Origin of the sequence: Marinobacterium jannaschii DSM 6295, from assembly GCF_000620085.1 — a bacterium.
GTDB lineage: Bacteria > Pseudomonadota > Gammaproteobacteria > Pseudomonadales > Balneatricaceae > Pontibacterium > Pontibacterium jannaschii.
In genome coordinates this window covers 1-83,810 of record NZ_KK211068.1, presented here as the reverse complement: position 1 = coordinate 83,810, position 83,810 = coordinate 1, and the positions used below count along the sequence as shown (strand labels likewise).

The following is an 83,810-nucleotide window of genomic DNA, read 5'->3' as shown; positions in this document are numbered from 1 at the left end:
CACTGTATTTTTCTAAGCTGCCTGTGCGGCAGTGAACTGAAACAGCCAGCTAAAAGCGGTTGGACAGTATTTCTGAGCTGCCTGTGCGGCAGTGAACTAAAGGATGAAAAACGTAATTCAGGGTCGTAATTTCTGAGCTGCCTGTGCGGCAGTGAACACGATGAGTGTCAGAAAAAATACGGGCCTGATTTTCTGAGCTGCCTGTGCGGCAGTGAACACAGGCACAAAAGCATGTATGACTGCCCTTCATTTCTGAGCTGCCTGTGCGGCAGTGAAGTACCTATTGCTGGGTGTTCGCGCTGGCGAGCTTTTCTTAGCTGCCTGTGCGGCAGTGAAGATATGCGGCACGCCCCGGCGGGGAATCTCCTTTTTCTTAGCTGCCTGTGCGGCAGTGAAGGTGGCTACAGTCATTAGGCAAGCGCTGCCGGTTTTCTTAGCTGCCTGTGCGGCAGTGAAGTTCTGTAGGCAATGGGCTGGGCGATTATGCAATTTCTTAGCTGCCTGTGCGGCAGTGAAGGCCTCCAATTGAATGGAATGGAAATAATCGATTTTCTTAGCTGCCTGTGCGGCAGTGAAGTATGCCGCGAAAAGCCGTTTATGACTTCGATTTTTCTTAGCTGCCTGTGCGGCAGTGAAGGCGGTCGATGTTGCGGTGACAGCGGCATTATTTTTCTTAGCTGCCTGTGCGGCAGTGAAGCACAACCGGCGTAAGCAACACGCTGGGGTTCTTTTCTTAGCTGCCTGTGCGGCAGTGAAGTTGACCGACTTTCATCGTTAACCCTCGATAGTTTTCTTAGCTGCCTGTGCGGCAGTGAAGCGAGTATCCAGCGCTGCCACACGGGTTTCATTTTTCTTAGCTGCCTGTGCGGCAGTGAAGCCCTCTTCCACTATGTGGGTAATTGGTACAATTTTCTTAGCTGCCTGTGCGGCAGTGAAGTAAAGCGGCATATCTATGCCATTGATCTTTATTTTCTTAGCTGCCTGTGCGGCAGTGAAGGATATAGCCCGCTGGGTGCGCTGGCGGGTGAATTTCTTAGCTGCCTGTGCGGCAGTGAAGACGTTGCGTTAGCAGGCAAGAGGTTCGGTAGCTTTCTTAGCTGCCTGTGCGGCAGTGAAGGTTGCGGCCCTTTTCATCTGTCTCGATATCCATTTCTTAGCTGCCTGTGCGGCAGTGAAGTGCTACGGCCGTTGTATTGGTGTTCTGGCGGTTTTCTTAGCTGCCTGTGCGGCAGTGAAGCTGATCCGCCGAAAACCGGCCCGGGTATCTGATTTCTTAGCTGCCTGTGCGGCAGTGAAGTCTGATTTTTGCCATCAATCCTGCTTCCTGCATTTCTTAGCTGCCTGTGCGGCAGTGAAGGAGAGCAATCTGGTCTTAGACTCCGGTGTCACTTTCTTAGCTGCCTGTGCGGCAGTGAAGGGGATCAGGGGGCGCATTACGAATATTTCGCATTTCTTAGCTGCCTGTGCGGCAGTGAAGAGCAGATTATCTGACGGTGCTCGCTTCCACCGTTTCTTAGCTGCCTGTGCGGCAGTGAAGACTGTGTCTGCGGGGCTGCCTGCCTGGGCGTGTTTCTTAGCTGCCTGTGCGGCAGTGAAGTATAAGCGCTTTGATAGCTGGAAGCTGGCACTTTTCTTAGCTGCCTGTGCGGCAGTGAAGACTGTGTCTGCGGGGCTGCCTGCCTGGGCGTGTTTCTTAGCTGCCTGTGCGGCAGTGAAGTATAAGCGCTTTGATAGCTGGAAGCTGGCACTTTTCTTAGCTGCCTGTGCGGCAGTGAAGACTGCATTGATTGCGGGATCCAGCATCGCTATTTTCTTAGCTGCCTGTGCGGCAGTGAAGTGCAGATCCACAAACACCCGTTTAGCGCTGTCTTTCTTAGCTGCCTGTGCGGCAGTGAAGTTAGTCAGCTCCTTACATCGACTGCTGAGATGTTTCTTAGCTGCCTGTGCGGCAGTGAAGTAGAAGTGTAGCCGGTTTATTCCTTATTTTTAAAGAGCTTGGCAGTAAATGCCGCGTTTACCCCTTTTTTCGGGGTAAACGCTATGTTGTTGATTTAAAAGGGCTGAAAAATCAGCCCCAAAAAAGGGTTAAAACCAGGGTACGGTGGCTTGCTGGCTTAAACCGTAGCGGTTAAAGGTCCCGTCTTTCGGTTCTGCCGTAGCTTCGCTCTGCTCGATAAATAGCTGGAACTGCTGGCCGCTGCTGGTGCTGCGCAGAGTGGCAAAGGGCAGCTGTGACTTGCGTTCCACACTATCAGGAATCAGTGCTGCGGCTTGCTCATAGCTTTCGCCATGGCGCTTCATACGGCGGCGGCGTAACCGCTCGGCACTGGATTTAAACTGACGGCGGCGCACTGTGCAGTAGCTAGCTGTCTGCGGGATCGGTTCAATCCCGGTGCTGTTGATATGGTCTGCCATACCGCGTAGCCAGCTGTTACCTAACTGATCCAGTGCATCGGCGCTGCCGTGGAGGCGAAGTCGGTCTCCCAGTGAACGCGGATCACGACTGTATCCCGGAAAGCTGAGAGCGACTTCCACCTCTGGCTGGCTAACCAGTGCCCGGTGCAGTTTGCATAGCAGGGCGTTCATCAGCATCGGGGTGCTGAACTCCGGGTCTGGCAGGATGCTGATCTCCAGATAGTGGCTCAGCATCAGTTGGCCTCCCCAAACACTCCGCCGCGAATCAGGATAGCCATCACATAGTGTTGGTTCTCTACGCTTGGTACTTTCTCTTTCAGCAGCCAGTTATCCAGCAGGGAGTAGAAGTCTTCCTTCTGTTTTGGCTGGCGGCAGGCCATACCGCGGGTGGTGACGGAGCCATAGGGTTCGGCAGCGATGGGGCCAAGCCCTTCAGTCGCTTCGGTTTGCGGGTACCAGTCGTCGATAGTGCGGATCGCATTGCCCAGCTTCTGAGAGTGGATACCGGCGATCTCATTGACCTGATATAGGGTGCGGCTTTTATCGCCCCGGCCCCGATCCAGAATCAGCTCCTGTGAAGGAAACACTTCCTGGCCAGCACCCAGCCGCACAAAGGCAGTAATTTCCAGCAGGGTATAGCGCTCGCCATTAAGGCCATTTTCTATCGCTTCAGCCAGGGTGGTCAGATTGTCTTTTGCCGTGTCGTTGGCATCGAAATGACGCAGTGACAGGGTTTGCGCATCGAAGCTCCAGCTTTGTGCGGACGCGCCTTTTTCGAGCTGATTAATCTGTACTTCTACTGCCTCTGCACCGACCCGGTTGCGCCACAGGAAACGGCCATTGGCCAGGTTACAAGCATAACGCCAGGCCAGGGTGGCAAAGCCTTGCTCTTCAGCGTACCCCTTTACCACCTCCTGCAGTCGGGCCTGGTAGGGAGCGCTGTTGCAGGCTGAGGGCGTGCCGGTGCCGCCCAGGATACGCAGGGTAAAGCGTACTTTCAGGGTGTCCGCCTCGGCGGGCAGGGCAGCGGTATCGACGGTTTGCAGGTTGGGGTTGGAGATTTCAGCATCCAGCTTGGCCGGGTCAGCCTTGCTGCCTTTCAGGCGGTTGGAGATAGTGCCGCGCACCGACTTTTCCTGCACTGCAATGGCGGGCCAGACGCTGCTGTCTTTGCGGTCATCCCAGCGACCGGCATACATCAAGGCATCGGATGGATCCAGTTTACGTTCGAATGCCAGTACAGAAGCGGTTTTCAATGGAGTTGTGCTCATGATTTAAGTCCTTTTATGCGTCATTGCCCGCCAGAGGGGCATAATCGTTGTTCAGTCGGTAGCGCTGCTGGTAGAGATTGTTATCCACATACCAGAGCAGTTGACGGGCGGATTGCAGTCGGTGAGGGCTTAGCCACTGTCCCATCGAGTAGAGGCTTTCTACAAAACACACGGGGGTGGTGCTGTCGCGGGTACCGCTTACAGTGCCCGCCGGGTGAAGCTCAGACAGGCCGCCATACCCCACAGGAATCGGGACCAGCCAGCCGGGGGATCGTTGGGAGTACCAACCGATCTGTTCGCTGGCCTTTCCGTTGGCATCGGTCACCTGGTGCGGGCCATATTGATGGTGCAGGCGGTTCATATCCAGCCAGGCATCCAGCAGGTCTGTATCGGGTTGTTCGGCCTGTAGGCTTTGATGATGACTGTGTAGAAGGTCATCGCGCAGTACCAGGGCAAATCCAGGCAGGCAGCGACGGCGCAGGCGGCGAAACGCTTTATCGCCCTCCGGGCCTGCGATATTGATCAGCTCCGGTTGATAGCGTTGCTCGCCGGGCAGCACTGAACCGCCAGCGATCCTCATACCTGCAGCTATCTCAGCCACTTCAGCAACGGTGCGGGCGCGGCTATATTTATCAGGCTCCTGGCAGGCGTCACCCCTGACAGCCAGAATCAGTGTAACTTCAAGGTGGATTCGTCCCTCTTCGACGATGGCGGCCGTCTTGCCATCTTTGCCCACCGGGTTACGGGTTTGGTGGAACTGATGGACAAAGCCCCGGCTGGTTTGTGCCTGGTGTTGGTGACAGACCACCCCAATACCTTCAAACATCAGCCCCAGATGCATGACCTTGCGCTCCAGCGCCTGCATAAAGCCAGTAAAGGCGCTCATTGCCGGAAAACCCCAGGTCAAAGGGCTGGAGATCGCATTGGCGTTTTGGATACGTAGCCGGGGCAGTACCAGCAGATGTTGCGGATCAGTCATGCTGTAGCTCCTCTTCCAGCTCATGCAGGCGTTTTTTCATCCTGCGTGCCCATTCGTTATGTTCCTGGTCGGCGGTGAGGAGGTCTGCATTTTTCAATTGCTGGTTCAGCCATAGGGCGAAGCTGCGACAGACTTCGGTGGTCCATTGCGTGGGCGGCTCCTCATCAAACTCAGCACCGCTATCGAGCCAGCAGCGTTGCCAGTCGAGCAGACGGCAATCCGGGTGATTGCTCCAGCCTGGTGTCAGGCTACGTAGCTCCGCGCTAAACAGAATCAGCTCATCTAGCAGTGTGTCGATCTGTTCATCAATCAGCAGGTGGACTCGCATATTGTCTGCGGCTGTTTTTAGCAAACGCAGCAACTGCTTCAACGCTTGGCGTACATTCTGACGACGGTGATAGCTGCCGATCGCCGAATCGGTGTTGTAAATGGGACGCACGGCCTGGGTGCGCCAGACTGGAGGCAGGGAAGCCAGTTGATAATTGACTCCGCCCCGTTCGCTATTAAGTTGGGATATATTCTGCGGCTTAGTCCCACCTAGCTTACGTACCGCCAGGTTGGGATAGTCGTAGTAAGGCTGGCCTTCCTTTTTATCGCGCCGGGCCTGACGGGCTGCTTTGAACGCATCGCCAAAGCGACACTCATTCAGTTCAGTGAATATTCGATGCGTGAGCGAGGTGGCATGCAGCGGCGCCAGTAGATGGTAATCATCGTTATCGGTCGGGTCTTCACCGACGAGCCAGTACAGCTGCTTGGCGCGACTGTGGCTGGAGGGGGCTGTACCGCCTTCGGTGATACCGGCAAAGGCACTGCACCATGCATCGGCTTGTTCTGGGTTGTCGCTGAGTGCCGCTTTAAAAGCGGCATCACCAGCCTTTGCCAGGCTTAGCAGGCTAGCACCGTCTTGTTCCAGCTTCAGAAATTTATAGACATCTAATGCGGCAGCATTGCCGACAACATCAGGCGCAAAGTTATCATCCAGCAGATGACTGCCGATTAGCGGGTGTTGGTTTAGGTTGTCGGGCTCGACGAAGAGATTAGTGCCACGGGCATCGGGATGCACCGCCTTCAGCGAGTGGGTGACCACCTGCAGCTGGCTGACTCGCCGGGCGGCGTCCTCCAGCCAGTTGGCGTATTGATATTGCTGTTGCAGCTTTTCATAGCGAGGGTCATCCGGTGCCAGCTTTTCCACCTTGCTTTGCAGGCGTTCGGCAATAAAGCCCTGCATCAGCTGGCGAAGTGCTCCGGTTCCCTGTGGAGTATTAGTCATAAGCGCCTCGTAAACGCATTGGTTTCGGTAACATTGCGAATCGCTGTCGGAGCATGCTATCGTGCTCTTGTATCTCGATCAATCCATAGTATTGATATTTTAAAAATTGCACTATGGGGATTGATGGGATGTGTATGCTTCTGCCGTTAAGGCAGCTTAGAAAATAGTGTTGATGTTTTCTTACCTCTTTACTCTGCCGAATAGGCAGTGGGCCGCAGGGAGCTGGCCCTTTCAATCCATTTATGACATTCAATCAGTGTGCAGATAGCTTTAGAGGCCTGTGCTACTATCTTCGTAACTATGCGATTTATAAGGTTGAGGCTATGTCCCAGAGTAAGAGACGTTATGGTGTTGATCTGGTTAAGCGTCCGAAAATCAAGGCGACGCGGTCCCTATCTCTAGAAGGTGAGACTGGGAAACAGATTGTAAAATCTGAAACCAAGCTGGTACTGCGTACTCATAAAAAGACGTTTGCTCGCTTGGCTGATATGTAATGCAGCTAATCCACTTCCCCCCTGAGCGAGTGTTAGAGATTAATTCGAAAATTCTCGAATCTGAGCCAGGGCATTGCGGTCAGCCTGATTACGGTGGTCTTTGCGGGGCGCTAGCTCGTGTGGACAATGCAATATGTTATAGCGGATTAGATGATGTTTTCGAAATTGCAGCCAGCTATGCGCAAGTAATCGCAGTAGGGCATAACCTGTCGGACGCCAACAAACGCACTGGTCTTGCCGTCTGCCTGGAGTATCTATCTCTGAATGATTACGAACTGACCCATGATAATGATCAGTTAGCCGATGCGATGGTTGATCTGGTAAAGGGAGAACTAACAGCCGTCGATTTCGCAGATGTTCTATATTCCCTCTGGGCGGATCAACAAGGTTGATAGGACATAGTTTTCCTTATTTACTGGAGACAGTTGCTACTGCTCGGTAGGAGCGGAAAGTCGCCACTTAGTGACTATTGCCCCTTTGCAAAACCCAGCGCCGGGTGAAAACGCCAGCCTCTGCCATCTACTCCCGGTTTGGGTAAGCTGAGGCGACCATAGATTTTTGCGCAGCGATCAAGCCCCATCTCCATACTCTCGGCCAGCTCGGTCAATGCTTCCATATAGTCTTCGCAGCCCCAGATCGCGATGCCTTTATTGGGTGCCAGCTCGATGCGCTGCAACTTGTTTTCTGCATTCAGATAACAGTTGTCGCCGCGCCTGCCATCTGGCTGATGCACTTCATGCAGCAGGGCATCTTCTTCATCCTCATCCGGCAGTAGCACCAGTTCTACTTCGTCTCCGGTTTGTTTGCGAAATGGTTGTATTGTGGGCAAGTCGCCGCTCAGTTGTGCCAGTGGTTGCAGATACCAGCTGCTGGCACAGAGTGGTATTTCCGGTGGCGTGAGCTTGTCCCGTTGACGCGGTGTTAGTTTTGCCAGTGCTTCCGGACTTAGAGCGTTTTGCTGCGGCGCTGGTTGATACATCAGCTTCCTTAGGCGGTGATGCTCCAGATCTACCAGGCTGCTGTTCGGGTTCAGGCTGTCACCTTCAATAATTCGTGGGCGGGCATCGATGGTTTGCCATTGTTGGTCGGTCAGCAAGCTATCCAGCTGATGACTGATCAGGCGGTTATCTTTATTTTCAAAGCCGGGTTTGCAGTAGGCAGGCTGACCGGAAAACTCCAGTGCTTTCATATTGGTATTCAGCAGCTGGATATTGGTCAGCTCGCAAGGGCCAGGGCGGTGGCGACGGATACGCCCGGCTAACTGGATAATGGATCGCATGGAGGAGGGTTCAACGATCGCCCAGTCATAGTCGTGGTCGCGGCCAACTTCGGTTACAGGGGAGCCCAGTACAATAAAGATCTGATCTTTGGCGCTATAGCTATCCAGCCGCTGGCGAACTTCCGGGTGATCAAACACTGCTTTTTCATCATGGCGTTGTAGTAAGCCATCCAGCATCTTTTCAATGCGCGAGCGCAGCAGTAAAGGGTACTGTGAGTGGTAGGCGCAGAGGTGGATCTGTATGTCGTCAGGGACAGGCAGCTTGAACAGCTCCAAGGCGACATCGAACAGCGGTTCTATATTGGCCATGCGGATCAGCCCGAATGAGACCTGTTTCCCGGAATGTGGATCTTGCTCAGCATGGCCTTGATGCAGGGCTATTGCCTGTTGCTGCAGAAGCTGCGCCAGCTGCTGGCGGATAAGTTTACTTTTGATCTTACCGGGCTCAAACGGAATCAGTTCTCCCCGGCGGCGCACTATGGCAGTAGCCAGTTTTTTCGTTCGCTGTTTTACAAACTGTTGATGGGCGGTGGCGAATGTTTCTGTGGTTGCACAATCATGGTGGGCACTGGCGTTTTCATCGAACCAGGCGCAGCAGATATTGACCTCTGCGCCGGGCTTGTCGCCCCTATTGCGCTGGTATATTTTGCGACCATCCCGGTAGGCGTTGTAGAGTCCTTCGACCAGAGTCGGGGGCAGGGTGGCGGAGGAGAGCAGTACCCGTGAACCCAGCATCGCGGCGAAATGCACCAGCCGGGTCAGGGCCGGGAGGTCTCCGATATCGAAATCGTCTATCTCATCCAGTATCAAATCGGCTGTAAGCAGGCGCAGCATCGGGGCGATCTGCCGCCCGCCTCGGATGCCTTCAGTGGCTGGTACCAGATGGTCGACGGTACAGCTGAGAAGGGGAGCAGCCAGCAGTTTTTTAATCTCCGGATTATGGCTGAGCCGAGATAGCAGCGGGTGCTGCTGAAAGTCACCTTCGTAACAAATATGGCAGCTTTCATCTTCAAGCTCGGCGGCGGATTCCGAGCCTTCTCTCTCCTTTTCCTCCTGCTGGTGCTCAAACAGCTTTCGGCTGGCACTACCGCCAACGCGAATGGCTAGTTCGTCATCGTTGAGATGTAACCGCTTACGCAGGGCTTCGCCGGTTTGTAGGGTGAGCGTGCGTAATCCCAAAGCGATACTGAAACGGGCGCCTTTTTCCGGCGCGGCCAAACCACACATGATGCGGGCGTTAGCCAGTGTCTTACCGCAGCCGGTGGAGGCCATGTTGATGGCAAAGAACCCTTGTTGTTCGCTGGCGTGGCGAAGTGATTCAGCGAGATCAAAGGCTTTGTTCTGCCACTGAAAGGGGGCTTTGCTGCGTTTTCTCAGCCCTTTGTGGTTGGCCAGGCGGGGCAGGTGATCATCCAGTTTGGGCAGGCTATGGGCGACCAGCCCGGCCAGGCGCGCGACACCCAACAGATGGGCATCCAGGGTTTGTTTGAAGCCGCGCTGTCCCGGTTTGGTGTTTGCGCCCAAAGTGCAGGCGCTGTCACCGACAACCCAGTCGCGGTGGCTTTTATCGCTAAGGCTGGAGTAGTTATGGTCTGCCAGCATCAGGCTAAGTCGCGACAGATGGAGCAGGTAACCGTTATCCGGCGTAAGGTGTGGGCTGTTGTGCTGCTTCAGCAGGGCATTAGCGGTGCGACTTACCTGTTTTTGCCAGAGTTTACTGGCTACCGGCAACGGGCCATCAAACTGCCAGTAGGGTTTGGCATCCTGCGGTGGATCATTGGTGTAGTGGGGTTGATTCCAAGCTGCGGTAATCTCGCTGAGTAACCGATTCAGATTACCACTGCTGACACGGGCGTCGGGGTCATTGTTGGGAAACTTCGGTAGTCGGTGGTGGCTGACGATCAGCCAGCCGACTATCTGGGCCAGCGGCGGTAGGTTTTTCAGTGGCGCGGAGCTGGTCTGACCAGGTTGTTCCTGTTCCAGGCGGCCCAGCCATTGCTGCTCATCACCGGGCGTGTCGGCCAATCGCTGCAGCCAGCTCTGATCGTCGCTGTCATTGCCGACAAAGCTTTGTAGCAATCTGAGTGATATCCACTCATGGCGGTAGAGGTTGGGTGGGCTGTGGTGAAAATCTTTCAGCTTGTTCTGGAAGGCAATACAGGCCTTCCCCAGGTCGTGCAGCAAGGCGGCCAGGATGGCGAGGCGTTTGATCAGCTCACCGCTGTGCCAGTCGTTCTCATCTTGCTGGCGCAGCACATTGCGGCGGGTGCTATTGGTGGGGACGGCACCCTGGCTGTTAAAGCGTGATGCATCGCCGATAATCCATATCAGTTCGCTGTGATTTCGTCCCCGTATCCAGTGGCAGGCGACCGCGGTGTTTTTACGTGCGGTTTTTCGTAGCAATGCGTGCAGGGTATTCAGGCCTGCCTGGGTAATTGGTGTTTGCCAGCTCCGGTCGCCACGGCGTTCGGCGAACTGATCCAGAATGCGGCGGGTTTCTTTCAGCGCATTCTTTTGGCACTGGGCGATCAACAGGATATTCATAACGCGTCGCTGCCTTCGGCGAGGGCAACTTGTTGAAGGGTGTCGATCATAAAGTCGAGGGCTTCGCTCTGGGTCAGCTGTTCGATGCAGGCTTGGCGAAAGGTTTGCTCATCATCACCACGCATGGCGGAGATAAAGGCTTGCGGCAGTATAGTGGCGTCTTTCACCAGGTCGGCAGTATCAAAAACCAGACCGCCACGGCGTGTTTTGCCGTGCAGTACTGCCAATCCATGAGGCAGACCCAGTACCCAGCAGGCGGTGGCTCCCAGGCCGTAAGCCAGATAGTTACCATGATCGAGAAAGCGGTTGGCTGGATCTGTACCCTTACCACGTTTGGCGCGGGTAAAGTCCTCGTAACCGACGGTGCGGGCGGCCAGTGCGAACAGCGATTTGGTTAAGCGGGCTTCGCCGGTGAGCAGCTCGGTGCTATTGCCAGATTGTTCAATACTATGACGGTGTTTTGTTAGCAAGGCTTGCAACTGATCGGCTGCTGGCATGAAGCCCGCATCCTTCAGGCTGCGATTATCCAGCCAGCGGTGGGCGATACGATCCAGCCGAGCCTGCTGCATCCGTTTGGCGGTATTGAGGCGCCGCTCATCATCAAACCAGAAACGCACCCAATGTTGCAGGTACTCGGTGGGGCGATATTCACTTTGCGGCGCAAACCAGGCCGCTTCCACATCCATTTCATTGGCGCTGAACAAGGGGGTGCCGCCACCGCCACAGAATCCGACCAATACCCCGGCCTTCGCCAGCTCCCGCATCGCAGCCTGTGTCACCGAAGTACCCGTGCCCAGCAGGATACAAGTGGTGTTGGCGATGGGGATATTCCAGTAGCGCGAGCGGCTTGCCTCGTCGGTGACGTATTCCACTCGACCACCGTTCACCAGTACCCGGCAATGCTGCAGGTAGTAGAGATTCGCCCTTTTGGAGTGGAGAATGGTTTTCAGGTCAGACGGGGAGAAGTCATCCATAGTACAAGTCCTTTGTTTGGATGGCATTAAACAGAGCTTCCTTAGCCGCCAGTATGCCGGGCTTGAGATAAAAACGCAGCCTGATTCTTTGGATTTATTGTTTGAATGACGACTGTATGTGGACGTAGTGAAATCCAGGAAAGGGGCCAGCCTATGGCTGGCTCCTGTCCTTATATCTCAATACCACTCTGCCTGTACGGCAGTGAACCTGGGGTGTTACCGATGCTGATGCGGCTGGTTTTTCTTAGTTGCCTGTACGGCAGTGAACCCCCTGATCGTCGGCACCGCTGCCTTGCTCATTTCTTAGCTGCCTGTACGGCAGTGAACAATCTCGACGAATTCTGCCCAACTGCTGAGCATTTCTTAGCTGCCTGTACGGCAGTGAACCCTCCGGAAGTTTGAAACCAGCATTGATTATTTTTCTTAGCTGCCTGTACGGCAGTGAACCCCGACAAACCCGCCACAAGGCACCGGATAAATTTCTTAGCTGCCTGTACGGCAGTGAACCCTCAAACCGTGGTCTGGCAGTCAGGCCAGCATTTCTTAGCTGCCTGTACGGCAGTGAACTCGACTATCGCGAGCTGCGGGCCTGCGACTATTTTCTTAGCTGCCTGTACGGCAGTGAACCATCAAGATAATCGCGCCTTTGGGTGCCCAATTTTCTTAGCTGCCTGTACGGCAGTGAACTAGAGAACTTAAAGCGTTTTCTCTGGTTTTTAAAGAGCTTACGGCGGAATCGGTCATTTTCCCCTTTTTTTGGGGTGGGCGCTAACTGATTGATTTATATAGGTTGAATCCTTCCCTGAAAAAAGGGTTGGAAGCTTTGCTAAGAAACACGGATATGGGCAATCTCTTCGTGGGGTTACTGCCTGGCTCTGGCAGGCGTGCCGGACGTTTTAATTGCTTTTAAGACTTTGCTGATTGGTTTTGACTTATTCGTGGCATCTGATGTTCGTGGCATCTGAGGGGCTTTCGCACATGACACGGATCGGTTAGGTATGCCGTCGTGCAGCCGGATGCGGTGGCGATAGTGGTGGGATATTGTGAGATTCGGGTTCGGGCCAGGGTTGGGTTGAGCCGCGTCTTCGATGCCTTGATTTGGCAATCATTGTGAGCGGCGCATCCCAACCTGTGTTGTGACTGGAAATTATTTTCCTTCTACAAAAAGCAGCGGGTTGACCCGGGTGTTATTCAGACTCACCGTCCAGTGCAGGTGCGGACCGGTGACACGTCCTGTCTTACCAATAGCACCGATTGAATCGCCGGTTTTTAGCTGATCACCCATCTTTACGTCTATACGGCTCATATGACAGTAGAGGGTGGTGAGGCCATTGCCATGATCGAGGATCACCGTGTTGCCGTTAAAGAAGTAATTGCCAACCGCGACCACCTTGCCCGCAGCAGGAGCGGTAATGGGGGCGCCCTGGGGGGCGGCGATATCCAGGCCGCTGTGTGGGTTACGTGGCTGCTTATTAAAGAAACGTTTCAGGCCAAACGGGCTGCTGAAAGGGCCTTTGGCCGGTAGTTCAAAACGGGTGACTGGCTCTTCTGGGTTGCTCCAGTGCTTGAAGGCGGCAACCATCTCGGCCTTTTCCTTGCGCCAGCGGGCGATATCCTTGGGATCAGGATTGACATGGCGCTTGTTTTTTACCGTCAGGTACTGGGCCTTGTATTCTTTCCCGTCAATATCGAAGTAGTAGGAGGTGGCGTTGGCGCGCAGGTGTTGTTTTTTCTTCGGATTGGCTTTCAGGGGGATGCCTGCCACGGCGATCCAGTGGGCCTGATCTTGCAGTGAGGTGCCCTGGCTGCTGATCACCATCACCCGGTTGCTTTTGTACCAGGCACTGGGTTTTTTGTCGGCAGCCAGGCCTGCGAGTGGAATCAGGGCGATACCGCCGGGGACCCGTGATTCTTCAGGCAGTCGCTGCGCCTGCAGCGGCAGGCTGAGCGCGGCGAGCATCAGGGCAATAGCAGCGATCAGCGGGCGTATAGCGCTCATATAAATTCCTCGGTGATACTGTCGACGGTGCATTGCAGGCGACCACGATGTAGCCGGGCTTCGATTTTCTGTCCCGGAGTAGCCTTTGCTGCATCCTGCAGAACCCGGCCTTTGTCATCCTGAACAATGGCGTAGCCGCGTTCCAGGGTAGCCAGCGGGCTGACCGTATGGAGCTGGCCTGCCAGGTGCTGAAACCTTAACCGGGTATTGTGTAGTTTCTGCTGCATCAGCTGGTCCAGCTGGTGTTGCAGTTGCTGAAGTTGTTGCTGATACTGCCGGAGTCGGCGTTCCGGCCGCTGCTGATCCAGTCGGGCGCTGAGGTATTCCAGCCGGGTATGATCGCGCTGGATGCGCTGCTGCAGGGCCTTGTGCAGCCGCAACTCCAGTTCGTCCAGGCGCTGGCTCTGTTGGCGCAGGCGTTCTCCGGGATGGCGCAGACGATTGCGCAGGGCGCTCACCCGCTCCTGATCACGGCGCAGGCGCTGACTCAGCTGCTGCTGCAGCCTTAACTTAAGCTGATTCAGGCGCAGCTTCAGGTTGTGCTGATCGGGGCTGAGTAACTCTGCCGCCGCCGATGGCGTCGCCGCGCGGTGATCGGCAACAAAGTCACTGATCACTACATCGACCTCGTGCCCGACCGCACTGACGATTGGAATCTCTGAGGCAAATATAGCCCGTGCCACAACCTCTTCGTTAAATGGCCAGAGGTCTTCCAGCGAGCCGCCGCCCCGGCCGACGATCAGTACGTCACAGGCCCTATGCTTGTTAGCGATCTCAATGGCGCGGCGGATCTGGCCGGCGGCCTCATTGCCCTGCACTGCCACCGGGTAGAGGGTGACCGGCATACCGGGGAAACGTCGTTTTAATACGGTCAGAATATCGTGTATCGCGGCACCGGTGGGAGAGGTGATAACACCGATATGGTGCGGGTGTTCCGGCAGTGGCTGCTTGAAATCGGCGGAGAACAGGCCTTCATGCTGCAGCCGGGTTTTCAGCTGCTCGAACGCCTGTTGCAGGGTGCCGGTACCACTCTCTTCGAGAAATTCACCGATCAGCTGGTAGTCACCACGGCCCTCATAGAGACTGACTTTGGCCCGCAGTATCACCCGGTCGCCGTTTTTGGGCTGGTATTTCAGGTACTGGTTGCGGTTGCGGAACATGGCACAGCGTACCTGAGCCTGTTCATCCTTGAGGGTGAAGTACCAGTGGCCGGAGCTGGGGCGGACAAAGTTGGAGATCTCGCCCTCGACATTGATCAGCAGGAAGGAGCTTTCCAGCAAACCCCGCACCTGGCGATTCAGTTCACTGACACTGATGGCGCGGACTGAGCGCGCTGGTTCTGAGGTTTGATAGTGCATGGGCAGCATCATACCTCAGCTGGAAGACGGTCTGAACCGCTGTCGTCGGGATCCGTTCAGCTGTACGGTTCCGGTCTGCTCGATGAAAGGTCCGGTATCTGCGGAGGCCGCTGAAGTTCCGGGACTGAGATAAGTGGCGGCGGGTTGTCTATATGAATAATTTAGCGCTTAATCGATTTGAGCGGAAAGTCTAATAGCTGTATAATTTCGCGTTTATCTTTTCACCACTATAGATATACAGGCTGGTCAAGAATGTTGCGAATTGCTGAGGATGCACTCACCTTTGACGATGTGTTGCTGGTACCGGGTTACTCCGAGGTATTGCCGAAGGATGTTTCCCTGAAAACACGCCTGACCAAAGGCATCGAACTGAACATTCCACTGGTATCTGCTGCAATGGATACGGTGACCGAGTCCCGTCTGGCTATCGCGATGGCACAGGAAGGTGGTATTGGTATTATCCACAAAAACCTGACCATCGAAGAGCAGGCGGCAGAAGTTCGTCGCGTGAAGAAGTACGAAGCAGGTGTGGTTAACGACCCTGTTACCTGTACTTCTGATATGACTGTTGGTGAATTGCGTCAGCTGGCTGACCGCATGGGCTTCTCCGGTTTCCCAGTGGTGGATAACGGTGAACTGGTTGGTATCGTTACCAGCCGTGATATGCGTTTTGAAAATTACCTGGATGCAACTGTGGCATCCATCATGACTCCAAAAGCCAATCTGGTAACGGTTCAGGAAGGTGTGGATAAAGATAAAGTCCGCAACCTGCTGCGTAAGCACCGTATCGAGAAGATTCTGGTTGTCGATGAAAAAGAAAACCTGCGCGGCATGATGACTGTTAAAGACATGTACAAGGCGCAGGCTTTCCCGCTGGCAGCAAAGGATGATCAGGGTCGCCTGATCGTCGGTGCTGCAGTCGGTACAGGTCCTGAAACCCCTGACCGCGTAACCGCGCTGGTTGATGCCGGTGTTGACGTTATCATCGTTGATACAGCGCATGGCCACTCCAAAGGTGTAATCGACCGCGTGGCCTGGGTGAAGCAGACTTATCCTCAGGTACAGGTGATCGGTGGCAACATCGCTACGGCTGAAGCCGCAATCGCGCTGGCCGATGCCGGTGCTGATGGTGTGAAGGTTGGTATTGGCCCGGGTTCTATCTGTACGACCCGTATCGTTGCCGGTATCGGTGTACCTCAGATCAGTGCAGTGGCGAACGTTTCTGCGGCGCTGAAAGAGCGCGGCGTACCTTGCATCGCCGACGGTGGTATCCGCTTCTCCGGCGATGTGGCGAAAGCGGTCGCTGCAGGTGCATCTGCGGTGATGGTTGGCTCTATGCTGGCCGGTACTGATGAAGCGCCAGGTGAAGTGGAGTTGTTCCAGGGCCGTGCGTTTAAGTCCTACCGTGGTATGGGTTCTCTAGGCGCCATGGCGCAGAGCACCGGTTCTTCCGACCGTTACTTCCAGGATGCCTCTAAGGGCGTTGAGAAGCTGGTACCGGAAGGCATCGAGGGTCGCGTGCCTTGTAAGGGCCCGATGGCCGGCGTCGTTCACCAGCTGGTGGGTGGTCTGCGTGCTTCTATGGGTTACACCGGTAGTGGCGATATTGAAACCATGCGCACAGTGCCTCAGTTCGTACGGATCACCAATGCGGGTATGGCTGAAAGTCATGTTCACGATGTGAGCATCACTAAAGAAGCGCCAAACTATCGCGTTGGTTAATTAACTAATCCCCGAAGAGTGGGGCGGTGTCTGACCGCCCCCTTTTTTTTTTGCATCCGCGTATGGGATCCACCCATACAGTGCAAGCGGTGGAGATACTGAGAAGATGACACAAGATATTCATGCTCACAAAATCCTGATTCTGGATTTCGGTTCCCAGTACACTCAGCTGATCGCGCGTCGTATTCGCGAGATCGGTGTGTTCTGTGAGATCTACCCATGGGATATGGCGGATGAAGATATCCGTGAATTTGCCCCTAAGGGTGTGATCCTGGCCGGTGGTCCTGAGTCGGTAACTGAAGGCGACTCTCCGCGAGCGCCTGAGCTGGTTTTTGAGCTGGGTGTACCTGTACTGGGTATCTGCTACGGCATGCAGACCATGGCCGCCCAGATGGGTGGCAAGGTTGAGACATCCGATAAGCGTGAGTTTGGCTACGCCAAGGTCCGTCTGGGCGATCATCCGAGCCGTCTGCTGGAAGGTATCGAGGATCACGTTTCCAACAACGGTTCTCTGTTGCTGGACGTATGGATGAGCCACGGTGACAAGGTCACTGCTCTGCCGGAAGGCTTCGGTGTGATCGCGTCCACCGACTCGGCTCCGATCGCGGCGATGTGTGATCCTAAGAAAGGCTTCTACGGCGTACAGTTCCACCCTGAGGTGACGCACACCAAGCAGGGCGGCCGTATGCTGGAGCGCTTTGTCAGTGAAATCTGTGGTGCCGAGAAACTCTGGACTTCAGCAAATATCATCGCGGATCAGATCGAGAAAGTACGCGCACAGGTCGGTAACCAGAAGGTACTGCTGGGTCTGTCCGGCGGCGTAGACTCCTCCGTTGTCGCTGCCCTGCTGCACAAGGCGATCGGCGATCAGCTGACCTGCGTATTTGTAGACAACGGTCTGCTGCGTAAACATGAAGGCGATCAGGTAATGGACATGTTCGCTAAGAACATGGGCGTTAAAGTGATCCGCTCTGAGTCTGAAGACCTGTTCCTGGGGCGTCTGGCCGGTGAGGCTGATCCTGAAGCCAAGCGTAAGATCATCGGTAACACTTTTATTGAAGTGTTTGATGAAGAAGCTGCCAAGCTGACCGATGTTCACTTCCTGGCACAGGGCACTATCTACCCTGACGTAATCGAGTCCGCTGCAGCTAAGACCGGTAAGGCACACGTCATCAAGTCCCACCACAATGTGGGTGGACTGCCGGAAGACATGAAGATGGAGCTGGTTGAACCGCTGCGTGAGCTGTTCAAGGACGAAGTGCGCAAGCTGGGGCTGGAGCTGGGGCTGCCTTACGACATGGTATATCGTCACCCGTTCCCGGGGCCGGGTCTGGGTGTGCGTATTCTGGGCGAAGTTAAGAAAGAATATGCCGATATCCTGCGTGAAGCGGATGCAATCTTCATCGAAGAGCTGCATAAGGCTGATTGGTACCATAAGACCAGCCAGGCATTCGTAGTCTTCCTGCCAGTAAAATCCGTCGGTGTTGTTGGTGACGGTCGTCGCTACGAGTACGTGGTGTCACTGCGTGCGGTTGAGACTATCGACTTTATGACAGCCCGCTGGGCGCATCTGCCGTATGAACTGCTGGAAACTGTTTCCGGCCGTATCATCAACGAGATCCCGCATATCTCTCGCGTGGCTTATGATGTCAGCTCCAAGCCGCCTGCTACTATCGAGTGGGAATAAGGCCGGATACTGCTGTGTGGCCGCTGGTTTAGGGCCATAAGCTACCAGTACTGAGAAAACCCGCATGGCGAAGGCTGTGCGGGTTTTTTGTTGTCCGCAGCCCGAGTCCGTACCGGGCTTTTTCAAACCGGGCATCTTGGTGGATAATAGGCATTTACTCTGCCGATTCCGATGGACAGTTATGGCCGAACAGATACCCGACACCGAAGAGCAACCTGATGACACCGAGCTGCGCTGGATGAAGCATGCCTTGCAGCTGGCAGAGCGAGCGGCAGATCTGGGAGAGGTGCCGGTGGGGGCTGTGATCGTCCTCAACGATAAGGTGATCGGTGAAGGCTGGAACCATCCGATCAGCGGTCATGACCCAACAGCGCACGCTGAGATTATGGCGCTGAGGGCGGCTGCGCAGGCGGTTGAGAACTACCGCCTGGTGGATGCCGAGCTCTATGTCACTATTGAGCCCTGTACCATGTGTGCCGGCGCCATCGTTCATGCCCGTATAAGGCGGGTCGTGTTCGGGGCGACGGAGCCTAAGGCGGGGGCGGTTATCAGTAATGGCAAAGTGTTCGGCCAGCCCTGGATGAATCATCTGGTGGACTACCGGGGAGGGGTGATGGCCGAGCAGTGCAGTGAACGAATCAGTGCCTTTTTCCGTCAGCGCCGGGCGCAGAAAAAGGCGCAAAAGCGGGCCGAGCAGGCTGCAGGCGAAGTGCCGGAAACAGGGCGCTGTTGTTCTGGTAAGGAAGAGGCGGGTTGATCGAAGGCTAGGGCTAAGGGCTTCGGGCTCAGGTGTTCAGGGCGGGCATCCTGTATGTTCAGAGTACGGGCGGAAAGTCTTCCGTCTGCTCATCAGGAGTGTCTGGCTGAAGTGCCTCCGCTTCGATCAGCTGTTCCAGTTCCCGCTGCTTTTTGATCTGATTGACCTGCAGTTCCCAGCGCAGCAGGGCAATATACTTGCGAATGTTGCGTACATAGGCCACCGGCTCGTAGCCCCGGGCATAACCGCGTTTAACGGTCTTGTAGTATTTCGGTTTGGTTAGCAGTGGCAGGAATTTCTTTACGGTTTCCCAGCGGTCCGGATTCTCGCCGGCCCGGGAGGCCAGGATGCGGGCATCTTCCAGATGGCCAAAGCCGACGTTGTAACCAGCCAGCGCCATCCAGAAGCGGTCTTTACCGGTAATCCGCTTTGGGATCTTGCTCATGACCTTGATCAGGTAGTGGGCGCCGCCCATGATGCTCTGGCGCGGATCGGTCCGGTCTTTAACCCCCATCTCTTTTGCGGTCGCCCGGGTCAGCATCATCACGCCGCGAACGCCGGTGGGTGATACGGCTTTCGGATTCCAGTGACTTTCCTGATAGGCGATCGCGGCAAGCAGTTTCCAGTCTATATCGGTTTCCTGCTCTGCCATATGAAAGTACTGCTCCAGTTTCGGCAGTCGCTTTTTCATATCCTTTTTGAAAGTGACAGTGTCAAAGTAGTCCAGCTGGTTCCGGCGGGCGAAGTACTTCTCTTTCAGATTCTTAATCAGCGTCTGGGTTTCCGTGCGCAGGAAAAAGCGGACCAGGGCGCGTTTCAGTGACTCATCCGGATGCGGAGGGAGCATCCATGCCAGGGGTTGCGATTCATCCAGCGTGAAGCCGCTGTTAAGGCCCGGGAAGAAGCTTTTCTGGGCATTGAAGGAGACTTCATCCAATACCGTCAGGTCAAGCTTGCGTTGGTGCACGGCTTCCATCAGTTCAACCGTGGCTTCTTCTTCGCTGCTCTGCCAGCTCAGCTCAGGATATTGATCCTGAAGTCGTCGCAGAGATTCCTCGTAGCTGCTGTTGGCGACGATGCGCACCTCCCGGCCAATCATGTCCTGCACCGAGCGCGGAGGCTCCTTACCTCGGGTAATCCGGTATACCACGGTGGAAGCGCTATACATATAGGGCGGGGCAAAGTCGAATCTGCGCAGGCGATCGGCCGTGACGGTCAGCATCGCGGCGGCAAGGTGCGCGTCACGACGTTGTATGGTTTCCATAACGTCGCCGACATTGCTGGCGATCTCAAATTTGGCCTCGACGCCAAGGTGGTCGGCGAATGCCTGTACCAGCTCGTACTCAAAGCCGGCCGGTTTGTCGCGCTCGATAAAATAAGTGCTGTGGGTGTTGGTGGTGACGACGCGAAGCGTACCGCTCTCGCGGATAACCTGAAGCTGGGTTTTACTGTTATAGCTGAGAATAGCGGGGATACAGAGCAGTGCCACCATGGCCAGCAGGTGGAAAAGATCCTTTTTCTTACGCAGGTCAAACAGCTTCATGCTATGCCGGCAAATACTTAGCCGAACAGGCGTGCTGGTGAGAAGGTGGTCTGTATCATTCGCTTCAATATCCTCTGTCTGCATCAGCAGTCTGTCACTGCCTGATTTCGGTGTCTGCGTCCGGTGGCTGAGTTGGTTTAACAGTGCTGTGCGTTAACGGCAAGACATTCTTTCATTTTTGTCATCGAGATGCACCTGTCTCTGCCTGCGGGCATCTTTCGGGTCGCTTTGTTACAGAATTGAGATGGCTCTTTTCTGGCCTAAAACCGCCTGTTTCGGGTAGAATTCAGCCTTTGTTATCTCATGTAACCACTGTCCCCTGAGGCAGTCATCCAAGAGGCTTGTGAAAAACATGCTTGCACTGCGTGGAGCCCCCGCTCTCTCTGCTTTCCGTCACGATAAGCTGTTGTCCGTTCTTCAGTCTAAAGTTCCTGCCGTTACCGGCCTGTACGGTGAATTTATGCACTTTGCTGAGCAGGAACAGGCATTGTCTGCAGATGAGCTGGCCGTGCTGGACCGTATTCTGCGATATGGCCCCAAAGCGGATAAAGTTGAAGCGCCTGAAGGCCAGCTGTTTCTGGTTGTGCCTCGTCTGGGAACGATCTCGCCATGGTCTTCCAAAGCGACAGATATCGCCCATAACTGTGGCCTGAATGCTGTGAAGCGCCTGGAGCGCGGTATCGCTTACTACGTGACCGGCGATCTGAATCAGGCTGAACAGGCGCAGGTAGAAGCAATCCTGCATGACCGTATGGTAGAAGCTGTGCTATCGGAGATGGATCAGGCTCAGGGACTGTTCCGTAATGAAGAGCCGAAGCCGCTGACAACTGTCGATGTGCTGGCAGGGGGCCGTCCGGCACTGGAGGCTGCCAACGTAGAGCTGGGACTGGCGCTGGCAGAGGACGAGATCGATTATCTGGTTAATGCCTTCCAGGAGCTGGGACGTAACCCGACTGATGTTGAGCTGATGATGTTCGCACAGGCGAACTCAGAGCATTGCCGTCATAAGATCTTTAATGCTTCATGGGATATCGATGGCGAAGCGCAGGATAAGTCCCTGTTCGCCATGATCCGCAATACCAACGAGATGGGCGGCGAGAACATCCTTTCTGCTTACTCTGACAACGCTGCTGTGATGAATGGTTCCACAGCCGGGCGTTTCTTCCCGAAACCGGATGGCAAAGAGTACAGCTACAATCAGGAAGAGATCGCTATCCTGATGAAGGTGGAAACCCATAACCACCCGACGGCTATTGCGCCTCACTCCGGTGCGGCGACCGGTTCCGGTGGTGAGATCCGCGACGAAGGCGCGACCGGTAAAGGCTCCAAGCCAAAGGCAGGCCTGACCGGTTTTACCGTTTCTGACCTGAATATCCCGGGCTTCGAACAGCCATGGGAAAGTCAGTATGGCAAGCCTGAGCGTATCGTCTCCGCACTGGATATCATGATCGAAGGCCCGATCGGTGGCGCTGCGTTCAACAATGAATTTGGTCGTCCGGCCCTGAACGGTTACTTCCGTACCTTCGAACAGAAGGTGAACGGCGCAGCCGGTGAAGAGGTGCGTGGTTACCACAAGCCGATCATGATCGCTGGTGGCTTCGGTAATATCCGTACCGAGCATGTTGATAAGGGCGAGATCCCTGTGGGTGCCAAGCTGATCTGTCTGGGTGGCCCTGCGATGCAGATCGGCCTGGGTGGCGGTGCGGCTTCCTCCATGTCTTCCGGTACTTCTTCTGCCGATCTGGATTTTGCTTCCGTACAGCGTGATAACCCGGAACTGGAGCGTCGCTGTCAGGAAGTGATCGACCAGTGCTGGCAGCAGGGTGATGAGAACCCGATAGCCTTTATCCATGATGTGGGCGCCGGTGGTCTGTCCAACGCTTTCCCTGAGCTGGTCAAAGACGGCGGCCGCGGCGGTAACTTCGAGCTGCGTAATGTCAACAACGATGAGCCGGGTATGAGCCCGCTGGCGATCTGGTGTAACGAAGCGCAGGAGCGCTACGTGATGGCAGTTGAGCCAAAAGACCTGGCCCGCTTTGAAGCGATCTGTGCCCGCGAACGCTGCCCATACGCTATCGTCGGTGAAGCGACCGATGAACATCACCTGACCCTGGGCGATACCCACTTCGAGAACAAGCCGGTTGATCTGCCAATGAGCGTGCTGTTCGGCAAGCCGCCGAAGATGCATCGCCGTGTTGAGCGTAAGACCTACGAAGTGCCTGCCTTTGATGCCAGCAACATCGATCTGGAAGAAGCCGCTGAGCGCGTAATGAAGCTGCCTGCAGTAGCGTCCAAGTCTTTCCTGATTACCATCGGTGACCGCTCCATTACCGGCATGGTTGCCCGCGATCAGATGGTTGGCCCGTGGCAGGTACCGGTGGCGGATTGTGCCGTGACCACCGCCGCTTACGACACCAACGCAGGTGAGGCGATGGCGATGGGTGAGCGCACCCCGCTGGCGCTGGTTGATTCCCCAGCCTCGGGCCGGATGGCGATCGGTGAAACCGTGACCAACCTGGCCGGTGCCCGTATCGAAGATATCGTGAATATCAAGCTGTCCGCTAACTGGATGTGTGCCGCTGGCCACCCGGGCGAAGATGAAAAACTGTACGACACCGTGAAAGCGGTGGGTATGGAGCTGTGTCCGCAGCTGGGCATTACTATCCCGGTTGGTAAGGACTCTATGTCCATGCGTACCGTGTGGAACGATGAGGGTGAAGACAAGTCGGTGACGGCGCCGATGTCGCTGGTGATCACCGGTTTTGCACCGGTGCTGGATGCGCGTAAGACACTGACTCCGCAGCTGCGTACCGATCAGGGCGAGACCGACCTGATCCTGCTGGATCTGGGTAACGGTAACAACCGTCTGGGTCTGTCTGCACTGGCCCAGGTATTCAGCCAGGTCGGTCAGGAAGTACCTGATGTCGATCAGCCTGAACTGCTGGTTGCCTTCTTCCAGGCGATGCAGGAACTGAACGAACAGGGGCTGCTGCTGGCCTATCATGACCGCTCTGACGGTGGTCTGTTCGCCACGGTAGCCGAAATGGCGTTTGCCGGTCGTACCGGTGTGGATATCAACCTGGATATGCTGGCTGTCGATAGCAGCGAGCTGGCTGCAGCGCTCTTCGCTGAGGAACTGGGTGGTGTCATTCAGGTGAAGCGTGGTGACCTCGAAACCGTTCTGACCGAGCTGAACGCTGCCGGTCTGGGCGAGATCGCCAAGGTGATCGGTACCCTGAATGACGACGATACGCTGAATGTTCACTTCGACGAAGAAGAGATCTACAACGAGAGCCGTGTTCAGCTGCAGCGCTGGTGGGCAGAAACTTCCTATCAGATGCAGTCGCTGCGTGACAACTCTGACTGTGCTCAGCAGGAGTTTGATAGCCTGCTGGATAAGGAAGATCCGGGCCTGAGCGCTGACCTGAGCTTCGATGTCAATGAAGATGTCGCAGCACCGTTTATCAGCACCGGTGTTCGCCCGCAGATGGCGGTTATCCGTGAACAGGGTGTCAATGGCCATATCGAAATGGCGGCCGCTTTTGATCGCGCCGGTTTCGCTGCAGTTGACGTGCACATGAGCGATATCCTGGAAGGCCGGGTATCACTGGATCAGTTTAAGGGTCTGGTCGCCTGCGGTGGCTTCTCCTACGGTGATGTACTGGGAGCCGGTGAGGGCTGGGCCAAGTCGATCCTGTTTAACAGCCGTGCCCGCGACCAGTTCCAGGCGTTCTTCAATCGTGAAGACAGCTTCGCACTGGGCGTATGTAATGGCTGTCAGATGCTGTCCAACCTGCATGAGCTGATTCCGGGTGCAGAGCTGTGGCCTCATTTTGTACGCAACGCTTCTGAGCAGTTTGAAGCACGTGTGGCGATGGTTGAGGTTCAGGAAACGGATTCTATCCTGCTGCAGGGTATGCAGGGTTCCCGTATGCCGATCGCCATTGCCCATGGCGAGGGACGTGCGGAATTCCGGGATGATGCACACCTGGCAGGCCTGCAGGGTGCCGGTAGCGTAGCGCTGCGCTATGTCGATAACCGCGGTCAGGTGACTGAGGCTTATCCGGCGAACCCGAATGGCTCGCCTGTGGGTATCTCTGGTGTGACCGCTGCCGACGGCCGTGTCACTATCATGATGCCGCACCCTGAACGTGTATTCCGCGCTGTCACTAACAGCTGGGCGCCGGAAGCCTGGGCTGAAGATGGTGCCTGGATGCGCATGTTCCGTAACGCCCGCGTCTTTACCGGCTAAGCGGTTGAAGCAGAGCAGTTAAATAAAAACGGCAGCCATATGGCTGCCGTTTTTTTATCTGCTGCAGGCTCTGCAGTACCCTTTCCAGCATATCAAGGCTGTTTACCGGCTTCTCTCCGTCGGGAGTCCCAGTCGCCACCACCTGAGCATCCCTCCCTTCAGTTCGTAGGCCTCAATGCCTGCTTCACGCAGCTTGCGCACTGCCGGTGTGCTGCGGTGAGCGCTAAGGCAGATGCAAAGGACAGGCTTCCTGGTCCGGGGCTGGAACAATGCTGCATTGATGCTGAAACGGTGTAGGGGCAGGTTATGACTGCCGGCGATATGGCTCTGGCGCCACTCTGTACCGGTGCGAACATCGACAATCAGGTATTGCTGTAACTGTGCTGGTGACAGTGATGCAGGGTCTAGCTGGGGGACTTTGCCGAATGGCAGCCACTGAAGCCAGTGTTTTATATTCATGGCCGTACGTAGATATAGCCACGTTGCTGCAGGTCAACAATGGCTGGCAGCCCGGCTTCTACGACATCTGAGGCCTCTACGTCGTACAGATCTGTGTATTCGATCCGGTATCCTTTCAGGGTGTTGCCACATACCAATAGCTCAGCGCCCTGAAGCCGGAGGTTGTCCAGTCGGGACTGCTTTGCCTCGTCGGTGCGGGCCTGTGTCAGATACTCGATCGCTTTGCCGTGCACCACAACTTTGATATCAACGCCATCCTCGCCTAATGCGGCCAGGTGGTTATCGATATTGCTGAAGGTTTCGGCAATGCGCGAAGGGTCGGCATAGTTGATGTGGTAAACGACTTTCTGGAAGGCGTATTCGGCAGCCTGCGCAGTCATAAGTGGCTGGGTGCTTAGCAGCAGGAGCAACAGAAGGCGGCTGTATGCCAGGAGTGATTTCATAGCTATAAAATAAAGGGCTGCAGATGCAGCCCTTGTCTTTGTCAGTATATTACTGCTGAACGCGCTTAACGCCGTTGATCACAACCTCTACGCGACGGTTGGAAGCCAGGCATTTTTTCAGCTGTTCACCACTGCCGCTGCAGGTGGTTGCAGGTGCATTTTCACCACGGAAGCCGGTGCTGATTTTGCCTGGTGCAACACCGGCATCTTCCAGCAGTTCGGTTACGGAGCGCATGCGACGCTCGGACAGCTTGATGTTGTACTCGCTGGCACCCAGGCGGTCAGCGTGGCCAACCAGGCGAATCTGCTCGAGATTGTCCAGGCTGCTCAGGTAGTTCACGATCTCATCAATCTGGTTAACTTCTGCGCTGTCGAAGCCGAAGTAGACAATGTGGCTCTGCTGTACCGGCATATCGACGAATTTAGGCGCTGGCGCTGGTGCAGGTACCGGAGCAGGTGCTGGCTGTACCTTAACAACAGGCTTAGGAGCGGGTGCCGGGGCTGGCTTTGGCTGAGGCTTCTGGTAGCCGTCGCAGCCTTCTACTGCGTTCTGGACAGAGCTCTCAGTCCAGGTGCCTACACGCCAGCACTCACCGAAGCCGGTGCGGACAATATTCTCGTTGGAGTCAGTAGCATAGCCAGCATGGTTTGGGTGAGCCTGAACGCCTGCAGCCAGGCCGATAGCCAGGGCAAGGCCGGTTGCTTTTGCCAATAGTTTCATGGTCGAGTTCCTTTTCATGTGAATAAGGGAGTTAAAGGCTGCCTTTGGAGTCATCCGAAAAGATCACCGATCTCTTAGTGGGTGACGGGCATTTTCTTAAGGGCCTTTAGATCATCTTTGCTTCCCTGTACGACTATGATCAGGGCAGGACTTTCTTATACGGCTTTACTGTTACTTCTTTATAGACGCCGGCAGCTACATAGGGATCTGCATCTGCCCATGCAGTTGCTGTGTCCAGGGAATCAAACTCTGCAACGACAAGGCTGCCACTGAATCCGGCTTCACCAGGATCTTCCGAATCGATTGCCGGATGAGGGCCGGCGATCAGAAGGCGTCCCTCTTCGGCCAGCTGTTTAAGGCGGGCCAGATGATCCGGACGCGCCTTGAGGCGTGCTTCCAGGCTGTTCTCAAAGTCCTGAGCGATAATAGCGTAGTACACGGCAATCTCCTGTTACTTAGTCGTTGCTTTCTTCTGTGCTCTGAATATGGCGGGACAGATAAACTCCCTGGCCTATGATAAAGACCAGCGTGAGTCCGAGCATGCCGAACAGCTTAAAGTTAACCCAGGTTTCTTCGCTGAAGTTGAAGGCAACAAACAGGTTGATCACGCCCAGCGCTACGAAAAAAATTACCCAGGCGACGTTCAGCTTGCGCCAGGCGATCTGGGGCAGGGTAATGCTGCTGTCCATCAGGCGTTGCACGATCGTCTTTTCACCGATGAATTGACTGCCGAGAAAGGCTGCGGCAAACAGCCAGTTTACAATAGTTGGCTTCCACTGGATAAAGGTTTTGTCATTAAACAGCACGGTAGCGCCACCCAGTAGAATCACCAGCACCAGTGTTACCAGTTGCATCTTTTCTATACGGTGGGAGCGAAACCAGGTGTAACCGATCTGCAGCAGGGTAGCCGGGATCAGCACCGCCGTTGCCAGGATGATGTCACCGCTGGTTTTGTAGACTGCAAAGAAAATGATGACAGGCAGAAAATCGAGTAAGAGTTTCATGTTTGCTCGTTTAGCAGGAGAATGGGGCAAGTATAAAGTTCAGTAGCCAAGTTATAAATAGTGAAGGCGTATGGTTTTTCCAAGATATGATTTACATTGCCACTCAACGGCTTCGGATGGTGCCCTGGCGCCGGAAGCATTATTGAGTCGCGCCCTGGATTGCGGCATCGAAGTGCTGGCGTTAACCGACCACGATTCGGTATCCGGAACCCGCGAGTTGCTGGCGCAGCAGGTGGATGACGATACGATTCGGATCATCACCGGGACTGAATTAAGCTGCCTGTGGAATGGGCGCATGGTGCATATCGTTGGCCTGGGCGTGGATATCACGGATTCCGCGTTACAGAGTTATCTTGCAGAGATTGATGATTTACGTCAGCAGCGTGCCCGGCGCATCAGTGAGCGCCTGGTGAAACAGGGGTTACCGGATATCTGGCAGGAGGCACAGAAACTGGCTGCGGGCGGATCAATCGGCCGGCCTCATTTTGCCAGGGCGCTAGTGGCCGCCGGGGCGGTAAAAAATGAGAATCAGGTTTTTAAGCGCTATCTTGGTACCGGCAAGCCTGCTGATGTAAAAATGCAGTGGCCGGAAATGTCCGCTGCAATAAATGTTATCAGGGATAGCGGTGGTATAGCGGTACTCGCCCATCCGACAAAATATGATATGACATTTACCAAACTGAGACTTTTAATGTCCGCGTTTGCTGAGCAGGGAGGCCAGGCAATCGAGGTTTCATATCCGGGTGTATCACCGGATCACCGCCGTGAGCTGGAAAAATACGCCAGTGAAAACGGGCTGATGGTTTCTGCGGGCAGTGACTTTCATTCACCTTCTTATAACTGGACCGAGCTGGGGCGCTATCCGGCCGTACGCTCTGAATCGAATCACGTGTTGATACCTTTATTGGGGCTGGCGGCGAGCGAATAAAGCGCTAAGTCGCTGCCTTTCTCTCGCTGCTTTCGATAGCCGTCAGATTTTGCCGGAGCAATTAAGTTCCCGGCGGGTGCCTGATTTTTCAGATCTCCCTCCTTTTTGTCAGTCAATCTTCTGATGCCGCCTACTTATTACCCTGGTTTTTCGTCGCCGGGGCGGGCTTCAAAAGCCTGCTGAGTTTGATCTGGCTGCATTCTGCAGAAGGCCTGGACTGGAAAATAATACTGATAGCCGCTAGGTCTTTTGAGTTAAAACTGTAAATATGTGTTGCGAATTTGATACAGTTTTAGGGAAATGACCCGTGCCTAGGGCTGCATGACTCCGATACCGGCATCTGTGGTGCCGCTTATAATGACACCCTGACTGCTTCCGCAAGAGGCCTGTAACAGGCGGGAGTCTTTGCTGAAGCAGGTATTCGATAATAGCTGCAGAGGTATCATGCTGCTTCTGGTCACGATAATCAGCAGAATCAATATTGCTTTGATGCGGATAAAGAGGAAAACAGGTGAGTCAGTTTTTTCAGATACATCCGGATAATCCGCAGGCGCGCCTGATCAGCCAGGCTGTGGAGATCCTTAATGCCGGTGGCGTGATTGTCTATCCGACCGACTGTGCCTATGCCATAGGTTGCCACTTAGGTGATAAAAGGGCACTGGACAGGATTAAACGCCTGCGTAAGCTCACAGATAAGCATAACTTTACTCTGGTATGCCGTGACCTCAGTGAAATAAGCACCTACGCCAAGGTTGATAACCAGCGTTACCGTTTTCTGAAAGCGCATACGCCGGGAGCCTATACATTTATCCTGCAGGCGACCAGTGAAGTTCCCCGCCGCCTGTTGCACCCAAAACGCAGAACGATCGGAATCAGGATACCGGACAATAAAATTGTCCAGGCGCTGACAGATGTTCTGGGTGAGCCGATTATGAGTACTTCTCTTATTCTCCCGGGAGATGACGAGCCTTTAACTGATCCATATGATATTCGTCAGACGCTGCAGCATGAAGTCGATCTGGTGATTGATGGCGGCTACTGTGGTCATGAGGCAACCTCTGTAATTAATCTGATAGACGAGGCGCCTCAGGTTATTAGGGAAGGGGCCGGTAATGTTTCTGATTTGATTTGAATTTAATTAATTTAAAAGTGTGATACTATCCACCGGAATTGATCTTAAACAGATCTGGTGTAAAGGGAATTTACGGTTTTTATTTGGCATTTGAGGCTGCTTATCCTATAAAGATAAATAGTCCCTCAACTGATTATTTGGTGAACATCAAGATGTCTGATTTTGTAAAGACGCTTACCCGCAAGAACTCACTGCGTAAACAGTGTCAGACGCTTTCTTTGGCTGAGCTGGAAAAAGTAATCGGCGACCTTACTGAGATCGTTGATGAAAAGCGTGCTGAAGAAGAAGCGCGTGAAGCTGCTGAGCAGGAGAAAGTTTCCAAAATCGAGGAAATCCGTCTATCCATGCTTGAGGCTGGTATTAATATGGATGACCTCGTGGGTTCTGCAGAGCTGACTCCGCGTAAAAAGGTACAACCAAAATACCGTATCGTTGACGATGAAGGTGAAACGCACGAGTGGTCCGGCCGCGGTCGTACCCCCGTTGCTTTCCAGCAGTTCTTCGCTAAAGGTAATTCTAAAGAGGATTGCCTGATTAAGTAATCGGCATCGCTTTAGGGTATGATAGAAAAGCTCTCCGGGTTAAGCACCCGGGGAGCTTTTTGTTTTCTGTCCCGGTGGCAGTATATTAGCTTTCAATGATTAATGAGGCGTCGGAAATGGCTGGTGAAAAGCTGCATAAAGTTTTGGCGCGCTCCGGATTTGGCTCACGTCGTGAGATGGAGCGTTGGATAGAAGCGGGACGGATCTCGCTGAATGGTAGTGTGGCTACGTTGGGGGATCGGGTGACTGCAGCAGATGCAGTGCAGGTCGATGGTTCCGAAGCGAAGCTGGTGTTTGAAAAAGAAGCCCCGCGTCGGGTGCTGATCTATAACAAGCCTGTGGGTGAGATCTGTACCCGTCATGATCCGGAAGGCCGGCCGACGGTATTTGACCATCTGCCCCCGCTGAAGGATGGACGCTGGATTACGGTTGGCCGCCTGGATATCAATACCTCCGGCTTGCTGATCTTCACGACTGACGGTGAGCTGGCGAATGCGATGATGCATCCTTCGGCACAGATTGACCGTGAGTATGCGGTGCGCGTATTGGGTAATGTAGACGATACTATGCTGAAGCGCCTGACCGAAGGTGTGCTGCTGGAAGACGGCATGGCGCGCTTTACCGACGTTCAGTTCTTTGACGGTGAAGGCGCCAATAAGTGGTTCCATTGCGTGGTGATGGAAGGCCGTAATCGCGAAGTACGTCGTCTGTGGGAGTCTCAGGAGGTTCAGGTGAGCCGCTTGAAGCGTGTTCGTTTCGGGCCGCTGTTCCTGCCAAGCGAGGTGCGCGCGGGAACCTGGAAAGAGTTGCCGGTTAAGGAAGTTGAAGGACTGGCGAAGACCCTGGATCTGAAGCCGAAACGCGCTCCTAAGATCTCTGTCGAGGAGAAGAGCAGTATGCAGCGTCGCTTCAAGCGGCAGCGTGCACGTCGCGAGGAAGAGGTAAATGCCAAGCCTCGTCGTCGCGGTAAGGTTCGTATCGTCGACTGATTGCCTATGGCTTTACAGGCGCATAAAAAACCATCCTTCGGGATGGTTTTTTATGGACGGGGAGCTGTTTACTGAGCGTTCAGTGACTGCCCATTACAGTCCTTGCTGTCGGCACCCATCAGATACAGATAAACCGGCATGATATCCTGTGGGGTTGGCAGTGTGGCCGGATCTTCTCCAGGGTAGGCGGTTGCACGCATCTGGGTGCGGGTTGCGCCCGGGTTGATGCAGTTAACCCGGATGTTGCTGGTGTTATCCAGCTCGTCTGCCAGGGTCTCCATCATGCCTTCGGTGGCGAACTTGGAGACTGCATAGGCTCCCCAGTATGCCCGCCCTTTGCGCCCGACACCTGAGGAGGTGAAAATGACAGAAGCGTCTTCAGCATTGTTCAGCAGAGGCAATAGCGCCTGTGTCAGCATAAAAGGCGCGGTTACATTGACCTGCATGACCTGATTCCAGATAACCGGATCGTAGCTTTCCAGGGGCGTACGCACACCGAGCAGACTGGCGTTGTGGAGAATGCCATCGAGTTGGTCAAACTCCTGGCTCAGGGTGTTCGCCAGTTCGATATAGTCGTGCTCCGTTGCGCTTTCCAGATTCAGCGGGACGATTGCCGGCTGTGGATAACCTTTGGCTTCAATCTCGTCGTAGACATGATCCAGTTTTTCCGGTGTGCGGCCGAGAAGGATCACAGTGGCACCCTGAGCGGCATAGTTGATCGCCGCAACCCGACCAATTCCGTCACCTGCGCCGGTGACAAGAATGACTCGATTCTTGAGGTGTTGTTCCGGGGCTTGGTAGTCGAACATAATTTCAGCATTCCTTCGGTATTCTGAGGGCATTAGCTCAGAGTATACAGCGATTGTAGTAATGGCTGTATATCGCCAGACTGATGCACGATATGGTCGGCACCCCAGTCTTCAGCACAATCCGAGCGGTCGATATAGCCATAGCCGGCGGCGATTGTTGTCATACCCGCACGCTTCCCGCATTCGATATCACGCAGGTGGTCGCCCACGTAGACACAGTTTTCCGGATTAAGTTTCAATGCCTCAGTGGCAATCAGCAGAGACTCCGGATCGGGTTTTCTGTTGCGAACGTGATCAGGGCAGATGGTGGCGGCACTGCGTTTGTCCAGCTGCAGCTGTTGCAGCAGCGGGAGGGTAAAGCGGGCGGGCTTATTGGTCGCAATACCCCAGGGGCGTTGCTTGCTCTCCAGCCAGCCAAGCAGTCCTTCAATGCCCGGATAGAGCCGGGTATCGACCGCCAGCTGGTCACTGTAGATATCCAGCATACGCAGCCGCAGGGGCTCATAACGCGGATCGTCCATGGCGATGCCGTATGCGGCGCAGACCATGGCGCCGGCGCCATTGGAAACCTGCTCACGCATCAGTTCCATTGTGACCGGAGCCAGCTGATCCTGTTGCCGCATCAGGTTGACCACCCGATGAAAGTCGGGCGCCGTATCCAGCAAGGTGCCGTCGAGATCGAAGAACACTGCCTCTAACTGACGAATCATCAGGCTTAGTCCGGTTTGCGGGTGGCGATCATATAATTGACGTCGACATCGCGCGGGTTGAGGCTGTAGGTCTTGGTCAACGGGTTGTAGACCATGCCGGTGATATCGCTGCTTTGCAGGCCGGCTTCACGGATCCAGCCGCCGAGTTCAGACGGGCGTATAAACTTATTGAAGTCGTGGGTGCCCTGAGGGACCAGCTTGAGGAGCTTTTCTGCACCGACAATCGCAAACAGATAGCTTTTCGGATTGCGGTTCAGGGTGGAGAAAAACAGGTGGCCGCCGGGTTTGGCCAGCCGGGCGCAGGCATTGATAATAGAGGCCGGGTCAGGCACGTGTTCCAGCATCTCCATGCAGGTGACGACATCGAATGATTCCGGCTGCTCATCGGCCAGCTCTTCGACGGTGACCTGGCGATAATTAACCGATACACCGCTTTCAAGGCCATGCAGTTTGGCCACTTTCAGAGGGGCTTCGCCCATGTCGATGCCGCTGACAGTCGCACCGCGCTGAGCCATGGACTCAGACAGGATACCGCCACCACAGCCCACATCCAGAACGGTTTTCCCCGCCAGGTGAGCGATGCGGTCTATATAGCCCACTCGTAGCGGATTAATGTCATGCAGCGGCTTGAATTCGCTGTTGCGATCCCACCATTTATTGGCGAGTTCTTCAAACTTGGCTATTTCCTGGGGATCGATGTTCAGGGTTCGGGCGTGGTCTGTCATATCATTATCAACTTGTTCGCTTTGAATCGGCAGTTTACCACCCGTACCCGGCTTAAAACAGCGCTGGTCCTGCGGAGGGCTCTGAGGCTGCTCAGGAATGCAGGCAGCTGTTTTCGATGCCCTTGTAAGGGGGCTTGCCGAGCTCTCTGCAGAAGGCGGCTGAGCGCCCTAAGACCTTCATTTAGCAGGCTTACCCGAAGCTGTAATGTGATATACTCGCCCGGTTATGATTGTGCGGCGTCTTCCCGCCGTAGAAAAGCTGACCGAAGGAAAGCGAATGGGTGATCTAGCTAAAGAGATTTTGCCAGTTAACATCGAGGATGAGCTGAAGCAATCCTACCTTGATTACGCGATGAGCGTCATCGTAGGCAGGGCATTGCCGGATGTTCGTGATGGACTGAAACCGGTGCATCGTCGCGTTTTGTTCGCGATGAATGAACTGGGTAATGACTGGAACAAACCATATAAAAAATCTGCCCGTGTCGTAGGGGATGTAATCGGTAAATACCACCCACACGGTGACAGTGCTGTTTATGACACTATTGTCCGGATGGCGCAGGATTTTTCCATGCGCTACACCCTGGTAGATGGACAGGGTAACTTCGGTTCGGTAGATGGCGACTCCGCTGCAGCCATGCGATACACCGAAATTCGCATGGAGAAAATCTCCCATGAGATGTTGGCAGACCTGGAGAAAGAGACCGTTGATTTCGTAGATAACTACGATGGTACGGAAAAGATTCCAGAAGTCCTGCCGACCCGGGTGCCTAACCTGCTGGTGAATGGATCCTCTGGTATCGCGGTAGGTATGGCAACCAATATCCCGCCTCATAACCTGAGCGAAGTGGTGAAGGGTTGTATCGCGCTGATCGATAATCAGGAGCTGACGGTTGATGAACTGATGCAGTTTATCCCGGGGCCTGACTTTCCGACCGGCGGTATTATCAACGGCCGCGCAGGTATCCTGCAGGCCTATCGCACGGGGCGCGGCCGTATCTATGTGCGTGCCCGTCACCATGTCGAAGAGAACGAAAAGAACGGTAAAGCCTCTCTGGTTATTACCGAGATACCTTATCAGCTCAACAAAGCTCGCCTGATTGAGAAAATCGCCGAGCTGGTTAAAGAGAAGAAGATCGAAGGTATCACTGAGCTGCGTGACGAGTCTGATAAAGACGGTATGCGTATTGTGATCGAACTGCGTCGCGGCGAAGTTCCGGACGTGGTGATCAACAATCTGTTTGCCCACACGCAGATGGAAAGTGTGTTTGGTATCAACGTCGTGGCGCTGGTCGATGGTCAGCCGCGGATCCTGGATCTCAAGTCGATGCTTGAGAACTTTATCCGTCACCGCCGTGAAGTTGTTACCCGCCGAACTGTCTACGAGCTGCGTAAGGCGCGTGAACGTGGCCATATCCTGGAAGGTCTGGCAATCGCTCTGGCGAATATCGATCCGGTGATCGAGGCCATCAAGTCTTCACCAACACCTGCTGAGGCTAAAGAGCGCCTGATCAATACGCCTTGGGCTGCGGGTGATGTACTGGATATGCTGGAGCGGGCGGGTGAAACCGCTTGCCGTCCGGAAGAGCTGGAACCTGAATACGGCCTGCACGATGGTTTCTACCATCTGTCTCCGGTTCAGGCTCAGGCTATCCTGGATCTGCGTCTGCACCGCCTTACCGGTCTGGAACATGAGAAGCTGATTGCCGAGTATAAAGAGCTGCTGGAGCGTATTGCCGAGCTGCTGGAGATTCTGGGCTCTCACCAGCGTCTGATGGAAGTGATTCGTGAGGAACTGGACGCGATTCTGGAAGAGTATGGCGATGAGCGTCGCACCGAAATTATCGCTTCACGCCAGGACCTGACCGTTGCCGACCTGATCACTGAAGAGGATATGGTGGTTACCATCTCTCATCAGGGGTACGCCAAGACCCAGCCTGTCGATGACTATCAGGCGCAGCGTCGTGGCGGTAAAGGCCGTTCTGCGACGGCGATGAAAGAGGAAGATTTCATCGAGCATCTGCTGGTCGCAAATACCCACGATACGATTCTCTGCTTTACCAGCCGCGGTAAGGTTTACTGGCTGAAGGTATTTGAGATTCCGCCGGCCAGCCGTGCCGCGCGCGGTCGTCCTATCGTTAATATTCTGCCACTGGAAGAGGATGAGCGTATTACCACCATCCTGCCGGTGAATGAGTATGCGGAAGACAAGTATGTCTTCATGGCCACGGCATCCGGTACGGTGAAGAAAACAGCGCTGACCAATTTCTCCCGCCCACGCTCTAATGGCCTGATTGCGGTTGAACTGGTTGAAGGCGATCAGCTGATTGGCGCTGCTATTACCGATGGCTCCGACGATATCATGCTGATTACCAGCGCCGGTAAAGCGATGCGCTTTAACGAAGATGATGTCCGTCCAATGGGCCGCACCGCACGCGGTGTACGCGGTATCCGGATGCCAGATGATATCCGGGTTATCTCGCTGATCATTCCACAGGAGGGGGGCAGTATCCTGACCGCCTCGGAGAATGGTTACGGTAAGAAAACAGCGATTGACGACTTCCCTGTGAAGGGCCGTGGTGGTCAGGGTGTTATCGGCCAGCAGTGCACCGAGCGTAACGGCGAACTTGCCGGCGCGGTTCAGGTATTCTGCACCGATGACGTGATGCTGATCAGTAACCGCGGCACACTGGTGCGAACCCGGACCAGCGAGATCTCTGAACTCGGACGTAATACCCAGGGCGTGACCCTGATCCGTGTAGCCGAAGGCGAACAGCTGGTTGGCCTGGCCCGCATCGAAGAACCCGAAGAGGTTGAAGGCGAGCCGGAAGCTCAGCAGGAGGGTGGCGAACAGGCACCGTCTGAAGAGCATGCTGCACAACAGAAAGATGAACCGGAAACGGACGGCGAGTAACGTTGTAAGTGCGGCCTGGTGCCGCACTTTTCGTCTCTGAACCCTGCCGTCCGCAGCCTTTGCCGCAGCCGGACGGTTGATAGCCTTGCATTGCAGAATTAGAAAACTGAATTATGACACGTCTATACAATTTCAGCGCCGGGCCTGCCGGCCTGCCGGATGCTGTGCTGGAACAGGCACAGGCCGAAATCCTCGACTGGCACGGAAAAGGCCTCTCCATTATGGAGATGAGCCATCGCAGTAAGGAGTTTGTCTCCGTCGCCGAACAGGCCGAACAGGATCTGCGTGACCTGATGCAGATCCCTGACAACTACAAAGTGCTGTTCCTTCAGGGCGGTGCCACCTCTCAGTTCTCTATGGTTCCGATGAACCTGCTGGGAGATAAAACCTCGATCGACCTGATCAATACCGGTATCTGGTCGAAGAAAGCCCTTAAAGAAGCGCAGCGCTATTGCAGCGTCAATGTTGCAGCTTCGGCAGAAGCCAACGGCTTCACCGCAGCGCCGACTCAGGAAGAGCTGCAGCTCAATCCCGGGGCGGCCTATGTGCATTACACGCCGAATGAGACTATCGGCGGTGTAGAGTTTCCGTATATCCCGGTAACCGGAGAGGTGCCACTGGTGGCAGATTACTCCTCTTCCATCCTGTCCGCTCCGCTGGATGTCAGCCGCTTTGGCCTGATCTATGCCGGGGCACAGAAGAATATCGGCCCTGCCGGACTGACGCTGGTGATCGTGCGTGAGGACCTGCTGGGTAAGGCGATGGCATCTACCCCATCGATGTTTGACTACAAGGTACATGCGGACGCCGACTCGATGACCAATACGCCACCGACGTTTGGCTGGTATCTGGCCGGTCTGGTGTTTAAGTGGCTGAAAGCGCAGGGTGGCGTTGAAGCGATTGACCGTATCAATCAGCGTAAGGCCGACAAGCTGTATGGCTTTATCGATGGAAGCGGCTTCTATGCCAACCCGGTAGCTCCGGCCTGTCGCTCGCGCATGAATGTACCTTTTACCCTGGCGGATGCGTCGCTGGATAGCCTGTTCCTCGAGCAGGCAGAAGCCGCTGGCCTGCTGAACCTGAAAGGTCATCGCTCGGTGGGCGGTATGCGAGCCAGCATTTACAACGCAGTGACCGAACAGGCAGTTGATGCACTGATCGCCTTTATGCGTGAATTTGAACAGAAAAACGGCTAAGAAGTAGAACGGTATGAGTGAGCAGGAAAAGGAGCTCAGAGTCCTTCGTGATCAGATCGATACGATCGACAAAAAGATTCATGAGCTGCTCAACGAACGTGCACGCTGTGCGCAAAACGTTGCAGAAGTTAAGCTGAAATATCAGGGAACCCAGGATGCGGTGTTCTACCGTCCGGAGCGCGAGGCACAGGTGCTGCGCCGGGTGATGGACCGTAATACCGGACCACTGGAGGGCCATGAAGTTGCCCGCCTGTTTCGTGAGATTATGTCAGTCTGCCTGGCGTTGGAAGAACCCATGCGGGTGGCCTTTCTCGGCCCGGAGGGAACATTCACGCAACAGGCTGCGCAGAAACACTTTGGTAACTCGGTTTGCAGTGTGCCGCTTCAGTCGCTGGACGAAGTATTCCGTGAGGTACAGTCCGGCGCTGCTCACTATGGCGTTGTTCCGATTGAAAACTCCGCCGAGGGGATGATCAACCATACACTGGATCTGTTCCGGCGCTTTGATCTGAGGATTGTCGGAGAGGTCGAGCTACGGGCGCACCAGCATCTGCTGACACTGGATGAAGACTCTGTGGTCAGCCGAATCTATGCGCCACAGCAGTCCTTTGCCCAGTGCAGGGCCTGGCTGGAATTACATTACCCGCAGGCGGAAAAAATTGCTGTGGGATCCAACCTTGAAGCCGCGCGACGGGTTGCCGAAGGTGGTCATGACTGTGCCGCTATTGCCAGCGATGTGAACGCCGACCGCTTCCAGCTCTATATTTCCGCTACCAATATAGAAGATGAGCCGGAAAGCAGTACCCGTTTCCTGGTGATCGGTGATCAGGAAGTGGGACCTAGTGGCTCTGATAAGACGTCTATTCTGATCTCTGCCCATAACAGTCCGGGTGCGCTGTATAAATTGCTGGAGCCGTTTAACCGCCAGCAGATCAGCCTGACCCGGATCGAGACCCGGCCAGCAGGGCAGGGACACCTGTTCTATCTCGACTTTGAGGGACATTACAGTGATCCGGTCATTGCTGCCGTATTGCGTGAGCTGGAAAGTGGCAGTGTGGAACTGAAACTGCTGGGGTCTTACCCCGGCGCGGTCCTATAACAGGTGTCCTGCGATGAGTTGTGATTTTACCCGTCTCGCCGTGCCCGGTGTGCGCGCCCTGCAACCCTATCAGCCGGGTAAGCCGGTGGAGGAGCTGGAGCGTGAGCTGGGCCTGAGCAATATCGTTAAGCTTGCCAGCAATGAAAATCCGCTGGGGCTGGGGCCGCGAGTGAAGGCGGCTATCGCTGAGTCGCTGGGTGATGGCAGCCGCTACCCTGATGCCAGCGGTTTTCAACTGAAGCATGCATTGCAGCGCCGCTTTGGCATATGGCCTGAGCAGATCACCCTGGGCAACGGCTCGAATGATGTGCTGGAGCTGATTGCCCGCACCTTTCTGCAGCCCGGCGATGAAGTGGTTTATTCCCGTTACGCCTTTGTGGTTTATCCACTGCTGACCCAGGCCTGTGGTGCCCGTGCGGTGGTGACCGAGGCGAAGGATTGGGGGCATGACCTGGAGGCAATGCGCCAGGCCATTACCGATGCGACCCGACTGGTATTTATTGCCAACCCGAACAACCCGACCGGAACCTGGCTGAAGGAATCGGCGCTGCGTGACTTTCTCCGGCAGGTGCCGGAACAGGTGCTGGTGGTGCTGGATGAGGCCTATACCGAGTATGTCGATGATGCCGCGTTTCCGGATGGGCTGGCCCTGCAGGCCGAATTCCCTAACCTGATTGTGACGCGCACTTTTTCCAAGGCCTATGGCCTGGCTGCGCTCCGGGTCGGCTATGCCCTTGCATCTGCGCAGATTACCGACCTGCTCAACCGGGTACGCCAGCCGTTTAATGTTAACGCTTTGGCGCAGGCTGCCGCCTGCGCGGCGCTGGACGATTCCGACTACCTGGCTGAAACCGTAACGCTGAATCGCAGCGGTATGGAGCAGCTGACCCAGGGCCTGAGCCGGTTAGGTATCGGTTATATTCCGTCTGTGGCTAATTTCGTGACGGCGGATATGGGGCGGCCGGCAGCACCGGTCTATGAAGCGATGCTGAGACAGGGGGTGATCGTCCGTCCGCTGGCAAACTACGGTATGCCGGATCATCTCCGTATCAGTATCGGGCTGGAAGCGGAAAATCAACGTTGTCTCGATCTCCTGCAGAAGGTGCTGTGACTGTGAGTTTTAATGCTGAACAGGTTTTGATTATAGGTCTCGGGCTTATTGGCGGCTCTCTGGCGAAAGCGCTTAAAGGCGGTCATTTCTGTCGCACGGTTTATGGTTATGACCGGGACCCGGATGAAATGGCCAAGGCGGTGACGATGCAGGTGATCGATGCCGCAGCTATTGAGCTGGAAAGCGCCGTACGGGCAGCGGATGTCGTTGTGCTGGCGGTCCCGGTAAAGGTCATGGAGCAGGTGCTGGAGCAGATTGCCCCCTGGGTTCGGGATGAGACCCTGATTACGGATGTGGGTAGTACCAAAGCCAACCTGGTCGATGCGGCGCAGAGGATTTTCGGTCGTTTGCCGGAAAACTTCGTACCGGGCCATCCCATCGCCGGATCGGAAAAGAGCGGTGTCGAGGCGGCGGATGCCTCCCTGTTTGAACGCCATAAGGTGATACTCACCCCGGGTGCTGAAACCTCGGCGCTGGCAACGCGTAGTATTGCCCGGATGTGGCAGAGTACCGGTGCCGAAGTATTGCAGATGGAAGTAGGGCGTCATGATGAGGTTTTAGCCGCAACCAGTCATCTGCCCCATCTGCTGGCCTTTTCTCTGGTTGATACCCTTGCAAAGGATGAGGAAAATAGAGATATCTTCCGTTATGCAGCCGGAGGCTTTCGTGACTTTACCCGGATTGCTGCCAGCGACCCGACAATGTGGCACGATGTGTCTGTTGCAAACCGTGATGCAATCCTGAGCCAGTTGGATCGTTATGTAGAAGGCCTCGCAGTATTGCGTCAAGCGATAGCCGAAAGTGAAAGTCAGACAATGCTCGGTATATTCACCCGTGCCAAAGCGGCACGCGAGCATTTTTCCCGAATATTAACTAGTACCTCGTATTCACAAAACATGAACAATAACAATGTAGTATTCCGTGCGCTTCCCGGTGGTTCAGTCAGTGGAAGCATTCGTGTACCGGGCGATAAGTCGATTTCTCACCGCTCCATTATGCTGGGTTCGCTGGCCGATGGTATTACCGAAGTCACCGGTTTCCTCGAAGGAGAAGACAGTCTGGCGACCCTGCAGGCGTTCCGTGATATGGGTGTGGTGATTGAAGGTCCTCATCAGGGCGAAGTGAAGATCTATGGCGTCGGTCTCCATGGTCTGCAGGCACCTCCGGGACCTCTGTATGTTGGCAACTCTGGCACCTCGATTCGATTGCTGTCCGGTCTGCTGGCTGCCCAGGCATTTGATACCGAGTTAAGCGGTGATGAGTCGCTTTCCAAACGTCCTATGGAACGTGTTGCCAAGCCGTTGCGGGCAATGGGGGCGGTGATCGAAAGTGCTGAGGGCGGTCGCCCGCCACTGAAGATCAAAGGTGGTCAGCGCCTGAAGGGGATCGACTATGACATGCCGATGGCCAGTGCCCAGGTTAAGTCCTGTCTGATGCTGGCGGGTTTGTATGCCGAAGGTGATACCTCGGTTTCAGAGCCGGCACCGACCCGTGACCATACCGAGCGAATGCTGAAAGGGTTTGGCTATGATGTCGAGCAGCAAGGTAACAAGGTTACGGTGCGCAGTGGCGGTACGCTGAAGGCCGGGGCTATTGATGTGCCTGCCGATATCTCATCAGCGACTTTCTTCCTGGTCGCCGCGGCAATTACTCCGGGCTCGGATCTGACGCTGGAGCATGTCGGAATTAACCCGACACGCATCGGTATTATCAATATCCTGCGCCTGATGGGTACCGATCTTGAATTACTGAATGAGCGTGAAGTCGGCGGCGAGCCGGTTGCTGATATCCGCGTGCGTTATGCGCCGCTGAAGGGGATTCAGGTTCCCGAAGATCAGGTACCGCTGGCGATTGATGAGTTTCCTGCACTGTTTATAGCAGCCGCCTGTGCCGAGGGTGAAACCGTTGTGACCGGCGCTGAAGAGCTGCGGGTTAAGGAAAGTGATCGTATACAGTCGATGGTTGATGGCCTGAAAGCACTGGGGGCCGATATCGAAGGTACACCGGATGGCGCAATCATCCGTGGTGGTCGCCTGCAGGGCGGAGAAGTGTTCAGTCATGGCGATCACCGTATTGCCATGTCCTTTGCAGTCGCCTCTCTGTGCGCTGAAGGGGAGATAAAAATTAATGACTGTGCCAATGTTGCGACCTCGTTCCCGGGGTTTATCGAGCTGGCACAGCAGGTTGGAATTAAAGTTGTGAAGGAGGAGGACTGATGTCCGAAGCAACAGTGCCGGTCATTACCGTTGACGGTCCCAGTGGTTCCGGTAAAGGCACTATCTGTCGGTTGCTGGCTAAAGAGCTTGGCTGGCATCTGCTGGACAGCGGTGCACTGTACCGGCTATCTGCGCTGGCTGCCCGTCATCACGGTGTCGCACTGGATGATGAGGAAGCGCTGGTCGTACTGGCCGCTCACCTGGATGTTCAGTTTGTCGCCCGGGATGGCGAAGATGATGTGCAGATTATTCTCGAAGGGGAAGAGGTCACGGATGCAATCAGGGCTGAGGAAATCGGTAATGAGGCCTCGGTTGTGGCTGCGATTCCCGCTGTACGGGAAGCGTTGCTGGAGCGTCAGCGGGCGTTCGCTGAGAAGCCCGGGCTGATTGCAGACGGTCGCGATATGGGAACCGTCGTATTCCCTGATGCACCGCTTAAAATCTACCTTGATGCGAGCGCGGAAGAGCGTGCTGACAGGCGCTATAAGCAGTTGATTAACAAGGGGGTGGGTGCTAGTCTTCAGGCTATATTAGAGGATATTCAAGCACGCGATGCGCGGGATATGAACCGCAAAGTAGCTCCTTTGAAGCCTGCTGAAGATGCCACTCGTCTGGATACGACAACCATGAGCATTGATCAGGTTCTGGCCGCAGTGCTCGATGAGGCTCGTCATAAAGGCCTTCGTTAAATTCTGGGAATGCACGTGAGGATAATACGGTTATGAGTGAGAGTTTTGCTGATCTTTTCGAAGAGAGCCTGAAGGACCTTGAGATGGCACCGGGTGCTATCGTGACCGGTATTGTGGTGGCTATCGAAAGTGATTTTGTCGTTGTCCATGCAGGACTCAAATCTGAAGGTGTTATCCCCCGTGCACAGTTTAACGATGACAATGGCGAGTTGACCATTGCTGTCGGTGATGAGGTACAGGTCGCGCTTGAAACTGTCGAAGATGGTTATGGCGCAACCCAGCTGTCACGCGAGAAGGCGAAACGGGCCGAAGCCTGGAAAGAACTCGAAAAAGCCTTTGAGAATGAAGACGTTGTCAGTGGCCGGATTACCGGTAAGGTGCGTGGTGGCTTCACCGTTATGGTGAATACCATCAGCGCTTTCCTGCCGGGTTCTCTGGTCGATGTAAGACCGATGCGCGATACCAGTCACCTGGAAAATCAGGACCTGGAATTCAAGCTGGTTAAGCTGGATGCCAAGCGCAATAACATCGTGGTTTCCCGCCGTGCAGTGCTGGAAGCAGCATACAGCGAAGAGCGTGAGAAGCTGCTGGCTAACCTGGACGAGGGCGCAGTTATTAAAGGTCTGGTTAAGAACCTGACCGACTACGGTGCCTTCATCGATCTGGGTGGCCTTGATGGCCTGCTGCATATCACCGATATCGCCTGGAAGCGAGTTAAGCACCCAAGTGAGCTGCTGAAAATCGGTGATGAGATAAATGTTAAGGTGCTGCGCTTTGACCGCGAGAAGGGGCGTGTATCCCTGGGTCTGAAGCAGTTGAGTGATGATCCATGGACAACACTCAAAGCGAACTACAGCAATGGTTCACGCGTTAAGGCCCGGGTCACTAATCTGACCGACTATGGCTGTTTTGCTGAGATCGACAGTGGTATCGAAGGCCTGGTGCATGTATCTGAAATGGACTGGACCAATAAGAACGTTCATCCGTCGAAAGTCGTGCAGATTGGCGAAGAGGTCGAGGTTATGATTCTCGATATCGATGAAGAACGTCGCCGTATCTCGCTCGGTATGAAACAGTGCCGTCAAAACCCTTGGGAAGCCTTTGCGTCTGAAAATAACAAGGGCGATAAGCTTAAGGGCGTGATCAAATCTATCACCGACTTTGGTGTGTTTATCGGCCTGGACGGCGGTATTGACGGCTTGGTTCACCTCTCCGACCTGTCCTGGAACGAGTCCGGTGACGATGCTGTGAAGAATTACAGTAAGGGGCAGGAAGTCGAAGCTGTAGTGCTCTCGATCGATCCGGAAAGAGAGCGTATCGCGTTGGGTATCAAACAGCTGGATAACGATCCGTTTTCCGATTTCCTTGGCCAGTATGGTAAAGGCAGCGTGATTAGCGGTGTTGTGGCGGAGCTGTCTGAAAAACAGGCAGAGATTACTTTGGCTGAAGGTATCACCGGTACGCTCAGGGCTGCTGATGCGGCGGTTGACCGTGTCGATGACCTGCATACGCTTTTCTCGGTAGGAGATGAGGTCGAAGCTGTAATTGCAAACCTTGATCGCCGCAACCGGGTAATCACACTGTCTGTTAAACAGCTGGAAAAACAACAGGAAGCACAGACGATGAAGTCTGTGAATCAGCAAACCACAGAGGTCTCCGGTCCGACTACAATCGGTGAGCTCATCAAACAGCAGATGAAGAAAGGTTCCTGAGCGAAGCTTTCATCGGGCGTAGATCACGTGGTTTAAGAGTGGCTCTGCGCTCTGCCAGCTGCAGATAAGCAGCTATATGGCCAGGGATGCTGTACTGCCCGGCAGACAATGCCATCTTCACAGATGGTATTGAATTGAGGTGCTAAAAGGGGGAAGGCGATGACCAAATCTGAGCTGATAGAGCGGCTGGTTGACCGACATGAACAGCTGTCGGTTAAGGATGTCGAGCTGGCGGTTAAAACAATGCTTGATCATATGACAGAAGCATTAGCGGCCGGAGATCGTATTGAGATTCGTGGCTTCGGCAGTTTCTCCCTTCACTACAGGGCCCCACGACAGGGGCGGAATCCAAAAACCGGCGAGTCAGTGTCACTGGCTGCCAAATACGTTCCACATTTCAAACCGGGTAAAGAGCTGCGAGAGCAGGTTAATCAAGAAGTATAATCTTCCTGTAAGCTCTTTGAATCCGTAAGAGGATATATTGCAGTGCGTTGGCTTAAAACATTACTAGTAGGTGTACTTTGTATTGTCGTTGTATTTATCGGTATGCAGTTTACTTTTCACAATACCGATAAAGTTGCGATTGATCTGGTCTTTATGCAATTGCCGGAGATGAGCCTCTCCCTGTGGCTGATTGCGGCGTTTGGCATGGGTGGTTTATTAGGTGTTGCCCTGAGTGTCGGCACTGTTGTTTTGCTGCGTACCCGCCTGGGTTCAGTTCGTCGTCGTATGACAACGGCACAGAAGGAGCTTGATCAGCTGCGCACAGCTGCTCTGAAAGATGCTGCCTGAGGTACAAAACTACCTGTTGATCATTCCACTATTCCTGGCTGTTGCTGCCGGATGGTGGTTAGGGAGGCGTGACCAGCGCAGGAAACAGCTCGCTGTCCGCCCCCGTACTGATATGAGCCGGGAATATTTCGCCGGACTCGACTACCTTCTTAACGAGCGCACCGATGAAGCGATAGAGAGCTTTATTCGTGCGCTGGAAGTTAATTCCGATACCATCCCCGCACACCTTGCGCTTGCCAAGCTTTTCCGGCGTAAGGGCGATGTCGATCGTGCTATCCAGATACACCAGAACTTGCTGGCCCGCCCGGATCTTAAGCGAAGTGAGTTTCTGAGGGTTCAGATGGCACTGGCACGTGATTACGATGCCGTTGGTCTGTTGGACCGGGCTGAAAACCTGTTGCTGGAACTGCTGAAGCAGTCTTTGCCGAAAGATACCGCAGAAAATGCCCGTAAGCTGCTGATCCGTATTTATGAAAAGGAAGGCGAATGGCAGCAGGCGTTGGATACGGCGGTGCAGATGTCGGCCGAGGAACGCAAATCGCTGAAAGGCTCACTGGCCCACTATTGCTGCGAACTGTCAGAGGTTGCGCGGGCAAATGGAGATCTGGCGGAGGCACGGCGCTGTCTTAAGCAGGCTGATGGATTCGACAACAGTGTCTTCAGGGTCGCACTGCTAAAGGCTAAGATTGCGATAGGCCAGTCGCAGTGGCGTCAGGCAATCCGCTATCTGAAGCAGGGAATAGAGCGTGAACCGGTCTTTATCTCCGAAGCCGTTCCGCTGCTCAAAGAGTGCTATCAGGCATTGGGAAATAGTGCAGAGCTGGTAAACTATCTGCGTCAATGTATGACTGAAACAGCGTCAACCACGGTGATGCTGGCGCTGGCAGAGGATCTGGCTGAAGAGCGCGGCCCCTATGTCGCCGGAAGCTATATCACCGAAGAGTTGAAAAAACGGCCTTCGGTAAAAGGGTTTAACCGGCTGATCGATCTGCATATTAATTACGGCGCCGAAAGTGCAAGGGACAGTCTGCGGGTACTGCGCGGCCTGACCGGTCAGCTGGAGTATTCCAAGCCTGTCTATCGCTGCCATCAATGCGGCTACTCCGGAAAACTGCTGCACTGGCATTGCCCCTCTTGTCGCAGGTGGGGCACGACCAAACCGATCCAAGGCCTTGAAGGCGAATAGAAACTAACTGAGAGAGAATAGATGAGCCAGGACCCGAAACCTGTAATTGTTGCACTGGACTACCCGAACCAAAGCGAAGCGCTGGCGATGGCCGATCGGCTTGATCCGCAGCGCTGCCGGGTAAAAGTGGGCAAGGAGTTGTTTACACGTTGTGGCCCGTCTATTGTCGAAGCACTGCATCAGCGTGGCTTCGAGGTTTTCCTGGACCTTAAATTCCATGATATCCCCAATACCACGGCCAAGGCTGTCCGGGCTGCGGCCGAGATGGGAGTCTGGATGGTCAATGTGCATGCCTCCGGTGGCCGTCGTATGATGGAAGCTGCGCGTAAAGAGCTGGCGCAGGTGGAGGATTGTAAGACCTTGCTGATCGCCGTAACGGTGCTGACCAGCATGGAACAGTCCGACCTGGCTGAAATGGGACTGGATATCGAGCCGATGGAGCAGGTGAAGCGTCTGGCAAAACTGACCGAGTCCAGCGGCCTGGATGGGATTGTCTGCTCGGCCCAGGAGGCGGTGGAATTACGCAAGATCGTCAGTGCCGACTTCAAGCTGGTTACTCCGGGTATCCGTCCTTCCGATGCTGAGGCGGGTGATCAGAAGCGTATCGTGACGCCGTCACAGGCGCTGCATGATGGCAGCGACTACTTGGTGATCGGACGCCCGATCACTAAGGCGGAGTCGCCGGTTGAGGCACTGAAGTCAATCGAAGCCGAGATCGCGCCTTTTATCTGATTGGCAGCAGGCCGGATCTCTGGTAAATCTAAAAACCGCTCAAGGACTTGAGCGGTTTTTTTAATTCTAAAAGGAGTTACCCTATGTCTCTGAAATCACTGATAACCGGGGTTTTGGCTACGACCGCGATACTGTTTTCCGCCGGCCTGATGGCTGAACCGGTCAACATCAACACGGCTTCGGCAGAGGAACTGGCTGCAAACCTGTCCGGAATCGGTATGGGTAAAGCGGCGGCGATTGTGGAGTACCGCAACCAGCATGGCGACTTTAGCACTGTTGAAGCCTTGACGGACGTGAAGGGTATTGGCAAAGCGACACTGGAGAAAAACCGCCATCAGATCTTACTGCAGGCAGAGGATAAGGCAGGATAGTTACTCTTCAGGCCGTGACCTGGGTGACGGCCTTTTTATCTGGAGATTGTTCTGTATCTGCCGCTTCAGCCGGCTGGCCTTAACCAGGCCGCTCCCCTGACGCCGCTGCTATCGCCGTATTTAGCCCGGCGCAAAGCCGTTGTTACGCTGTCAGAGAAGACGTAGCGCTCCCACCTTTGGGGAACCTCGCTATAAAGTCGTTTCACGTTGGAAAGCCCCCCTCCCAGCACGATCACTTCCGGATCAAGAATATTGATCACTGACGCCAGTGAGCGGGCCAGCTGGTCGATATAGCGCCCGGTCGCTTGTGCTGCCTCAGGATCTCCCTGATCAGCCAGTTGCCAGATCTGTTCGGACATCAGGGGTGTACCTGTCTGCTGCTGAAACTGCTGAGCAAAGCCGGGCCCGGAAAGATAGGTCTCTATACAACCCTGTTTACCGCAATAGCAGGGCCTTGCAGCCGGATCAGCCGGATCTGGCCAGGGCAGGGGATTGTGGCCCCACTCGCCACAGATCGCATTGGGGCCTGACAGCAGCTTGCCCTGAATGACGATGCCGCCCCCCACCCCGGTACCGAGAATCACGCCAAACACGCTCGCAGTACCTGCCGCAGCACCGTCGGTTGCTTCCGACAGGGCAAAGCAGTCAGCATCATTTGCCAGCACAACGGGGCGTTGTATCAGGGCGCTGACATCCTGGTCCAGTCGCTGACCAATCAGGCAGACCGAGTTGGCGTTTTTGATCAGGCCGCTGGCTGGCGATATCGCACCGGGAATCGCGATGCCAATCTGCGGACAGGTGTGACCGGTGTGGTGTTCGGCTTGACCAATAAGCGCGGCAATGGCCGCAACAGTGGCGGGATAGTTGCCCTGAGGGGTTGGGGCGCGCTGCCTGAAAAGCAGCTCTCCCCGGGGGGACAGCGCCTGAATTTCAATCTTGGTGCCGCCAAGATCGATGCCAATCTGCATAGGCGTCCTGAAGGTCAAAGCTTCGGGACCTGAAAGTCCCTAGAGAATAAATGCCAGTGTGGCAGGAATGATAATCAGGCTTCCCATATTACCCAACAGTACGATGGAGGCAACCTGCTGAGGTTCCTGGTTATAGCGTTCTGCGACCATGTAATTCAGGACCGCCGGTGGCAGGGCGCCGAACAGGATCAGGTAGGCCAGATGCTGTGGTTCCAGCTGCAGTACCTGCTGGATTGCCAGTACCATAATCAGGCCGCTCAGCGGGCAGAGGACGGCGCCCAGCATACCGCTGCGCCAGTTAGAAAGGTCGACACTGAGCATGCGTACGCCGAGGGCAAACAGCATCAGCGGGATGGCGATTTCACCCAGCATATCGATAAAGGTCTGTAAGGCCGGATACAGCTCGAGTCCCAGGCCGCTCCAGACCAGTCCGGCAATCGTCGCGAGGATCATTGGCATGCGCAGTATATGCCAGGGATTGGTGCGGTGATCCAGCATGTAGATGCCAAGGGTGAAGTGCAGCAGATTTTCCACCAGGAACAGTACCACCGCCGCCGGCAGGGCCTGTTCACCAAAGGCCAGTACGGCCAGCGGCAGGCCGAGGTTGCCGCTGTTACTGAACATCATCGGCGGCAGGAACGTTTTCGGGTGGATGCCGATCAGCCGGCAAAGGGGCAGCAGTAACAGGCCGGAACCGATAACCACCGCCACTCCGGCCAGTGCCAGTTCCTGATAGGCCATCAGGTCGAAGGACTTGGCTGACAGCACTGAGAAAATCAGGGCGGGCGTAAACACGTCCATATTCAGCTGGTTGGGCACTGCCATATTGGGATGCAGTTTACGTCCGTAGAAATACCCCACCGCCACGATGGCGACCAGTGGAAACACGGTCATGAAAATACGTTCGATCAGTGACAGTGAGGTTGCGTCCATGCTCAGATTCCGGAACGGTTAGCTGTATTGTTTGCCAGTCGGTACCACAAGTACCGGAATTTCGGCATTCCTGGTCACCTGCTGGGTGGTATGGCTGTGATGACCAAAGGTGTTTTCCTGGCCCATCACAATCAGATCCGCGTTTATATCACGGGCCTGCTGCAGAATGGTATCAACATGGTTACCTTCGACCACCAGATGCTCTACATCCAGCTTGACCTCAGACGGCAGGCTGTCCAGCTCTTCGGCACAGAAGTCAGCCACGCGCTGCTGCATCTGGCTACGAATCGTTTCAATGCCTTCGTCGTGTATTTTATCAACCAGATCTTGTGGCAAGTAGTTCTGAATCAGTGCCTGGCCCATTTCACCCATTGGCTCTACCACATGCAGCATCAGAATGCGGGCATTGAACTGGGTGGCCATATTAACCGCCTGGCGGAAGACCGGGCGGGTGTGCTTACCCAATGATGTGGTATAGAGGATGGTTTTGATCCGCGGAAGTGCCATCGTTACATCTCCTCGTGGTTTACCGTATCAGAGCGACTGGCTCTGGATACGGCGGTTTTCCTCAGTAGAGGCTGTGTTGTTTAGTTTCGCCTGAGTCACCCGGTCGATCAGATAGACAATCGAGCGATAGTCGATACCGCTGTAATGGCTGAGTCCGATCTCGCAGGTACGGCTGGTGGAGTAACCACTGCTGCAGCCTGATACCGAGTCCTTCAGCGTGCGCAGGGCTGAAGCATTCAGCTCCGGGGTGCTGAAACCTTTGTCCCCGGCGAAACCGCAACAGGTGATCTGATCCGGAATCACGACCTGGGTTGAACAGGCTTCGGCGATTCGCTTCAGTTTCTCCGCCTGGCCCATGCGGGTGGCGCTGCAGGTAATATGCAGGGCAACCGGTTCGCTGATCGGGGTGAAGATTAGCCGATCGAGCAGGAACTGGTCGATGAACTCGATGCTGTCATAAATCTTAAGGTTATCATCCAGTTTCTCACGCAGGCGCAGCGAGCAGGGGCTGGTATCGGAATAGATCGGATATTCGCCATTGTTGCTGGCGCGCTGCAGGGCTTCGCCGGTTTCCAGGGCTTTCATGTCGGCCGCTTCAAACATGCCCTTAGACTGAAATGGCATACCGCAACACAGCTTATCCAGCTGCTCCGGATAGATCACTTCATAGCCGGCCTTACGCAGCAACGCCACGGTTTTCTCGGCCAGCGGGGTCTGTTCACTGTCACCGCGCGCCGGTCCCATACTGCGGCAGGCACAGCTTGGCAGGTACACGACCCTGGGCGCTTCGGGGTTTGATATCCGTGCGCTGGTATCGATCTTTGGTGCCGCTGTCGGCATGGTCGGCAGCCACTGCTGCACGGCTCCCCCAGTCACCTTACGGGCAAGACCGGTCACCTTGCTCATCGCTTTAGTGCCGATGGCGGCGTGGGCCAGGTCGGCGCCTTTGAAGGCGATTTTGCTGACCCTGGTGACCCCTTCATAGTGATTAGCCAGCCAGTTGGCCAGTTTGGTGTGGTTCTCATTGTTGCGGCTGCGGATAGAGCGGGTCAGGTCACCGGTATTGATCCCGACCGGGCAGGTCGTCGAGCAGAGGCCGCAGGCAGCACAGGTATCGGTCCCCTGATACTGGTATTCGGTGCGTAACTCCTGCAGTCGCTGCGGGTCTTCTCCGGAGGCTTCCAGGCGGGCGATCTCACGCCAGATGACGATGCGCTGGCGCGGACTCAGGGTCAGTGCGCGGGACGGGCAGGTGGGTTCGCAGAAGCCACACTCGATGCACTTATCAACTAGCGGGTCGGCCGCCGGCAGCGGCTTGAGGTTCTCGACGTGTACCCGGCTGTTGCGGTTGAGGACGACACCGGGGTTGAGGATCTGTTGCGGGTCGAGCAGCTCTTTCAGTTCCCACATCAGGGCGTAGGCATCCTTACCCCACTCCATCTCCACATAAGGGGCCATGTTGCGGCCGGTACCGTGCTCCGCTTTCAGCGAACCGTCGTATTTGCCAACCACCATTTTGCCGACATCATCCATCAGGCCCTCATAGCGGTCGATCTCTTCCTGGGTATCGAATGCCTGGGTAAAGACGAAGTGCAGGTTGCCTTCCAGGGCGTGGCCGAAGATCAGGGCTTCATCGTAATGCCACTTCTCAAAGATATGGTGCAGGTCCTGTACCGCATCCGCCAGCTGTTCTACCGGGAATGCGACATCTTCGATGATCACCGTGGTGCCGGTCAGGCGCACGGCGCCTACGGCCGGGAACAGGCCTTTGCGGATCGCCCAGTACTTGGCGTACTCGGCCGGGTCCGTGGTGAAATAGACCGGCTGGCTGGTTTCCAGGTGCGCGATCGAGGTTTTGATTTCGCTGATCTGCTGTTCCAGTGCCGCGGGATCTGCGGAGCGGGTTTCGACCAGCAGCGCAGCTGCATCTTCTGGCAGGCCCTTGATAAAGTCCGGCATCCCCTCTTTGTTCTCGATCGAGCGCAGGCCGGCCCGGTCGATCATCTCCACCGCAGAAACCGGAGTCGGTTTCAGCAAGGCGACCGCTTCGCAGGTGGTGCGCACGGTGTTGAAGAAGATCAGTGCCGAGGCTTTGTTGGGATGCTCGTCAACGGTGTTGTAGGTGATCTGCGAGATAAATCCCAGCGTGCCTTCAGAGCCGATCATCAGGTGCTGCAGTATATCGATCGGATCTTCGTAGTCGACCAGCGAGTTGATGGCGTAACCGGTGGTGTTTTTCAGGCGATACTTGTGCCTGATGCGCTGGTGCAGCTTGTCGTTGCCACGGGTCTGCTTACCCAGACTGTCGAGGGCATCCAGCAGGCCTTTATGGCTTTGGCGGAACGCGGTCACAGAAGCCTGATCGCCGGTATCCAGCAGCGTGCCGTCAGCCAGAACCAGACGCATGCTCTTCAGGGTGCGGTAGCTGTTTTGCGCGGTACCACAGCACATGCCGCTGGCGTTATTGGCAGCGATTCCGCCGATCATCGCAGCATTGATCGACGCCGGGTCGGGACCGATCTTTTTGTTAAAGGGCGCCAGATATTTGTTGGCGTGACCACCAATCACACCGGGCTGCAGGCTGATCTCTGTCGCGTCGTCGCTGATCGTATAACCTTTCCAGCCGTCGCCCAGCTGGATCAGGATAGAGTCGGTGATGGCCTGGCCGGACAGGCTGGTGCCTGCCGCGCGGAAGGTCACGGCGATACCGGCCTCGGCGGCTTGGGTGACGACCTGCTGCACTTCCTGCTCGCTCTCCACACGCACTACGATTTGTGGAATCAGTCGGTAAAAACTGGCATCGGTTCCATAGGCCAGTGTTCTCAGTGGATCGCTGATCAGGCGCTTTTCGGGAATAAATTCCCGTAGCTGATCGAGAAGTTCCCGATAGCTCTGTTTCATAGTCCAGGTAACCTCACCAAAATATCTGCTATAGCAGCTGTAATAATTATGGATAAAGGAGGGCAGCGCGAAAGGCACTTTGGCCCCTATGGCAATGCGCCGCCCTCCTGGCCTGCTGGGTCTGCAGGCTTAGGATCTTAGCTGTAGGCGATTGCCGGCAGCCAGAGTACGAGCTGCGGCCAGAACACCAGAATCAGTAGCCCGCCCAGCTGGAGAAGGATGAATGGGATCACCCCCTTGTAGATATCACTCAGTTTAACGTTTGGCGGGCAGACCCCTTTCAGGTAGAACAGGGCAAAGCCGACCGGTGGTGTCAGGAAGGATGTCTGCAATGCCATGGCAACCAGCATCACGAACCACACCAGCTCAGGATTATCCACCACCCCGTAGCCATCGATGCCCAGGCCCAGCGCCGAAATAACCGGTGCCAGCAGCGGTAGGATGATCAGGGTGATCTCGATCCAGTCCAGGAAGAAACCGAGTAGGAAAATCACTGCCAGGATAAAGAAGATAATGCCGTAAGGACCAAATGGCAGGCCGGTCAGGAACGACTCGATCAGCTCATCACCGCCCAACTCACGCAGTACCAGAGCGAAACAGGTGGCACCGATAAAGATCGCAAAGATGTAAGCGGTGGTGTTCATGGTACCGCCAACCACCTCTTTTACGACCTTGAAGTTAAGCTTCCTGTTGTAGGCTGCCAGCAGGGTCGCACCGAATGCGCCGACGCCGGAGGCTTCAGTCGGTGTGGCAATACCGGCGAAGATAGAACCCAGCACTACAAAGATCAGCAGCAGCGTTGGTGTTACCGCTTTCATCACGTTCAGGAACACGCCCAGGGTGATCGGCTTGGCATCCGATGGAATTGGTGCTGCGTCAGGCTTGAAGAAGCCAACCGCCAGAATGTAGATGATGTACATCGCACCCAGCATCAGGCCCGGAATAACCGCACCCATAAACAGGTCGCCCACGGACAGGCCCAGCTGGTCAGCCATGATCACCAGCATGATGCTTGGTGGGATCAGGATGCCCAGTGTACCGGCAGAGGCGATGGTGCCCAAGGCCAGCGGCATGGCATAGCCCTGCTTGGTCATGGAAGGCAGGGACATAACGGCCAGCAGTACGACCGACGCCCCGATGATGCCGGTGGATGCGGCCAGGATAATACCGATTGCGGTAACAGTAATCGCCAGACCCCCGCGCACACGACCAAACAGCTCCTGCATGGACTGCATCAGACGCTCCGCTACACCGGACTTATCCAGCATGATGCCCATAAATATGAACATCGGTAGCGCCACAAGAATCCAGTTGTCCATGATCTTGTAGAGGCGGTTTACCACCAGGCCGAGAGTCAGGTAATCAAGACCGGTAATAGTGTCGAAGTAGGTGTCAGCCAGGTAGCCGATACCGGCAAAGATTACGCCAATACCACCCAGCACCCAGGCAACAGGGATACCGGTAAACAGCAGTGCGATGAACGACAGGAACATCGCAATAACAAGAATCTCATTAATCTCCATCAGTTTTCACCTTTCACCAGCAGAGTCAGATCACGGATTAGGCGGGATACAACCGCCAGGCCAAGCAGAGCGAAGGTCACTGGAATGGTGCCTTTGATCAGCCAGCGCCAGGGAAGGCCTGATGGGGCCGAAGAATGTTCATTGATGCGCCATGAGTCGGCGACGAAATCGATGCTGTGCAGGAACACAACAAGAATAAAAGGAAGTACCAGTGTCAGGATGCCGATCACCTCCACCCAGCGTTTAGTGCGGGCGCGGAGGCGGGAATAGAACAGGTCAACGCGGATGTGGCTGTTGGTTGTCTGGGCATACGAAAGGCCAAACATTACGCCAATAGCGTACAGGTGCCACTGCAGCTCTTCCAGAGCAATAAGACCACTGGAAAAACCCTTTCGCAGAATAACCTGGAGCATAATTACCAGTACGAGCAATACGTACACCCAAGCGACGCTCATGCCGATGCGCTGGATAAAGCGATCGATCGCGTCAGCCAGTGGTACTGGCGGAAGTTTGTCTTGTTGATTCACAGGAGGCCCAACCTCTTACTCAGGACAGTCGTTATAGTTATAGATGATCAGGGTAGATACCGGCGCACGGTATTGGGGTATTCCGGCCTGCGGTATTACAGAACAGGCGAGCTGACCGGGCTCGCCTGTTGTTTCAAGCCTCAGGCTTGATTAGCGCTGCGCGCGTGGCAGGAAGGCATTGGCTTCCCACAGGTCGTAACCTTCGCGGAAAGTGCTCATGTCATCCCATACTTTCTTGAAGAACGGATCAGCTGCAGTCTTCTCTGCAACCACTTCACCCCATTTGGATTCGAAGGTCTTCAGCATAGTTTCGTTCCAGTAGCGGATCTCTACACCGTTATCCTTGGCTTTGGCCATCACGTCGAACTGCATTGCCTCACCCTCGGCGATTGCATTCGTCATGGATGCCTTACAGGTCGTCTCAACCAGGGCTTTCTGACCTTTGCTCATTTTGCCCCAGGTGTCTTTGTTCACCAGAAGCTCAAAGACAGTTGCCTGCTGGTGCCAGCCAGGGAAGTAGTTGTATTTGGCGATCTTGTGCAGACCCAGGCGCTGGTCGATTGCAGGCTGAGAGAATTCGGTTGCGTCGATCGCGCCTTTCTCCAGGGCTCCGAAGATTTCACCGCCTGGCAGCTGAACTGTGCCGACACCCAGTTTTTCCATAACGGAAGCACCCAGGCCGAAGAAACGCATGTTCAGGCCTTTCAGGTCTTCAGGCTTCTCGATCGGTTTGGAGAACCAGCCGGATGTTTCCGGAGAGATGATGGCGCAAGGCAGGACTTTTACGTTGTAGCCGGCATTGTCGTACATCTCCTGATACAGGTTCATGCCGTTGCCGTAGTACAGCCATGCCATGTATTCGCCTGCTTCAGGGCCGAAAGGTACGGCTGAGAACAGAGCGGCTGCAGGCATCTTGCCCTGCCAGTAACCGGCAGTCGAGTAACCGGAGTTCACTTTACCGGAAGATACAGCATCAAGAATTTCGGGAGGGCTAACCAGCTTACCCGGCTCGTAGATTTTCATCCGTACTTTGCCGTCGCTGACCAGCTTAAGCTGTTCGGAAACCCATTTAATCGGTGTGCCGAGTGCTGGCAGGTGAGAACCGAAAGCGATTGGGGTTTTCAACAGCAGCTTATCAGCCGCCTGAGCCGGGGCGCTTACACCAGCAACAGCAGCAGAAATTACAGCAGCAGAGATCATGGACTTAGCGAACTTTTTCATGACACATCCTCATGGCGATTCATTTTTGTTATTACTACGGCACTTAGCAGTCTGAGAATTTATTGCGGGGTTTTACTCAGTCAGACATCCTTGTGTTAAGATTGGTAATACCAATTTACCAGCCGCGAACTAAGACTGTATTTTTTTTGAGCAGGACTTGTCAACAGGTTTTTGTTCTTTTTCCGGTGCCCGCTATTTTCGCGGAATTTGCTTAAACTTTGATTGCAAATCAAACCGGGTTTAAGGTATTTAAAAATGGTAAAACCAATTTGTTATCTGCTTTTATTCCGTTATCAGTAAAGACCCTGTAGTTATAAGGTGCAAATTCGGAATTGATGAAACGGTGTATCCCGCCGTAACATATTGGTCATACCAATAAGTTTGTGGAGAGTTTTTGTATGGCGTATCAAAGGGTTAGGCAGCCCAAAATTTCCGATGTGATCATGGAGCAGTTAGAAGCCATGATCCTGGAGGGGACATTGAAGCCTGGTCAGAAGCTGCCCCCTGAGCGTGAGATGGCGAAGCAGTTTGAAGTTTCGCGGCCTTCACTGCGTGAGGCGGTACAGAAACTGACTGCAAAAGGGCTGCTGATCAGCCGGCAGGGCGGCGGCACTTATGTGTCTGAAGATCTGGGCGGCTCGTTTTCCGATCCATTACTGGAATTGTTCAAGACCCATCCTGAGGCCCAGTATGACCTGCTGGAGTTCCGTCATGCGCTGGAGGGCGTTTCGGCTTACTACGCTGCGCTGCGAAGCACGCCTGCGGACAAGGAATTGATCCGTCAGCGTTATGCGGATCTGGAGCGGTTCCACGAAAACAAAGAATTCGATAAGGAAGTGTACGCAGATGTGGACTTTCACCTGCAGATTGCCGAGTCCACCCACAATCTGGTGCTGCTGCATATGATGCGGGCCCTGTTCAGCCTGCTGCGTCAGCATATCTGGGATAACCTGCAGAACATCTATCCTAAAGCCGACTACCGGGAAAAGATCCATCAGCAGCACGCGCTGCTGATGAACGCTATTCTGGAAGGCGATCCGGAAAAGGCCCGCATGGCTGCACACGACCATCTGGCCTATGTTGAAGATGCGTTGCTGGAAGGTGAGCGGGAAAACTCACGCCAGGAAAGGGCGTTGCGCAGGGCCAATATCAACATAGATCCATAGCCCTGTATAAAAACTACAAAAAAACCTGCTGTATAGAAAATAGTCTGCTTTTTGTAGTCGAAAAGGCGCTTTTGTAGATTCCGGCATCATTTTTCTGTAGTATTACTACATATATAATTAACAGCACCAGATGATAACTATATTGTTGCGGCGCAGCATGGAGTCGGGCCTGCAGACAAACTAAGTCTGGATAAACTGCGTTAACCTGAGAGTGGAGAAGGCATAGTGCAAGACTTTATTGAAGATATTGATCCGATTGAAACGCAGGAATGGCTGGATGCACTGGAATCTGTCGCCAAAAGTGAAGGCGATGATCGTGCAAGCTACATTCTGCGTAAACTCGGTGAAAAAGCGGCAGAACTGGGCGCTGGTACCACCACCAGCCTGAACACCCCGTATCGCAACACCATCGCGCCGAGGGATGAAGCGCGTATGCCGGGTGACCTGTTCATGGAACGTCGTATCCGTTCTTTCATCCGTTGGAATGCGATGGCGATGGTTATGCGCGCCAATGACAACGATGAAGGCCTGGGCGGACATATATCTTCGTTCTCCTCCTCCGCGACTCTGTACGATATCGGTTTCAACTACTTCTTCCGTGGTAACGAAGGCGATCAGGATGCCGATATGGTGTTCTTCCAGGGCCATATTGCCCCGGGTATTTACTCCCGCGCCTATCTGGAAGGTCGTCTGACAGAAGAACAGATGGACAACTTCCGCCGCGAAGTAGACGGCAACGGCCTGTCTTCCTACCCACATCCATGGCTGATGCCTGACTTCTGGCAGTTCCCGACCGTATCCATGGGTCTGGGCCCGATCCAGGCGATCTACCAGGCGCATGTGATGCGTTACCTGTCAGCGCGTAGCCTGATCAACCGTGGTGACCGTAAAGTTTGGGCATTCCTCGGTGATGGTGAGTGTGATGAGCCGGAATCCCTGGGCGCGATCGCCCTGGCTGGTCGTGAGCAGCTGGAAAACCTGGTCTTCGTGATCAACTGTAACCTGCAGCGTCTGGATGGTCCGGTACGTGGTAACGGCAAGATCGTACAGGAACTGGAAGGCGTCTTCCGCGGTGCCGGCTGGAATGTAGTGAAGTGCCTTTGGGGCCGTCACTGGGATCCGCTGTTTGAGAAAGATGATAAAGGCCTGCTGCAGAAGCGCATGGACGAAGTCTGTGACGGCGAACTGCAGAACTATAAGGCTAACGGCGGCGCTTATACCCGCGAACATTTCTTCGGCAAGTATCCTGAGCTGCTGGAAATGGTTAAGGACATGTCCGATGACGAGATCATGAACCTGAACCGCGGTGGCCACGATCCGTACAAGGTATTCGCTGCTTACCAGCAGGCGATGGACCACAAGGGTCAGCCAACCGTTATCCTGGCGCAGACTGTTAAGGGCTACGGTACCGGTAAGTCCGGCGAAGCGAAGAACGACACCCATTCCATGAAGAAAGTCGCGATCGACGATCTGAAGGATTTCCGTGATCGTTTCAACATCCCGCTGTCTGATGATCAGCTGAAGGACGTGCCTTACTACCGTCCGGCTCCGGACTCTCCGGAAATGAAGTACATGCTGGATCGTCGTCAGAAACTGGGCGGTTTCTACCCGGTACGTCGCACCGAATTTGAAAAGCTGGAAATCCCGGCACTGGAAACGTTTGCCAACAACCTGAAAGAGAGTGGCAAGCGTGAGCTGTCCACTCAGATGTCCCTTAACCGAGTGCTGAGCACCCTGGTTAAGGACAAGAACATGGGTGAGCGTGTGGTACCGATTGTGCCGGACGAAGCGCGTACTTTCGGTATGGAAGGAATGTTCCGTCAGTTGGGAATTTACACCTCTGAAGGCCAGCGCTACGTGCCGCACGATGCTGACCAGATCATGTTCTACAAAGAGTCCAAGACCGGTCAGATTCTGGAAGAGGGCATCAACGAAGCGGGTGCAATGTCTGCGTGGATCGCTGCGGCGACCTCCTACGCGAACAACAACTGCACCATGGTGCCGTTCTACATCTACTACTCCATGTTTGGTTTCCAGCGCATCATGGACCTGGCCTGGGCGGCGGGTGATATGCAGGCGCGCGGCTTCCTGATCGGTGCGACTTCCGGTCGTACTACGCTGAACGGCGAAGGCCTGCAGCACCAGGATGGTCACAGCCACCTGATGGCGCAGATGATCCCGAACTGTGTCTCCTACGATCCGACCTACGGCTATGAGCTGACCGTGATTGTGCAGGATGGTCTGAAGCGTATGTATGAAGACCAGGAGAACAAGTTCTACTACATCACTACGCTGAACGAAAACTACGCTCACCCAGCGATGCCGGTTGGTGCCGAAGAGGGCATCATCAAAGGTATGTACCTGCTGGAAGAGGGCAAAGACGCAGAGAAGAAAGTACAGCTGTTCGGCTGTGGTTCTATCCTGCGCGAAGTTCGCGAAGCCGCAACTATCCTGCGTGAAGAGTTCGGCATCGAGGCAGACGTATGGAGCACTACCTCCATCAACGAACTGCGTCGCGATGCCCAGTCCGCTTATCGCTGGAACATGCTGCATCCTGAAGAAGAGCCGCGTACCTCTTTCCTGGAAGACTGCCTGAAAGACCGCAAAGGCCCTGTAATCGCCTCCACCGACTACATGCGCCTGTATGCAGACCAGCTGCGTGAATACATCCCGCGCAACTACAAGGTACTGGGTACTGATGGTTTCGGTCGCTCCGATACCCGCAACAAACTGCGTGAGTTCTTCGAGGTTAACCGCTACTACGTTGTCGTGGCGGCACTGAAATCACTGCAGGAAGAAGGTCAGGTATCGACTGCTGACGTTGCTAAAGCTATGCAGAAGTTCAACATCAATCCGGAAAAACCGGCACCCTGGACAGTTTAAGACTGCCCCTGAACTTCGAATCAGCTTATTAAGGTAGAGGATAGAAACGTGAGCAATATCACAATTAATGTTCCTGATATCGGCGGCGCTACAGACGTAGATATCGTTGAAGTTTGTGTGGCGGTCGGTGATGTGATTGCCGAAGGCGATTCCCTGATCGTACTGGAAACAGATAAGGCGTCCATGGAAGTACCGGCGGATCGTGCCGGTGTGATCGCCAAAATCATGGTTAACGAAGGCGACACCATCAATGAAGGTGAAGCAATCGTTGAAGTCACGGCTGAAGATGTCGCCGCCGCAGCGACTGCGCCGGCTGCCGAGCCTGCACCTGCTGCCGCTCCTGCACCTGTTGCTGAAGCCCCAGCTGCCGCGCCAGCGGCGGCCCCGGCTGCGTCTGCAGTAGAAGAAGTGACGGTGCCTGACCTGTCCGGTTCCAGCGATGTTGATGTGGTTGAAGTACTGGTTAAAGCGGGCGATGTGATCGCTGAAGGCGACAGCCTGCTGGTACTGGAGACCGACAAGGCGTCTATGGAAGTACCTGCACCTAAGGCCGGTACGGTTAAAGAAGTGATCATGGGCGAAGGCGGCACCTGTAATGAAGGTGACCTGATCCTGACCCTGGAAGTTGCAGGTGCCGCACCGGCCGCAGCGCCGGTTGCAGAAGCTGCACCCGCACCTGCGGCAGAAGCTCCTGTCGTTGCCCCGGTTGCCGCGCCGGTAGCGGGCGGTGTCGAAGATGTGCTGGTACCGGACCTGTCCGGTGCCACTGACGTTGATGTGATCGAAGTGCTGGTAAAGGCCGGCGATGAAGTCAACGAAGGCGACAGCCTGATTGCACTGGAAACGGACAAGGCTTCTATGGAAGTACCTGCGCCTAAATCCGGTGTTGTTAAAGACGTTAAGATCAGTGAAGGCAGTACCTGTAACGAAGGTGACCTGATCCTGGTGCTGGAAGTTAAAGGTGCGGCTCCGGCAGCGGCACCTGTAGCAGCGGCACCCGCTCCGGCAGCAGCAGCTCCGGCACCGGCCAAGGCGGCTGCACCTGCAGCAGCTCCGGCGAAGGCCGCGCCAGCGACTGACCTGGCAGCGCTGGATAAGAAGAACCGCAATGTTCACGCAGGTCCTGCGGTACGCGCAGTGGCCCGCGAATTCGGTGTCGATCTGTCACTGGTTGCGGGTACCGGCCGTAAAGGCCGTATCCTGAAGGAAGACGTTCAGGCGTATGTGAAATCAGCGCTGAAGAAACTGGCCGAGCAGCCTAAACAGGCGGCCGTGACAGGTGGTTCCGGTATCCCGGCGATCCCTGAAGTGGATTTCAGCAAGTTCGGTGAAGTTGAAGTCGAGAAGCTGAGCAAGATCGCGAAGGTTACCCGCGACAACATGGCACGCTGCTGGCTGAATATCCCGCACGTGACTCAGTTCGATGAAGCGGATATCACAGAGCTGGAAGCTTTCCGTAAGTCGATGAAGGACGAAGCGGCTAAGGCGGGCGTTCGACTGACGCCACTGCCATTTATGATCAAGGCGGTTGCTAAGGCGCTGGTGGCGAATCCGAAGTTCAATGCTTCCCTGCATGCTGATGGCGAGCACATCGTTTACAAGAAGTATGTAAACATCGGAATCGCGGTTGATACCCCGAATGGCCTGATGGTGCCTGTGATTAAGGATGCTGATAAGAAAGGCATCTACGAGCTGTCGAACGAAGTGATCGAGCTGGCAGGCAAGGCGAAGGACCGTAAGCTGAAGCCAAACGAGATGCAGGGCGCCTGCTTCACCATCTCCAGCCTGGGCGGTATCGGTGGTACTGGTTTCACGCCGATCGTTAACGCGCCGGAAGTCGGTATCCTGGGTATCTCTAAAGCAGATATCAAGCCGCGCTGGAACGGTAAAGAGTTCGAGCCGCGCAATATGCTGCCACTGTGCCTTTCCTACGATCACCGTGCCATCAATGGCGGTGATGCCGGTCGCTTCCTGACCTACGTAAACGCACTGCTGAGCGATATCCGTCGCCTGATGCTGTAAAAGTTTCCAATCCCTTGGCTCAGAGTCCTTCGGGGCTCTTCTTTTTTCCGGGGGCAGAGCTTAGCAACGGCGGTCAGATTATATCTGATCGCCGTTTTTTTATGCCTGACGGGCGGGTTCACAAAAGTGTAGTGATTTTGCTGTAATAAAGGCCAGTTGGTTCTGAGGTTGAGTGGGAGAATAGTTGATGGCGGTAAAGAAGCCGGTAACCTCGTTACAGGTAGTCGAATATCTGCGGCAGAGGATAGAGAGTGGAGAGTGGAAGCCGGACGATAAACTACCATCGGAACGCACCATAAGTGAAACGATTCATACCAGCCGTGTTACCACCCGGGAGGCGCTGAAGCAGCTCGAAGCGGAAGGTAAGATCTATCGTTCTAACCGGCGCGGCTGGTTCGTGACACCCGAGCGGATTCGCTATAACCCGGCCCGTGTCAGCTATTTTATGGAGTATGTCGCGGAACAAGGCTTCGAGCCGTTTAGCCGGCAACTGAGTAAGACCCTCTGTGCGGCGGGTGGCAGGCTGGCGGCCCGCATGTCGGTTGATGCTGATGAAGAGCTACTGCAGATCGAACGGTTGCGTGGTGTTGATGGCAGACCGGTCTACTTTGAACAGATCTACCTGCGCCCGTCGCAGTTACCTGGTCTGGCCGAGAAGGATCTGGAACATTCGGTCAGCGCGGTGTTACGCCAGCAGTATGGGCGTGAATACGATCAGGTTGAACTCGATATTTCGGTGGCTTCCCTCAGTGCAGAACAGGCCGAGCTGTTGCAGGCTCCGGCAGGCTATACCTGTCTGGTGATCCAGCGCCTGACCCGGGACCAGTATGGTACGGTGATTGAGTACGATCGCGAGTTCTGGCGTCATGATGCCCTGCAGATGAATCTGTTACTGGGCGCCGGTGCTGCATAGTCCGATCAAGCCGCCCGGTCAGGGAAAGGGCGGTTGTAAAACAACGGTTAACTTTCTGTCATCTCACTGTCATCGGGACTCTCTAATCTAAGCTTTAATTCTGGTGTATACCAGATGAACTTAAATCAGGAGTCTGACGGTGAAGATGAAATCCATTATTCGTGCTCTGTCTGTTGCAGGTGCTGTTGTAGTCGCTGCGAATGCTCAGGCTGCGACTGAGCTGACGGTTTATACCGCTGTAGAAGCTGAAGACCTGAAGCGTTACGCCAAAGAATTCAACAAGCAGTATCCGGATATCAAGATTAAATGGGTCCGCGATTCTACCGGTATCGTGACTGCCAAGCTTCTGGCCGAGAAAGCCAATCCTCAGGCGGACGTTGTCTGGGGCCTGGCCGCGACCTCTCTGCTGGTGCTGAAGGGTGAAGACCTGCTGCAGCCATATGCACCTGAAGGGCTGGATAAGCTGTCAGCTAAATTCCGTGACTCAGATGCCGTGCCTTCTTGGGTCGGCATGGACGCCTGGATTGCCTCTATCTGCTTCAACACTGTCGAAGCGAAAAAGCACAACCTGAGTAAGCCGGCCTCATGGCAGGATCTGACTAAGCCCGAATATAAGGGCCATATCATCATGCCGAACCCGAACTCTTCAGGTACAGGCTTCCTGGATGTTTCCTCCTGGCTGCAGATCTATGGCGAAGACAAGGGCTGGAGCTTTATGGACGGCCTGCATAACAATATTGCCCGCTATACTCACTCCGGCTCCAAGCCTTGTAAACTGGCGGCGTCCGGTGAAACGGCGATCGGTGTCTCCTTTGCCTTCCGTGGCGCTAAGCTGAAAACCAAAGGTGCACCTCTGGACCTGGTATTCCCGAGCGAAGGTCTGGGCTGGGATATGGAAGCGGCTGCGATCATCAAGGGTACCGATAAGCTCGATGCGGCGCAGAAGCTGATGGACTTCGTCGCTTCCAAGCCTGCCAACACGTTGTATAACAAGGGCTATGCCGTAGTAGCCATGCCGGGCATTGCCAAGCCGGTTAAGCACTTCCCGGAAAATCCTGAAGCCCTGATGATCGACAACAACTTTGAATGGGCTGCCCAGAATCGCATGGCGATCCTTAAAGAGTGGCAGAACCGCTACGACAGCAAGTCCGATCCTAAATAACGACGACTGCTTACCCTGCAACAACTGACGGAGGGCAGCGGCTGCCCTCTGTTTTGTTTCTGCAACACTTCTGCGGCAGTATCAATCCATTATCCCGGCCGTGAGGCCACACACCGAACTCTATTCAGCCTGCGCAACGGTTTTCCGGCGAACGCTGAAAAGGCACTGACAAAGGGCGATAACAATGAATGGTGCTTATCTTTCTATCAAAAATGTATCCAAGTCATTTGGTGATTTCACTGCACTGAGTAATATCTCGCTGGATATTCGGGAAGGCGAGTTTGTCTGCTTCCTGGGGCCATCCGGCTGTGGCAAAACCACTTTGCTGCGTGCGGTTGCCGGACTGGACCTTCAGACCGAGGGTGAGATCCATCAGGCCGGGGAGGATGTGTCCTGGCTAACTCCTGACCAGCGTGATTTCGGCATTGTTTTCCAGTCCTATGCACTGTTTCCGAACCTGACAGTGGCGGAAAATATCGCTTACGGTCTGAAGAACCGTAAAACCTCGCGCAGTAAACTCAATGCCCGGGTTGAAGAGCTGCTGGAGATGATCGGCCTGCCTGAGTCCGGCGTGAAATATCCCTCTCAGCTGTCCGGAGGTCAACAGCAGCGTGTTGCCCTGGCACGGGCCATTGCGACCAGCCCGGGTCTGCTGTTACTTGATGAACCGCTCTCGGCACTGGATGCACTGGTACGTGTTCACCTGCGCAGCGAGATTAAGGAACTGCAGCGCAAGTTGGGTGTGACCACGATAATGGTGACCCACGATCAGGAAGAAGCGCTGGCGATGGCCGATAAAATCGTGGTGATGAACCATGGTGTGATCGAACAGATCGGGACCCCGGAGGAGATCTATTCGCGGCCCAAAACAGCCTTTGTGGCTTCTTTTATCGGTCAGATGAACTTTCTTTCCAGTCGCATGCTGGATGATGGCAAGGTGCAGGTTGGTGGCCAGCTACTGGACTGTGAGCATGACAAGCTATTCCAGCCGGACAACGATATGCAGCTGGCGATCCGCCCGGAAGATATCCGGGTGCGGTATAACGGCGATGCCACCAATACCATGCCGGCTGATGTGCGTCATGTCGAATTTCTCGGTTCCTTCGTACGTTCTGAACTGGATGTCGATGGCATCATGGAGCCGGTGATTGCTGAGTTCTCCATGAATGATGTGCGTGACCTGCAGATAGCCAAGGGCAGCCGCCTGATGCTTGACCTGCCCAGTAGCCGTATCCATCTGTTCGAGAGTGCCCGATGAGTGTAATCACTGCCCGCCCGGTCAACGACTGGAATCCCCTGTCTCTGCGCCGGGAGCAACTGTTGCAGCTGATTGGGGTGCTGTTCGGGATTGTCGTACTGCTGTTAACCGTGCTGATGCCGCTGTACGCCATACTGTCAAAGAGTATGGAAAACTCGTCCGGCGATTTTGTCGGGCTGGATAACTTTATCGAGTATGCCGCAACGCCATCGCTGGCATCCTCCGTCACGCACTCACTGACCATCGCTTCGGTCACTACCCTGATTGTAGTGACACTGGCGTTGATCTGCGCGTATGCACTGCAGCGCAGTTGTATGCCTTTCAGGGGAACCATCCGGTTGCTGATGATGGGGCCGATCTTTGCGCCTTCCCTGCTGCCTGCCATCTCTATGGTCTATCTGTTTGGTAATCAGGGCGTACTGAAAAGCTGGCTGATGGGGGAGAGTATCTATGGTCCGATTGGCGTGGTGATCAGCCTCAGCTTCTGGTGCTTTCCGGCGGCACTGATGATCATCTCAACCGCACTCTCCAATACGGATGCGCGCTTGTACGAGTCGGCCCGCGCGTTACGCACCAGTGCGCTGCGCACCTTCCTGACGGTGACGCTGCCGTCGATTAAGTATGGCCTGATCAGTGCCGGCTTTGTGGTCTTTACCCTGGTATTGACGGACTTCGGTGCTCCCAAAGTGATCGGCGGTCAATACAATGTATTGGCTACCGATATCTATAAACAGGTGATCGGTCAGCAGAACTTTCAGATGGGGGCGGTGGTCTCGGTGATCCTGCTGTTTCCGGCGCTGCTGGCTTTTGCCGTTGATCGCTGGGTGCAGCGTAAGCAGGTGGCATTGCTCACCTCCAGGGCCGAACCATTGCGGCCCGAACCTGCAGCAATCCGGGACTGGAGCCTGTTTGCCGTCTGTATGCTGGTGATTGCGGTCATTATCGGTGTACTGGGGATGGCGGTTTACGCTTCCTTTATCAGCTTCTGGCCCTATAACCTCGAGTTCACACTGGATAACTATCAGTTTGATCTGATGGATGGCGGCGGCTGGGACGCTTATGAAAACTCGCTGGAGATGGCGCTCTATACTGCTCTCTTTGGTACGGCATTGATTTTCAGCCATGCCTATCTGGTCGAGAAGCTGGCAGGCTTCCGCTTGCTGCGCACATTGCTGCACCTGATGGCAATGGTGCCACTGGCGGTGCCGGGGCTGGTACTTGGCCTGGCTTATATTTTCTTTTTCAACAGCCCCGATAATCCGCTGAACTTCCTGTATGGCTCTATGGCGATACTGGTGATCTGTACCATCGCGCACTACTACACGGTTTGTCACCTGACGGCAGTCACCGCCCTGAAGCAGATCGATGCAGAGTTTGAAGCGGTGTCGGCATCGCTGAAAGTGCCGTTTTATATCACCTTCTGGCGGGTGACCCTGCCGGTATGTCTGCCGGCATTGCTGGAGATCGCTATCTACCTGTTCGTCAATGCACTCAATACGGTATCAGCCGTAGTGTTTCTCTACTCTTCGGATACGATGCTGGCATCCATATCGGTACTGAATATGGATGATGCCGGGGATATTGCTCCTGCAGCTGCAATGGGCGTGTTACTGATGTTTACCTGCATTGGCGTCAAACTGATTCACTGGCTGCTGTCACATATGTTGCTCAACCGGACTCAGGGTTGGCGTCAGTCGCGCTGAGGCATACTGCCTGAAGCATCAGACTAAAGCCTCCGTATTTTACGGGGGCTTTTTTATCGGTTTTGATATGGCTGTCAGGCCTGATGGCTGAGGCTCCGGCTGCTGCTCAACTCGGTGTCGGGTATGGCGGATCAGCAAGGGTAGCGCTGCCGGACACTAGACTGTTGTGGGGTACCCTGTGTTTTTATATGTTGGTATATACCAGGTTGGTGTTGTGAATGTCTCGCCAATGCGGCAGAAATCAGATCTACCCTGAGCTAAACCGTTTTGCCTGCAGAGATCTGGCGGGATAGATCCAGCTGACAACAAAAGGCCGGGATGGCTGCTTGCGATGCGTCGCAGGCCATGCAACTCCAGCCTGCCACAGAGAGACTGACGATGACCTTTAGCTATGCACGTTTTTATACCGGTACTGTTAAAGCCGTGGTGTTCGATTGGGCCGGTACTATGATCGATTTCGGCTCGCTGGCTCCGGTACAGGCTTTTACCACACTGTTTGCCAATAACGGTGTGGAGATCTCCGTTGCCGAGGCCCGTGAACCCATGGGGCTTGAAAAGCGAGAGCATATCGCCAGATTGCTGGCAATGCCTCGGATCAGCCAGGCCTGGGCGGAGCATCATGGCGGATTCGCCAGTGATGCCGATATCGATCGTCTTTATCGCGAGTTTATCCCGGTTCAGACTGCAGTTATTGCCGAGCGTTCGGTACTGATCCCGGGGGCCAGGGAAACCGCAGAATATCTTAAGGGCAGGGGGATAAAGATAGGTGCCAACACCGGCTACGCGGCAGAGATGATCGCCGATATGGTACGGCGTGCTGCAGAGCAGGGCTACCGGCCTGACTCGGTGGTAACGGCGACAGAAGTGCCGCGTGGTCGCCCTTATCCGCATATGCTGTGGCGCAATCTGCTGGAGTTGGAAATTGAAGCGGTGCAGTCCGTGGTGAAGGTTGATGATACTGTTGCAGGCGTTGATGAGGGTTTGAATGCCGGAGCCTGGACCGTTGCCCTGGCCGTTTCGGGCAACGAAGTCGGGTTGGATGCAGATGCCTGGGCGGCTCTGGGTGAAGAGGAAAAGGCCCGAAGCCGTGCTGCTGCTTATCGAAAGTTTCGTGCATCGGGGGCTCACTATGTGATCGATACGGTGGCGGACCTTCCGGATGTCATCGAAGATATTGATGCGCGCCTTGCAGCCGGAGAGCGCCCATAGTGCGATAGGGCTTGCTAAGTCTATGATATTAAAAGCCTCTGCTGTTTCGTCGAAGGCTTTTCGTTTTGGCTTGGTAAAGTGCAACGGTCTACACTATTTTTATTGCTAATCGATGAAACTTTTTGCGCTATAATTGTGTCGAAAAGTAATTGAATGGTCGGTCTTTTTTTAGCAGAATAGCGCCGGATTCAATGTCTGCCAGCGGCAAACAGGTCGCAGGCAGATAAGTACCTGAGCGATTGTTTATCGGTTTTGATTTTGCTCAAGTTTTACACTCCCCGTAGCGGGTAGATTCAAACCTGAATTCAATTGCAGGTTGACGCAGAATATTGGTACAGGAGATCCACGAGGACATGATGTCCCTCCGACCAATAGCAGTGCCAGGGAGGGTTGCTAATCTGCAACATGGAACTGGAACTGGTCATCGACAGCCCGCCTGTGGTTTGCAGGCGGGCTGTTTTTTACCCCCTCACCTGAGATACATTACCCCTCTTTGCATCCTGCCGGCTTGGCCGGGTGCGCTGTATTTTTTCCGGAGCGTTATGAACAGGCCTGAATTTAAACTCGATGCAGTGATACTTGCGGGTGGTCAGGGGCAGCGTATGGGTGGCTGCGATAAGGGGCTGGTCGAACTGGGCGAGCAGAAGATGGTGCAGTGGACGCTGGATACTGTGCGTCCTGTGGTCAGTCAGCTGATTATCAGCTGTAATCGTAATCAGCAGCTCTACCATTCTATGGCTGATCAGGTCGTGTCCGATCAGCTCAGCGGCTTTCCCGGCCCATTAGCCGGTATTCAAAGCGCCCTGAATGTCGCTTCAGGCTCTCATCTGCTGGTGTTGCCCTGTGATACACCCTGGGTAGGCAAAGAGTTGATTCACTCGTTGGCGCAGGCGGCGAAGGCCCATCCTGAGTCGATAATAGTGGCTGAGCTGAATGGCCGTATGGAGCCTCTGCATGCAATTATTCCGCGGACCTGCGCAGCGTCACTGGAAAGCTTCCTGCAGTCCGGGCAGCGTGCGGTAAGATTCTGGTATCAGCAGTTTCCGATGCAATCTGTCGCCGTAGCGCATGCCGCTGAGCTGGCCAACATCAATGACCGGGAGCAGCTGGCAGAAGCCGAGCAGAATCTGCGGCAGCGCCAGCATCCGGACGCCGGTTAAAGGCCTCCGGACGCCGGGGCCGGTCAGTTTTTCAGCGGATGTCCCTCTGGCAGCTGGCGCTCAATCCACAGTGCCAGCTTGTGCTTGATATTGGGTTCGTTTTCCTGCCCCTTAGCCAAGGGCTGTATCAGTTTGTCCTGTACCAGCAGCGAGTAAAGTGCCTTGAACTTGTCTGAAGCACTGTCGCTGGCTTCAAAACGTCCAGCCCCGCGTTTTTCAAAGTAAACCTGTCCGATACGCATCGCTTCTTTCAGCAATTCCGCCTCGTTCTTCATCTTGGACATCGTGATTGTCTCCCTGATCCGGTCAGTGAAAGTCTGAGCGTTCCTCTGAGCATATGATCTTTAGATCTCTCCGGCCAGCTTAAGCGTGATGCTGACGGAACTCGGCTGTTAGCTCGCTACATCCACCGGCCCAGCTGCCGCTTGAGACTAAAAATTAACAGATGTGCCAGCCCGGGAACAGCCGGACAATAGGCGGGGGCAGGTGAACCATCGTGAGCGTTTATTCCTGAAAAATGATCCCGGTTAAGGTTTAACAGCGACAGGCGGGTTAGCTTAGGCGACTGATAACCCGTTGATCAGGAGTAAGGCTATGAGTGCCTGCGGATGTGACAGTCAGAAACAGCAACTTGAACCTTTCGACAGCTTTCGTGAGCGAATGCTTGAGGGCATCGGGGTCTCAGCCCTGACTGAATCGATCACCTTGCAACAGGCCCTGGGTCGGGTACTGGCCGTACCGGTGAGTTCTGCTGTCGATGTTCCGCCAGCAGATAACAGTGCTATGGATGGCTACGCTTTGTGCTGCGCTGATTATTCCGGGGCCGGGCTGATCTCTGTTTCAGGCCGCGTTGCGGCCGGTGACTCTCCCGGTACCCTGAAACCGGGTACGGCGGTAAGGATCTTCACCGGCTCTGAGATTCCGGCCGGGGCTGATTGCGTCATCATGCAGGAGGATGTCCAGGCCGAAGGCGACAGCATCCGGTTAAAAAAGCTGCCGCAGCCGGGAGTCAACATCCGCCAAATGGGGCAGGATATCCGGCGTGGCGAGGCACTGATTGCAGCCGGTACCCGACTGAAGCCGCAACACCTCGGGGTAATCGCCTCCACCGGTATCGATAATCTGGTGGTGTACAAGCCACTGAAGGTCGCGCTGCTGACAACCGGCGATGAGTTGGTGATGCCGGGTGAACCCTGTGGGCCGGGTAAGATTTATAACTCCAACCTGTTTACCCTGCGTGGATTGTTACAGCAGCTGGGTATTGAGGTGATCTTTCCGGGCATAGTGGCCGATACCTTGCCTGCGACGATGGCAGCGATCGAAAAGATGGCGGCAGAGGCCGACTGCATTATCAGCAGCGGCGGCGTATCCGTTGGAGAAGAAGATCATGTGCGCCACGCGGTGGAGCGACTGGGACAACTGAACATGTGGCGGCTGGCGATCAAGCCGGGTAAGCCGTTCGCTCAGGGTGAAGTTGCCGGGAAGCCCTTTGTCGGCCTGCCGGGAAACCCTTCGGCTGCCTTGGTTACTTTCTTGCTGCTGGCCCGGCCATTGTTGCTGAAATTACAGGGGGCGGCGGATCCTCTGCCCCGGCCGATCCCTGTTGCGGCGGGCTTTCACCGGGAAAAGACCACGCCCCGGCAGGAGTATCTGCGCGTGGCATTGCAACCGCAGGCCGGGCGGCTGACGGCCGCTCCGGTGCTGAATCAGAGCTCCGGTGCCTTGCGCTCATCGACCCAGGCAGAGGGGTTGCTGGTGGTTCCTCCCGGGGCACCGGTGAGAGAGGGCGATCTGCTGGATTACTATCCACTGAGCGAATTGCTGTACTAAACCGGTTTAGCCGTGACTAAACTTTAGGGAACAGGTTATCAGGGGCTGTAGTGGGCACCCGTTAAGGTTCGAGGCGGCTGGCGTAATCGTCTCGCACCGAATCCTGGAGGTTCGCTATGGCCCCTGTATCGAGGCTATTGCTGCTAATCTTATGCGTTGTGCCCTTGCTGGGTGCCAGCGCCCCCTCTCTGATTGTTGAGAGCAGCAATCTGGTTCGGATCTATAATGTCAGGCTGCAGGAGGAGGAGGGCTTCTGGCTGATACGGGGGCGGGTGACCCGCGCCGATAAAGACCTTCGCGTGTCCTCAGGGCAAATTGTTGCCGTCCGCAAAAAAGATAACCGCCGCCTCGGGGTTGCCCGTTTTAAACCGCAGTTTGTACACCGTAAGACCAAGCGCGCGTCCTATTTCACCTTACGAATCGACATCGGCTCGGTGCCGGAAGATTCGGCTATCCGACTCTACTTTCTGGATTGAACGGTCAGTCGCCGTGTTGCCATCAGGTTTCTGAATGCCTGGCCGGCGTCATCCGGACAGGCATTCAGTGTTGGCATCATTAGTACATTCAGATGCAGATGCGTGCATGAGGCAGGTTGGAGACCGAGCGGCTGAACGCATCCTTGTTGAGCTGCACGAACTCGGTGTGATCACCGGCTTCGAGGAAGCATTCTGGCTGGTCGGCCAGGCTATCATCCCAAATAGTAGGAATGTTATAGGACTGCCCTAATCCCGGTACGGCTCCCCGGGAGCAGTCCCGGAACAGCAGATTCACATCTCGTTGTCGGGCGGGAGAGAGCAGGCGATTGGTTTTACGGTTAATGGCTGCAATATCGACCTGGCGATTGGCAGGTATCATCGCCATAACAAAGCCTTCGTCATCCCTGAGCACCACGCTTTTGGCGACCCGGGCTGGTGGAATCTGTGCGGCTATCGCGCAGCCCATGGCCGTTTCTGCATAAGGGTGGTTGATCCTGCGGTAGGCAATCTTCTTCTGATCGAGGAATTTCTCGATGGTTGGCGAGAGTGACATAAGGTTCACCGTTGTTAAAGAGCCTCCTGGCGGTTTGGCTCCCTGCATCTGAAAGCTTAGTTCACTCTGGCTGGACTATCCTTTGATGGGGATTCCTACAGTGACTCCCATATAGTGGCTAGTGGAGGTTTTGCCATGCAACGACGTCAGTTCCTGCGCCTCACTTCGGGTTTGCCCTGCATCACGCTTTGGCCGCGATTGGCAGATGCGTCTGCGGGGATGGAGCTGATGCCGCTGGTCAGGCTGATAGAAGAGACACCGCGTGAGGCACTGACCGGGAAGGTGGTGAAACTGATTCGCAGCGGCCTGGGGCGGGGAGCGTTGCTTCAGGCGATCCAGTTGGCAGGTATGCGACAGATTGAGCCTCGTCCGGTCGGCTTTAAATTTCATGCAGTGATGATGGTTGATGCTGTGCGTCGGCTAGCGGCTGGAGACGGTGGTATCAATGGCTGGATTCCGATTCTGTGGAATCTGGACTACTTCAAGTTTTCCCAACTGCGCAATGAGCGTCAGTCTGGCTGGCAGCTGGGAGGTTTTGCCTCGGTCGAGGCACCCGCCGAGCAGGCTGAGGCGCTTTATCTGGATGCCATGAAATATCGTCAGTGGTCGCTCGCGGAACAGGCGGTGGTGACCCTGGCGCGCAGTCGCGGGCGAAATTATCTGTTGGGTTTGCTCAGCGGGCTGGCGGTGAAGGACTTCTATTCGATTGGCCATAAGGCGATCTATGTCAGTCACGGCTGGCGCTTACTGCAGGACAGCGGACAGGCTGAGCTGGAGCTGATGCTGCGGGCTATGAGTTATGCGCTGCTGGAGGAGGATCGCCCGCTCAGTGATGATGCTACGCGACCGGTCTGGCAGCTGGTGGATTATCCACTTAACCTGAAACGTGCCGCTTCGATTCCGCTGCAGGCCTGTATCGCCAGGAGTAACCCGGCACAGACAATCGAATTGCTGGATCTGGTGCAGCAGGGCGATGCTTCCGCCTGCTGTGAGCAGGCCGTCACGCTGATTGGGCAGGGCGGCAGTTTTCAGGTGGTCTGGGATGCTGTATTTCTGGCGGCCGCGGAAGCGGTGATGCGACGCCCCTCGATTCCCCTGTTGCATACAGTGACCGTCGGTCACAGCATGTACTGGCTGTGGCGGCAAGCTGCGGCGTTGCAGCTGCGCCGACTGATCCCGCTGCAGGCGCTGGCGTATGTGGTGCAGATGCGACGACAGTTCGCTCTGCCGGATGATGGTACGGCAATCAAGTCCCTTGTCTCTGCCGCACGTCCGCTGTTAACGCCGGGGGCTGAGGATCAGCAGAAGGCTCAGGCGGTTGGGCAACAGATTGAGCAGATTGGACAGTCGATACAGCAGGACCCGGAGCGGGCCAGGTCGCTGCTTCTGGCTTTTCCACTGACTGATCACTGGCCGGAGTTGCGCCGGGCGATCAATAACTGGCTGTTGCTGAAGTCAGATCAGGCACATGACTTCAAGTATGGAGCGGCGATACTGGAATCCGTGCCCTGGCTATCGCCACCGTTCAGGGCAGCCTATCTGGCCGCGGCCTCGCGGCGATTGCGGGGCCTGCAGAGTAAGAGTAGTCGTGAAGCGGAGCAGATCGAAGCTTGGTTTGAGTCTGCCTGAAGGCGGAGAAAGCGATGGCTATCAACTATATGGTGCCCGATCCGGCAGAAAATCTCCGGGCCGCATTCCGGCGTGAGATTCGGGACTTGAAGCGCCTGCTGCGAGGCCCGGCTGCCGAAGAGGATCTGGTGCATCAGGTACGTGTCAGCGGTAAGCGCTTCAGGGCAATGTTATATCTGTTAAGGCCGGCTCTTGGTGGTCGCTGTTACCGGACGGAGCTCAAACGGGTTCGGGCCGTGATGCGGCAACTGGGGGCTACCCGGGATCGGGATGTCCGGATCAGCACCCTGGGATCCTTGTTGCTGGGACAGGCGGAGCCCGGGCTGATCACACGACTGACGGATGGCCTGAGGCAAAGCGCTCAACCGCTTATCACAGTCCCTGCGCCAGGCCGGATTACAATGCAAGCTAAACCATTGTTGTCGTTAAAAAAACGGAGTCGTCTGTGGAAGATTAAGGCGTTGCGGGTAAATCTCCTTCGCCGCCAGCTGCAACAACAGTACCGGCGGGGACGCCGGCTCTGGAAGCGGCTGCAGAAAGGGCAGGACGAATCCTTGCTGCACGACTGGCGAACCGAGGCCAAGGGGTTTTATCTGCAGCTGAACTGTTTACTGGACGGCAGGGAGAGAAAGGGCTACAGGGCGCGCCTGAAGCAACTGTCGGAGGTACTTGGACAACTGCATGACCTGCATATGTTACGCGACTGGATAGCCGGGAATCGCAGATGGTTTTACCAGGATGACCTTAACCAACTGCACCGCCTGATCCGGCAGCGGGAAGCTGAGTTGCTGCAGACTATCTGGCCTCTGGCTGCGGAGATATATCGTCGGAAAGCCACCGTCTGTATCTCTGCCCTGCTGCAGCGCTGACAACTAGGCCGCGCTGCCGTTTAGCCGGGGGCACTGTTATACTGGCCGCTCCAGACGATGAGGGCCGGTGATGAGATATAAGATTATTCCAGTGACAGCGTTTCAGCAGAATTGCACCCTGATGTGGTGTGAAGAGACCCGGCGTGCGGCGGTGATCGATCCCGGCGGAGACCTGGCTTCCATCACGGCGGCGATCGCTCAGGAAGAGCTCGAACTGGAGTTGGTGTTATTGACCCACGCTCATATAGACCATGCCGGCGCTACCGCCGACCTGGCTGCAGAGTTTGATGTGCCTGTGGTCGGGCCTCATCTGGAAGATAAGTTCTGGATCGATTCACTGGCCCAGCAAAGCCAGATGTTCGGCTTTCCGGCCGCTACGCCATTTGAGCCTTCCCGTTGGCTGAACGATGGTGATGAAGTTTCTTTTGGCAAAGTGACGCTGGAAGTTTTGCATTGTCCGGGGCACACGCCTGGTCATGTGGTGTTCTTCCACCGTGACAGCAAAGTCGCTCAGGTCGGGGATGTGCTGTTTAACGGCTCTATCGGTCGCACTGATTTTCCAAAAGGAGATCATCCGACCCTGATCAGCTCTATTCGCAATAAGCTGTTCCCGCTGGGAGATGATGTACAGTTCATCCCGGGACATGGGCCGATGTCGAACTTTGGCTATGAGCGCAAGACCAATCCATTCGTCGCTGGCAAAGCGGGCTGAGTGCCCGGATCTGCTGACCGCCTCTGAGGCCGGCCAGCAGATCCGCTAAGTGTTTCAGGCGGAGCTCTAGCGGTTTTGTAGCCAGTGCCTTAGCTTCATCGCCTGTCGGAAAATCTGCGGATTCTCCAGCAGGCGGCGTTTGAAGCCCTGTAGCAGCAGATAGAGATGGCCTTTAATCGAGTTGGCGTCCAGTGTCTCGTATAGCGGCATCTGCTGGTTACACCATTCCTGCTTGTACTGCTCGCCGCCGAGCGAGAAATCGAAAACGTCATAACCTTCGCGGATGCACCACTGCATCAGCTCTTCCAGCAGAATCCGCCCCGGGGAGTAGCGTTTCCAGTCTTCACCCGCATAGGTTGGCATCAGGAAATAGAAACGCCTGCCCTGCAGTATCCCCCAGTGAGTCGCGACCACCTGGTCATCGACCAGCAACGCACAGATATGGCCCTTTCCCTGCTCGATCAGTCGCTGACCGCCTGACAGGTAGAACTGTTGGTAGCTATCAGCAGCCAGTATGTCGGTCACACCGGTTTCATGATAACGGCGTCGTTTCTGCTCGATCATAGCCCGGGTGAACTGCTCGGCCTGTTGTGGATTCTCGGCTACAACAAAGCTGACTTCACCGATTTCCGCCAGTCGTTTGCGCTGGCGCCTGGAATCCTGGCGAATGCGCTTTTTTACCTTAGACTGGTAATAACTGTTCCAGTCGCTGCCGATGAGGGCGGCGTGGCTTTCGGCATAGGGGAGTTTCTGTAACCACAGAAAAGGGTTTTCGACGGCGTCGATATGTTCCGGTTGATTCAGCAGGCGGGCGGCATCAAATGGAGGCAGTTGCGATTTGATGCTGGCCCAGAGAGCCGGCCACTGATGTCGGGTGATCTTGTCTGTCGCTGCTGCCAGCAAAGGCGCCTGGTAGTCGGTCACAATACCGCCGGCCCAGCAGAGAATACGCAGACCATGCTGACGCCGGATAATAAAAGGCATCAGCATCAGCGGCGTCTTACCCGAGCAGACAGAGGCGATGCAGAGCTGCTCGGTTTCATGCTGACCGATAAACTGATACCAGTTGGCCAGCCAGTCGTAACTCTGAAAAGCGAAGTAACTTCCTGTTTTTTCAAGCTCCAGCCAGTGGGGGCGTGCTGCATCGAAGTCGTTAAAGACCGCAATTTTCAAGTCACTCAGCGGAGGCAGTTCCTTTAGCTCAGACAATATGATGCACCATCAGTTTAAATCGGGGAAAGCGGGTGTCTGTGCCGATAGGGTAACGTTTAAGGCGCAACATATCATCACCGGGCCGGGCCGGGCCGGGCGACATAGTGACGGCGCTATGAATCTGTTGACCCTTCAGCAGATCAATAGATTCCTGGTCGTAGTCCTGAGGCGCGCCGTTGGGGAATGCGAAGTGCTGACAGCTCTCACCGGTCAGTTCGCGGACTGACTCAACGGAGCGTGCGATCTGGGCGTGTTTATCCGTGCTGTTCAGCTGGCTGAGAATATGATGACTGTGCGTATGGGCACCGAACTCAATCAGGGGATGTTGTAGCAGGGCATCCAGTGAAGCCTGGTCAAGCATCCGGAATGGCGAGCCGGTTGGTACGGACTGCTGCGGAGATACGTCTAATGCCTGTTCCAGCTGCTCGATGGCCTTATCTATCTCTGTCGCGGGCAGGTCTTTCAGTGCGCGTTGCAGCAGAGAGGAACTGCGAGCCTTGTCGGTAGCGCTCAACAGCGGATAACGCCGGTGCCAGATGATTTCTGTTTTACGAGTCTGACACAGGGCCTGCAGTAGCCGGGTAAACCAGAAATTTCGCTCTGTCGCGACCAGCTCTGAAACCAGATAGATAGTCGCAGGCGCGTCGTACTTTTCCAGTATCGGCAGGGCGATATCGTAGTTGTTCTGATAGCCGTCATCAAAGGTGATCACCGCCAGGGGCTTACCTCCCGGGTGAGGTTGTTTTCCGGACAGCACATTACAGGCTTCAGTCATGCTAACAAGGTTGAAGTGACGGCTGAGGTAGCGGATCTGTTGCTCGAAGCGTTGTTTATCGAGAAAGCACCAGTCATCAAAAGGCAGTGGTTTTTCGACAATGCCGTGATAAGTCAGAATAGTGACAGACTCAGCATCCCTGAACTTCTGCATCAGTCGCGGTATCGGGCCAAACGCCAGCGTGTTCTGGATCAGTCTCTTGACCTGTTTCTGCACGATGAAACTCCCGTGGTTTACGAATCAATGGCGCTGAGAGAAAGGGTTTCTTTCAGGCCAAACCAGCGTATTCGTTGTAGACGATGACGTAAGCTGAAGCCTGAGTTTTCAATCCCCCTGAGTGAGGCATAGTTATCACTCAGGCTGTAGATCCAGACCCGCGGGCTGATACTAAAGCATTGTGGCAGAATCTGTGTCATGGTTCTTGCGTAGTAGCCTCTGCTGCGCATAGGTGCAGGCGTCCAGGCATCATAGAGGATCAACTCCTGATCCGGTAGCGGCAGGCGGCCTTTACTGCCAAGTTCATAACTGGCATCGATCTCATTACGCATGCGGTACCAGATAACATGGGCGAGGCGCTGCTGGTCATAAGCCAGGAAACAGCGATCCCCCTGTTGGTAACGGGTCCTGACCATCGCCTGCCGGTGGGCGAAGTAATCCCACTCATCGGCCAGCTGTATTAGCTTCTCCGGCGCTGCGATCTCAATATCCAGTTCCTGGCTTACATCCTGATGATCCTTAATGCTGATCTGATAGATGCAGACCGCATTGTTGCAATAAACAATGCGCGCCCAGAGACGCTTCAGGAGTCTGGTAATGCGGTGCCTCATGGCGATCCTCTGCTGTGGCAGCCCTTTGGGTAGTGCTAAATGAAATGGGTTTCGGTCTGATGCAATGCAGCTTCAGACTGGTATTCTACCGAGGCCATCTCGATCAGGCGACTGCGCGTGCGCTCAAATTCAAATGCCAGGTGTTCTCCGCTGTACAGCTGCTCCAGCGGCACGGCGGCGTTGATAAATAGGTTAACGCGGCGATCGTAAAGCTCGTCTATCAGGCTGATAAAGCGCCGGGTTGCGTCATCTGAACGTCCCAGTCGGACCTGCCGGTTACCGGTTGCGGTGACACTATAGCTGCCATCCTCGGTGCCGCGGGCCTTAATCCGTTCACGGGCCTGTCCGCTCAGGACCGGGACACCGCTGAGCAAAACCGTGTGGAAGCGCTGTGCCAGTTCGATGTAATCCAGTGCGCTGCGGGGACTTTCGCAGAGGTGTTTGAAATCAAACCAGATATGGCCATCATGCAGGCCATTGCAGAGCAGCGGGCGCTGGCACAGTTCTATCGTCTGTGATCCGGCCGGGACGGGGAAAAGCGCAGAGAGTGCGGCGGCGTTATCAACGAAGTAAGCACGACTCTGGCTGAGCATGCGCCGGCGGTGGTCGCAGCCCCCATCCAGCTGGTGGATCTGCATCTGCTTTTTTATCGCGGTAATGGCCGGTAGGAAGCGATCGCGCTGCAGGCCGTCGCGGTACAGCATATCCGGGTGGCAGTTTGAGGTGGTGACAATGGCGATGCCGCTATCAAACAGATAATCGAACAGCCGTCCCAGCAGCATGGCATCGCCGATATCAGAAACAAAGAACTCATCAAAGCACAGCACCCGGTAACGCTGAGCCAGGTCGCGGGCGATCTGCCGCAGCGGATCTTTGGTGCCGCTCAGCTCGGTAAGTTGCCGATGCATCAGCGCCATAAAACGGTGAAAGTGCAGGCGTAGTGCAGTGCTCTGGTCCAGTGACTGGTAGAACAGGTCCATTAACAAGGTTTTCCCCCTGCCCACGGGCCCCCAGAGATAGAGGCCCGTTACCGGCAGCGGTTTGCGCAGCCGGGACGGTTTGTCGGGCAGGCGTTGCTGCAGGCTGAAGAGAGCGGCAACGGCCGCCTGCTGGGCCGGATCGGGTGTCAGGCCGCTCTGCAGTAACTGCTGGTAGCTGAGTTGTATATCTGAGGCGCTCATAGCGCGCCATCATAACCATTCACTGGCAGCGGAACCAGATATCTCTATTTATGCAGCAATGTAGCGGTATCGAATAATCGGCGATCCAGCTTCTTAGTCCGTTCAACCACATCCCTTAAGGGGACTTCACATACCTGGTTTTCGCGGATACCCAGCATGACGTTACTGATCCCCGCCCGCAGGTGATCAACGGCCGCTGTGCCGAGACAGGATGCCAGTACACGGTCGTGACCGGAAGGCTGACCACCGCGTTGAATATGACCGAGTATGCAGACCCGAGGCTCAGGCCCATGCTGACCCAGCTCCTGTGCCAGCCGGTAGGTCAGTCCCGGAACCGGCCCTTCGGCCACGACGATAATACCGCTGGCGCCACAGCCGCTGGAGTGGGAGTCGGCCAGTTCGATTGATGCCTGGTTGATGTTGACCGGGTATTCGGGAACCACGATCATCTCGGCACCGCAGGCGATGCCCACCTGGGTGGCGATAAAGCCTGAGTTACGCCCCATCACTTCCACCAGAAACAGCCTTTCGTGGGAAAGGGCGGTGTCCCGGATCTTGTCGATCGCATCCAGTGCGGTGTTAACGGCGGTATCAAAGCCTATAGTGTCATCGCTGCCAAAAATGTCGTTATCGATCGTTCCTGGCAGGCCAACAACGGCGATAGAGGACTCTTCTGCCAGCAGCTGGGCTCCGGTCAGTGAGCCGTCTCCGCCGATAACCACCAGGCCCTCGATACCATGGCTCTTCAGAATCTCGGCGGCCTGTCGGCGAATGGAGGGGTCTTTGAAGGCTTCGCAGCGGTCACTTTTTAATACAGTACCGCCTCTTTGTATGATGTTGGTTACTGAGGCGCTGCTCATTTCGTGCAGATCACCAATGATCAGTCCGCTGTAGCCTTTGTTTACGCCATAAACCCTGATGCCCTGATTCAGGGCGGCACGAGTCACTGCCCGGATCGCGGGGTTCATTCCGGGACTGTCTCCACCACTGGTCAGAACCGCAATCGCGCTCAGCGAGCGGGAGATGCTTAACTCCGGCATATAAAGCATACAGACCTCCTTGAATGGTGATCTCTTAAGTCTAGCTTCGGATGTTGACGCTAATATGGCAAATCGAAAGCACAATAGGCCTGGGTTTTTGATTGCAATATGTGACTGTCTTTGCAAGTAACAGTGGCTAGACTTAACGGGATTGACGGCCGTTATATTAGGGAGGGGAGTTGATGACAACCGGAGCGACTGTTCAGATTGCCGATTCGATCTTCCAACACTTTGCTGACTACCGCTTGAGCTTTCAGGGCCTGACGGCGGGGGCACGGGAGCGTTTTGAGCAGGCGCGCTGGAGTGATATACAACAGGTCTCAGCGGCACGGATCGATCTCTATCAGGACAGCGTCAAAGCAACTGTGGCGGCGCTGGAAGCTCAGCTTGCTGATGAGATACACCGTCCGGAAACCTGGCAAGCGGCGCGGGCAGAGTATCTTCGCCTGATTAGCAGCCTGACAGACCTGGAGCTGGCCGAAACCTTCTTCAATTCAGTTTACTGTAGTCTTTCCCGCTATCTTCAGCTGGACAATAAGCATATGTTTGTACGCTCCCTGCTGGAGGGGCGGGAAATCCATTCCGGTGATCAGATCTATCGCACCTACCACGTCAGGGCAGGAGGCCTGGTCGCAATGCTGCGACGTCTGTTAGATGACTATCGATTTAATATCCCGTGGGAGAACAAAAGGCGGGATCTACGCAACCTGGCTCGCTATATCTGTTCCAATCAGCGTGCCGCCTATGCTTCCGGCATGACCTCAGTCGATGTGATTAAGAGCGTGTTCTATCGGAACAAAGCCGCCTATCTGGTGGGGCGGGTGCACGTTGCCGGTCAGGCCTTACCGTTTGTGTTACCTGTACTGAATAACGGTAATGGCGCGGCTTATATAGATACTGCGATCAGCGAAGAAAATGAAGTATCGATCATCTTCAGTTTTACCCGCTCATACTTCATGGTGGATGTGAATGTTCCCTCGGAATTTATCCGCTTTCTTCACTCCCTGATTCCCGCCAAGTCACGGGCTGAGCTATATAGTTCGATCGGCTTTTATAAACAGGGCAAGGCAGAGTTCTACCGCGACTTTATTGATCACCTGGCGGGCTCCGAAGATCTGTTTGAGATTGCACCGGGGATAAAGGGAATGGTGATGACGGTGTTTACGCTGCCTTCCTACCCCATAGTCTTTAAAATCATTAAGGATCGCTTTAGTTCATCAAAGAATGTCACCCGGCAGATCGTAGTAGAGCGTTATCATCTGGTGAAACGCCACGATCGGGTCGGGCGGATGGCAGATACACAGGAGTTCCGAAATTTCAGTTTCCCCCGTAAACGTTTTTCCCAGGCGTTGATTGACGAACTGCAGTCGGTTGCCGCCAGTTCTGTGCAGGTGACTGAGGATGAGGTAAGAATTAGTCACCTCTGGACCGAGCGGCGCATGACACCACTCAATCTGTATATCGATCAGGCGTTACTGCATCAGGATCAGTACCAGTTGTTTCACGCCATCAACGAATACGGTAAGGCGATTAAGCAGCTGGCCGCAGCCAATATATTTGCCGGTGATATGTTGTTTAAGAACTTTGGTGTGACCCGTCATGGCAGGGTCGTGTTCTATGACTACGATGAAATATCCTACCTGACCGAATGCAACTTTCGCCGGATTCCTGAGCCGCTTTATCCTGAACAGGAGTTATCCGGCGAACCCTGGTACTCCGTCGGGATCAATGATGTGTTTCCGGAAGAGTTCAGCATATTAACTGCCTGTGATCGCCGGGTCAGGAAGCTGTTTAACGAACTGCATGGCGACCTGCTGGATGTCAGTTTCTGGAAAGAGATGCAGAAGCAGGTCGAGGCAGGGGAGATTATTGATGTCTTTCCCTATCGTAAGATACGGCGCTTTAGCCGGGTGTGCTCGAAGTAGCGTTGAGAAGGTTCGCGGCCGCTGTTGGGGAGTAATAGAGCAGAATATTCTATGCTAATCTTGGCGGAATATAAGTTTGGAATAACGAGGAAAGCTGGAGAGCCGTGTTCCTGCAAAGGACTGCGTTCGCCTCATGGGAGCAGAATATGGCGAGTTTAAACTTCTTTACCACTCTACTGGTTGGTTCGCTTTTCGGTATGAGTGCGGTCGCGGCTGGCAGCAGCGCAGTCAATAGCGGCTTTGTAACAGTAGGCACCGGCGGTGTTACCGGCGTCTATTACCCCACGGGAGGCGCTATTTGCCGGCTGATGAATAAAGCGCGTCGCCAGCATGGCCTGCGTTGTGCTGTAGAAGCGACAGAAGGCTCTGTCTACAACATTCAGGCTATCCGTAGCCGGGAACTGGATTTCGCTATTGTACAGTCCGATATCCAATACAAGGCCGTCAATGGTGTGGCAGAGTTCTCACAAGCCGGAGCGGATAAAGAACTGCGTTCAGTATTCTCTCTATACGCCGAGCCATTTACTCTGGTCGCCCGCAGTGATTCCGGTGTTACCCGGTTTGAAGACTTGCGCGGCAAGCGTATCAATATAGGCGCTATAGGATCCGGCCATCGTGGAATGATGCGCGAGTTGATGAAAATTAACGGCTGGAGTGACAAAGACTTTTCCCAGGTTACTGAGTTTGATTCTGCCGAACAGGCCGGCGTACTTTGTACCGGCGAGGTAGATGCATTCGTCTATACCGTTGGCCATCCAAGCGGGGCTATTAAAGAAGCAACAACTGCCTGCGATAGCGCCATCATCCCGTTAAAAGGTAAGCTGATCGAGCGCCTGCTAGATAATAGTGGCTACTACCGGGAGGCGAAAATCCCCGGAGGTATGTATCGTGGTAATCCGGATGATATAGACACATTTGGTGTTGGCGCTACGCTGGTGGTCTCGTCTGAAGTAAGTGAAGAGACGGTATATCTGATGACGAAGGCGGTATTTGAGAACTTTGATCAGTTCCGCAAACTTCATCCGGCTTTCGCCAGGCTAAGAAAAGCTGAGATGTTGTCTGATGGACTTTCCGCTCCGATTCATCCCGGCGCGCTGCGTTACTATAGGGAAAACCGGCTACTGCGAAAATAGAACAGTTTTTTGGCAAAAAGTTCTTTTTAGCGGTTGACGCCCGCTGCAGGATCTATAGAATACGCCTCCACATTGAGACGCGGGGTCGCGAACGGCACCGGACAACGTCACAAGACAGTCTTCTAACTTATTGAAAGAAAAGCATTTTTCAATCAGGGTTCAGAAGGCGGGGAGAAAAACCAGCGCTGACAAGCTTGAAAAACTTATCAGAAAAACGCTTGACTCTCCCGGCGAGGTCGCTAGAATATGCGCCTCACTTGAGCCGAACGGCTCAACGCTCTTTAACAAATTGATCAGATAATTCGTGTGGGCGCTTGTCCGGATGAAGCACAAAAGCTTTATCAAGATAAGCTAACCTAAGTGAATTCATTTAGTGTTTAACGGTCTTGAGGCAAATTTAGGTCCTTTTTATTGATTTTCGACCTTCTTAAATTGAAGAGTTTGATCATGGCTCAGATTGAACGCTGGCGGTAGGCTTAACACATGCAAGTCGAGCGGTAACAGAGATAGCTTGCTATTTGCTGACGAGCGGCGGACGGGTGAGTAACGCGTAGAAATCTACCAGATAGTG

The 83,810-nt window shown here is 54.9% G+C and carries 67 protein-coding genes, 1 rRNA gene, 1 pseudogene and 2 CRISPR repeat arrays; of the genes and pseudogenes, 38 read left to right on the top strand and 31 right to left on the bottom strand.

Annotation, left to right across the window (positions count from 1 at the left end; genetic code table 11):
- Positions 1 to 9: 9 nt before the first annotated feature.
- Positions 10 to 1,957: a CRISPR direct-repeat array (repeat unit 28 nt; unit sequence TTTCTTAGCTGCCTGTGCGGCAGTGAAG).
- Between the two features lie 128 nt (positions 1,958 to 2,085).
- The 4 genes from cas6f to csy1 are packed head-to-tail and all read right to left on the bottom strand — an operon-like array spanning position 2,086 to position 5,935.
- Positions 2,086 to 2,649, bottom strand: a complete 564-nt coding sequence (cas6f, locus tag Q354_RS0122080; RefSeq protein ID WP_027859511.1) for a type I-F CRISPR-associated endoribonuclease Cas6/Csy4 — start codon at positions 2,647 to 2,649, stop codon at positions 2,086 to 2,088.
- The gene (gene csy3, locus Q354_RS0122075) at positions 2,649 to 3,686 is read right to left on the bottom strand and encodes a type I-F CRISPR-associated protein Csy3 (RefSeq protein ID WP_027859510.1); all 1,038 of its coding nucleotides are present in this window, start codon (positions 3,684 to 3,686) and stop codon (positions 2,649 to 2,651) included. Before csy3 ends, cas6f begins: the two co-directional genes overlap by 1 nt.
- A 13-nt stretch (positions 3,687 to 3,699) precedes the next feature.
- A complete protein-coding gene (csy2, locus tag Q354_RS0122070; RefSeq protein ID WP_027859509.1) occupies positions 3,700 to 4,665 on the bottom strand; it encodes a type I-F CRISPR-associated protein Csy2 in 966 nt (321 codons plus the stop codon).
- The gene (csy1, locus tag Q354_RS26865; RefSeq protein WP_036231181.1) at positions 4,658 to 5,935 is read right to left on the bottom strand and encodes a type I-F CRISPR-associated protein Csy1; all 1,278 of its coding nucleotides are present in this window, start codon (positions 5,933 to 5,935) and stop codon (positions 4,658 to 4,660) included. The genes csy2 and csy1 overlap by 8 nt, the downstream gene beginning before the upstream one ends.
- A 493-nt stretch (positions 5,936 to 6,428) precedes the next feature.
- Between csy1 and Q354_RS0122055 the strand changes: the two genes are divergently transcribed.
- A complete protein-coding gene (locus tag Q354_RS0122055; protein ID WP_027859507.1) occupies positions 6,429 to 6,821 on the top strand; it encodes a type II toxin-antitoxin system death-on-curing family toxin in 393 nt (130 codons plus the stop codon).
- Positions 6,822 to 6,895: 74 nt separating this feature from the next.
- Here Q354_RS0122055 and cas3f read toward each other — a convergent pair whose 3' ends face one another.
- The 4 genes from cas3f to xseA all read right to left on the bottom strand — a co-directional run bounded on the left by cas3f (position 6,896) and on the right by xseA (position 14,583).
- Positions 6,896 to 10,252 carry a type I-F CRISPR-associated helicase Cas3f gene (cas3f, locus tag Q354_RS0122050; RefSeq protein ID WP_027859506.1) on the bottom strand — a complete coding sequence of 1,119 codons (3,357 nt, stop codon included), beginning with the start codon at positions 10,250 to 10,252 and terminating at the stop codon, positions 6,896 to 6,898.
- Complete coding sequence (gene cas1f, locus Q354_RS0122045) at positions 10,249 to 11,226, bottom strand: type I-F CRISPR-associated endonuclease Cas1f (RefSeq protein ID WP_027859505.1); 978 nt, start codon at positions 11,224 to 11,226, stop codon at positions 10,249 to 10,251. Before cas1f ends, cas3f begins: the two co-directional genes overlap by 4 nt.
- 240 nt (positions 11,227 to 11,466) lie before the next feature.
- A CRISPR array of direct repeats spans positions 11,467 to 11,915; the repeat unit is 30 nt; unit sequence TTTCTTAGCTGCCTGTACGGCAGTGAACCC.
- Between the two features lie 458 nt (positions 11,916 to 12,373).
- Positions 12,374 to 13,225 carry a peptidoglycan DD-metalloendopeptidase family protein gene (locus Q354_RS0122040; protein ID WP_051560532.1) on the bottom strand — a complete coding sequence of 284 codons (852 nt, stop codon included), beginning with the start codon at positions 13,223 to 13,225 and terminating at the stop codon, positions 12,374 to 12,376.
- Positions 13,222 to 14,583: an exodeoxyribonuclease VII large subunit gene (xseA, locus tag Q354_RS0122035; protein ID WP_036231177.1), complete on the bottom strand. Its 1,362-nt coding sequence runs from the start codon at positions 14,581 to 14,583 to the stop codon at positions 13,222 to 13,224. The genes Q354_RS0122040 and xseA overlap by 4 nt, the downstream gene beginning before the upstream one ends.
- Positions 14,584 to 14,835: 252 nt before the next feature.
- Here xseA and guaB point away from each other — a divergent pair, with 252 nt between their 5' ends.
- The 3 genes from guaB (at position 14,836) to tadA (ending at position 18,749) form a co-directional block, all read left to right on the top strand.
- Positions 14,836 to 16,305: an IMP dehydrogenase gene (guaB, locus tag Q354_RS0122025; protein ID WP_027859502.1), complete on the top strand. Its 1,470-nt coding sequence runs from the start codon at positions 14,836 to 14,838 to the stop codon at positions 16,303 to 16,305.
- A 106-nt stretch (positions 16,306 to 16,411) separates the two neighbouring features.
- Positions 16,412 to 17,992 carry a glutamine-hydrolyzing GMP synthase gene (gene guaA, locus Q354_RS0122020; RefSeq protein ID WP_027859501.1) on the top strand — a complete coding sequence of 527 codons (1,581 nt, stop codon included), beginning with the start codon at positions 16,412 to 16,414 and terminating at the stop codon, positions 17,990 to 17,992.
- A gap of 181 nt (positions 17,993 to 18,173) precedes the next feature.
- A complete protein-coding gene (gene tadA / locus Q354_RS26860; protein ID WP_051560530.1) occupies positions 18,174 to 18,749 on the top strand; it encodes a tRNA adenosine(34) deaminase TadA in 576 nt (191 codons plus the stop codon).
- Between the two features lie 58 nt (positions 18,750 to 18,807).
- Here tadA and mltF read toward each other — a convergent pair whose 3' ends face one another.
- Positions 18,808 to 20,292, bottom strand: coding sequence for a membrane-bound lytic murein transglycosylase MltF (gene mltF / locus Q354_RS26855; RefSeq protein WP_169828928.1), 1,485 nt, complete (start codon positions 20,290 to 20,292; stop codon positions 18,808 to 18,810).
- Between the two features lie 352 nt (positions 20,293 to 20,644).
- Here mltF and purL point away from each other — a divergent pair, with 352 nt between their 5' ends.
- Entirely contained in the window at positions 20,645 to 24,544 is a 3,900-nt protein-coding gene (purL, locus tag Q354_RS0122000) for a phosphoribosylformylglycinamidine synthase (protein ID WP_027859500.1), read from the top strand.
- Between the two features lie 102 nt (positions 24,545 to 24,646).
- Here the strand turns inward: purL and Q354_RS0121995 are convergent, their stop codons facing one another.
- The 5 genes from Q354_RS0121995 to Q354_RS0121975 form a co-directional block, all read right to left on the bottom strand.
- Positions 24,647 to 25,003 (bottom strand): rhodanese-like domain-containing protein, encoded by a 357-nt coding sequence (locus tag Q354_RS0121995; protein WP_027859499.1) that lies wholly within the window; start codon positions 25,001 to 25,003, stop codon positions 24,647 to 24,649.
- On the bottom strand, positions 25,000 to 25,383 hold the full coding sequence (locus tag Q354_RS0121990) for a DsrE family protein (protein ID WP_245601113.1): 384 nt from the start codon (positions 25,381 to 25,383) through the stop codon (positions 25,000 to 25,002). Before Q354_RS0121990 ends, Q354_RS0121995 begins: the two co-directional genes overlap by 4 nt.
- A gap of 112 nt (positions 25,384 to 25,495) precedes the next feature.
- Positions 25,496 to 26,167 (bottom strand): OmpA family protein, encoded by a 672-nt coding sequence (locus Q354_RS0121985; protein ID WP_027859497.1) that lies wholly within the window; start codon positions 26,165 to 26,167, stop codon positions 25,496 to 25,498.
- A 139-nt stretch (positions 26,168 to 26,306) separates the two neighbouring features.
- Positions 26,307 to 26,606 (bottom strand): YciI family protein, encoded by a 300-nt coding sequence (locus Q354_RS0121980; RefSeq protein WP_027859496.1) that lies wholly within the window; start codon positions 26,604 to 26,606, stop codon positions 26,307 to 26,309.
- Positions 26,607 to 26,622: 16 nt separating this feature from the next.
- Positions 26,623 to 27,171 carry a septation protein A gene (locus Q354_RS0121975; RefSeq protein WP_027859495.1) on the bottom strand — a complete coding sequence of 183 codons (549 nt, stop codon included), beginning with the start codon at positions 27,169 to 27,171 and terminating at the stop codon, positions 26,623 to 26,625.
- A 70-nt stretch (positions 27,172 to 27,241) separates the two neighbouring features.
- On the opposite strand from Q354_RS0121975, the gene Q354_RS0121970 reads away from it, so the two are divergent.
- The 4 genes from Q354_RS0121970 (at position 27,242) to rluB (ending at position 30,762) form a co-directional block, all read left to right on the top strand.
- Positions 27,242 to 28,099, top strand: coding sequence for a PHP domain-containing protein (locus Q354_RS0121970; protein WP_027859494.1), 858 nt, complete (start codon positions 27,242 to 27,244; stop codon positions 28,097 to 28,099).
- A 511-nt stretch (positions 28,100 to 28,610) separates the two neighbouring features.
- On the top strand, positions 28,611 to 29,231 hold the full coding sequence (locus Q354_RS0121960) for an L-threonylcarbamoyladenylate synthase (RefSeq protein WP_027859493.1): 621 nt from the start codon (positions 28,611 to 28,613) through the stop codon (positions 29,229 to 29,231).
- Positions 29,232 to 29,383: 152 nt separating this feature from the next.
- Positions 29,384 to 29,773 (top strand): H-NS histone family protein, encoded by a 390-nt coding sequence (locus Q354_RS0121955; RefSeq protein ID WP_027859492.1) that lies wholly within the window; start codon positions 29,384 to 29,386, stop codon positions 29,771 to 29,773.
- A gap of 116 nt (positions 29,774 to 29,889) precedes the next feature.
- Positions 29,890 to 30,762, top strand: a complete 873-nt coding sequence (rluB, locus tag Q354_RS0121950; RefSeq protein ID WP_027859491.1) for a 23S rRNA pseudouridine(2605) synthase RluB — start codon at positions 29,890 to 29,892, stop codon at positions 30,760 to 30,762.
- A gap of 68 nt (positions 30,763 to 30,830) precedes the next feature.
- On the opposite strand, the gene Q354_RS0121945 is transcribed toward rluB, so the two are convergent.
- From Q354_RS0121945 to ubiG, 3 genes are read right to left on the bottom strand one after another with little or no spacing between them, the layout of a single operon-like run.
- Positions 30,831 to 31,571, bottom strand: a complete 741-nt coding sequence (locus Q354_RS0121945) for a YciK family oxidoreductase (RefSeq protein ID WP_027859490.1) — start codon at positions 31,569 to 31,571, stop codon at positions 30,831 to 30,833.
- A 32-nt stretch (positions 31,572 to 31,603) separates the two neighbouring features.
- Complete coding sequence (locus Q354_RS0121940; protein WP_027859489.1) at positions 31,604 to 32,281, bottom strand: HAD family hydrolase; 678 nt, start codon at positions 32,279 to 32,281, stop codon at positions 31,604 to 31,606.
- Positions 32,282 to 32,286: 5 nt separating this feature from the next.
- The gene (gene ubiG, locus Q354_RS0121935) at positions 32,287 to 33,006 is read right to left on the bottom strand and encodes a bifunctional 2-polyprenyl-6-hydroxyphenol methylase/3-demethylubiquinol 3-O-methyltransferase UbiG (protein ID WP_027859488.1); all 720 of its coding nucleotides are present in this window, start codon (positions 33,004 to 33,006) and stop codon (positions 32,287 to 32,289) included.
- 277 nt (positions 33,007 to 33,283) lie between these two features.
- Between ubiG and gyrA the strand changes: the two genes are divergently transcribed.
- From gyrA to Q354_RS0121875, 12 genes and pseudogenes are all read left to right on the top strand, one after another.
- Positions 33,284 to 35,917 carry a DNA gyrase subunit A gene (gene gyrA, locus Q354_RS0121930; protein WP_027859487.1) on the top strand — a complete coding sequence of 878 codons (2,634 nt, stop codon included), beginning with the start codon at positions 33,284 to 33,286 and terminating at the stop codon, positions 35,915 to 35,917.
- A gap of 113 nt (positions 35,918 to 36,030) precedes the next feature.
- The gene (gene serC, locus Q354_RS0121925; RefSeq protein WP_027859486.1) at positions 36,031 to 37,113 is read left to right on the top strand and encodes a 3-phosphoserine/phosphohydroxythreonine transaminase; all 1,083 of its coding nucleotides are present in this window, start codon (positions 36,031 to 36,033) and stop codon (positions 37,111 to 37,113) included.
- Between the two features lie 13 nt (positions 37,114 to 37,126).
- A complete protein-coding gene (gene pheA, locus Q354_RS0121920; protein ID WP_027859485.1) occupies positions 37,127 to 38,212 on the top strand; it encodes a prephenate dehydratase in 1,086 nt (361 codons plus the stop codon).
- 13 nt (positions 38,213 to 38,225) lie between these two features.
- On the top strand, positions 38,226 to 39,323 hold the full coding sequence (gene hisC / locus Q354_RS0121915; RefSeq protein ID WP_027859484.1) for a histidinol-phosphate transaminase: 1,098 nt from the start codon (positions 38,226 to 38,228) through the stop codon (positions 39,321 to 39,323).
- Positions 39,324 to 39,325: 2 nt separating this feature from the next.
- Complete coding sequence (locus Q354_RS0121910; RefSeq protein ID WP_027859483.1) at positions 39,326 to 41,539, top strand: bifunctional prephenate dehydrogenase/3-phosphoshikimate 1-carboxyvinyltransferase; 2,214 nt, start codon at positions 39,326 to 39,328, stop codon at positions 41,537 to 41,539.
- Positions 41,539 to 42,228, top strand: coding sequence for a (d)CMP kinase (cmk, locus tag Q354_RS0121905; protein WP_027859482.1), 690 nt, complete (start codon positions 41,539 to 41,541; stop codon positions 42,226 to 42,228). The genes Q354_RS0121910 and cmk overlap by 1 nt, the downstream gene beginning before the upstream one ends.
- 29 nt (positions 42,229 to 42,257) lie before the next feature.
- A pseudogene (gene rpsA, locus Q354_RS0121900) lies at positions 42,258 to 43,940 on the top strand (30S ribosomal protein S1); the annotation flags it as partial.
- A gap of 159 nt (positions 43,941 to 44,099) precedes the next feature.
- Positions 44,100 to 44,384 carry an integration host factor subunit beta gene (gene ihfB, locus Q354_RS0121895; protein ID WP_027859480.1) on the top strand — a complete coding sequence of 95 codons (285 nt, stop codon included), beginning with the start codon at positions 44,100 to 44,102 and terminating at the stop codon, positions 44,382 to 44,384.
- Between the two features lie 42 nt (positions 44,385 to 44,426).
- Positions 44,427 to 44,732, top strand: a complete 306-nt coding sequence (locus tag Q354_RS0121890) for a LapA family protein (protein ID WP_027859479.1) — start codon at positions 44,427 to 44,429, stop codon at positions 44,730 to 44,732.
- The gene (gene lapB / locus Q354_RS0121885; RefSeq protein WP_036231171.1) at positions 44,722 to 45,918 is read left to right on the top strand and encodes a lipopolysaccharide assembly protein LapB; all 1,197 of its coding nucleotides are present in this window, start codon (positions 44,722 to 44,724) and stop codon (positions 45,916 to 45,918) included. Before Q354_RS0121890 ends, lapB begins: the two co-directional genes overlap by 11 nt.
- Positions 45,919 to 45,939: 21 nt before the next feature.
- Positions 45,940 to 46,650 carry an orotidine-5'-phosphate decarboxylase gene (gene pyrF / locus Q354_RS0121880; RefSeq protein ID WP_027859477.1) on the top strand — a complete coding sequence of 237 codons (711 nt, stop codon included), beginning with the start codon at positions 45,940 to 45,942 and terminating at the stop codon, positions 46,648 to 46,650.
- Between the two features lie 83 nt (positions 46,651 to 46,733).
- Positions 46,734 to 47,021 (top strand): ComEA family DNA-binding protein, encoded by a 288-nt coding sequence (locus Q354_RS0121875; RefSeq protein WP_084332714.1) that lies wholly within the window; start codon positions 46,734 to 46,736, stop codon positions 47,019 to 47,021.
- Positions 47,022 to 47,086: 65 nt separating this feature from the next.
- Here the strand turns inward: Q354_RS0121875 and Q354_RS0121870 are convergent, their stop codons facing one another.
- The 7 genes from Q354_RS0121870 to Q354_RS0121840 form a co-directional block, all read right to left on the bottom strand.
- Positions 47,087 to 47,989: an ROK family protein gene (locus Q354_RS0121870; RefSeq protein ID WP_027859475.1), complete on the bottom strand. Its 903-nt coding sequence runs from the start codon at positions 47,987 to 47,989 to the stop codon at positions 47,087 to 47,089.
- A 39-nt stretch (positions 47,990 to 48,028) separates the two neighbouring features.
- On the bottom strand, positions 48,029 to 48,922 hold the full coding sequence (locus Q354_RS0121865) for an AEC family transporter (protein ID WP_027859474.1): 894 nt from the start codon (positions 48,920 to 48,922) through the stop codon (positions 48,029 to 48,031).
- Positions 48,923 to 48,940: 18 nt separating this feature from the next.
- Complete coding sequence (locus tag Q354_RS0121860) at positions 48,941 to 49,429, bottom strand: universal stress protein (RefSeq protein WP_027859473.1); 489 nt, start codon at positions 49,427 to 49,429, stop codon at positions 48,941 to 48,943.
- Positions 49,430 to 49,456: 27 nt separating this feature from the next.
- Entirely contained in the window at positions 49,457 to 52,330 is a 2,874-nt protein-coding gene (locus tag Q354_RS26850; RefSeq protein ID WP_036231168.1) for an FAD-binding and (Fe-S)-binding domain-containing protein, read from the bottom strand.
- 137 nt (positions 52,331 to 52,467) lie between these two features.
- Positions 52,468 to 53,853, bottom strand: a complete 1,386-nt coding sequence (locus tag Q354_RS0121850) for a TRAP transporter large permease (RefSeq protein WP_027859472.1) — start codon at positions 53,851 to 53,853, stop codon at positions 52,468 to 52,470.
- Entirely contained in the window at positions 53,853 to 54,380 is a 528-nt protein-coding gene (locus tag Q354_RS0121845) for a TRAP transporter small permease subunit (RefSeq protein ID WP_027859471.1), read from the bottom strand. Before Q354_RS0121845 ends, Q354_RS0121850 begins: the two co-directional genes overlap by 1 nt.
- 150 nt (positions 54,381 to 54,530) lie before the next feature.
- Positions 54,531 to 55,601: a TRAP transporter substrate-binding protein gene (locus Q354_RS0121840; protein WP_036231165.1), complete on the bottom strand. Its 1,071-nt coding sequence runs from the start codon at positions 55,599 to 55,601 to the stop codon at positions 54,531 to 54,533.
- Between the two features lie 398 nt (positions 55,602 to 55,999).
- Here Q354_RS0121840 and pdhR point away from each other — a divergent pair, with 398 nt between their 5' ends.
- The 9 genes from pdhR to mobA all read left to right on the top strand — a co-directional run bounded on the left by pdhR (position 56,000) and on the right by mobA (position 69,077).
- Positions 56,000 to 56,767, top strand: coding sequence for a pyruvate dehydrogenase complex transcriptional repressor PdhR (pdhR, locus tag Q354_RS0121835; RefSeq protein ID WP_027859469.1), 768 nt, complete (start codon positions 56,000 to 56,002; stop codon positions 56,765 to 56,767).
- A gap of 225 nt (positions 56,768 to 56,992) precedes the next feature.
- Positions 56,993 to 59,650, top strand: coding sequence for a pyruvate dehydrogenase (acetyl-transferring), homodimeric type (gene aceE / locus Q354_RS0121830; protein ID WP_027859468.1), 2,658 nt, complete (start codon positions 56,993 to 56,995; stop codon positions 59,648 to 59,650).
- A 48-nt stretch (positions 59,651 to 59,698) separates the two neighbouring features.
- Positions 59,699 to 61,672 carry a pyruvate dehydrogenase complex dihydrolipoyllysine-residue acetyltransferase gene (gene aceF / locus Q354_RS0121825; RefSeq protein WP_027859467.1) on the top strand — a complete coding sequence of 658 codons (1,974 nt, stop codon included), beginning with the start codon at positions 59,699 to 59,701 and terminating at the stop codon, positions 61,670 to 61,672.
- A 187-nt stretch (positions 61,673 to 61,859) separates the two neighbouring features.
- Positions 61,860 to 62,585: a UTRA domain-containing protein gene (locus Q354_RS0121820; RefSeq protein WP_027859466.1), complete on the top strand. Its 726-nt coding sequence runs from the start codon at positions 61,860 to 61,862 to the stop codon at positions 62,583 to 62,585.
- A gap of 145 nt (positions 62,586 to 62,730) precedes the next feature.
- A complete protein-coding gene (locus tag Q354_RS0121815) occupies positions 62,731 to 63,747 on the top strand; it encodes a putative 2-aminoethylphosphonate ABC transporter substrate-binding protein (RefSeq protein ID WP_027859465.1) in 1,017 nt (338 codons plus the stop codon).
- Positions 63,748 to 63,931: 184 nt separating this feature from the next.
- The gene (locus Q354_RS0121810; RefSeq protein WP_036231161.1) at positions 63,932 to 65,005 is read left to right on the top strand and encodes a putative 2-aminoethylphosphonate ABC transporter ATP-binding protein; all 1,074 of its coding nucleotides are present in this window, start codon (positions 63,932 to 63,934) and stop codon (positions 65,003 to 65,005) included.
- Positions 65,002 to 66,708 (top strand): putative 2-aminoethylphosphonate ABC transporter permease subunit, encoded by a 1,707-nt coding sequence (locus Q354_RS0121805; RefSeq protein WP_027859463.1) that lies wholly within the window; start codon positions 65,002 to 65,004, stop codon positions 66,706 to 66,708. Before Q354_RS0121810 ends, Q354_RS0121805 begins: the two co-directional genes overlap by 4 nt.
- A gap of 378 nt (positions 66,709 to 67,086) precedes the next feature.
- A complete protein-coding gene (gene phnX / locus Q354_RS0121800; RefSeq protein ID WP_027859462.1) occupies positions 67,087 to 67,917 on the top strand; it encodes a phosphonoacetaldehyde hydrolase in 831 nt (276 codons plus the stop codon).
- A 542-nt stretch (positions 67,918 to 68,459) separates the two neighbouring features.
- Positions 68,460 to 69,077 (top strand): molybdenum cofactor guanylyltransferase MobA, encoded by a 618-nt coding sequence (mobA, locus tag Q354_RS26845; RefSeq protein WP_051560528.1) that lies wholly within the window; start codon positions 68,460 to 68,462, stop codon positions 69,075 to 69,077.
- A 23-nt stretch (positions 69,078 to 69,100) separates the two neighbouring features.
- On the opposite strand, the gene Q354_RS0121790 is transcribed toward mobA, so the two are convergent.
- The gene (locus Q354_RS0121790) at positions 69,101 to 69,361 is read right to left on the bottom strand and encodes a DUF5062 family protein (RefSeq protein ID WP_027859461.1); all 261 of its coding nucleotides are present in this window, start codon (positions 69,359 to 69,361) and stop codon (positions 69,101 to 69,103) included.
- Positions 69,362 to 69,671: 310 nt separating this feature from the next.
- On the opposite strand from Q354_RS0121790, the gene Q354_RS0121785 reads away from it, so the two are divergent.
- On the top strand, positions 69,672 to 70,907 hold the full coding sequence (locus tag Q354_RS0121785) for a molybdopterin molybdotransferase MoeA (protein ID WP_027859460.1): 1,236 nt from the start codon (positions 69,672 to 69,674) through the stop codon (positions 70,905 to 70,907).
- A gap of 116 nt (positions 70,908 to 71,023) precedes the next feature.
- A complete protein-coding gene (locus Q354_RS0121780; protein WP_156948451.1) occupies positions 71,024 to 71,383 on the top strand; it encodes a hypothetical protein in 360 nt (119 codons plus the stop codon).
- An 88-nt stretch (positions 71,384 to 71,471) separates the two neighbouring features.
- Here the strand turns inward: Q354_RS0121780 and Q354_RS26840 are convergent, their stop codons facing one another.
- Positions 71,472 to 71,936 (bottom strand): aminoacyl-tRNA deacylase, encoded by a 465-nt coding sequence (locus Q354_RS26840; protein ID WP_036231158.1) that lies wholly within the window; start codon positions 71,934 to 71,936, stop codon positions 71,472 to 71,474.
- Between the two features lie 135 nt (positions 71,937 to 72,071).
- Here Q354_RS26840 and Q354_RS0121770 point away from each other — a divergent pair, with 135 nt between their 5' ends.
- The 3 genes from Q354_RS0121770 (at position 72,072) to Q354_RS0121760 (ending at position 75,146) form a co-directional block, all read left to right on the top strand.
- The gene (locus tag Q354_RS0121770; protein ID WP_156948450.1) at positions 72,072 to 73,565 is read left to right on the top strand and encodes a hypothetical protein; all 1,494 of its coding nucleotides are present in this window, start codon (positions 72,072 to 72,074) and stop codon (positions 73,563 to 73,565) included.
- Positions 73,566 to 73,579: 14 nt separating this feature from the next.
- A complete protein-coding gene (locus tag Q354_RS0121765) occupies positions 73,580 to 74,434 on the top strand; it encodes a CHAD domain-containing protein (RefSeq protein ID WP_027859457.1) in 855 nt (284 codons plus the stop codon).
- 70 nt (positions 74,435 to 74,504) lie between these two features.
- Entirely contained in the window at positions 74,505 to 75,146 is a 642-nt protein-coding gene (locus tag Q354_RS0121760) for an MBL fold metallo-hydrolase (protein WP_036231154.1), read from the top strand.
- Between the two features lie 66 nt (positions 75,147 to 75,212).
- On the opposite strand, the gene Q354_RS0121755 is transcribed toward Q354_RS0121760, so the two are convergent.
- From Q354_RS0121755 to pfkA, 5 genes are read right to left on the bottom strand one after another with little or no spacing between them, the layout of a single operon-like run.
- The gene (locus Q354_RS0121755) at positions 75,213 to 76,355 is read right to left on the bottom strand and encodes a GNAT family N-acetyltransferase (protein WP_027859455.1); all 1,143 of its coding nucleotides are present in this window, start codon (positions 76,353 to 76,355) and stop codon (positions 75,213 to 75,215) included.
- Positions 76,348 to 77,349, bottom strand: a complete 1,002-nt coding sequence (locus Q354_RS0121750; protein WP_027859454.1) for a polysaccharide deacetylase family protein — start codon at positions 77,347 to 77,349, stop codon at positions 76,348 to 76,350. The genes Q354_RS0121755 and Q354_RS0121750 overlap by 8 nt, the downstream gene beginning before the upstream one ends.
- Positions 77,350 to 77,366: 17 nt before the next feature.
- Positions 77,367 to 77,960, bottom strand: coding sequence for a hypothetical protein (locus Q354_RS0121745; protein ID WP_027859453.1), 594 nt, complete (start codon positions 77,958 to 77,960; stop codon positions 77,367 to 77,369).
- 35 nt (positions 77,961 to 77,995) lie between these two features.
- Positions 77,996 to 79,141 (bottom strand): cell division protein ZapE, encoded by a 1,146-nt coding sequence (gene zapE / locus Q354_RS26835; protein ID WP_051560526.1) that lies wholly within the window; start codon positions 79,139 to 79,141, stop codon positions 77,996 to 77,998.
- Between the two features lie 44 nt (positions 79,142 to 79,185).
- Entirely contained in the window at positions 79,186 to 80,190 is a 1,005-nt protein-coding gene (pfkA, locus tag Q354_RS0121735; protein WP_027859452.1) for a 6-phosphofructokinase, read from the bottom strand.
- Positions 80,191 to 80,363: 173 nt separating this feature from the next.
- Between pfkA and aceK the strand changes: the two genes are divergently transcribed.
- The 3 genes from aceK to Q354_RS0121720 all read left to right on the top strand — a co-directional run.
- Complete coding sequence (gene aceK / locus Q354_RS0121730; protein ID WP_027859451.1) at positions 80,364 to 82,106, top strand: bifunctional isocitrate dehydrogenase kinase/phosphatase; 1,743 nt, start codon at positions 80,364 to 80,366, stop codon at positions 82,104 to 82,106.
- Positions 82,107 to 82,252: 146 nt separating this feature from the next.
- Positions 82,253 to 83,239: a TAXI family TRAP transporter solute-binding subunit gene (locus Q354_RS0121725; protein ID WP_051560525.1), complete on the top strand. Its 987-nt coding sequence runs from the start codon at positions 82,253 to 82,255 to the stop codon at positions 83,237 to 83,239.
- 429 nt (positions 83,240 to 83,668) lie between these two features.
- Positions 83,669 to 83,810, top strand: a 16S ribosomal RNA gene (locus Q354_RS0121720); the annotation flags it as partial.

What these genes read in the sequence shown, in the direction of transcription:
- Q354_RS0121820 (WP_027859466.1), top strand. Translation starts at nt 61,860, where the DNA reads ATGGCGGTAAAGAAGCCGGTAACCTCGTTACAGGTAGTCGAATATCTG.
- Q354_RS0121860 (WP_027859473.1), bottom strand. Translation starts at nt 49,429, where the DNA reads ATGGCACTTCCGCGGATCAAAACCATCCTCTATACCACATCATTGGGT.
- Q354_RS0121940 (WP_027859489.1), bottom strand. Translation starts at nt 32,281, where the DNA reads ATGATTCGTCAGTTAGAGGCAGTGTTCTTCGATCTCGACGGCACCTTG.
- mobA (WP_051560528.1), top strand. Translation starts at nt 68,460, where the DNA reads ATGAACAGGCCTGAATTTAAACTCGATGCAGTGATACTTGCGGGTGGT.
- cas6f (WP_027859511.1), bottom strand. Translation starts at nt 2,649, where the DNA reads ATGCTGAGCCACTATCTGGAGATCAGCATCCTGCCAGACCCGGAGTTC.
- cas3f (WP_027859506.1), bottom strand. Translation starts at nt 10,252, where the DNA reads ATGAATATCCTGTTGATCGCCCAGTGCCAAAAGAATGCGCTGAAAGAA.
- Q354_RS0121945 (WP_027859490.1), bottom strand. Translation starts at nt 31,571, where the DNA reads ATGTTCGACTACCAAGCCCCGGAACAACACCTCAAGAATCGAGTCATT.
- mltF (WP_169828928.1), bottom strand. Translation starts at nt 20,292, where the DNA reads ATGAAGCTGTTTGACCTGCGTAAGAAAAAGGATCTTTTCCACCTGCTG.
- Q354_RS0121765 (WP_027859457.1), top strand. Translation starts at nt 73,580, where the DNA reads ATGGCTATCAACTATATGGTGCCCGATCCGGCAGAAAATCTCCGGGCC.
- guaB (WP_027859502.1), top strand. Translation starts at nt 14,836, where the DNA reads ATGTTGCGAATTGCTGAGGATGCACTCACCTTTGACGATGTGTTGCTG.
- pheA (WP_027859485.1), top strand. Translation starts at nt 37,127, where the DNA reads ATGAGTGAGCAGGAAAAGGAGCTCAGAGTCCTTCGTGATCAGATCGAT.
- Q354_RS26850 (WP_036231168.1), bottom strand. Translation starts at nt 52,330, where the DNA reads ATGAAACAGAGCTATCGGGAACTTCTCGATCAGCTACGGGAATTTATT.
- guaA (WP_027859501.1), top strand. Translation starts at nt 16,412, where the DNA reads ATGACACAAGATATTCATGCTCACAAAATCCTGATTCTGGATTTCGGT.
- Q354_RS0122055 (WP_027859507.1), top strand. Translation starts at nt 6,429, where the DNA reads ATGCAGCTAATCCACTTCCCCCCTGAGCGAGTGTTAGAGATTAATTCG.
- phnX (WP_027859462.1), top strand. Translation starts at nt 67,087, where the DNA reads ATGACCTTTAGCTATGCACGTTTTTATACCGGTACTGTTAAAGCCGTG.
- Q354_RS0121990 (WP_245601113.1), bottom strand. Translation starts at nt 25,383, where the DNA reads ATGACTGCGCAGGCTGCCGAATACGCCTTCCAGAAAGTCGTTTACCAC.
- aceK (WP_027859451.1), top strand. Translation starts at nt 80,364, where the DNA reads ATGACAACCGGAGCGACTGTTCAGATTGCCGATTCGATCTTCCAACAC.
- pyrF (WP_027859477.1), top strand. Translation starts at nt 45,940, where the DNA reads ATGAGCCAGGACCCGAAACCTGTAATTGTTGCACTGGACTACCCGAAC.
- Q354_RS0122040 (WP_051560532.1), bottom strand. Translation starts at nt 13,225, where the DNA reads ATGAGCGCTATACGCCCGCTGATCGCTGCTATTGCCCTGATGCTCGCC.
- Q354_RS0121840 (WP_036231165.1), bottom strand. Translation starts at nt 55,601, where the DNA reads ATGAAAAAGTTCGCTAAGTCCATGATCTCTGCTGCTGTAATTTCTGCT.
- Q354_RS0121865 (WP_027859474.1), bottom strand. Translation starts at nt 48,922, where the DNA reads ATGGACGCAACCTCACTGTCACTGATCGAACGTATTTTCATGACCGTG.
- Q354_RS0121760 (WP_036231154.1), top strand. Translation starts at nt 74,505, where the DNA reads ATGAGATATAAGATTATTCCAGTGACAGCGTTTCAGCAGAATTGCACC.
- Q354_RS0121970 (WP_027859494.1), top strand. Translation starts at nt 27,242, where the DNA reads ATGGTTTTTCCAAGATATGATTTACATTGCCACTCAACGGCTTCGGAT.
- Q354_RS0121995 (WP_027859499.1), bottom strand. Translation starts at nt 25,003, where the DNA reads ATGAATATAAAACACTGGCTTCAGTGGCTGCCATTCGGCAAAGTCCCC.
- ubiG (WP_027859488.1), bottom strand. Translation starts at nt 33,006, where the DNA reads ATGACAGACCACGCCCGAACCCTGAACATCGATCCCCAGGAAATAGCC.
- Q354_RS0121725 (WP_051560525.1), top strand. Translation starts at nt 82,253, where the DNA reads ATGGCGAGTTTAAACTTCTTTACCACTCTACTGGTTGGTTCGCTTTTC.
- gyrA (WP_027859487.1), top strand. Translation starts at nt 33,284, where the DNA reads ATGGGTGATCTAGCTAAAGAGATTTTGCCAGTTAACATCGAGGATGAG.
- tadA (WP_051560530.1), top strand. Translation starts at nt 18,174, where the DNA reads ATGGCCGAACAGATACCCGACACCGAAGAGCAACCTGATGACACCGAG.
- Q354_RS0121805 (WP_027859463.1), top strand. Translation starts at nt 65,002, where the DNA reads ATGAGTGTAATCACTGCCCGCCCGGTCAACGACTGGAATCCCCTGTCT.
- Q354_RS0121875 (WP_084332714.1), top strand. Translation starts at nt 46,734, where the DNA reads ATGTCTCTGAAATCACTGATAACCGGGGTTTTGGCTACGACCGCGATA.
- Q354_RS0121850 (WP_027859472.1), bottom strand. Translation starts at nt 53,853, where the DNA reads ATGGAGATTAATGAGATTCTTGTTATTGCGATGTTCCTGTCGTTCATC.
- Q354_RS0121745 (WP_027859453.1), bottom strand. Translation starts at nt 77,960, where the DNA reads ATGAGGCACCGCATTACCAGACTCCTGAAGCGTCTCTGGGCGCGCATT.
- cmk (WP_027859482.1), top strand. Translation starts at nt 41,539, where the DNA reads ATGTCCGAAGCAACAGTGCCGGTCATTACCGTTGACGGTCCCAGTGGT.
- Q354_RS0121790 (WP_027859461.1), bottom strand. Translation starts at nt 69,361, where the DNA reads ATGTCCAAGATGAAGAACGAGGCGGAATTGCTGAAAGAAGCGATGCGT.
- Q354_RS0121985 (WP_027859497.1), bottom strand. Translation starts at nt 26,167, where the DNA reads ATGAAACTATTGGCAAAAGCAACCGGCCTTGCCCTGGCTATCGGCCTG.
- Q354_RS0121955 (WP_027859492.1), top strand. Translation starts at nt 29,384, where the DNA reads ATGTCTGATTTTGTAAAGACGCTTACCCGCAAGAACTCACTGCGTAAA.
- pdhR (WP_027859469.1), top strand. Translation starts at nt 56,000, where the DNA reads ATGGCGTATCAAAGGGTTAGGCAGCCCAAAATTTCCGATGTGATCATG.
- rluB (WP_027859491.1), top strand. Translation starts at nt 29,890, where the DNA reads ATGGCTGGTGAAAAGCTGCATAAAGTTTTGGCGCGCTCCGGATTTGGC.
- Q354_RS26840 (WP_036231158.1), bottom strand. Translation starts at nt 71,936, where the DNA reads ATGTCACTCTCGCCAACCATCGAGAAATTCCTCGATCAGAAGAAGATT.
- zapE (WP_051560526.1), bottom strand. Translation starts at nt 79,141, where the DNA reads ATGAGCGCCTCAGATATACAACTCAGCTACCAGCAGTTACTGCAGAGC.
- Q354_RS0121770 (WP_156948450.1), top strand. Translation starts at nt 72,072, where the DNA reads ATGCAACGACGTCAGTTCCTGCGCCTCACTTCGGGTTTGCCCTGCATC.
- lapB (WP_036231171.1), top strand. Translation starts at nt 44,722, where the DNA reads ATGCTGCCTGAGGTACAAAACTACCTGTTGATCATTCCACTATTCCTG.
- csy1 (WP_036231181.1), bottom strand. Translation starts at nt 5,935, where the DNA reads ATGACTAATACTCCACAGGGAACCGGAGCACTTCGCCAGCTGATGCAG.
- Q354_RS0121780 (WP_156948451.1), top strand. Translation starts at nt 71,024, where the DNA reads ATGGCCCCTGTATCGAGGCTATTGCTGCTAATCTTATGCGTTGTGCCC.
- Q354_RS0121870 (WP_027859475.1), bottom strand. Translation starts at nt 47,989, where the DNA reads ATGCAGATTGGCATCGATCTTGGCGGCACCAAGATTGAAATTCAGGCG.
- Q354_RS0121815 (WP_027859465.1), top strand. Translation starts at nt 62,731, where the DNA reads ATGAAATCCATTATTCGTGCTCTGTCTGTTGCAGGTGCTGTTGTAGTC.
- ihfB (WP_027859480.1), top strand. Translation starts at nt 44,100, where the DNA reads ATGACCAAATCTGAGCTGATAGAGCGGCTGGTTGACCGACATGAACAG.
- xseA (WP_036231177.1), bottom strand. Translation starts at nt 14,583, where the DNA reads ATGCACTATCAAACCTCAGAACCAGCGCGCTCAGTCCGCGCCATCAGT.
- pfkA (WP_027859452.1), bottom strand. Translation starts at nt 80,190, where the DNA reads ATGCTTTATATGCCGGAGTTAAGCATCTCCCGCTCGCTGAGCGCGATT.
- hisC (WP_027859484.1), top strand. Translation starts at nt 38,226, where the DNA reads ATGAGTTGTGATTTTACCCGTCTCGCCGTGCCCGGTGTGCGCGCCCTG.
- cas1f (WP_027859505.1), bottom strand. Translation starts at nt 11,226, where the DNA reads ATGGATGACTTCTCCCCGTCTGACCTGAAAACCATTCTCCACTCCAAA.
- Q354_RS0121975 (WP_027859495.1), bottom strand. Translation starts at nt 27,171, where the DNA reads ATGAAACTCTTACTCGATTTTCTGCCTGTCATCATTTTCTTTGCAGTC.
- Q354_RS0121810 (WP_036231161.1), top strand. Translation starts at nt 63,932, where the DNA reads ATGAATGGTGCTTATCTTTCTATCAAAAATGTATCCAAGTCATTTGGT.
- Q354_RS0121785 (WP_027859460.1), top strand. Translation starts at nt 69,672, where the DNA reads ATGAGTGCCTGCGGATGTGACAGTCAGAAACAGCAACTTGAACCTTTC.
- serC (WP_027859486.1), top strand. Translation starts at nt 36,031, where the DNA reads ATGACACGTCTATACAATTTCAGCGCCGGGCCTGCCGGCCTGCCGGAT.
- csy2 (WP_027859509.1), bottom strand. Translation starts at nt 4,665, where the DNA reads ATGACTGATCCGCAACATCTGCTGGTACTGCCCCGGCTACGTATCCAA.
- csy3 (WP_027859510.1), bottom strand. Translation starts at nt 3,686, where the DNA reads ATGAGCACAACTCCATTGAAAACCGCTTCTGTACTGGCATTCGAACGT.
- purL (WP_027859500.1), top strand. Translation starts at nt 20,645, where the DNA reads ATGCTTGCACTGCGTGGAGCCCCCGCTCTCTCTGCTTTCCGTCACGAT.